123 protein-coding genes and 2 pseudogenes (2 of these 125 only partly in view) are annotated in these 108,834 nt (G+C 68.1%); 49 read left to right on the plus strand and 76 right to left on the minus strand.

The window, feature by feature from the left end; translation table 11 throughout:
• A protein-coding gene (locus HUG12_RS15105; protein ID WP_179269572.1) for an acyl-CoA dehydrogenase family protein crosses the window boundary here: on the minus strand, window positions 1-174 show its start. 984 nt of this gene lie to the left of the window's left edge; the window shows 174 of its 1,158 coding nt (coding positions 1-174); the start codon lies at window positions 172-174; the stop codon falls past the left edge of the window.
• 233 nt (window positions 175-407) lie between these two features.
• Between HUG12_RS15105 and HUG12_RS15110 the strand changes: the two genes are divergently transcribed.
• Entirely contained in the window at window positions 408-578 is a 171-nt protein-coding gene (locus HUG12_RS15110) for an HVO_0758 family zinc finger protein (protein ID WP_179269573.1), read from the plus strand.
• Window positions 579-593: 15 nt separating this feature from the next.
• Here the strand turns inward: HUG12_RS15110 and HUG12_RS15115 are convergent, their stop codons facing one another.
• The 12 genes from HUG12_RS15115 to HUG12_RS15170 form a co-directional block, all read right to left on the minus strand.
• Window positions 594-1,682, minus strand: a complete 1,089-nt coding sequence (locus HUG12_RS15115) for an aldo/keto reductase (protein ID WP_179269574.1) — start codon at window positions 1,680-1,682, stop codon at window positions 594-596.
• A 35-nt stretch (window positions 1,683-1,717) separates the two neighbouring features.
• On the minus strand, window positions 1,718-2,887 hold the full coding sequence (locus HUG12_RS15120) for a DHH family phosphoesterase (RefSeq protein WP_179269575.1): 1,170 nt from the start codon (window positions 2,885-2,887) through the stop codon (window positions 1,718-1,720).
• A 66-nt stretch (window positions 2,888-2,953) separates the two neighbouring features.
• The gene (locus tag HUG12_RS15125) at window positions 2,954-3,850 is read right to left on the minus strand and encodes an SDR family oxidoreductase (RefSeq protein WP_179269576.1); all 897 of its coding nucleotides are present in this window, start codon (window positions 3,848-3,850) and stop codon (window positions 2,954-2,956) included.
• Window positions 3,850-4,275 carry a DUF5791 family protein gene (locus tag HUG12_RS15130; protein ID WP_179269577.1) on the minus strand — a complete coding sequence of 142 codons (426 nt, stop codon included), beginning with the start codon at window positions 4,273-4,275 and terminating at the stop codon, window positions 3,850-3,852. Before HUG12_RS15130 ends, HUG12_RS15125 begins: the two co-directional genes overlap by 1 nt.
• A gap of 117 nt (window positions 4,276-4,392) precedes the next feature.
• Window positions 4,393-7,437, minus strand: a complete 3,045-nt coding sequence (locus HUG12_RS15135) for a DUF7286 family protein (RefSeq protein ID WP_179269578.1) — start codon at window positions 7,435-7,437, stop codon at window positions 4,393-4,395.
• On the minus strand, window positions 7,434-8,276 hold the full coding sequence (locus HUG12_RS15140; RefSeq protein ID WP_179269579.1) for a DUF7284 family protein: 843 nt from the start codon (window positions 8,274-8,276) through the stop codon (window positions 7,434-7,436). Before HUG12_RS15140 ends, HUG12_RS15135 begins: the two co-directional genes overlap by 4 nt.
• A complete protein-coding gene (locus HUG12_RS15145; protein ID WP_179269580.1) occupies window positions 8,273-8,620 on the minus strand; it encodes a DUF7285 family protein in 348 nt (115 codons plus the stop codon). The genes HUG12_RS15140 and HUG12_RS15145 overlap by 4 nt, the downstream gene beginning before the upstream one ends.
• A gap of 19 nt (window positions 8,621-8,639) precedes the next feature.
• Window positions 8,640-9,110 carry a DUF7283 family protein gene (locus HUG12_RS15150; protein ID WP_179269581.1) on the minus strand — a complete coding sequence of 157 codons (471 nt, stop codon included), beginning with the start codon at window positions 9,108-9,110 and terminating at the stop codon, window positions 8,640-8,642.
• A gap of 31 nt (window positions 9,111-9,141) precedes the next feature.
• Window positions 9,142-10,839, minus strand: coding sequence for a type II secretion system protein (locus HUG12_RS15155; protein ID WP_179269582.1), 1,698 nt, complete (start codon window positions 10,837-10,839; stop codon window positions 9,142-9,144).
• Complete coding sequence (locus HUG12_RS15160; RefSeq protein WP_179269583.1) at window positions 10,833-12,692, minus strand: ATPase, T2SS/T4P/T4SS family; 1,860 nt, start codon at window positions 12,690-12,692, stop codon at window positions 10,833-10,835. Before HUG12_RS15160 ends, HUG12_RS15155 begins: the two co-directional genes overlap by 7 nt.
• A complete protein-coding gene (locus HUG12_RS15165; protein ID WP_179269584.1) occupies window positions 12,596-13,183 on the minus strand; it encodes a DUF7311 family protein in 588 nt (195 codons plus the stop codon). Before HUG12_RS15165 ends, HUG12_RS15160 begins: the two co-directional genes overlap by 97 nt.
• Window positions 13,180-13,755 (minus strand): DUF7310 family coiled-coil domain-containing protein, encoded by a 576-nt coding sequence (locus HUG12_RS15170; protein ID WP_179269585.1) that lies wholly within the window; start codon window positions 13,753-13,755, stop codon window positions 13,180-13,182. Before HUG12_RS15170 ends, HUG12_RS15165 begins: the two co-directional genes overlap by 4 nt.
• Window positions 13,756-13,828: 73 nt before the next feature.
• On the opposite strand from HUG12_RS15170, the gene HUG12_RS15175 reads away from it, so the two are divergent.
• The 5 genes from HUG12_RS15175 to HUG12_RS15195 all read left to right on the plus strand — a co-directional run bounded on the left by HUG12_RS15175 (window position 13,829) and on the right by HUG12_RS15195 (window position 18,446).
• Complete coding sequence (locus HUG12_RS15175; RefSeq protein ID WP_179269586.1) at window positions 13,829-14,917, plus strand: tubulin/FtsZ family protein; 1,089 nt, start codon at window positions 13,829-13,831, stop codon at window positions 14,915-14,917.
• A gap of 119 nt (window positions 14,918-15,036) precedes the next feature.
• The gene (locus HUG12_RS15180) at window positions 15,037-15,897 is read left to right on the plus strand and encodes a COX15/CtaA family protein (protein ID WP_179269587.1); all 861 of its coding nucleotides are present in this window, start codon (window positions 15,037-15,039) and stop codon (window positions 15,895-15,897) included.
• An 87-nt stretch (window positions 15,898-15,984) separates the two neighbouring features.
• Entirely contained in the window at window positions 15,985-16,878 is an 894-nt protein-coding gene (locus tag HUG12_RS15185) for a basic amino acid ABC transporter substrate-binding protein (RefSeq protein ID WP_179269588.1), read from the plus strand.
• 6 nt (window positions 16,879-16,884) lie between these two features.
• Window positions 16,885-17,718, plus strand: a complete 834-nt coding sequence (locus tag HUG12_RS15190; RefSeq protein ID WP_179269589.1) for an amino acid ABC transporter permease — start codon at window positions 16,885-16,887, stop codon at window positions 17,716-17,718.
• Entirely contained in the window at window positions 17,718-18,446 is a 729-nt protein-coding gene (locus HUG12_RS15195) for an amino acid ABC transporter ATP-binding protein (protein WP_179269590.1), read from the plus strand. The genes HUG12_RS15190 and HUG12_RS15195 overlap by 1 nt, the downstream gene beginning before the upstream one ends.
• 51 nt (window positions 18,447-18,497) lie before the next feature.
• On the opposite strand, the gene HUG12_RS15200 is transcribed toward HUG12_RS15195, so the two are convergent.
• Both HUG12_RS15200 and HUG12_RS15205 read right to left on the minus strand, forming a co-directional pair.
• Entirely contained in the window at window positions 18,498-19,553 is a 1,056-nt protein-coding gene (locus HUG12_RS15200; RefSeq protein WP_179269591.1) for a zinc-dependent alcohol dehydrogenase family protein, read from the minus strand.
• Between the two features lie 64 nt (window positions 19,554-19,617).
• Complete coding sequence (locus HUG12_RS15205) at window positions 19,618-21,138, minus strand: replication factor C large subunit (RefSeq protein WP_179269592.1); 1,521 nt, start codon at window positions 21,136-21,138, stop codon at window positions 19,618-19,620.
• A gap of 169 nt (window positions 21,139-21,307) precedes the next feature.
• Between HUG12_RS15205 and HUG12_RS15210 the strand changes: the two genes are divergently transcribed.
• The 6 genes from HUG12_RS15210 to HUG12_RS15235 all read left to right on the plus strand — a co-directional run bounded on the left by HUG12_RS15210 (window position 21,308) and on the right by HUG12_RS15235 (window position 27,684).
• Window positions 21,308-22,822 carry a hypothetical protein gene (locus tag HUG12_RS15210; RefSeq protein ID WP_179269593.1) on the plus strand — a complete coding sequence of 505 codons (1,515 nt, stop codon included), beginning with the start codon at window positions 21,308-21,310 and terminating at the stop codon, window positions 22,820-22,822.
• A gap of 125 nt (window positions 22,823-22,947) precedes the next feature.
• Window positions 22,948-23,727: a hypothetical protein gene (locus HUG12_RS15215; protein WP_179269594.1), complete on the plus strand. Its 780-nt coding sequence runs from the start codon at window positions 22,948-22,950 to the stop codon at window positions 23,725-23,727.
• A 134-nt stretch (window positions 23,728-23,861) separates the two neighbouring features.
• Window positions 23,862-24,812 carry a DMT family transporter gene (locus HUG12_RS15220; protein WP_179269595.1) on the plus strand — a complete coding sequence of 317 codons (951 nt, stop codon included), beginning with the start codon at window positions 23,862-23,864 and terminating at the stop codon, window positions 24,810-24,812.
• Window positions 24,813-24,955: 143 nt separating this feature from the next.
• Window positions 24,956-26,095 carry a YhjD/YihY/BrkB family envelope integrity protein gene (locus tag HUG12_RS15225; RefSeq protein ID WP_179269596.1) on the plus strand — a complete coding sequence of 380 codons (1,140 nt, stop codon included), beginning with the start codon at window positions 24,956-24,958 and terminating at the stop codon, window positions 26,093-26,095.
• A gap of 49 nt (window positions 26,096-26,144) precedes the next feature.
• Window positions 26,145-27,002 (plus strand): TatD family hydrolase, encoded by an 858-nt coding sequence (locus HUG12_RS15230; RefSeq protein WP_179269597.1) that lies wholly within the window; start codon window positions 26,145-26,147, stop codon window positions 27,000-27,002.
• Between the two features lie 103 nt (window positions 27,003-27,105).
• A complete protein-coding gene (locus tag HUG12_RS15235) occupies window positions 27,106-27,684 on the plus strand; it encodes a DUF2150 family protein (RefSeq protein ID WP_179269598.1) in 579 nt (192 codons plus the stop codon).
• A gap of 31 nt (window positions 27,685-27,715) precedes the next feature.
• Here the strand turns inward: HUG12_RS15235 and HUG12_RS15240 are convergent, their stop codons facing one another.
• Complete coding sequence (locus HUG12_RS15240; RefSeq protein WP_179269599.1) at window positions 27,716-29,416, minus strand: hypothetical protein; 1,701 nt, start codon at window positions 29,414-29,416, stop codon at window positions 27,716-27,718.
• A 120-nt stretch (window positions 29,417-29,536) separates the two neighbouring features.
• Between HUG12_RS15240 and hmgB the strand changes: the two genes are divergently transcribed.
• Both hmgB and HUG12_RS15250 read left to right on the plus strand, forming a co-directional pair.
• Entirely contained in the window at window positions 29,537-30,874 is a 1,338-nt protein-coding gene (gene hmgB / locus HUG12_RS15245) for a hydroxymethylglutaryl-CoA synthase (RefSeq protein ID WP_179269600.1), read from the plus strand.
• 156 nt (window positions 30,875-31,030) lie between these two features.
• Window positions 31,031-32,027: pseudogene (locus HUG12_RS15250) on the plus strand (arsenic resistance protein).
• Between the two features lie 48 nt (window positions 32,028-32,075).
• Here HUG12_RS15250 and HUG12_RS15255 read toward each other — a convergent pair.
• Window positions 32,076-32,441, minus strand: a complete 366-nt coding sequence (locus HUG12_RS15255; RefSeq protein WP_179269601.1) for a winged helix-turn-helix transcriptional regulator — start codon at window positions 32,439-32,441, stop codon at window positions 32,076-32,078.
• A gap of 153 nt (window positions 32,442-32,594) precedes the next feature.
• Between HUG12_RS15255 and HUG12_RS15260 the strand changes: the two genes are divergently transcribed.
• From HUG12_RS15260 to HUG12_RS15270, 3 genes are all read left to right on the plus strand, one after another.
• Window positions 32,595-33,002: a DoxX family protein gene (locus HUG12_RS15260; protein ID WP_179269602.1), complete on the plus strand. Its 408-nt coding sequence runs from the start codon at window positions 32,595-32,597 to the stop codon at window positions 33,000-33,002.
• A 66-nt stretch (window positions 33,003-33,068) separates the two neighbouring features.
• Window positions 33,069-33,536, plus strand: a complete 468-nt coding sequence (locus tag HUG12_RS15265; protein WP_218836330.1) for a DUF6789 family protein — start codon at window positions 33,069-33,071, stop codon at window positions 33,534-33,536.
• A gap of 208 nt (window positions 33,537-33,744) precedes the next feature.
• Entirely contained in the window at window positions 33,745-34,080 is a 336-nt protein-coding gene (locus HUG12_RS15270; RefSeq protein WP_179269603.1) for a thioredoxin family protein, read from the plus strand.
• A 44-nt stretch (window positions 34,081-34,124) separates the two neighbouring features.
• Here the strand turns inward: HUG12_RS15270 and HUG12_RS15275 are convergent, their stop codons facing one another.
• The gene (locus HUG12_RS15275; RefSeq protein WP_179269604.1) at window positions 34,125-34,847 is read right to left on the minus strand and encodes a helix-turn-helix domain-containing protein; all 723 of its coding nucleotides are present in this window, start codon (window positions 34,845-34,847) and stop codon (window positions 34,125-34,127) included.
• A gap of 89 nt (window positions 34,848-34,936) precedes the next feature.
• On the opposite strand from HUG12_RS15275, the gene HUG12_RS15280 reads away from it, so the two are divergent.
• Together HUG12_RS15280 and HUG12_RS15285 are read left to right on the plus strand one after the other, a co-directional pair.
• Window positions 34,937-35,572: a metal-dependent hydrolase gene (locus HUG12_RS15280; RefSeq protein WP_179269605.1), complete on the plus strand. Its 636-nt coding sequence runs from the start codon at window positions 34,937-34,939 to the stop codon at window positions 35,570-35,572.
• Window positions 35,573-35,638: 66 nt separating this feature from the next.
• Window positions 35,639-36,169 carry a GNAT family N-acetyltransferase gene (locus HUG12_RS15285; protein ID WP_179269606.1) on the plus strand — a complete coding sequence of 177 codons (531 nt, stop codon included), beginning with the start codon at window positions 35,639-35,641 and terminating at the stop codon, window positions 36,167-36,169.
• Here the strand turns inward: HUG12_RS15285 and HUG12_RS15290 are convergent.
• Window positions 36,166-36,741, minus strand: coding sequence for a transporter (locus HUG12_RS15290; RefSeq protein ID WP_179269607.1), 576 nt, complete (start codon window positions 36,739-36,741; stop codon window positions 36,166-36,168). The genes HUG12_RS15285 and HUG12_RS15290 overlap by 4 nt on opposite strands.
• Window positions 36,742-36,840: 99 nt before the next feature.
• On the opposite strand from HUG12_RS15290, the gene HUG12_RS15295 reads away from it, so the two are divergent.
• Complete coding sequence (locus tag HUG12_RS15295) at window positions 36,841-38,073, plus strand: metal-dependent hydrolase family protein (RefSeq protein WP_179269608.1); 1,233 nt, start codon at window positions 36,841-36,843, stop codon at window positions 38,071-38,073.
• Window positions 38,074-38,086: 13 nt separating this feature from the next.
• Here HUG12_RS15295 and HUG12_RS15300 read toward each other — a convergent pair whose 3' ends face one another.
• Both HUG12_RS15300 and HUG12_RS15305 read right to left on the minus strand, forming a co-directional pair.
• Window positions 38,087-38,710, minus strand: coding sequence for a GNAT family N-acetyltransferase (locus HUG12_RS15300; RefSeq protein ID WP_179269609.1), 624 nt, complete (start codon window positions 38,708-38,710; stop codon window positions 38,087-38,089).
• A complete protein-coding gene (locus HUG12_RS15305) occupies window positions 38,703-39,338 on the minus strand; it encodes a GNAT family N-acetyltransferase (RefSeq protein WP_179269610.1) in 636 nt (211 codons plus the stop codon). Before HUG12_RS15305 ends, HUG12_RS15300 begins: the two co-directional genes overlap by 8 nt.
• A gap of 169 nt (window positions 39,339-39,507) precedes the next feature.
• Here HUG12_RS15305 and HUG12_RS15310 point away from each other — a divergent pair, with 169 nt between their 5' ends.
• The gene (locus HUG12_RS15310) at window positions 39,508-39,768 is read left to right on the plus strand and encodes a glutathione S-transferase N-terminal domain-containing protein (protein WP_179269611.1); all 261 of its coding nucleotides are present in this window, start codon (window positions 39,508-39,510) and stop codon (window positions 39,766-39,768) included.
• A 119-nt stretch (window positions 39,769-39,887) separates the two neighbouring features.
• On the opposite strand, the gene HUG12_RS15315 is transcribed toward HUG12_RS15310, so the two are convergent.
• Window positions 39,888-40,874, minus strand: a complete 987-nt coding sequence (locus HUG12_RS15315; protein ID WP_179269612.1) for a transcriptional regulator — start codon at window positions 40,872-40,874, stop codon at window positions 39,888-39,890.
• Window positions 40,875-41,032: 158 nt separating this feature from the next.
• Here HUG12_RS15315 and HUG12_RS15320 point away from each other — a divergent pair, with 158 nt between their 5' ends.
• Window positions 41,033-42,466 (plus strand): tRNA(Ile)(2)-agmatinylcytidine synthase, encoded by a 1,434-nt coding sequence (locus HUG12_RS15320; protein ID WP_179270662.1) that lies wholly within the window; start codon window positions 41,033-41,035, stop codon window positions 42,464-42,466.
• Here the strand turns inward: HUG12_RS15320 and HUG12_RS15325 are convergent.
• From HUG12_RS15325 to HUG12_RS15340, 4 genes are all read right to left on the minus strand, one after another.
• Window positions 42,463-42,984, minus strand: coding sequence for an NUDIX hydrolase (locus HUG12_RS15325; protein ID WP_179269613.1), 522 nt, complete (start codon window positions 42,982-42,984; stop codon window positions 42,463-42,465). The genes HUG12_RS15320 and HUG12_RS15325 overlap by 4 nt on opposite strands.
• A 98-nt stretch (window positions 42,985-43,082) precedes the next feature.
• Complete coding sequence (locus HUG12_RS15330) at window positions 43,083-44,168, minus strand: pyridoxal-phosphate dependent enzyme (protein WP_179269614.1); 1,086 nt, start codon at window positions 44,166-44,168, stop codon at window positions 43,083-43,085.
• 297 nt (window positions 44,169-44,465) lie between these two features.
• Complete coding sequence (locus tag HUG12_RS15335; RefSeq protein WP_179270663.1) at window positions 44,466-45,527, minus strand: zinc-dependent alcohol dehydrogenase family protein; 1,062 nt, start codon at window positions 45,525-45,527, stop codon at window positions 44,466-44,468.
• Window positions 45,528-45,754: 227 nt separating this feature from the next.
• On the minus strand, window positions 45,755-46,714 hold the full coding sequence (locus HUG12_RS15340; RefSeq protein ID WP_179269615.1) for a succinylglutamate desuccinylase/aspartoacylase family protein: 960 nt from the start codon (window positions 46,712-46,714) through the stop codon (window positions 45,755-45,757).
• Between the two features lie 180 nt (window positions 46,715-46,894).
• On the opposite strand from HUG12_RS15340, the gene HUG12_RS15345 reads away from it, so the two are divergent.
• From HUG12_RS15345 to HUG12_RS15390, 10 genes are all read left to right on the plus strand, one after another.
• On the plus strand, window positions 46,895-47,989 hold the full coding sequence (locus HUG12_RS15345; RefSeq protein ID WP_179269616.1) for a M24 family metallopeptidase: 1,095 nt from the start codon (window positions 46,895-46,897) through the stop codon (window positions 47,987-47,989).
• An 82-nt stretch (window positions 47,990-48,071) separates the two neighbouring features.
• The gene (locus HUG12_RS15350; protein ID WP_179269617.1) at window positions 48,072-49,355 is read left to right on the plus strand and encodes a DUF7544 domain-containing protein; all 1,284 of its coding nucleotides are present in this window, start codon (window positions 48,072-48,074) and stop codon (window positions 49,353-49,355) included.
• Between the two features lie 45 nt (window positions 49,356-49,400).
• Window positions 49,401-51,653: an NADP-dependent malic enzyme gene (locus tag HUG12_RS15355; RefSeq protein WP_179269618.1), complete on the plus strand. Its 2,253-nt coding sequence runs from the start codon at window positions 49,401-49,403 to the stop codon at window positions 51,651-51,653.
• Window positions 51,654-52,018: 365 nt separating this feature from the next.
• Complete coding sequence (locus tag HUG12_RS15360; RefSeq protein WP_179269619.1) at window positions 52,019-53,665, plus strand: ABC transporter substrate-binding protein; 1,647 nt, start codon at window positions 52,019-52,021, stop codon at window positions 53,663-53,665.
• A gap of 7 nt (window positions 53,666-53,672) precedes the next feature.
• A complete protein-coding gene (locus HUG12_RS15365; protein WP_179269620.1) occupies window positions 53,673-54,665 on the plus strand; it encodes an ABC transporter permease in 993 nt (330 codons plus the stop codon).
• Window positions 54,662-55,735: an ABC transporter permease gene (locus tag HUG12_RS15370; protein ID WP_179269621.1), complete on the plus strand. Its 1,074-nt coding sequence runs from the start codon at window positions 54,662-54,664 to the stop codon at window positions 55,733-55,735. Before HUG12_RS15365 ends, HUG12_RS15370 begins: the two co-directional genes overlap by 4 nt.
• The gene (locus HUG12_RS15375; protein WP_179269622.1) at window positions 55,736-57,025 is read left to right on the plus strand and encodes an ABC transporter ATP-binding protein; all 1,290 of its coding nucleotides are present in this window, start codon (window positions 55,736-55,738) and stop codon (window positions 57,023-57,025) included. It abuts the gene before it with no gap.
• Complete coding sequence (locus tag HUG12_RS15380) at window positions 57,018-58,481, plus strand: ABC transporter ATP-binding protein (RefSeq protein WP_179269623.1); 1,464 nt, start codon at window positions 57,018-57,020, stop codon at window positions 58,479-58,481. The genes HUG12_RS15375 and HUG12_RS15380 overlap by 8 nt, the downstream gene beginning before the upstream one ends.
• 31 nt (window positions 58,482-58,512) lie before the next feature.
• Window positions 58,513-59,463, plus strand: a complete 951-nt coding sequence (locus HUG12_RS15385; protein ID WP_179269624.1) for a DMT family transporter — start codon at window positions 58,513-58,515, stop codon at window positions 59,461-59,463.
• Window positions 59,464-59,721: 258 nt separating this feature from the next.
• A complete protein-coding gene (locus HUG12_RS15390) occupies window positions 59,722-59,955 on the plus strand; it encodes a hypothetical protein (RefSeq protein ID WP_179269625.1) in 234 nt (77 codons plus the stop codon).
• Between the two features lie 430 nt (window positions 59,956-60,385).
• Here the strand turns inward: HUG12_RS15390 and HUG12_RS15395 are convergent, their stop codons facing one another.
• From HUG12_RS15395 to HUG12_RS15445, 11 genes and pseudogenes are all read right to left on the minus strand, one after another.
• Window positions 60,386-60,877, minus strand: a complete 492-nt coding sequence (locus tag HUG12_RS15395) for a hypothetical protein (protein ID WP_179269626.1) — start codon at window positions 60,875-60,877, stop codon at window positions 60,386-60,388.
• A 148-nt stretch (window positions 60,878-61,025) separates the two neighbouring features.
• Window positions 61,026-61,729, minus strand: a pseudogene (locus HUG12_RS15400) (DUF2270 domain-containing protein).
• Between the two features lie 453 nt (window positions 61,730-62,182).
• Window positions 62,183-62,542, minus strand: a complete 360-nt coding sequence (locus HUG12_RS15405; RefSeq protein ID WP_179269628.1) for a hypothetical protein — start codon at window positions 62,540-62,542, stop codon at window positions 62,183-62,185.
• Window positions 62,543-63,080: 538 nt separating this feature from the next.
• Entirely contained in the window at window positions 63,081-64,172 is a 1,092-nt protein-coding gene (locus tag HUG12_RS15410; protein WP_179269629.1) for a tyrosine-type recombinase/integrase, read from the minus strand.
• 75 nt (window positions 64,173-64,247) lie between these two features.
• Complete coding sequence (locus HUG12_RS15415; RefSeq protein WP_179269630.1) at window positions 64,248-65,525, minus strand: hypothetical protein; 1,278 nt, start codon at window positions 65,523-65,525, stop codon at window positions 64,248-64,250.
• Window positions 65,522-65,713 carry a hypothetical protein gene (locus tag HUG12_RS15420; RefSeq protein WP_179269631.1) on the minus strand — a complete coding sequence of 64 codons (192 nt, stop codon included), beginning with the start codon at window positions 65,711-65,713 and terminating at the stop codon, window positions 65,522-65,524. Before HUG12_RS15420 ends, HUG12_RS15415 begins: the two co-directional genes overlap by 4 nt.
• A 122-nt stretch (window positions 65,714-65,835) precedes the next feature.
• A complete protein-coding gene (locus tag HUG12_RS21510) occupies window positions 65,836-66,666 on the minus strand; it encodes a nucleoside triphosphate pyrophosphohydrolase family protein (RefSeq protein WP_218836331.1) in 831 nt (276 codons plus the stop codon).
• The gene (locus tag HUG12_RS15430; RefSeq protein ID WP_179269632.1) at window positions 66,663-66,890 is read right to left on the minus strand and encodes a hypothetical protein; all 228 of its coding nucleotides are present in this window, start codon (window positions 66,888-66,890) and stop codon (window positions 66,663-66,665) included. The genes HUG12_RS21510 and HUG12_RS15430 overlap by 4 nt, the downstream gene beginning before the upstream one ends.
• Complete coding sequence (locus HUG12_RS15435) at window positions 66,890-67,153, minus strand: hypothetical protein (RefSeq protein ID WP_179269633.1); 264 nt, start codon at window positions 67,151-67,153, stop codon at window positions 66,890-66,892. The genes HUG12_RS15430 and HUG12_RS15435 overlap by 1 nt, the downstream gene beginning before the upstream one ends.
• Window positions 67,150-67,389 (minus strand): hypothetical protein, encoded by a 240-nt coding sequence (locus HUG12_RS15440; protein ID WP_179269634.1) that lies wholly within the window; start codon window positions 67,387-67,389, stop codon window positions 67,150-67,152. The genes HUG12_RS15435 and HUG12_RS15440 overlap by 4 nt, the downstream gene beginning before the upstream one ends.
• Window positions 67,386-67,793 (minus strand): PadR family transcriptional regulator, encoded by a 408-nt coding sequence (locus HUG12_RS15445; protein ID WP_179269635.1) that lies wholly within the window; start codon window positions 67,791-67,793, stop codon window positions 67,386-67,388. Before HUG12_RS15445 ends, HUG12_RS15440 begins: the two co-directional genes overlap by 4 nt.
• Window positions 67,794-68,369: 576 nt before the next feature.
• Here HUG12_RS15445 and HUG12_RS15450 point away from each other — a divergent pair.
• Window positions 68,370-68,555 (plus strand): plasmid mobilization protein, encoded by a 186-nt coding sequence (locus HUG12_RS15450; protein ID WP_179269636.1) that lies wholly within the window; start codon window positions 68,370-68,372, stop codon window positions 68,553-68,555.
• Here the strand turns inward: HUG12_RS15450 and HUG12_RS15455 are convergent.
• Entirely contained in the window at window positions 68,552-69,649 is a 1,098-nt protein-coding gene (locus HUG12_RS15455; protein WP_179269637.1) for a Cdc6/Cdc18 family protein, read from the minus strand. The two genes, HUG12_RS15450 and HUG12_RS15455, sit on opposite strands and share 4 nt — an antisense overlap.
• Before the next feature lie 239 nt (window positions 69,650-69,888).
• On the opposite strand from HUG12_RS15455, the gene HUG12_RS15460 reads away from it, so the two are divergent.
• On the plus strand, window positions 69,889-70,650 hold the full coding sequence (locus tag HUG12_RS15460) for a response regulator (RefSeq protein WP_218836332.1): 762 nt from the start codon (window positions 69,889-69,891) through the stop codon (window positions 70,648-70,650).
• Window positions 70,625-71,413 (plus strand): hypothetical protein, encoded by a 789-nt coding sequence (locus tag HUG12_RS15465; RefSeq protein WP_179269639.1) that lies wholly within the window; start codon window positions 70,625-70,627, stop codon window positions 71,411-71,413. The genes HUG12_RS15460 and HUG12_RS15465 overlap by 26 nt, the downstream gene beginning before the upstream one ends.
• A gap of 160 nt (window positions 71,414-71,573) precedes the next feature.
• Here HUG12_RS15465 and HUG12_RS15470 read toward each other — a convergent pair whose 3' ends face one another.
• From HUG12_RS15470 to HUG12_RS15485, 5 genes are read right to left on the minus strand one after another with little or no spacing between them, the layout of a single operon-like run.
• Window positions 71,574-71,990, minus strand: coding sequence for a hypothetical protein (locus HUG12_RS15470; RefSeq protein WP_179269640.1), 417 nt, complete (start codon window positions 71,988-71,990; stop codon window positions 71,574-71,576).
• Window positions 71,983-72,162, minus strand: coding sequence for a hypothetical protein (locus tag HUG12_RS15475; RefSeq protein WP_179269641.1), 180 nt, complete (start codon window positions 72,160-72,162; stop codon window positions 71,983-71,985). Before HUG12_RS15475 ends, HUG12_RS15470 begins: the two co-directional genes overlap by 8 nt.
• A complete protein-coding gene (locus tag HUG12_RS15480; RefSeq protein WP_179269642.1) occupies window positions 72,155-72,319 on the minus strand; it encodes a hypothetical protein in 165 nt (54 codons plus the stop codon). Before HUG12_RS15480 ends, HUG12_RS15475 begins: the two co-directional genes overlap by 8 nt.
• Complete coding sequence (locus HUG12_RS21905; RefSeq protein ID WP_281362305.1) at window positions 72,316-72,447, minus strand: hypothetical protein; 132 nt, start codon at window positions 72,445-72,447, stop codon at window positions 72,316-72,318. The genes HUG12_RS15480 and HUG12_RS21905 overlap by 4 nt, the downstream gene beginning before the upstream one ends.
• Window positions 72,444-72,671 (minus strand): hypothetical protein, encoded by a 228-nt coding sequence (locus HUG12_RS15485; protein WP_179269643.1) that lies wholly within the window; start codon window positions 72,669-72,671, stop codon window positions 72,444-72,446. Before HUG12_RS15485 ends, HUG12_RS21905 begins: the two co-directional genes overlap by 4 nt.
• A 130-nt stretch (window positions 72,672-72,801) precedes the next feature.
• On the opposite strand from HUG12_RS15485, the gene HUG12_RS15490 reads away from it, so the two are divergent.
• From HUG12_RS15490 to HUG12_RS15520, 7 genes are all read left to right on the plus strand, one after another.
• On the plus strand, window positions 72,802-73,047 hold the full coding sequence (locus tag HUG12_RS15490) for a helix-turn-helix domain-containing protein (RefSeq protein WP_179270664.1): 246 nt from the start codon (window positions 72,802-72,804) through the stop codon (window positions 73,045-73,047).
• On the plus strand, window positions 73,040-73,645 hold the full coding sequence (locus HUG12_RS15495) for a DnaJ domain-containing protein (RefSeq protein ID WP_179269644.1): 606 nt from the start codon (window positions 73,040-73,042) through the stop codon (window positions 73,643-73,645). Before HUG12_RS15490 ends, HUG12_RS15495 begins: the two co-directional genes overlap by 8 nt.
• The gene (locus HUG12_RS15500; protein ID WP_179269645.1) at window positions 73,638-74,063 is read left to right on the plus strand and encodes a hypothetical protein; all 426 of its coding nucleotides are present in this window, start codon (window positions 73,638-73,640) and stop codon (window positions 74,061-74,063) included. Before HUG12_RS15495 ends, HUG12_RS15500 begins: the two co-directional genes overlap by 8 nt.
• A 119-nt stretch (window positions 74,064-74,182) precedes the next feature.
• The gene (locus tag HUG12_RS15505; RefSeq protein WP_179269646.1) at window positions 74,183-74,515 is read left to right on the plus strand and encodes a DUF5789 family protein; all 333 of its coding nucleotides are present in this window, start codon (window positions 74,183-74,185) and stop codon (window positions 74,513-74,515) included.
• A gap of 139 nt (window positions 74,516-74,654) precedes the next feature.
• Window positions 74,655-74,813, plus strand: coding sequence for a hypothetical protein (locus tag HUG12_RS15510; RefSeq protein ID WP_179269647.1), 159 nt, complete (start codon window positions 74,655-74,657; stop codon window positions 74,811-74,813).
• A 47-nt stretch (window positions 74,814-74,860) separates the two neighbouring features.
• Entirely contained in the window at window positions 74,861-75,013 is a 153-nt protein-coding gene (locus HUG12_RS15515) for a hypothetical protein (RefSeq protein WP_179269648.1), read from the plus strand.
• Between the two features lie 79 nt (window positions 75,014-75,092).
• Window positions 75,093-75,758, plus strand: coding sequence for a tyrosine-type recombinase/integrase (locus tag HUG12_RS15520; RefSeq protein WP_179269649.1), 666 nt, complete (start codon window positions 75,093-75,095; stop codon window positions 75,756-75,758).
• A 66-nt stretch (window positions 75,759-75,824) separates the two neighbouring features.
• Here the strand turns inward: HUG12_RS15520 and HUG12_RS15525 are convergent, their stop codons facing one another.
• Window positions 75,825-76,010, minus strand: coding sequence for a hypothetical protein (locus tag HUG12_RS15525; RefSeq protein WP_179269650.1), 186 nt, complete (start codon window positions 76,008-76,010; stop codon window positions 75,825-75,827).
• A gap of 429 nt (window positions 76,011-76,439) precedes the next feature.
• Here HUG12_RS15525 and HUG12_RS15530 point away from each other — a divergent pair, with 429 nt between their 5' ends.
• The 4 genes from HUG12_RS15530 to HUG12_RS15545 all read left to right on the plus strand — a co-directional run bounded on the left by HUG12_RS15530 (window position 76,440) and on the right by HUG12_RS15545 (window position 78,108).
• Entirely contained in the window at window positions 76,440-76,646 is a 207-nt protein-coding gene (locus tag HUG12_RS15530) for a hypothetical protein (protein WP_179269651.1), read from the plus strand.
• 284 nt (window positions 76,647-76,930) lie between these two features.
• Window positions 76,931-77,206: a hypothetical protein gene (locus HUG12_RS15535; protein WP_179269652.1), complete on the plus strand. Its 276-nt coding sequence runs from the start codon at window positions 76,931-76,933 to the stop codon at window positions 77,204-77,206.
• The gene (locus HUG12_RS15540; protein WP_179269653.1) at window positions 77,199-77,432 is read left to right on the plus strand and encodes a hypothetical protein; all 234 of its coding nucleotides are present in this window, start codon (window positions 77,199-77,201) and stop codon (window positions 77,430-77,432) included. Before HUG12_RS15535 ends, HUG12_RS15540 begins: the two co-directional genes overlap by 8 nt.
• Window positions 77,422-78,108: a P-loop NTPase family protein gene (locus HUG12_RS15545; protein WP_179269654.1), complete on the plus strand. Its 687-nt coding sequence runs from the start codon at window positions 77,422-77,424 to the stop codon at window positions 78,106-78,108. The genes HUG12_RS15540 and HUG12_RS15545 overlap by 11 nt, the downstream gene beginning before the upstream one ends.
• An 84-nt stretch (window positions 78,109-78,192) precedes the next feature.
• Here the strand turns inward: HUG12_RS15545 and HUG12_RS15550 are convergent, their stop codons facing one another.
• The gene (locus HUG12_RS15550; RefSeq protein WP_179269655.1) at window positions 78,193-78,858 is read right to left on the minus strand and encodes a cysteine hydrolase family protein; all 666 of its coding nucleotides are present in this window, start codon (window positions 78,856-78,858) and stop codon (window positions 78,193-78,195) included.
• Between the two features lie 145 nt (window positions 78,859-79,003).
• Between HUG12_RS15550 and HUG12_RS21910 the strand changes: the two genes are divergently transcribed.
• Window positions 79,004-79,138 (plus strand): hypothetical protein, encoded by a 135-nt coding sequence (locus HUG12_RS21910; protein ID WP_281362306.1) that lies wholly within the window; start codon window positions 79,004-79,006, stop codon window positions 79,136-79,138.
• Window positions 79,139-79,644: 506 nt separating this feature from the next.
• Complete coding sequence (locus tag HUG12_RS15555; protein ID WP_179269656.1) at window positions 79,645-79,833, plus strand: hypothetical protein; 189 nt, start codon at window positions 79,645-79,647, stop codon at window positions 79,831-79,833.
• A 670-nt stretch (window positions 79,834-80,503) separates the two neighbouring features.
• On the opposite strand, the gene HUG12_RS15560 is transcribed toward HUG12_RS15555, so the two are convergent.
• The 28 genes from HUG12_RS15560 to HUG12_RS15695 form a co-directional block, all read right to left on the minus strand.
• Entirely contained in the window at window positions 80,504-80,800 is a 297-nt protein-coding gene (locus HUG12_RS15560; RefSeq protein WP_179269657.1) for a hypothetical protein, read from the minus strand.
• 321 nt (window positions 80,801-81,121) lie between these two features.
• The gene (locus HUG12_RS15565; protein WP_179270665.1) at window positions 81,122-83,674 is read right to left on the minus strand and encodes a DUF7827 domain-containing protein; all 2,553 of its coding nucleotides are present in this window, start codon (window positions 83,672-83,674) and stop codon (window positions 81,122-81,124) included.
• A 269-nt stretch (window positions 83,675-83,943) separates the two neighbouring features.
• Window positions 83,944-84,585: a hypothetical protein gene (locus HUG12_RS15570; RefSeq protein WP_179269658.1), complete on the minus strand. Its 642-nt coding sequence runs from the start codon at window positions 84,583-84,585 to the stop codon at window positions 83,944-83,946.
• 101 nt (window positions 84,586-84,686) lie between these two features.
• Entirely contained in the window at window positions 84,687-87,893 is a 3,207-nt protein-coding gene (locus HUG12_RS15575; RefSeq protein WP_179269659.1) for a fibronectin type III domain-containing protein, read from the minus strand.
• 28 nt (window positions 87,894-87,921) lie between these two features.
• Complete coding sequence (locus HUG12_RS15580) at window positions 87,922-88,821, minus strand: hypothetical protein (protein ID WP_179269660.1); 900 nt, start codon at window positions 88,819-88,821, stop codon at window positions 87,922-87,924.
• Between the two features lie 2 nt (window positions 88,822-88,823).
• Window positions 88,824-89,000 carry a hypothetical protein gene (locus tag HUG12_RS15585; protein WP_179269661.1) on the minus strand — a complete coding sequence of 59 codons (177 nt, stop codon included), beginning with the start codon at window positions 88,998-89,000 and terminating at the stop codon, window positions 88,824-88,826.
• A 1-nt stretch (window position 89,001) separates the two neighbouring features.
• The gene (locus HUG12_RS15590; protein WP_179269662.1) at window positions 89,002-89,484 is read right to left on the minus strand and encodes a hypothetical protein; all 483 of its coding nucleotides are present in this window, start codon (window positions 89,482-89,484) and stop codon (window positions 89,002-89,004) included.
• Entirely contained in the window at window positions 89,481-91,712 is a 2,232-nt protein-coding gene (locus tag HUG12_RS15595; protein ID WP_246308061.1) for a phage tail tape measure protein, read from the minus strand. Before HUG12_RS15595 ends, HUG12_RS15590 begins: the two co-directional genes overlap by 4 nt.
• Window positions 91,713-91,970: 258 nt before the next feature.
• On the minus strand, window positions 91,971-92,786 hold the full coding sequence (locus HUG12_RS15600; RefSeq protein ID WP_179269664.1) for an HNH endonuclease: 816 nt from the start codon (window positions 92,784-92,786) through the stop codon (window positions 91,971-91,973).
• A gap of 172 nt (window positions 92,787-92,958) precedes the next feature.
• Window positions 92,959-93,549: a hypothetical protein gene (locus HUG12_RS15605; protein ID WP_179269665.1), complete on the minus strand. Its 591-nt coding sequence runs from the start codon at window positions 93,547-93,549 to the stop codon at window positions 92,959-92,961.
• A gap of 3 nt (window positions 93,550-93,552) precedes the next feature.
• Window positions 93,553-94,053 carry a hypothetical protein gene (locus HUG12_RS15610; protein WP_179269666.1) on the minus strand — a complete coding sequence of 167 codons (501 nt, stop codon included), beginning with the start codon at window positions 94,051-94,053 and terminating at the stop codon, window positions 93,553-93,555.
• Between the two features lie 33 nt (window positions 94,054-94,086).
• Window positions 94,087-94,593, minus strand: coding sequence for a hypothetical protein (locus HUG12_RS15615; protein WP_179269667.1), 507 nt, complete (start codon window positions 94,591-94,593; stop codon window positions 94,087-94,089).
• The gene (locus HUG12_RS15620; RefSeq protein ID WP_179269668.1) at window positions 94,590-94,964 is read right to left on the minus strand and encodes an HK97 gp10 family phage protein; all 375 of its coding nucleotides are present in this window, start codon (window positions 94,962-94,964) and stop codon (window positions 94,590-94,592) included. The genes HUG12_RS15615 and HUG12_RS15620 overlap by 4 nt, the downstream gene beginning before the upstream one ends.
• Window position 94,965: 1 nt before the next feature.
• Window positions 94,966-95,394 carry a hypothetical protein gene (locus HUG12_RS15625; protein ID WP_179269669.1) on the minus strand — a complete coding sequence of 143 codons (429 nt, stop codon included), beginning with the start codon at window positions 95,392-95,394 and terminating at the stop codon, window positions 94,966-94,968.
• Window positions 95,395-95,397: 3 nt separating this feature from the next.
• The gene (locus HUG12_RS15630; protein WP_179269670.1) at window positions 95,398-95,703 is read right to left on the minus strand and encodes a hypothetical protein; all 306 of its coding nucleotides are present in this window, start codon (window positions 95,701-95,703) and stop codon (window positions 95,398-95,400) included.
• On the minus strand, window positions 95,700-96,104 hold the full coding sequence (locus tag HUG12_RS15635) for a hypothetical protein (protein WP_179269671.1): 405 nt from the start codon (window positions 96,102-96,104) through the stop codon (window positions 95,700-95,702). The genes HUG12_RS15630 and HUG12_RS15635 overlap by 4 nt, the downstream gene beginning before the upstream one ends.
• 4 nt (window positions 96,105-96,108) lie before the next feature.
• Window positions 96,109-96,420 (minus strand): hypothetical protein, encoded by a 312-nt coding sequence (locus HUG12_RS15640; protein ID WP_179269672.1) that lies wholly within the window; start codon window positions 96,418-96,420, stop codon window positions 96,109-96,111.
• 149 nt (window positions 96,421-96,569) lie between these two features.
• Entirely contained in the window at window positions 96,570-96,947 is a 378-nt protein-coding gene (locus HUG12_RS15645) for a hypothetical protein (RefSeq protein ID WP_179269673.1), read from the minus strand.
• 4 nt (window positions 96,948-96,951) lie between these two features.
• Window positions 96,952-98,124, minus strand: coding sequence for a bacteriocin (locus tag HUG12_RS15650; protein ID WP_179269674.1), 1,173 nt, complete (start codon window positions 98,122-98,124; stop codon window positions 96,952-96,954).
• 1 nt (window position 98,125) lies between these two features.
• Window positions 98,126-98,605, minus strand: coding sequence for a hypothetical protein (locus tag HUG12_RS15655; protein ID WP_179269675.1), 480 nt, complete (start codon window positions 98,603-98,605; stop codon window positions 98,126-98,128).
• A 3-nt stretch (window positions 98,606-98,608) separates the two neighbouring features.
• On the minus strand, window positions 98,609-99,940 hold the full coding sequence (locus tag HUG12_RS21755) for a hypothetical protein (protein WP_246308062.1): 1,332 nt from the start codon (window positions 99,938-99,940) through the stop codon (window positions 98,609-98,611).
• Between the two features lie 6 nt (window positions 99,941-99,946).
• A complete protein-coding gene (locus HUG12_RS15665; RefSeq protein ID WP_179269676.1) occupies window positions 99,947-100,804 on the minus strand; it encodes a hypothetical protein in 858 nt (285 codons plus the stop codon).
• Complete coding sequence (locus HUG12_RS15670) at window positions 100,797-102,380, minus strand: anti-CBASS protein Acb1 family protein (RefSeq protein WP_179269677.1); 1,584 nt, start codon at window positions 102,378-102,380, stop codon at window positions 100,797-100,799. The genes HUG12_RS15665 and HUG12_RS15670 overlap by 8 nt, the downstream gene beginning before the upstream one ends.
• A gap of 12 nt (window positions 102,381-102,392) precedes the next feature.
• Window positions 102,393-103,763 carry a hypothetical protein gene (locus HUG12_RS15675; RefSeq protein ID WP_179269678.1) on the minus strand — a complete coding sequence of 457 codons (1,371 nt, stop codon included), beginning with the start codon at window positions 103,761-103,763 and terminating at the stop codon, window positions 102,393-102,395.
• A complete protein-coding gene (locus HUG12_RS15680) occupies window positions 103,750-104,238 on the minus strand; it encodes a hypothetical protein (protein WP_179269679.1) in 489 nt (162 codons plus the stop codon). The genes HUG12_RS15675 and HUG12_RS15680 overlap by 14 nt, the downstream gene beginning before the upstream one ends.
• An 11-nt stretch (window positions 104,239-104,249) precedes the next feature.
• Entirely contained in the window at window positions 104,250-104,462 is a 213-nt protein-coding gene (locus HUG12_RS15685; protein WP_179269680.1) for an HNH endonuclease signature motif containing protein, read from the minus strand.
• Window positions 104,459-104,638 carry a hypothetical protein gene (locus tag HUG12_RS15690; RefSeq protein WP_179269681.1) on the minus strand — a complete coding sequence of 60 codons (180 nt, stop codon included), beginning with the start codon at window positions 104,636-104,638 and terminating at the stop codon, window positions 104,459-104,461. Before HUG12_RS15690 ends, HUG12_RS15685 begins: the two co-directional genes overlap by 4 nt.
• 3 nt (window positions 104,639-104,641) lie before the next feature.
• Window positions 104,642-104,887, minus strand: a complete 246-nt coding sequence (locus HUG12_RS15695; protein ID WP_218836334.1) for a hypothetical protein — start codon at window positions 104,885-104,887, stop codon at window positions 104,642-104,644.
• Between the two features lie 860 nt (window positions 104,888-105,747).
• Here HUG12_RS15695 and HUG12_RS15700 point away from each other — a divergent pair.
• The gene (locus tag HUG12_RS15700) at window positions 105,748-106,749 is read left to right on the plus strand and encodes a glycosyltransferase (RefSeq protein WP_246308063.1); all 1,002 of its coding nucleotides are present in this window, start codon (window positions 105,748-105,750) and stop codon (window positions 106,747-106,749) included.
• Between the two features lie 55 nt (window positions 106,750-106,804).
• Here HUG12_RS15700 and HUG12_RS15705 read toward each other — a convergent pair whose 3' ends face one another.
• From HUG12_RS15705 to HUG12_RS15715, 3 genes are all read right to left on the minus strand, one after another.
• On the minus strand, window positions 106,805-107,341 hold the full coding sequence (locus HUG12_RS15705) for a hypothetical protein (protein ID WP_179269682.1): 537 nt from the start codon (window positions 107,339-107,341) through the stop codon (window positions 106,805-106,807).
• Window positions 107,342-107,471: 130 nt separating this feature from the next.
• Window positions 107,472-107,705 carry a helix-turn-helix domain-containing protein gene (locus tag HUG12_RS15710; protein WP_179269683.1) on the minus strand — a complete coding sequence of 78 codons (234 nt, stop codon included), beginning with the start codon at window positions 107,703-107,705 and terminating at the stop codon, window positions 107,472-107,474.
• A 61-nt stretch (window positions 107,706-107,766) separates the two neighbouring features.
• Window positions 107,767-108,834: the 3' portion of a hypothetical protein gene (locus HUG12_RS15715; protein WP_179269684.1), read on the minus strand. The gene runs 1,812 nt beyond the window's last position; the window shows 1,068 of its 2,880 coding nt (coding positions 1,813-2,880); its start codon lies off the right edge, out of view; it ends in the stop codon at window positions 107,767-107,769.

Here is a 108,834-nt window from a genome sequence, read left to right on the forward strand (position 1 = left end):
CTCCTCGGGGAGGAGCAGGCCAGCGAGCCCGCGGTCGCCCAACTCCGCGAGGAACTCCCCGGGGTACGCGCCCTCCCCGTCCAGGCGTGCGGCCTCGGGTTCCAGTTCCTCGCGTACGAGGCCCCTCGCCTCCTCCCGGACGGCCCGCTGCTCGTCCGTGGGTTCGAATCGCATGGGAACGAGTCGCACCGGGTCGGCAAGAAACCGCAGGGCGATCGGGCCGTGCGGAACCCGATCGGACGCGATCCGACCCGCGTCGGCGGGACGGGGTGCCTGCGCGCGTCGTTCCGAACGTCCGGCCCCGATGAGTCGGGCGGTTTACCGCCCGATAGGCTGTGCTTTCCCGCCTGCCGATCGCCCGCGGGACGGGCGCCGTCTTTTTATCACCTCCCTCGAAAGGGCAGCCCATGAAATCGACGCGCAAGGGGCTCCGGGAGGGCGACCTCGAGAAGGACAACTACGAGCGACTCCTCTGTGGGAACTGTGAGAAGACGCTGAAGACCGAGAACCCGCCGGAGGAAGTGTACACGATCAGGACGTGTCCGGAGTGCGGGCTCGAGTGGAAGGAGCTCCGGTAACGGCGGCGTACGCCCTCACCGGAAGACGGCGTCGAACGCCGACGCCCCGAGCGGGTCGAAGGTCCCCGCGGCGACGTTCTCCCTCACGTTCTCCGGGCTGCTCGTCCCCACGAGCGCCGCGGTCACCGCCGGCGCGGAGCGGGCGAAGTTGAGCGCCCGCTGCGCGTCCGTCTCCCCCGCCAGCTCCGCCGCGACCGCGTCGGGGAGGTCCCGCGCGAGTTCGCCCTGCCCGAGGCTCGCGCTCGCGAAGACGTCCAGCCCCTCGCGGGCGGCGAACTCCAGCGCGCTCACCGTGTCGTCGCCGTGGGCGTGTGCCGGAACGGTGAACGCGTCCGCCATCGACACGTTGAACGGGAGCTGGATCGCCGCCAGCCCGTGGTCCTCGGCCCCGACCGCCTCCGCCGCGTCCTCGGCGCGCGCGAGCACCTCCGCCAGACCGAGGTGGGCGTCGTGGTCGGGCGGGACCCTGAACGCCTCCCAGGTGGCGACGCCGTACGCCCCGACGTCGCCCGCCGCCCGTCGCCGTTCGAGCGTCCGGAAGGCGTCCCCCAACCGGTCGTACACGTCGGCGCGGCTCCGCACGGCGAGTTGCGTCTCGGGGTTGTGGACGTAGTAGAGATCGACCGAGTCGAACCCGAGGGAGTCGAGCGAGCGGTCGACCATGGCGTCCAGGAATGCCGGGGCGATGCTGTGGCTGCCGCGGGCGAGGTCGGACGCGTCGACGAGCCCCGTGTCGACGAACGTCTCCCTGACGTACCGGGCGGGGTCGTCGGGTCGGCTCCCGTCGAACGGCACGAAGCCGCCCTTCGTCGCGACGACGACCTCCTCGCGATCGACCGACGCCCCGCGGACCGCCTCGCCGACGACCCGCTCGCTCCGGCCGCAGCGGTAGTTGACGGCGGTGTCGACGAGGTTCACCCCCGAATCGAGCGCGAGCCGGATCGCACCCCGGTAGCGGTCGTCGACCGCGTCCGTGGGCTCCCCGAGGTACGTCCCGATCCCCACGCTGGAGACGACGCCCGGCCCGAACCGCCGGAAGTACGTCCGCCCGAAGGCGTCGCCGAACCGGTCGCGGTACCCCCAGGTCCCCCGCGCAGTGGCCATACGCCCCACAGTGGCCGCTCGGACAAAAGCGCTGGCTACACGTCGCCGCTCATCGCGTCGAACAGCCGATCGAGCAGCGCGTCGCCGCGGGGCGCCGACACCTCGCGGGTGCCGTCGGCCTGGACCGCCGGCGGGATCTGTCCCCCACCCATGCGGGCGTGGCCCCCGGCGCTCGCGTTCGCGAGGTCGCCGACCGCGGCCGCGAGCGTCCGGCCCATGTGGACCCGGTCGTCGCGCGAGCGTCCCGACAGGTGTACGGTCCCGTCGCGCTCGCCGAGGACGACGACCGCAGTCACCCCCTCGAGGCCGACGAGTTCGTCGGCCGCCTGCGGGATGGCGTCCACGTTCGAGACCGCGCCGACGTCGCTGACGGCGAACGAGCCCCGGACGTCGCGTCCCGCGATGGCCCTGGCTTTCACCTCGAGGGTCTCGGTGCTGACCTCCGGATCCGCGATGCGCGTGAGGAGGTCCTGGTCCACGCCGGGGTGGAGGTAGCTCGCGGCCTCGAAGTCGGCCGGACAGACTCCCCGGGTCAGGCGGTTCGTGTCAGAGAGGATGCCGTACAACAGTCCCGTCGCGGTGAGCGTGGGGAGCGCCGGAGGCTCGACCTCGCTGTCGTGTCTGTCCGGCGGGACCGGGGTCGCCCCGAGTTCGTTCAGGTACTCGGTGACGATGCTCGAGGTGGCGCCGTACTCGGTCCGGACGTCCGTGAACTCCTCGCCGCCGCCGCCGCCCGGGTGGTGGTCGACGACGCATGCGGGGAGGACGCCGTCCGCCCCGGTGAACCCCCGCGGCTCGTTGTGGTCGACGAGGACGACCGCCTCGGCGTCGATCTGGGAGACGTGGTCGAGCGACTCCATCTCCACGTCGAGGACGGTCCGGAACGCGCGGTTCTCCTGTCTCCTGATCTGGCCCGAGAACTGGAGGGTGGCGTCCGTGTCGACGTGGCGGGCGATCCGCGCCACTCCGAGCGCCGCGGCCATCGCGTCGGCGTCCGGGTTCGGGTGGAGGAGGACCGCGACCTCCTCGTGCTCGGCGAGCACGGCGGCGAACCGCTCGCCCGCCGGCCGTCTCAGCCAGCGATACGCGAGGAACCCGACCGCGACGACGAGGAGCGCCCCCACGAGGGCGGCCGCCGCCTGCTGATCGGTCAGCGACAGCGCCTCGACGCGCCTCGTCAGTTCCCCGCTCACGTCCGGTTGCATGTGCGTGGACTCTACCCGGGGTACCAAGAAAGTACCAGACGGTTTAATCCTGCGGCTCCGGTTTAGTCACACCCCACCATTGTGAAACGTCTCGACCGCCGACCGGTACCCCTCCCGATAGGTAGGGAACGCGAACTCGTATCCGATCTCACGTAGTCGTGCGTTGTCGCAGCGCTTGCTCGTACGGACGCGACGCTCGGCCGCCGCCGAGAGCTCCCCCTCCTCGATCCGCTCGGCTTTCGTCCGCTTCTCCGGTCGGGAGAGCCCGCACTCGTCGGCGAGCCAGTCGGCGAACTCCCACCGGTCCACCGGTTCGTCGTCGACGGCGAGGACGACCTCGCCGCGAGCGCTATCCCCCTCCAGGAGACGTGCGATCGCACCGGCCGCGTCGTCGCGGTGGATCATGTTGAGGTAACCGGCGGTTACCGGCCCCCTAACGTAGCGGTCGAGGCGGTAGCGGTCCGGCCCGTACAGGCCCCCGAAGCGAACGACCGTCCCGTCGACGTCGTACTCGACCGCACGCTCCAGCGCGACCCGTTCCGCCTCCACCAGGACCCCGGTCTTCTCGGTCGTCGGCTCCAGCGGGGTGTCCTCGGTCACCCAGTCGCCGCCGTGGTCGCCGTACACGCCGGTGCTCGAGGTGTAGACCAGTCGGTCGGGGGTCGCCGATCGCGACCCGTACTCCGCGAGCACGTTCGCCAGCCCCTCCACGTACACCCGCCTCGCGGCTTCCGCCCCTCGACCGCCGCTGCTCGCGACGAAGACGACGGCGTCGGCGTCCGGGAGCGACCGGAGGGTGTCGGGGTCGGTCACGTCGCATCGAACGGCTCCCAGTCCGGCGGAACGAACCCGTTCCAGGCCGCCATCCGACCGACGGGCGCCGACGACGTCGTGGCCGGCGTCCGTCAGGTGTCGTCCCAGCTCGAGTCCGACGTAGCCACAGCCGACGACGACGACCCGCATCAGCCCTTGCGCTCGGCGACGAGCGCCTGGATCGCCGCCAGTTCACCCAGCGTCAGCCTCGTTCGGCCCTCGATCGCCTGCTGTACCTCCTGTCCGGTGAGGTCGGGTTCGATGTTCGCCGCGATCGTGTCGACGTCGAGGATGGCGGTCACCATCTCCATCATCAGGTGGTCGCGGACCTCGAACGCCAGGTCCTCCGGCGAGGCGTCCTCGACGAGCGCGAGCACGGTTGCCGCGTCGGCGAGTCGGACGTCCGCCACCTCCCCCGCGGCGATCGCCTCCACCGTCCCGCGGTCGAGTCCGGTCGCCTCGACGGTTCCGTCGACTCCGAACTCGGCCACGACTCCGGCGAGCTCCTCGGCGTACGCCGCGAGGAGGTCCCCCCGCGTCGCCCCCTCCGGATCGTCGTGGGCGTCGTAGAGCATACCGCCTCTCCCCGCCGAGCGGGCAAAACGGTTGCCACTTCAGGCCTCGATGCGGCTCGCGTCGCTCCAGGCCCGAGGAACCAGGGCCCCCCGTTTCGGGGGTGTCCGGCGCCGTGGTTACGGTTCCCGTTCGCAGCCGGGAACGCTGGCGTCCGGACAGGGCCACCCGTCCGACCGCTCGTCCGCGTCACCGTCCACGTCGCCGACGCCCCCTTTCCCTGCGGGTACGGCGACGAGGACGACCGTGCTCGTACGGAACGAGACGCGTTCGTTCCGACCGACGCGTTCCGGGGCGCCGTCCCCGTCGACGTCGAACCGAACGGGGCGACCATCCCTGACGTACCGGACGACCGTTCCGGCTCCGTCCGGCGATCCGGTTCGTGCCTCCACCGCGAACTCCGGGTAGTGGCCACGCACCTCGACCGACCACGCGTTGACGGTGGCGTACCAGTAGCCCGGCGCGGGAGCGACCGGGAGTCCGGCCACTGCCGGGCCGAACGTCCCCTCCGCGTACCGGTCGCGGACCTCCTCGGCGGCACGGTCCGTCCCCGACTCGACCGCGTCGTGGACGAGTTCGCGACCCACCCGTCGTTCGGTCGTGACCGTCGCGTTCGTCACGTCCGCCGGGACGGCGATCCGTTCGCTGCCCGCCTCCTCCGTGACCGACAGTCGCAGACGAACTGCGAGCCGGTCCCGTTCGGTCGCCGAGAACGACCCACGTTCGGCCGTCTCGCGTGCGACCGCGTCCGCGTACGACCCGTTCGTCATGGCGACCGCTCGCTCGCCGAGACCGGGGTACTCCCGGTCCGCCGCGTCGAGGGCCGCGCTGCGATCCCGAGCGGAGAGGCGATCGCCGGCGCGTCGGTCCAGCGTTCCGTCGGCGCGGGTTCGGACGCGCCGGACGGACGGCCGTACCTCGGACGCGAGGTCGTCCCGCCGTCGTTCGAGCGTCCGGTTCCCGCTCGCCCCGAGCGTCCCGTTAGCGCGCCGAAGTGCCAGGCCGGCCGAACGGAGCGACGTCGTTCGGCGCTTCGGGAGCACCGCGTCGGTGACCGTGTCGGCGACGTCGCCGGACGGGACGGTGAACACGTTCGTGTTTCGAGCGGCGAGCGGGCGGACCTCCCCCACCCGGTGGCTCGCGCCCGTTCGCTCCGGGGACACCGACGTGAGCGTCAGATAGCCGGGGGTGGCGTCGGGCGTCAGGACGACCGGCCCGGCGGGCCCGTGACCGATCGGGCGAGGTTCGGGGGCAACCCGCTCGGCCGTCGCCTCGCTCACCTCGTCGAGGCGCTCCGAAAGCGGTACCTCCGCCTCCTCCAGCGCGTCCCTGAACGCGTCGTTCCGGCGATCCGACGTGCCGGCTCGGTCCTCGAGGAGGGCGATGAGTCCGTCGAGGAACGCCGCGCGCGCCGCGACGCGTGCGCGGTCGCTCGCGCCGTCGTACCGGGATGGGGCGTCCACGAGTGCCGCGCGTCGTTCGCGCAGCGCCGCCGCCAGTGCCGCCGGTGCGTTCGCCTCGCCGGCCGCGACGGCGTCGCGGTCGACGCGAACGGTCACGTCGCGCGTTCGCTCCCGGAGGCCTGCGACGTCGGCGTACACCCAGTCGTCGAGTTCCTCCGGCCGGTCCCCGGAGACGACGATGGTCTCGGTGTCGTCCCCCGTTTCCGGCGCGTCTCGGGCGACCCTTCGCAGTCGCTCGGGACCCGCGAGGCGTTCGAGCGCGTCGTCCCGAACGTCCGCGAGGTTCGACCCGCCGAGGGCACCGCCGGGCTCGAACGCCGGCGAGACGGGGCGGTTCGGCCCGTGTGTCGGATGACGGTACTCGGCCGACACCCTGACCCGAACCTCGTGGACGTCCGTCCACGTCGTTCGGGTCTCGCGCGTCCTCGTTCCGTTCAGCCAGGTTCGGACGGCGGCGTGTCTCACCCGCACCGTCAGCGTCGCGTCGAGGAACTCGCGCGGGTCGTCCCTCCGGCGGGTGGTTCTGTCGACGACCTCGACGGTGTTCGATCGACGGTCGGCGACGAGCGTCCAGTTCCGGCCCGGCGGCTCGGGCTCAGGGGCCTCGCCCACGTCCGAGGCCGCGAGCCGGACCGTACGCGTCACCTCGGCCCGATAGGCCGCGTCGGCGACCCGACGGGCGTCGCCGGCGAGGAACTCCGCGAACGCCCTGTCGGCGCTCCGGTTCACGCCGACGACGAGGTCCCCGTCGCTCCCCGGGGAAGGAGTCGACCGGGCTCCCGCCGCGCCGGACTGGTCCCCGCTCGCCGACAGAACGGTGTCGGTCCACGCCGGACCTTGTCGTATCGCCGGCCCGAACAGGTCGGTCGTCCCCACCTCGGCCGTCGCGCGCACGACTCCGGCGCGTCCTTCCGCGTCGGCACGGCCATACACCGCCCGTTGCTCACGCAGCGCCGCGGCGTTGCTCGACAGTTCTACGTGCCGGTTCGTGAGGACGTTCCGAACCGGAGCGCCGCCGTACTGGGCCAGCCCCCGCGCCTCCGCGACGCCCGTGAGCCGCCAGGTGAGCTGCCGGCCCAGTCCCGGCCCTTCGAGCGGACCGGCGTTGAGCCGTCGTTCGTACCGGAGCGTCCGCTCGTGCATCGCGAGCACCGGCACCGCCACCGTCACGACGTAGTCGGTTCGTGCGGTGGCGACGACACGTCCGTCCCGCCTGGCTTCGATCGTCACGTTCCGTATCGTGACCGTCGTGGCCGTCCCGTCCTCGGCGGGACGGACGTCGATCCGACGGATGGCATCGCGGAGCTCCGAAGTCGAGTTCACGGCCGGGAGACCGGCGGTTCCGACGGTCCTCCCGTCGTCGACCTCCGTCGTTCGTAGCGCCGACGCGACCGACCCGTAGATTCGAAGTCTGAGCGCGTCCCTGAACGGGGAACTCCCGTTCAGGGCGTCACCGGCCGGGGTGTCCGCCGGGCCCGTGACCGGTTCTGCCGCCGCGGCCCGTGCCGCCTCCTCCGTCGCGGTCCTGATAGCCGGACGCGCCGTCGCTTCCGTCCGGTCCAGGGTCGACTCCGCGGCGACCGTACCTCCGGTGGACGCCGAGAGCGCCACGGTGTTCGCGTAGCCGACGCTCCCGAGGAGCAGCACGACGCCCACGAGCGCGAACGGGACGCGGGCGCGGTCCGTGGACTCCCGGGTCACGGCGACCACGCCCTGACGACGACGACGACGCGGTCGGTCCTGTCGACCTCCTCGACCGACCGCCGTTCGGTCGAGTTTCCGCGCAGGTCGGCTCGAACCCGTTCCGCGACGATCGGACGGAGTAGCTCGTTGGCGGCACGCGGACCGCCACTCTCGAGGGGGCCGATCGTGTCGACGCCGTATCGCTCGCCGACCGCCCGGTACCGCCGTTCCACGAGTTCGGGGAGCGGCGCGTCGTCGTGGAGCGCGAACCGGAGCCGCTCGGGCGGGAAGAGCGCACGGACGATCGTTGCCGCCAGGCGGTCGTAGCCATCGGCCTCCACATCGCTCCCGGTCGCGTTTCCGGTCGCCGGGGGGACGTGAACCGGGACGGTGAATCGGGCCGCCTCGACCGCACGTCCGGCGGGGGGTTCGGGGCCGACCGTCACGTCGCCGCGGACGTGTGAACCCGGATACGGCTCCCACCGCGCGTGTACTCGCGTCCGCGGCGGGAGCGCCTCGGCGACGGCGCGCCGCACGCCGCGACGGTAGTCGGCGGAGGCGTTCGACAGCGGACTCCCGGCGATCGATGCGTTCCTGAACGCCGCCCGTGCGAGCAGTTCCGCGAGCGTCCCGTGCGCGACCCGGTCGCGTTCACCGCTCCCGGAACTCCGCGTCCCGACTTCGCGGTCGTCCGCCGCGAGCGAGTAGCTCACGTTCCCGGTCGTGACCGCCAGCGTCTCCGCAGTCGCATCCGCCCGACCGGGGGGCAGGTCGGGCTCCTGGGTACCGACGACGGTCAGCGCCGCGGCGCTGACGAGCAGGAGACAGAGGCCGGCGTCGAGGGCGGTCGCCGTCACGACCAGACCTCCACCGAGAGGGTCGCCCGTCGAACGACGCCCGGCCGCATCTCGACGCCGACCGACCTGGATGCGTGGCTCGCTCCCTGGGCGGGCGTCGGACCGGCCGTCCTCCGCAGGCCATCCATCACGAGCGAGACGTTCACCTCGTACCCCGACGGACCGACGGCCCGTGCGTCGTCCAGCCGATCCGGATCGGTTACGCCGCCCGTCGTGAGCCGGTCGTGCACGCGGTCGAGCGTCGGACTCGCGAGGTCGCGCCGGGGGTCCGGCGTCACGTCGGCGAGCACGACCACGTACGCCGTGAGACCGAAGACGATCGCGAGCACGGCAGCGAGCGTCACCGTCGGCTCCGCCTGCGCCCTACGCGGCGAGGACGAGCGTCGCATCCTCACCCCCCAGGGAGACGCTGCGGACGACCAGCGCTTCGGCCTCGCGCCACTCCGCCGGCCGATTCTCGACCTCCGCGGTCGCGCTGCGGAAGGACCTCCCGCTCCGGAACGTCGCTCCCGATCGGTCCCCCCTCGCCACGGCGGCGAGATCAGTGCCGGGGTCCACCGGAACGACGGGACCGAACGCGAATCGGGCGTGTGCCACCCCGGCGTCGGACCTGAGCGTGAGCCCGTCCGGACCGATCCGAACGGCGTCCGCGGCGATCCGGTAGCTCCCGCGGGCGGGCGGCTCACTGGCCGCCACGGAGTCCACGGCGTCCGCGGCGGACGCGGCGTCCGGAGGCGGTGCCGTCGGGACGCCGTACGCTGTTCCGAGCAACACGGTGGCGACCGCGGCCGTGCCGAGCCAGGCGTACCACGCGTCCACGGGGACGTCGAACATGGGGAGTGTGGTCCCGTCACCACTGATAAACTTACAGCAGCAACCCCGCCCCCAGGACGCCGACGAGGAAGCTCCCGACGGCCGTGACCAGCGCGATCCCGACTCGATAGGCGATCAGCGCCGCGTCGATCCCGCGTTCGAGTCCGGTCGCGAGGCCGGTCAGGAGGGTCGCGAGCAGGAGGACGTAACATCCGACCGCGCTTCCGACGAGTTCCGGCGGGAGCGGTGGCGCAGTCGCGTCCGGACCGAGCCCCCCGCCCGCGGTCGCGAGCCGTCGCGCGAGCGCCACCGTCGCACCGCCGACGAGCGGTCCGAACAGCGCGCCGGTCTGGACGAGCGTCCGGGTGACGGCTGCGAGGGAGCGCCGCCCGTCCCGTTCGCGTTCGAGGAGTTCGTCGAGCCGGTCGGCGTGCGAGCACAGCGCCTCGCCGGCGGGCTTCCCCTCCCGTGCGGCGACCGCGAGCAACGAAACCGCCGCCCGCGTGCGGGTTCCCCCCTCGTCCGCGAACGGACCGGACCGACCGAGGAACGAGTCGCGAACTCCCACGCCCAGCAGTCGCTGGCGGCGGGCGGCCTCCCGGAACGCTCCGCCCGCCCGGCCCGGCGTCCGCGCTCCGGCCCTGGCGATCGCCGTCTCGACCGCTTCGCCGTCCGCGACCGCCCTGCCGACCGCCGAGAGCGCGTCCGGGAGCCCCCGTTCCAGTTCCCGGACCCGTCGGCGCTCGCGGACGACCGGCCGTGTGAGCACGACCAGCGAGGTTCCGACCCCGACCCCGACGGCGGCGACTGAGGACGCCCACGCGTCGAGGACGATGCCGGAGGCGAACCAGGCGACCCCCGCCGCACCGCCCCCGGCCACCGCCGCGAGGACGCGTCCGTCGACGATCGACCCCCGATCGACTTCGACCGCCGGAGGTTGAAACGCCACGGGACGGGCGGCGAGCAGCCGCACGCTCCCGACGGCGAGCGAGAACGGAAGCAGGAGGTCGTAGACGAGGACGAACGCGGCCGGGGTGACGGGAACGCCGGCAGCGGTGGCCGCCGGGAGGGCTCCGACGAGCGCCAGGGGGAGGAGGACGCCGAACGCGTACAGTCCCGTCACCGGACCGCGGAGTTCGCCCGCGAAGGAGGCGACCCGTTCGCTGAGCGCGGTGTCGACCGCCCGTACCGTCCGGTCCAGGATCCGGTCACGACGCTCCGGGTTCGCCTCTGCCGCCGCGAGCAGTCCCGCAGTCGCCCGGTCGAGCGCCGGAAACCACGGGCTCCATTCGTCGGTGAACCCGTTCAGGCCCGTCCGGGGCGTGCCGACGCTCCGCTCGACGTGGTCCCGGAGACTCCGCGCCAGAATCCCCTCGCCCGAGCGGGCGGCGAACCGCGCGGCGCGTTCGGGCACCGGCATCAGCCGCATCCGGAGCGCCAGCATCCCGACGAGCTCCAGCGCGTCGCTCAACGCCCGAGTCCGTCGGAAGGCGGCCAGCGTTCCCGGCGCCGCCTCGACGGCGCGCACCGATCCGATTCCGAACGCGACCGCGAGTGCGCTCCCCGTCGACGCGCCAAGCGCGGACACGAGCGCGATCCAGACCGCGAGCGAGAGGACCGTCGCCGTCACGTACCCGGCACCCAGGACGAACTCGGGCGGGTGGGACACGTTCAGAACGCCGAGCGATCGTCGGAGGTCGGCGTCGACCCGGATCGGGAACGGCCAGACGGTCGCGAGCCGTCTCAGCATCGGTCACGATCCGTCCCTTCGGGCCCCGTCCTGCCGTCGACGGCGAGCGATTCCAGCCGGTCGGCCCGGTCGTGGATCGCCGTCCGAACGTCGTGATAGGACTCGGCCGGCCCGGCGAGCGCCGGGAGCAGGACGCTCTCGCCCCGCTCGATCACGCCGGTGGGCGCCGGTTCCCCTCCGGAACGGTCGAACAGCGGGACGATTCGGGTCGCGTCGTCGCCGACGCGTACCTCCTCGACGGCGCCGAGCCGTCGATCGGGGGCGAGCGAGACGACGAGATCGGTCGCCGCGAACGAGGATTCGGGAACGCCGAGGTCCGAGACGACGCGTTCGCGGACCGTCTCCCCGTCGGAACCGTGGATCGTGCCGAGCACGGCGTCGGCCGCCGCCCCGATCCGCATCGCCTCGTACAGCGCCGTCGCCTCCTCGCCCCGAACCTCCCCCACGACGAGCGCACCGTCGCCGAGTCTCAGGGCCGTCCTGACCGCGTCGGTCGAGGTGAGCGCCGCGTCCGGGCCGTTTCCGACGCGGATCGACTGGACGTCCCGGTCGGCGCCGCGAAGCGGGTCGGTGGGGAGCTCCGGCGTGTCCTCGATGACGACCGTCCTGACGGCCTGAGGAAGCTCCCAGAGGAGCGCGCCGAGCGTCGTCGTCTTCCCGGCGCCCCGCGGACCGGCGACGAGTGCGGTCACGCCGCGTTCGACCGCGAGCGAGAGCACCCCCGCGGCGGAGGGAGGGATCGACCCGACGGAGATCAGCCGTGCGAGCGTCCACGGCTCGTCGTCCGTGCGGCGGAACGCGAACGCCGGACCGTCGCTCGCGGGGTCGGTGACGCCCGCCACCCGAACGCCGTCCAGCGAGGCGTCGACGGTGGGGGAGGCACGCGAGAACGACCGCCCTCCCGCCGTCCGCACCCGGGACGCGAGCGCGGACAGGTCCCTTCGGGAGAACCGGACGTTCGTCGTCACGGGGTCGCCGTCGACGACCGCCCGGACCGGGCTCCCGGCCGCCGGCGCGGTGAGGAAGGCGTCGGTGAGCCCCGAGTCCGCGAACAGGTCGTCGAGCAGGCCGTTCCCGCGCGTGTGCTTCCGGAGCACCGTCGACAGCGTCTCGACGGGGTCGTCCCGTCCCGCGACCGCACGGACCGCTCGCCCGGCGGCGCGGTCCCCGCCCCGAACGGTCCCGTCCGCGAGCGCGGCGGCTGCCTCCTCGAGGGCCACGAGCGCGTCCGCGTCGAGCGAGGCGCTCGCGGGCGTGAGGTGGTACAGTGACCTGTCGGCGTTCGTGTCGTACAGCCTGGCGGTCGCTCCGGTGTCGAGGTCTCGGACCTCGCGGAGCGTCGCGCCCGCCGGAACCCGGTCGTCAGCCCGACCGCGCGCGACCGACGGGGCGGCCGTGGGCCGGAGGACGTCCTCGTAGTCGGTCACCCCCTCCGCGCAGGCCGACAGTCCCGTCTCGGCGGCGACGCGAGCGACCGATCCGGCCCGGCCGCTCGCCGCTCGCACGGCCGCGAGGGGATCCGTCCGGGCCCGGGCGGAGAGTTTCGGGTCGTGGTGGGCGACCCGCTCGACGAACCGTCCGGCCGCGAGCAGGAACGCGGCGGCGCGGCCGTCGTACGTTCGCTCGAGGCCGTCGGCCCGAGTCAGGACCGTCGCGGCGTCGCGCTCCGCCAGGCGGTCGACGACCGTCGACCGACAGGCCGGAGCGGCCTCCAGCTCTCCCCGCCCCGGGCAGTCGTCGGCGTCGACGCGGAGCGTCACCCGGCCGTCGGCGGCACCGGTCGGGGTCCGGACGGCCGCGTCACACATGCACCGTCGTCCGTCGTCCGGCCGGAGGCGGTCGGGGAGGCGCATGGACCGCCTGGTCCCGTTTCCGCACTTGAACCTTCGGCGACCGCCACGAACACCTCCCCGTCCCCCGCCAGCCCTACGGCCCGCGTTCGATACGCCAGTTCCAGCACGTGGCGACCGGACTCCTCGAACCGGACGCCGCCGTCCGGGAGCGTCAGGTCCGCGTCGACCGGTCGGCTCGTCGACGGGCGCGTTCCCACCGCGTACTCGAGCGTGACGCCGACGCCCGGCGCCGGACAGAGTTCGACGAACCTCCCTCGTGCGGCGGTCAACGACCCCCGAGGGAGCCACACGGACACGCGGCGGCTGGCACCCGCGACGCCCGGTTCGACCGGGTCGGAGCCGGTCCGGAGGTCGGCTGCCTCGTCCTCCAGCGCCGTGCCGAACCGCGAGAGGTCGCTATCGGTCCGGTACGCGCCCGCGCCCTCGATGGCGGGAAGCGACGTCGACACGAGCGCGACCGCCAGTACGGCCGCGAGGACGTATCTGATCACAGTGCGTCGCGAAGCCTGCTCGCGACCCCGTCGGGGGCGGACTGATCGGCCGAATCGGAGTCCCGCTCGGGGGCAGCTCCCGATCGCAGTTCCGATCCGTGGTGCGCTTCGGACTCCGATTCGGATTCGAGGCCGGGAGCCGCATCGGAGTTCCCCTCCGACCCAGTTGGAACGCCGGGCGCGGCGTCGGCTTCGAGTCGGTCGACCGCGGCGAGCGCCGCGTCGGCCCGGCGCTCCACGTCGCGGTCGACCGCACGGACGCCCCCGACGTATCCGCGGAGCGCCTCCGTCGCACCCTCCAGGTCCGCGAGGCGGTCCTCCAGATCCGCGAGCGAGTCCTCCACGGCGGAGAGTCGTCGGTCGAGGTCGGCCGCGTCGGACCCGCCGACGCTCGCGTGAGCGCCACCGGCGGTCGGCGTGCAGCCGTCGTCGGCGAGCGCGCGCTCGACGGCCGAGAGCCGCGCGGCGAGCGCGGCGGGATCGACGTTCCCCCCGGTACCGCCGCGGGCCCGTCGGCCCGGATCGGTCGCGTTTCGGCTCCGATTCGTCTCCCCCTCGGTCGGTTCCGACATGGGGCAACTGGTCCCGGTTCCCCTCAAGAAGTTGTGGGAAGATTCAAGCGGTCGGGTGAACTTGGCCCCTTCCATGAAGACGGTCCTCGTCGGGGTCGGACAGGCCGGCGGCAAGGTGACGTCGGCGCTCGTCGACTTCGACCACGAGATGGGGTTCGGCTCGATCATCGGCGCGCTGGGCGTCAACAGCGCGAAGGCCGACCTCCAGCCCCTCCAGTTCGACACGGTACTCGTCGGCCAGGATCGCGTGAAGGGTCACGGCGTCGGCGGCGACAACGAACTCGGCGCCGAGGTGATGCAGGGCGACGCCCGCGAGGTGATGGGCGAGCTCTCCGGCCGCATCACGGCCGAGGCGGAGGCGATCGTGGTCGTCGCCGGGCTCGGCGGCGGCACCGGCTCCGGCGGCGCGCCGGTGCTCGCGAAGGAGCTCAAGCGCGTGTACGACGTGCCGGTGTACGCGCTCGGCATCCTCCCCGGGCGGGGCGAGGGGACGATGTACCAGGTGAACGCCGGCCGGTCGCTCAAGACGCTCGCGCGGGAGGCCGACTCCGTCCTGCTCGTCGACAACGACGCGTGGCACAGTTCCGGCGAGAGCGTGGAGGAGGGGTTCGGCAGCATCAACGCGAACATCGCGCGCCGCGTCGGCCTCCTGCTCGCCGCGGGCGAGGCCGTCGAGGGCGTCGGCGAGAGCGTCGTCGACACGAGCGAGGTGATCAACACCCTCAGGTCGGGGGGCATCTCGGCGCTCGGCTACGCGAGCGCGGAGGCGAGCGAGGACCCTGACGAGAACATCAACGTCGTCACCAGCGTGACGCGCAACGCGCTGTTGACGGGCACGAGCCTCCCGAACGCCGTCGAGGCCGACTCGGCGCTGCTCGTCGTCGCCGGGGAGCCGGAGACGATCTCCCGGAAGGGCGTCGAGCGGGCGCGGAAGTGGGTCGAGGAGGAGACCGGAAGCATGCAGGTCCGCGGCGGCGACTTCCCGCTCGAGTCCGGCCGACTGGCGTCGCTCGTCCTGCTCGGCGGCGTCGAGCGCAGCGGTCGGGTCGAGGAGTTCATGGAGCGGGCGGCCGCCGCCGTCGAGGAGGCCGACGAGCAGGAGGCGACCCGTGACTCAGAGGAGAAACTGTTCCAGAACGACGACCTCGACGGTCTGATCTGACGGTCGGCGCGTGGTTCGGGGTCGCAGGGTCGCCGGCCGGTCGCCGCGAGAACCGCCGGCGGGCACCCCGCCCGGCGGCCTTGAACAGCCATAAGTAGACCGGGTCCCGACATCCACCGATGACTCGCGTCCCCGACTGGCTCACGTTCCGGCGGTACGCGGCGTTCGTCACGAGCGCGACGCTGGCGCTCGTGATGCTCGGCATCTACACGGCCGCGTCCGGGGCCGGCCTCGCGTGTGCACAGCAGTGGCCGCTCTGTGACGGCGGCGTCCTCCCGCAGTCGATCCCCTCCTTCATCGAGTGGTTCCACCGCCTGTGGGCGATGATCACCGGGTTCCTCATCCTAGGGGTGGCCGCCTGGGCCTGGCGCGGGACGTTCCCGCGGCGGACGAGGTGGGCCGCGACGGTCGCGGTCGTGCTCACGCCGCTCCAGGCCGTACTCGGCGCGGTGACGGTGACGTTCAACGGGCGGCTCCCGGGCGGCTACTCGATGCCGGTCCACGCCGCCCACTTCGTCACCGGCTTCGTCATCTTCGTCGGACTGGCGTACGCGACGCTGACGGCCTACGAGGGTTCCCACCGGGGCGGGATCGACCGGGCGCGAACCGCACTGAGCGTCTCGCTGGGCGGGATGCTCGCCGGCGTCGTCTTCTCGCGGCTCCCGCCGCTGCTCGCGTACGACCCGTGGGCGCAGGCCGCCTTCTACGGCGTCTCGCTCGCGGCGTTCGGTGCGCTCCTCGCGGCGACGCGCTGGCTCGGCGCGTTCGGACGGGGACGGCTCCGCGTCGCCACGGCGCTCGCCGGCGGCCTGCTGTTCCTCGCGATGCTCCTCGGACGGGACATCGTCTACTACACCGCCACAGTCGGGCTGGTGAACGCCGCCGCGGTCGCCGGCGCGCTTGGGCTCGTCGCGGCCGTGCGGTGGCGGGTCCGCGACCGCGCGGAGCGCGGCGGGTCGACCGCCGGCACCTCGAACTGAGGCGTTCGAGCGCCGGGTCGCGCAGGACTCCCGTACGCAGACGTGACCGAAGGGACCTTGTATACACCCTCGTTACGAACTGGTGTCATGCAACGACGTACGTATCTGAAGTCGACCGGGGCCGCCGCGACCGGCCTCGCGATGACCGGCTGTCTCGGCGGCGACGGCAACGGTGGCGGCAACGGCGACGGCAACGGCGGCGGCAACGGCGACGGCAACGGTGGCGGCAACGGCGACGGCAACGGTGGCGGGTCGGAGGTCATCCGGATCGGCTCCGACATCCCGTACCGGCCGTTCGAGTACGAGACCGTCGAGGGCGAACTCGTCGGCTTCGACGTGGACATCGCCGAGGCCGTGTTCTCCGGCCAGCTCGGCTACGAGTTCGAGTTCGTGCCCAACGCCTTCGACACGATCATCCCGTCGCTGAACAACGGGAACTTCCGGGTCATCATGTCGGCGATGACCATCAACGACGAGCGGGCAGAGCAGGTGGACTTCTCGGACCCCTACTTCACGGCCTACCAGACCATCGTGGTCCCGCAGGACTCCGACGTCACCACGAAGGAGGACCTCAGGGGCGGCCGCGTCGGCGTCCAGAAGGGGACGACCGGCGCCGGGGCCGCCGCGGAGCTCCAGGAGGAGTTCGGCGGCGAGTTGAACATCAACGAGTACGACCAGATCCCGGACGCGTTCAACGCGCTCCTGAACGGCCAGCTCGACGCGGTCATCAACGACAACACCGTCAGCGCGGAGTTCGTCAACGGCGAGGGTGAAGGCAAGGTTCGATTCGTCGAGGGCGAGGGCGAGGCCGCGGCCCAGGGCGAGGACGCCCCGCCGTACCTGACGCTCACGGTGGAGAACTACGGCATCGCGTTCCGCCAGGACGACGACGAGTTCCGGGAGGAGGTCAACGAGGCCCTGGCGGCCATCCGCGAGAGCGGCGAGTACGACGAGATCTACGACGAGTACTTCGCCGGGTAACGACCGATGGCAACCGACACCGGCCGCGAGACCGGGACCGAGGCGGGCGTCATCGAGCGGATGAACGACGCGACGTTCCGGCGCATCGGCGTGTTCGGGACCTCCCTGGTCGCGGTCGGTGTCGCCGCGTTCCTGCTGTACGTCCTGCTGGTCAGGGTCGACTACGAGCTGTTCGTGGAGATCATCTACCCGCAGTTCACCCTCGCGTTCCTGCGGGTGCTGGGGATCGTCCTCGTGAGCAGCGTGCTCTCGGTGATCGCCGGGATCGTCGTCGGGCTGGCCCGCGTCTCCCTGACGGGCGTCACGAGGAACATCGCGAAGGGGTACATCGAGTTCTTCCGCGGGACGCCGCTGCTGTTCCAGCTGTTCGCCATCTACATCGGCATCCCGCAGCTCTGGAACGGCGCCTTCCCCATCGACCAGTGGAACTACTACGCCGCGGTGATCGGCCTGACGCTCAACCACGCCGCCTACGTCGGCGAGGCCACCCGCGGCGGCATCGAGTCCATCCCGTCCGGGCAGATGGAGGCGGCCCGGTCGCTCGGGATGTCGTACATCCAGTCCATGCAGAACGTCGTCCTGCCGCAGGCGTGGCGCAACTCGCTCGCGGCGATCGGCAACGATCAGGTCATCCTCGTGAAGGACACCTCGCTGCTGACGGTGCTCGCCGTGCCGGAGCTGATGACCGCGTTCCGGAACATCAACTCCGCGACGTTCGACGCGTGGACGCCGCTCATCCTCGTCGCCATCGCCTACCTCATGTTGACCATCCCGCTCGGAAGAGTCGTCAGCTACCTCGAACGCCGCGCCGACCCCGCGTCCGCGGGGGGTGACGGCTGATGGCGCTGCTCGAGTTCGAGAAGGTGAACAAGTACTTCGGCGAGTCACACGTCCTGAAGGACATCGACCTCGAGGTCGACGAGCGGGAGGTGTGCGTCGTCGTCGGCCCCTCCGGCTCCGGGAAGTCGACGCTGCTCCGCTGTACGAACCGCCTCGAGGAGATCCAGTCGGGCGAGATCCGGCTCGACGGGACGCCGCTGACCGACCCGAACGCGGACATCAACGTCCTCCGCCAGCGCATCGGGATGGTGTTCCAGTCGTTCAACCTCTTCCCGCACAAGACGGCGCTCGAGAACGTCGCGCTCGCGCCGATCAAGGTGAAACGGCTCCCCGAGGAGGAGGCGACCGAGCGGGCACACCGCCTGCTCGAGCGCGTCGGCCTCGGGAACCAGACCGGGTCGTACCCGTCGCAGCTCTCGGGCGGTCAGCAGCAGCGGGTCGCCATCGCCCGCGCGCTGGCGATGGACCCGCAGGTGATGCTGTTCGACGAGGTGACGAGCGCGCTCGACCCGGAGCTCGTCGGCGAGGTGCTCGAGGTGATGCGCGACCTGGCCGAGGAGGGGATGACGATGATGGTCGTCACCCACGAGATGGGGTTCGCCCGCGAGGTCGGCGATAGCATCACGCTGATGGCCGACGGCGAGATCGTCGAGCGGACGCCGCCGGCGCAGTTCTTCGAGCGGCCGGCCACCGAACGCGGCCGGAAGTTCCTCTCGAAGCTGCTCTGAGCCATCGGGCGCCCGGAGCGTCCGTTCGTTTCCGCGTTCACCCGGTCCCGGTCAGAACGTCAACACCTCCACGCCCTCCGTCTCGTACTCGGTCATCGCCGCGAGCCGCTGGGGTACCTCCGCCAGCGGCACCTCCCTGCCGACGAGGCTGCCCGGGTCGAGGTCGCCCGACTCCAGCAGCCCCAGCAGTTCGCCGTATCTCGTCGGCGGCATCCCGCGCGAGCCGAGGAAGTCGATCTCCCACCGCGTCATCGCGTCGGTCGGGAGCGACACCTCACCCCGCTCGGCGTCGGTCGTCAGCCCGACCTGGACGTGCCGGCCCCGCCCCCGGAGACAGCGCACCGAGTTCCGACACGTCTCGGCGCGGCCCAGCGCGTCGAGCGAGACGTCCGCGCCGCCGCCCGTGGCGGCCTCGATCCCGGCGACGGGGTCCACATCGCGCGAGTTCACCGTCACGTCGGCGCCCGCGGCGCGGGCGCGGCCGAGTTTCCCGTCGTCGACGTCGACGGCGACGACGCGGGCGCCCATCGCGTCCGCGACGTGGACCGCCGAGAGCCCGACCCCCCCGCAGCCGTGGACCGCGACCCACTCCCCGGCCGCCACGTCGGCCCGGTGGGCGAGCGCGTGGAACGCCGTCATGAACCGGCAGCCGAGGGCGGCGACGTCCCGCGGGGCGACCCCCTCGGGGAGCGGCATCGCGTTGTAGTCCGCGTGCGGGACGTGGACCCGCTCCGCGAACGCGCCCGGGGCCGACCGCTCGAACCCGAGCGCGCGCCCGTCGAGGCAGGTGTTCCCGTGGCCGTTCAGGCACTCGCCGCAGGCGCCACAGCCGAGGTTGAACGGGACGGCGATACGGTCGCCCTCCGCGACCGACTCGACCCGGTCGCCGACCGAGACGACCGTCCCCGCGGGTTCGTGGCCGAGGACGAAGTCGGTCGGAACCCGATCGTCGGCCCACTCGCCGTGGCCCTGCCAGGCGTGCCAGTCCGACCGACAGACGCCGCAGGCCTCCACCTCGACGACGACGCCGTGCGGTTCGAGGTCCGGTTCCGGAACGGCCGTCACCTCGAGCGGCTCCCCGTACTCGCGCAGGACTGCTGCCTTCATACCCACCCGTTCGACGGGGGGAACAAAAGTCGGTGGCTCCCGGCGACGCGGGCGCGGGGTCGCCTCAGACGAAGTCCGAGAGGCCCGACTGGTCCTCGTCGTCCGCGTCCCCCGGGTCGGTCGACCCGTCGGCGTCGCCGGCGTCGGACCCGTCGGCGTCGCTGCCCAGCGTCGCCTGTCCGTCGTCCGCACCGTCGGACCGGTCCGAGTCCGCGGGGGAGTCCGACTCCGACCCGTCCCCCTCGACGTCGGACCCGTCGGCGTCGCCGCCCGCTACCCCGACGAACGCGCCGCCGGAGTGCTCCTCCATCAGCGCCTCGCGGAGTTCCTCGGCGTCCTCGACGATCGACTGCACCTTGTTCGTCGTCTCGCCCGAGCCGGTGACGAAGGAGACGTGCTCCGCCTCCAGGTCGTAGGCCGCGGCCATCAGGACCGTCAGGTCGCGCGGCTTGCAGTGGTGGGTCATCGCCGCGAGGTACGGCAGCACCTCGCGCCGCGCGGTCGCCATCGAGAGGCCGCCCGCCGTGGCGACGTTCCTGACGACGTGGTCGGCCGCGTTCGAGGATGAGCGGTAGAACTGCGGGCGGCCCCAGCGCGTCCACCCGCCCTTCGTCCCGTCCCGGGCGGCCGCGACGCCCGCGGCGAGGTCGTCGCCGGCGTAGCGCCAGTAGGAGTAGTCCTGGCTCGCGCGCACGCGCCCGAGCCACACGTCCGCGTCCGCGAGGTGGTCGTATGCGCGGTCGGCCTCCGCCGGTTCGTACACCTTCAGCACGTTGTCCTCGATCCACTTGGTGAGGTCGTCGGGCGTCTCGTCCACGTCGTAGGAGGAGCGGAGCGCCTCCCGCGCAGAGTCGGTCTCCTTGAGCACGAGGTCGAGGAAGGGGAAGATGCCCATCGAGCGGTCGCGGTCGCCGGTCACGACGTCCTCGAGCGCGAGCCGCTCCTTGCCGTCCGCGACCGCCTGGAGGTCGTTGACGGCGCCCCGGAGGTCCCCCGAGTTGCGCTCGGCGATGCGGTCGAGCGCGTCCGGGTCGAACTCGATCCCCTCCTTCCGGCAGACGTCGCGCAGCACCGGCACGATGGAGCGCTTGGAGACGTCGCGGAACTCGATATCGCGGGTCGCGCCGCGGAGCCCGCGGGACATGTCGTAGTACTCGTTCGCGATGAGGACGACCGGCTGTCCGGACGACTTCACGAGCTTCGTGATGGCGCCGGCGCCGCCGCGGTCGTAGTTCCCGTGGATGTTGTCCGCCTCGTCGAGGACGACCAGCTGTCTGCCGCCGGTGTCGTCGGCGCCGCTCGCACCTTCGAGCGTCGCGTTGTTGGCGGCGCGGCCGGCGTACCGCTCGATGACGTCCGCGGTGCGCTTGTCCGAGGCGTTGAGTTCCATCGTCTCCCACCCCATGTCCGCGGCGAGCGCGTGGGCCGCGGAGGTCTTCCCGACGCCCGGCGAGCCGTGGAGGACGACGGCCTCGCGGTGGTCGTCCCACGTCTCGGCCCACTCCCGGAAGGCGTCGACGGCCTTGTCGTTGCCCCGGAGCTCCGAGAGCGAGCGCGGGCGGTACGTCTCCGTCCAGTCGGTCATCGTCGGGATACAGGCGGGAGCCGCGTTTAGTGGTTCCGGACCTCCGGGACGGCGCCGTTGCTCCGCCCGCGTCGGCGCCGACGTCGCCCGGGCTCACGCCGGCCTGACGCGACCCGACAGCCCCGACCGCACCGTAGTTCTAAGCCCCGGGAACCGCTCTGTCTCGGTGATGGACGATCTCGTCGGCCTCGTCAAGCGGTCGCTCGCCGACGCCACGCGGAGCGAGTTCGACCGACGCGTCGACGAGCAGGCCGCCCTGCTCGCCGACGCCGCCCGGTCGGGACGGCTCGACAGCCCCGGTTTCGGGCTCGGGATCGAACTCGAAGCCTACGCCGTCGACGAGGAGCGCCGTCTCGCCCGGGTGCCCGAGACCGTGTTCGAGACGGACTGCGACAGGGAACTCGGGGCGCAGAACGTCGAGTTCCACACCGATCCGACCCCCTTCGACGGCGGGGGGGTCGACGCGCAGGCGGCCCAACTCCGCCGGACCCTCCGGCGCGTCCGGCGCGCCGCCGAGACGGAGGGGGTCGAGATCGTCCTCGACGGGATGTGGACCGTCCCGCCCCCGGAGGGGAGCCCCGCGTACCTCGCGGCCGTCCGGGAGCGTGAGGGCGTGCGGATCGCGGAGAACATGACCCCCTCGCCCCGATACTGTGCGATCGACAACGACGTCACGGGGCGGTGCGGGGGGGAGATCAGCCTCTCGGTCCCCGGAGTCGAGCGTCGCTTCCCGTCGATCCTGTTCGAGTCGCTCACGAGTTCGATCCAGCCGCACGTGCAGGTTCCCGACGTCGAGGCGTTCCCGCGCTACCACGACCTCGCCGCCCGGACGCTCGGCCCGGTGCTCGCGCTGGCGACGAACTCGCCGCTGCTGCCGCCGGACCTGTACGACGTCGACGACCCGCACCGCCTGCTCGGGGAGACGTACCACGAACTCCGGATCCTGACGTTCGAGCAGTCCATCAACGGCGCGTGGCGGAAGGTTCGGTTCCCGGACGACGTCGGGAGCGCGACCGACGCGGTGGACGAACTCGTCGCCGACCCCACGTGCGCCCCGTTCCTCCGCGAGTGGCTCGCGGACGGCGACCGGGAGACGTTCGCGGACCGGTTCTGGGAGCTCGACCACAAACGGGGAACGTACTGGCGGTGGCTCCGGCCCGTCATCGGGGGCCAGCCGGTGGACGGGGGCGACCGGTGGTCGATCCGCCTCGAGTACCGGCCGCTCCCCACCCAACCGTCGATCACGGACAACGTCGGGTTCCAGTGTCTGGTCGCGGGGCTCGTCCGCGGGCTCGGTGCCGCCGACCATCCGCTCGCGACGCTCGACCGGGAGGCGGCCGAGCGGAGCTTCTACGACGCGGTCGAGAACGGGCTCGAGGCGGACCTCGCGTGGGTCACCGTCGACGGCGACCGGACGAGCGATCGGTCCGTCGTCTACGAGGAGGTCTTCGAGTTCGCCCGCCGCGGCCTCCGCGAGGCGGGGGTACCGCCGGGGACGATCGAGGAGTACCTCGCGCCGATCGAGGCGCGGTGGACCGACCGGACGACGCCGAGCCGGTGGAAACTGGACCGGGTCGCGGAACGCCTCGACGCAGGCGACGGGTTCGACGACGCCGTCCGCGGCATGCAGGCCGAGTACGTCCGCCGGGCGGGGACCGGGGAGCCGTTCGCGGAGTGGTCCTGACCGCCGCGACCCGCCCCCGTCGGTCGGTCGGCGCGTGGAACCCCGCGGCAGGACGTCGGGGGACCGACGAACGGCCACCGAGCGTCCCGCCGAGCAGTTAGGTTCGTGCCCGACGTACGTCGCCCATGGAGGAGCACTCCGGCGGCGGTCACGGCGACCACGAGTCCCGCACGGCCCACGGCTACGGTCCCGGCGGGCACGCCGAACCGGGCGGGTTCTCGCTGGCCGCGAACGGCCTCAGGCTCGACCCGCCACGCACCCGGTTCGAACCGGGGGTCGAAACCGGCTGGACGTTCCGCGTCCTCGACGACGGCGGAGAGGTCGTGACCGACTTCGAGGAGTCGCACGGCGAGCGGTCACACCTGATCGTCGTGCGTCGGGACCTGACCCGGTTCCAGCACCTCCACCCCGACCTCGATCCGGACGGGACGTGGCGCGTGGCCGGGCTGACGCTGTCCGAGCCCGGGGCGTACCGCGCCTTCGTCGACGTCGTGGTCGACGGCCGGCCGACGACGCTGGGGTTCGACCTCCTCGCGTCCGGCGAGTGGACCGTCGAGACGCGTCCCGGGTCGACGCGTCGGGCGACCGCCGGGGAGTACGAGGCCGAACTGCTCGCGGAGGAGGTCGCCGCCCGCGAGGACGTCCGGCTCCCGTTCGAGGTCCGCAGGGACGGTCGGCCCGTCCCGGAGCTGTCCCCGTATCTCGGCGCCCTCGGCCACCTCGTGGCGCTCCGGGAGGGGGACCTGGCGTACCTGCACGTCCACCCGCGGGAAACCGCCCCCGGGAGCGGCCGCGTCGAGTTCGGCGCCCGGTTCCCCACGCCGGGCCGGTACCGCCTCTTCCTCCAGGCGAGGCCGGAGGGGACGCTCGTCACCGCGTCGTTCGACGTCCGCGTCGACGGGTAGCGGCGGTCCCGACCGGCGGGTGCCGGCGGTCCCGATCGACGGGTGCCGGCGGTCCCGATCGACGGAGGAGCGGCGGACGAAGATCGGCCGCCACCCCGCCCTTACTTCACCCCCGTCCGCGACCACGGGAACGAATGGGAGGAGCGGAGTCGCGGACGATCACGCCCGGACCGCCGGTCGCGGCGGCGCTGTGGGGCGGGATGTACGTCGTGAGCAAGTGGGGGTTCGAGTCGATCCCGCCCGTGACGCTCGCGTTCCTCCGGGTGCTGCTCGGCGCCGTGACGCTCCTGCTCGTCGTCCGAGTCGCGTACCCCCGACGCTCGTTCTCCCGGACGGAGTGGCGCGGGTTCGCGTTCCTCGGCCTCTGGGTCGCGATCACGATGGCGACCCAGTTCGTCGGGACCGACCTCACGACCGCGAGCGAGGGGGCGCTGGTCACCGTGCTGACGCCGGTGTTCACGCTGCTGCTCGGCGTCGCCGTCCTGGACGAGTCCGTGAACCGTCGGACGGCGGTCGGGATGGCGCTCGCGTTCGCCGGCACGCTCTGGGTCGTCGCGGGCCAGTACGACCTGGCGACGCCGGGCGGCGGGAACCCGGCGACGCCCGGGGGCGCGAACGCGTCGACGCTCGGCGCGGCGGGCGTGGGCGGAGTCGCCCTGCTCGTGCTCGCCAGCGTCGGATGGGCGGCCTACACCGTGTGGGGGAAGCCGCTCGTCCGCCGGTACTCCGCCCTGGAGACGGCGACCTACTCGACGGTCGCGGCGGTGCCGATGCTCGCCGCGCTCGTCCCGGTCGAACTGGCCGTCCGTGACGTTCCGCTCGCCGGGATCGCGGTCACTCCGGCGCTCGTCGCCGCGGTCGCGTACCTCGGCGTCGCGAGCACGGCCCTCGCGTGGTACTGCTGGTACAGGGGGCTCGAGACCGCGGACGCGGGGACGGTCGCGGTGTACTTCTTCGCCCAGCCGGCCGTCGGCGCCGCGCTGGGCGCAGTCCTGCTCGACGAGACGCTCTCGTCGGGGTTCTTCCTCGGCGGCGCGACGATGGCCGTCGGCATCTACCTCGTGAGCGTCGCCGACGCCGGGTGATCGCCCGCCGGGACGTGTCGGGGGCGTGCGGGTCGGCCGACGATGACCGGTGAGCGTCCCGTGTCCGGCCGGGCGCCTCGTGACCGGCCGGCCCCGCCGACGGCCGCCGTTCGAGTTTTGCGACTGACGCCCGAACGGGCCGTATGGTCAGCCTCTCCGGGGCGTGGCGGTTCCTGCGGCACGTGGGCTCGGACGTCTCCGAGAAGAACGTGACGTTCATGGCCGCCGGCATCGCCTACAACGCGTTCATCTCGCTGGCGCCGACGCTGGTGCTCCTGTTCCTGGTGCTCTCGGCCGTCGGCGGCGGCCTCGAGGAGCGCATCGTCGAGGCGTCGGGGGAGTGGCTCCCCGGGCCCATCGCCGACGTCGTCGGGCAGCTGTTCCAGGGCGACCCCGCGGTCGGCGGCGCATCGGTCGTCGGGCTCGTCGTCCTCGTCTGGGGGACGCTGAAGATCTTCCGGGGGCTCGACACCGCGTTCTCGGAGATCTACGAGACCGAGGGCGGCAACACCTTCGTGGACAAACTCAAGGACGGGATAGTCGTGTTCGTCGCGCTCGTCGCCGCGGTCGTGGCGACGGTCGGGCTCACCGCGGCCTTCGCCGCGTTCTCCGACAGGATCCCCTTCGTCGGAGCGTTGACGCCACTGCTGCTCGTCGTGGGGCTCGTGGTCGCGTTCCTCCCGATGTTCTACGTCTTCCCCGACACGGAGCTCGGACTGCGGGACGTGCTGCCGGGGGTCCTGTTCGCGGCCGTCGGCTGGGCGGCCTTCCAGGGGCTGTTCCAGGTGTACCTCGAGTTCAGCGACCCGGGGGCCGGGAGCTTCTTCGGCGGCGTGATCGTCGTCGTGACGTACCTCTACTTCTCGGGGCTCGTCCTGCTGATCGGCGCGGTCATCAACTCGGTGGTCGGCGGCCACTCGACGGGGAAGCCCGGCGGCGTCGGCCGGGGCGCGACCAGCTACGAGGCGGAGCGGGAGGGCTCGCTGAACCGCGACGAACTCGCCGCGTACCTCCGGGATCTCCGCGAGGGGCTCACCGGCCACTACGAGGGGACGCGTCCGACCGCAGAGGGGGAGGAACGACCGCGTCCGCGTGGCCCCGTCGAACTCTCCGAGCACTCCTCCCTCGAGGACGGCACCCGCCGGTGGACGGTCACGCTCAGCTGGGAGGCGGACGAGTCGGAGCCCGGTTCCACTTCCCCCGCCGGCCGCGATGCCGAGGCCACCCCCGACGAACCCCACGATTCGGCCGGCCGGAGTTCCGGGGACCGCCTCGGCGGCTGAACGGAAGCCACACCGTTATGTCCGGACGGGCCCACGACCCCGACGACCCATGAGCGAGGACCTCGGCACGCCGGTGCTCGACGACCACCTGCATCTCGACCCCGAGCACGGCCGCGGGCTCGACGCCGTCCGGGACTTCGTGCGGCTCGGGGGGACCCACATGATCGTCGTTAACAAGCCGTCCTGGCACCTCGGCGTCGAGGCCGAGACCCCCGACGACTTCCGCCCCGTGTTCGAGACGACCGTCGACGTGGTCGAGCGGGCGTCGGCGCTGCTCGACGGGCGCGCGTGGGCCGTCCTGGGCGTCCACCCCGGCCTGGTCTCGCGGCTCGTGGACGAGCGCGACCTCGCGCCGCCGGCGGCGCGCGACCTCATGCGGGGCGGACTGGAGGTCGCCGCCGAGTACGTCGACGGCGGCCGCGCGCTGGGGCTGAAGTCGGGGCGCCCGCACTACGAGGTGACCGACGAGGTGTGGGACGCCTCGAACGAGGTCACGCGGCACGCGTTCGCGCTCGGCGCCGAGCACGACTGTCCGGTGCAACTGCACACCGAGTCGGCCGAGGACCTCACGGAACTGGCGGAGTGGGCGGAAGAGGAGGGGCTGGCCCGCGAACGGGTAGTCAAGCACTACGCCGGCGGGCGACTCGCGGGCCCGACGCCGAGCGTGATGAGCGAGAAGGACAGCCTGCGCGTCGCGGCCGAGGCGGGCGAGCCGTTCCTGATGGAGACGGACTTCGTCGACGACCCCGAGAAGCCGGGTGCGGTCATGGGCCCCAAGACCGTCCCGCGACGGGTTCGCTGGCTCCGGGAGGAGGGGTACGGCGACGCCGTGCGGACGGCCCACGTCGAGACGCCGGAACTGGCCTACGGGATCGACACCGTCGGGACGCTGACGCGGGAGACGTAGCCGGGAGCGCCGCCGGCCCGGCTCCGTCGACCCTCCCCCATCGAGGACGCCGGCGACCGGAGGATAAGAAAGGCATATCAACGCGGCCCCGGACCGTGTGAGTATGAGCGAACCCGACGAGACGTTCTACACCGAGGAGCGGTGGCAGAACTGGCTCGACCGAGTCGAGGAGGAGAGCCTCGATCCGGAGGACGAGGACTCCGCGCGCCTACTCCTGAACCTCCAGGACGACGCCGCCATCGCGGTGGCGAAGGTCGTCTCCGCGCACGACGACGGTCGGCTGGACGAGGAGGCGGCAGTCGAGGAGATCGCCGGCATCCGCGACGTCGTGCTCGCGGACGTCCACTTCGAGAACGAGGAGAAGGCGATGCTCATCGACGGCGTCCAGACGAGCCTGGTCTGCGTGTTCTACGCCGCCGAGGAGTACGTCGTCGGGGGGCCGGTCGAGGAGGCCACCGTCGCGGAGTACGTCGACGCGGCCGTCGACGCCGAGGCGAACGAGGACGTCGACGCCGCGCTGGGCTACCTCGTGCAGGCCGGCACGCGCATCATCGACGGCGACGAACTCCCGATGGAGGCCGTCGAGGACCTCGAGTACGGCCTCGTCTCCGAGTGGGTGAACGGGCTGGACTCGCTGCAGTCGGCGATGTCCGACCCCGAAGTGGTCGAGGAAGAGGACTAGCCCGACGAGTCTCGTCGGCCGCGTTCCGTCGTCAGACGATGATCTGGAACGCGAACGTCACCGTGATGTCCCCCTCCAGGTAGATCGCGAAACTGATGAAGATCCCCTGGATGTTCTGCGTTCCGCCGTCGGAGTCCGAGTTCAACTGTTCGTCGAACTGGATCGTCACGTCCGTCCCGCCGGGTTCGATCCGGTAAGGGTCGGAGCCGAAGAAGTGTGGCGATCCGGCCTCAGCCGCGGTCCCGTCGACCCTGCGAACGTCCCCCTCGTTGCTGAACGTGACGTTCGTGATGGCCTCGGTGCTCTCGACGAGCTCCCCGTTCGATCGGATCGCGCTTACGTAATCGAGCCGGTACCCGGTCGCATTGACCGAGTTCGTGCCTGTGTTGGTCACGTTGATCGTGATCGAGTCGGCGTCCTCGACGACCGACTCGGTGTGGTTGAGGACGACCAGAGATCGACCGGCCTGCTCACCGGAACCACCGCCTCCGTCGCCGCCGAGCACGTTGTTGAACACGCGGAACCGCGTCGATCGTTCGCCCGGCGCCGCGTCGTCGGTCCCGAGGTACGCGTCGACCGGAATCGTCCCGAGGTTCCCGGTCGCGTTGAAGTAGACCGTCGCCTTCCCGTCCTCGTCCGTCCTGACCTGGGTCCCGTCGGCCGTCGCGTTCCGGTCGGCGAGCGCGCCGTCGGCCCGTTCGAACGTTCCCTCGCCCGCGTCGTACGTCACGACCGAGTTCGAGACGGGGTTGTTGAACCTGTCGCGGGCCTCGACCACGAGCCTCACTCGCCCCTCGCGGTTCGTCTGAGTCCGGTTGTCGCCCTCCGCGACGAGGTAGCGCGCGCCGGGGTCGGCCTCCCGGTTCGGGTCAGACTCCTCGCGGAGTTCGAGCCTCGCGATCCGGAGTTCGTACGCCTGGTCCCCCTCCATCGTGACGTTGACGTAGTCGGCCCCCTCCGGCCTCGTGACGTCGCGCACGTACCGGTCGGGGTGGGACCCGTCCGGATCGAGTTGGTCCGCGAGGAGGTCCTCCCACGTCGACTCCGACAGGTCGGTCGGAACGGTGACGTTGAACGACGCGGACGACCGGTTGGTTACGGTCACCGTCCGGGTGTGGGCGCTCACCGGCGAGACGGTCACGCCCGTCGAGAGCCCCTCGGCGTGCAGGTCGCCCGAGACGGTCACGAGCCTGATCCGGTTGCCGTCGACGAGCGTCTGCGGGGTGGAGACCACGGGGGTCTCGTAGCCACGGTAGACGACGCCGTTCTCGACGATCACCGGCGCGGCGCCGTCGAACTCGTTGTAGGCAGGGTCGAACGCGACGGTCCGCGTCGTGTACTCCAGCCGGTTCGACTCCGACGCGAGGTACCGGTCGACGTTCCGGCGGTCGCCGGCGGCGGCGACGCCGCTCACCGACGCGTTCGCCGTCTCCGCCGTCCGCACCGTCCCGGCAGCGGGGGGCGGGTTCACGAAGAAGGCGCGTACCGGATACCCCGTCCCGGCGTCCACGGTCAGGCCGCGGACGTTGCCGTCGGCCGCCGAGGAGAGCATCACGTTCCGCAGCGACTCGACGTCCGCCGTCGACTCCCCGTAGTGGGTGAACTCGATCTCGGCGTTCTCCTGGGGGACGACGAACGCCTGGTACGAGGACGCGGCGAGGACGAGGAATCCGAACAGGACGACGACCCCGACCTGGACGGACTGTGCGCGCTCGTCTCCCCCTGGTCGCATCGTGGGGGCAGACGGAAGGGGGGATTAAAGACCTGTTCGTCGGAGCGAACGACTCGATTCGACGAACGACGTAATCCCTATCGACACACCAATAAGTCCGTTCCCCGAATCGGGGTCCACATGACTGCCGTCGGCATCGACGCCATCGAGATCTGGACGGGAAAGCTCCAGTTGGACCTGCCGAACACGTTCGCGCCGGCCAAGGACCAGGACCCCGGCTACTACACCGAAGGGCTCGGCCTGGAGACCTCGTCGTTCCCCGACACCTACGAGGACATCGTGACGATGGGCGCCAACGCCGCCAAGCGTCTGATGGACCGCAAGGGGCTGGTCCCCGACGACGTCGGACGGATCGACGTCGCCACCGAGTCGGCGTTCGACAACTCGAAGCCGGTGTCGACGTACATCGCGGGCTGCCTCGAGAAGGTGTACGAGGGCGACTTCCACCACGCGAACAAGGGCGAGCGGAAGTTCGCGTGCGTCGCCGGCACCCAGTCGATCGACGACGCCTACAACTGGATCCGGGCGGGACGGAACCGCGGGCGGTCGGCGCTCGTGGTCGCGACCGACACGGCGCTGTACGCCCGCGGCGACCCCGGCGAGGCGACCCAGGGCGCCGGCGCGGTGGCGATGCTCGTCTCCGAGGAGCCGAGCCTGGTCGAACTCTCGACCGAGCAGGGGTACGGCTCGGCCGACGAGACCGACTTCCTCAAGCCGAACCAGCAGTTCCCGAGCGTCGACGGCAAGCGCTCGATGCAGGTGTACCTCGCACGCATGCGCGAGGCCGTGGAGGACTTCGAGTCGGTCGCGTGGGACATGCACCCCGAGGACTTCGCGTACATCCCGTTCCACACGCCGTTCCCGGGCATGGTCCGGAAGGCCGGCCTGCTCGGCTACCGGCACACCATCCGCGACACCGAGATCGAGGACGAGCTGGCCGACGAGATCGGCCGCCAGCCCCGCGAGGCGGAGTACGACGACCGGGAGGCCTACGAGGAGGCGATCCGCGGATACATGGACGAACTGAAGGACACGGACGCGTACCGCGACTGGTACCGCCGCGTCATCGAGCCGACGCTGAACCTCTCCCGCAGGGTCGGCAACTGGTACACCGGGTCGGTCCACGTCGCCCGCGCGTCCGCGCTGGCACACGCGGCCGAGAACGACCGCGACGTGACCGGCGAGAAGCTGCTCGTCGGCTCGTATGGCTCCGGCGCGCAGGCCGAGATCCACGCCGAGACCGTGCAGGAGGGCTGGCGCGAGGAGATCGAGGCGCTCTCGATCGACGACCAGCTCGAGCGCCGCTACGACGTGAGCTACGACGAGTACGAGACGGTCCACGACGCCCACAACCACGAGATGGATCGCGAACTCGAGGAGTTCACCACGCCGGAGGGCGAGTTCGTCCACGTCGGCTGGGGACGGATGAGCGAGCGGAAGTACGAGTACGTGGAGTAGTCGGAGCCCGTTCCCGGATTCGGGGAGCAGCATCAGTTGTGGGCAGACCGGGTTCCGCATCCGGAGGCGGGTCCAGAGATGCGTCGGCTGATTCCGTAAGTAGTCTTTGCGTACTTCGCGACGATGGTTTAGGAGCCCACGTCGTTGAGCCACCAAATGGTTTCGAAGGGCTGGCTCCAGCAGCATCAGATCGTCGTTCATACGGTCGCCGCTTTGCTTGCCATCGCGTTCTGGGTCCGTCGTCCGGGACTCGACGCCACTTTTGAACGGGTCATCGATCCCGCCGTTGCCGTCCTGTCATACGTGACCTTTCTGGAAATTCCGTTCATTCGGCTCCGTCGGGCGTTTACGAACGGCCGATTCGATGGAACCCCACTGGGGATTGAACTTCCTCGTCGTCCCGCTCGTCGCGTGGGGACTCACCCGGGTGCTCCCCCAAGAGTCGGTCATCCTCGTCGGCGTGTTCATGGGTCTCCTGACACCGTGCATCGACTACGTAATCGCCTTCGCTGAACTTGCAGGTGGGAACCCCGAACAGATCACCGCGATAACACCGGCCCTGATGCTCATGCAACTCCTGCTGCTACCAGTGTATCTCCGGGCGTTCATGGGTTCACGGGTCGCTGACGTCATCGAAGCCGGTCCGTTCGTCGAGGCGTTCCTGCTGCTCATCGTGCTTCCCTCGACGCTCGCGTGGCTCACCGAAGTATGGTCAGACCGTACTGAGGCTGAGGCGGGCGATCGGTGGCAGGAGACGATGGGGTGGCTTCCCGTCCCGACGATGGGTGCGACGTTGTTCGTCGTCGTCGCCTCACGACTCCCTCACGTGCAGGATTCGATCGGGCAGGTCGCAGCCACCGTCCCGGTGTACGTGGGATTTCTGGCCGTAATGCCGCTGCTCGGACGATCGGCGGCCGGACTCGTCGGGATGGAAGTCGGCGAGAGCCGTGGGCTCGTCTTCACTTCGGCGACCCGAAACGCGTTGGTCGCTCTTCCGCTCGCACTCGCCCTGCCCGAAGGCTACCGATTGGTCCCCGCAGTCGTCGTCACGCGGACGCTCGTCGAACTGGTTGGGATGGTCGTTCTGACGCGGGTGGTACCGCTGTGGCTCCTGCCGGAGGCTCCGACGCCGCTCTCGGTTCCATACGCGTAGCGACACGCGTTCGATGCCGAACTAACCCATCGATGAGGAGACGCCGGTTCAGGAACGATCCTCGGACTCGGTGAGATACTCGTCGCCCCAGGCGTCCATCGCCTCGATCACGGGTCTAAGCGATTCCCCGCCCTCGGTCAGCGAGTACTCGACGCGAAACGGCTTTTCGCTCACGATCGATCGATTCACGAGCCCGTTCTCTTCGAGATCCTCCAGGCTGTTCGAGAGAACCGTACTGGAGATGCTGTCGATCTCCGATTTGAGGGCGTTGAACCCGAGCGGGCCGCACACGAGCAAGCGATGCACGATAACCGGATGCCACTTCTTGCCGATGAGATGAGCCGTACACGTTACCGTACACCACTCGTCCTCGGCACACCACGACGCGACGCAGGAGGTTTCCGGGCGACTCATTCGTGCATGGCAGTACCGAGTGCACACCCAGTATTATATCGATGCTAAGGCACGAACCCGTACCGGGTACCGTCTCCAAAGCCGATCAGGAAACCGCATCACCTGAGCGCTCCCTTCGCTTAGGCTTATTCGAGCGGTCGCGGTCTCACTCCCATGGTCCAAACGATCAGCCGGTCGCTGGTGTCGGTGACTCAGGTGGTTCCGCACTGGGTCCGGCTTCTGATCCGACTCTCGATCGCTGCAGTGGTCGCCAAGCCCGCGCTGAGCAAATTCCTGACACACGAGAGTTCAGTCGCGTTCTTCTCACGGATCGGCATTCCGTTCCCGAACGCGATGGTCGTTATCGCCGGCACCATTCAGATCACGGCAGTGGTGATGCTCGTCCTCGGAATCAGTGAGGACCTCGCGGCACTTTCGTTGGTTCCGGTGATGCTCGTGGCGATCGCCTACGTCGGCCCGGACTGGAAGAACCTCGCCGTCATCGGCGGATCGCTGGCTATCATCGTTCTCCGAACGGGAGCGGATTCACCGTCGTCACCGCTCGGTCTTCGACGCGGTTAGGCGACGCTAACCCGGTCAGTACGACCTCGTCTCAGCCTTATCCGATCGGTGTGCGATCGGGTGCGTATGGAACGGACTCGATCGACCCACGGTTTCGGATACGGGGTCGTTGCGACGGTCGCAATGTCAACCGTGATGACGTTCGGCGTTCTGTCCGGGCTGTCGCCGATTCCCGAGCCGATCCCGAAGGCCATCGTCACCTCGGTGCTCGGAATCACGGCCCCCAAACCGCTCGTCGTCGGCCTCGCAGTCGGATTGCATCTCATTTACGGCGGTGCGTTTGGCGCCCTCCTTGCGCGTTTCACACCTGCCGTGACGATCCTGAAGGGCATCTATCTCGGCGTAACGCTCTGGTTGCTCGTGCAACTCGGTGTCCTGCCGGTGCTCGGGTGGGGTGTCTTTGGAACGACGGTCACGCCGAGGATCGCGGCGACGACGCTCGCTCTCCACCTCGTCTATGGCGTCGTACTCGGATGGACGCTCGATCGTAACTCGACACGGGTTAGAACGCCGGGATCCACGGGCGTGAACTGATACGCCGGTGTAAGGATGTAGCGGCGTGAGTCGTTCCCCCTTCTCCGTGGTACGATCCGGAACCGACAGCGAGGTAGACGGGTTCCCAAACCGTCCGGGAGGTGCGACCGGCCGATCCGCTCGAACGCATTGGCCGCGCGCCAACCGGCCGATTTCCATCGCACTCCCCCGGTGAAGCCCACAAGCACGTCGGGCGCCGAACTCGTACGTGACCGAAACCACCTCCGCACCGAAACCCGAACGCGTCGACGCCAGGGAGTTCCCCGACGCGCTCGCCGAGCACGGGTTCGTCCTCGTCGACTTCTACACGAAGGGCTGCACGCTCTGCCGGAGCGTCGAACCCGTGCTCGGATCGGTCGACCGCGCGACCGGCGTGCCGATGCTGCTCGTGAACCCGAAGGACGACCCGTCGCTCGTCGCGGAACACGACGTCCGGTCGGTGCCGACGCTCGCGCTGTTCCGCGACGGCGAGGAGGTCGGTCGGGTCGCCGACGGCTTCGTCAGCGCCGAACGGCTGGTCGAGTTCGTCGAGTCGAACCGGTAGCCGACGACGCGATCCCGGTGCGCGACGCTCCGGTGCGGGCGGTTCTACAGCCCCCGCAGTTCGTCCAGCGACTCCTCCAGCGGCGACGTCGAGACGGCCAGCGAGAAGCCGTCGACCCGCGCGAGGTCGGCGGCGTGGTCCCACAGCGCGTTCCCGTCGAGGCCGTGGAGCACGACCGCGTTCGGCGTCGGCGTCACCACCCGCAGGGCCACCAGCGGCGACTCGCCGCGGGTGACGCCGGTGAACACGAGCGCGCGGTCGGTCGACTGTCCGTACAGCCGGTAGAACTCCTCGCTGGACAGCGAGGTGATCGCCTCGATGCTGTTGATCACCGTGTGGCCGTTCACCGTGTCGCGGTCGCCGGCGACGACCTCGGTCGCGTCGAGCGCGTCGTACACCCGACTCGTCGGCAGCGCGGTCGGGTACTCGCGGATGTCGCGGACGATGTCGGACTCGAAGCCCGCCGAGACGACGCGGGCGTACTGCCGGATGCGGCTCCCGCCGCGGTCCTCGTCGATGTCGAGCAGCGCGTTCACGATCCGGGAGACGAGGCCGATGCCGGGCGACTCGCGGCGGCCGCTCTCGTAGTCGGAGACGACCGACGAGGAGACGCCCATCGACTCGGCGAGATCCGTCTGGGAGACGCCGAAGTCGGTGCGCCACTTCCGGAGCGTCGCGCCCGGCGACTCCGAGAGGGCGATCTCCCCGGCGATGCGCCGCGCGAGCTCGGCCCGCGGGGCGTCGGAGTCGCCCCCTGCCGCGTTCATGCTCGCCGGTCCGCGGACCTTCCGGTTAAGGGTGTCGGAGGGCCCAGTCCGGGGAAAGCTCCTTCCCCTCTCGGCTCCCCCTGGCGCGTGTGCCGTCAACGCTCGTCCACGTCGCGCTCGGCGGCCTGCTCGCCGCCGCGCTGCTCCCCGACCGGTACGCGACCCGGGGAGCGATGCTCGTCGTCCTCGTCGCCGCCGCGCTCCCGGACCTCGACTCGCTCGTCTCGCCGTTCCTCGGCGGCGCACACCGGTCGCTCGGGCACAACGTCCTCCTGCCGACCCTCATCGGCCTCGCGCTCGCGTACGACCTCCGCGTCCGGGACCGCTCGCACCTCCACGAGCGGTTCGGCGCGGCGGGCGGCCCCGTCGCGTGCGCGGGCTTGGCCGCCTTCGTCGTCGCCGGCGTCGGACTCGACCTCGCGACGAACGGCGTGAACCTGTTCTGGCCGGTCCACGACCGGTTCTACGCGATGGACGGCGACCTGTTGCTGTCGAGCCACGACGGCGTGGTCCAGTCGTTCGTCGACCGGTCCTCGGAGGAAGCCGTACGGACCACGGAGAACCTGCACTACAGCACCGGGGTCGACCCGTCACCCGGCGCGGAATCGCGCGACGTCGAGCGCGTGTTCCCCGTGGTGAGCGGCGGCTGGCAACTGCTCCTCGTCGCGGCCGGGGCGTTCGCGGTCGCGGCGAAGCTTCGGCGCGGCCCACGGGTCGAGCGGTAAAGCGGGTAGCGGGACGAGCCCGGCCAGCATCGGCGGATTGAACCCGGCCGCCGCGTTCGTGTCGACATGGACGTTCGACCCTTCGAGGACGGCGACGCGGAGGCGCTCTGGGAACTGAAACGCGGGTTCGAGACCGGTCTGGGGGAGGGTACGGGCGACGCTGACAAGGCCGAGACCTACGAGGCGAAACTGACCGACGAGTACCGGACGCGCTGGCTCTCGTGGGTGAAACGCAGCGTCGCGGAGGACGCGCGGTGCGTGACGGTCGCCGTGCAGGGCGGCGACGAGGGCGAGAGCGCGGACGGGGGGAGCGAGGGGAGCGACCGAGCCCTCACGGGCTACGCCTTCGTCCTCCCGGAGTCGCTCGCGTTCGTCTGGGACGCCGCGGTGCTGAACGAACTCTACGTCCGGCCGGAACGCAGGGGAACCGGCGTCGCCGACGACCTGATGGCGGCCGCGCTGGAGGCCGCGCGGGGCCAGGACCTCCCGCTGGACCGGATGGTGCTCGACGTGGACCGCGGGAACGAACGTGCGCGGGCGTTCTACGAGCGACACGGCTTCGCCCACTGGGGCGAGATGGTCGCCCGGGACCTCTAGTCCGGCAGGGAGCCGAGCACCCCGCCGGTCGTCGCGAAGACGAGCGGGTAGACGACCCCCGCGAGCAGGACGCCGGTGACGTAGTCCGGGCGGACGCTCCCCCCGTCGCCCGACCCGTACGCGAAGACGAACGTGCCGACGAGCGCGAGCAGGGCGTAGACGGGGACGAGAGTGAGACCCATCACCGCGCCGCCCGCCGGATCGTCGGCGTTCGAGTACGCCGCGACCGCGACCCCCGCGAGCAGGAGCACCAGCGGCGGAACGGCGTACAGCAGCGACAGGCTCCCGTCGCCGCCGCTCGCGATGAGGTTCTCGGTGCGCGTCCCGCCGAAGTTCGGGATGAGCACGTTCACGAAGTGCGCGTTGTAGAAGTACCACCCCACCGCCTTCCAGGCGGGGATCGGGTCGTTCCCGAACAGTTCCACGAGCACGTTTATCCCCCGAAGCCGGTCCTCCACCGTACCGAACTGCCGAACGTACGTCACCAGGTAGCTGACCACGTACGCGCCGACCCCGGCGATCACGCCGGTCACGGTCGGAACGCGTCCGCTAACCCCCCCTTTCGCGGCCATGTCCATCCGTGGCCGGTTGGGGACCAAATGCTTTCTGCATCGCCGCCACGAGCGTGCCGAGTCGCAACCGTCTTGGCGCCCCCGGCCCGAGCCCGGTCGATGCTGCTTCGGGAACTCTCGCTGCTGGACCGCGACGGGGGCAGACGGGGTGACCTCCGGATCGTCGACGGCGAACTCGCCGCGGTCGGCGACCTCGAACCGTGGCGCGACGAGGCCGTTCTCGACCTACGGGGGACGGTCGCGCTCCCGGGGCTCGTCGACGCCCACGTCCACTTCTCGCTGTCGGGCGAACGGACCGTCGACGAGGTCGTCTCGATGACCGACGCCGAACTTGCGCTGGTCGAGGCGAGGAACGCCCGAAAGACGCTGGAGGCGGGGGTCACCGGCGTCCGTGCGATGGGCGCGCGTGGCGTCGACGTCCGCGTTCGGGACCGCATCGACGCCGGTGACGTCCCCGGCCCGCGGACGGTCGCGAACTGCCGATCGATCACGGCCACGGGCGGACACGGCCACCACCTCGGCCGGGAGATCGACGGGCCGGACGACGCGCGGCGGGCGGTCCGCGAGGGGGCCAAACGCGGCGCGGAGTTCGTGAAGTTCATGGCCACTGGCGGGGTCACGACCCCCGGTACCGACCCCGACGCGGTGGCGCTGACCGACGACGAACTCGACGCGCTCGTCGACGAGGCCCACCGGCGGGGGATGCACGCCGCGACCCACGCCCACGGCGCGGCGGGCGTGAAGGCGGCGGTTCACGCCGGCGTCGACACCGTCGAGCACGGCACGTTCCTCGACGACGAGGCGATCGACCTGCTGCTCCGCGAGGACGTCACGCTCGTGCCGACGCTGTCGGCGCCGTACCACATCGTCCGCAACGTCGACGCCGCGACCGCCGACGTCCGGCGGAAGACGGAGCGCGTGTACGAGCGCCACATCGAGTCGTTCCGCGACGCGGTCGAGGCGGGCGTCCGGATCGCCGGCGGCACCGACGCGGGGACGCCGTTCAACGTGCACGGCGCGAACGCCGCCGAGGTCGAGTTCATGACCGAGTACGGGATGGAGCCGCTGGCGGCCATCGATGCCATGACCGCGACCGCCGCCGACACGATCGGCCTCGCGGGCGCCGGGACGCTCGAACCGGGGACCCACGCGGACCTGCTCCTCTGTGACGGGGACCCCACCGAGGACCCCACTGCGCTCAACGACCCGGCAGTCGTGCTCAAGGGCGGGGAGGTCGTCGCGGGCGGCGACCGGGAGACCCGTCGGGCCCTCGAGGACGCGTCGGCCGCGGAACCGTCGCCGGGCGACGGGTCGGTGGCGGCGCGGAACTGACGGGCGTCGCCGCCTAGTCGAGCACCGCGGTGCCGCCGCCGGTCGCGTCGTGCCACTCGCCCCTCGAAATCGAGTAGCGGACGAGGTCCGTGACCGCCCCGTCGGGCGTCGCGTGCCGGTTCCGGAACCGTCCGTCCCGCCGGCCGCCGAACCGATCGACGTACTTCGTGATGGCCCGCTCGCTCCTCGCGTTCCCCGGTTCGTGGCCGACGGTGACGACCTCGAGGTCGAGGCGGTCGAACGCGAGTTCGACCAGCGCGGTCGCGCGTTCGCCGGAGTAGCCCCGGCCCCAGAACCGTCTCCTGAGCCAGAGGCCGAGGTCGCCGCGCCGTCTCCCCCAGTCCACCTGGATTCCGGTGAAGCCCGCCATCTCCCCGGCGCCGTCCTCCCCGTCCCGCGGTCGGAGCACGTAGCCTGCTGCCGACGCCTCCTCGCGGTGCTCGTCGCCGCGTTCGAGGAACGCCTCCGTCTCGCGGGGGTGCTCGTGGGGGTCCCAGGGAACGTGCCGCGTCACGTCCTCGATGCCGGGATCGGCCGAACAGATCCGGTAGAGTTCCCGGGCGTCGATGCCGTCCGTCGACCGCGGTTCGAACCGGAGCCGTTCCGTCTCGATGGTCCGAGGGAAGAGGTCAGCCATCGAGTTCCTCGACGAACTCCGCGTGCGACTCGTCGCCGACGGCCTCGCGCCACTCCGCCTGCGACACGGAGAACCGAAGCACGTCGCGCGGGCCCTTCCCGTCCGGGACGACCTCGTTTCGGATCCGACCCTCGCGCCGGCCGCCCATCCGCTCGACGTACTTCTCGATGGCGCGGACGGACTTTCCGTTCTCGGGGAACACCGCGACCGCGAGCAGGTCGAGGTCCAGCCGACGGAACGCGAGGTCCGCGAGCGCGAGCGCCCGCTCGCCGGAGTAGCCCCGGCCCCAGAACGGCTTCCGGAGCCAGACGCCGAGCGTCCCGACCCGGGTGTCCCAGTCGAGGTGGAGGCCGGCGTTACCCGCGAACTCGCCGGCGCCCGGTTCCCCCTCGCGCGGGAACACGGCGTACGTGGCGCTCCCGCGCTCGTCCCACGCCTCCGCGAAGTCGGCGAGCACGTCGCGGCTCTCCTTCGGGTGATCGTGGGGGCGCCACGAGAGGAACTCGCACTCCTCCGCGACGGTGTCGCTCCCGCTCGCGCCGGCGTGCCCGTAGAACTCCAGGGCGTCGACGGCGGCGTCGTGGCGGTCGAGTCGGAGGCGATCGGTGAGGATCCGCTCGGGGAACATGTCCGACGCCTCACCTGACGTGGCAAAAACCCTTCCTCGGGTGTGTCACGAACTCGCAGGCTCGAGCCGCGACGCGAGAGTCCGCCGCCCCGACGACCCCGGGTCGACGCGGAGGACACACGACCGCTCCGACATTTAAGGCAGGCAGGCCCCTACGGCCGGGCGAACCATGTCCGATCTCGTCCTCTACGAACTGGAGGGTTGTCCGTACTGTACGAAGGTGAAGAACAAACTCGCCGAACTCGGCCTCGACTACGACTCCGAGATGGTGCCGCGGCCCCGCCACGAGCGGACGGAGGTGCAGGAGGTGAGCGGCCAGACCGGCGTGCCGGTGCTCGTCGACGAGGAACACGGCGTCGAGGGGATGGCCGAGAGCGACGACATCGTCGCCTACCTGGAGGAGACGTACGGCTCGGGGAGCGCGGCGTAGGACCGACGTCCTCGGCCTTCCGACGTGACTTTCGCGAACGAACCGAGCGAGCGAACGGTCCGAGCGGGACGGACGGCCCTGGCGGGCGTTCCGCGAACGGAACCCTGCCCCGTCGACGGTCAGGCCTCCTGGGGCTCCTCGGACCGGTCGCGGATGAGTTCGCGGACCCTGTCTGGGTCGTCCGTCTCTGCCAGTTCGTCGACCGAGACGATGGCCGTGCCGTCGAGGGACTCGCGCTTCGAGCGCTCCTCGGTGAAGTAGACGGCCCGCGTCCGGGTCACGCGGCCGAGCGAGGCCATCAACTTCGCGCGCTTGGCCGCCGTCTTGGTGAACGAAGAGTGGCCGGTGAGGAGCGTGAAGGTGACGTCCGGCGCCTCGGCGTCGTCCGCGTTCTCGCTCACCGCCTTGAACGGCGCGCGCTGGGTGGGGTGGACGACGAAGCCGGCCCGCGAGAGCACCGCGTGGACGTGTTCGTCGTCCGGGTCGGCCTCGGGCGGTTCCGGCGTTGGGTCGGCCTCGCGCACCTCCTCGGCGCCCTCCATCACGTTCACGGGGTCCGAGAAGGGCCGATCGAACAGGTCCTCCAGCTGGACGGCGACCTCGACGGAGGCGTTCATGCCGTTCTCGTACTTGGCGACCGTGCGCCGGGAGACGCCGAGTTCGTCGGCCAGCCGCCCGAGGCTCCAGCCGCGTTCCTTCCGCTCGTCGGAGACCAGCGTGCCGTCGATGTTGACGTACAGTCCGCCGGGCGCCGCGTAGATGAGCGGCGGGACCTCCTCGACCAGCAGGTCGTACAGCGTGTCGGGGTGGATGGCCGGGACGCCGTGCCGGAAGTACACCACGCCGGGCTTGATGTCCTCGTCGCGGGTCCGCATCCCGACGACCATCGGCGTCGCCGAGAGGTAGCTACCCAGCCGCCGCATCTCGGCACCCGTCGGTCCGTCGAAGGCGTCGACGTTCCCGAGGACCTTGAGCAGCAGGAGGTCCTCGCCCCGCCGCGCGGCGAGGTCGAAGCTCTTCGGGCGGACCGCACAGCGCTCGCTGACGAGGAAGCCCGCGTCGGCGAGCATCGCGGTCACGTTCCCGACCAGCGCCGTCCGGGACATGTCGTAAGATAAGCGAACGCACCCTTATATGGGTTGTGCCGGCCGTGCGCGGCGGTCACCCGGCTCCGTCCGGAGGTTACCGCGAACCGCGGTCGGAGTACCTAAATAGCAGCAGCCGACGCGAAACCCACATACCCCGGGGAGGTCTTCCCGTGACCGTGACGGTCATCGGCCTCGACGACACGGACTCGCGGACCGAGGGCATGTGCAGTACCTACCTCGCCGCGCTCGTCGCCGAGGCCGTGGCGGCCGCCGGCGGAACCGTCGACAGGCTCGTGCTCGTCCGGCTCAACCCCGCCGTCGAGCACAAGACGCGCGGGAACGCCGCGCTCGCCGTCCACGCCGACGTCGACGCCGACCGGGCGTTCGACGTCGCCGCAGGACTGGTCGAGGAGTACGCCGTCGACGAGGACCCCCACACCAGCCCCGGGCTGGTCGTCGCCGACGGCGGCCCGGAGTCGGTGCCGACCCGGGTCGCCGAGTTCGCCGGCGACGCCGTTCGGGAGTTCCACTCGGTCCGAGACGCGATCGCGATCGCGGATGACGCGAGTTATCGGCACGCTGGATGGGGCGCCGAGACCGGGGACGGCACCCCCGGACGCGGTCGGATCGGCGCGCTCGCGGCCGTCGGCGCGTGGGCGGCGTGGCACGACCCCGGGGGTACGGACGGGGCGGCCGAATCCGGCGACGCGACGGCTGCGACGGACGGGACGCCCGACGGCTGGACCTACGAGCACGTCAGCTACCGGCAGTTCGATCGCTGCGGAACCCCTCGAGAGGTCGACGAGGAGTCGGCGTTCGCCGCCGCCGACGCGGGGTATCCGGCCGTCTGGGACACGGTCGACCGCGGGACCGGCGAGGCGGTCTGCGTCCCCAACGCGCCGGGGCCGATCCTCCACGGGATCCGCGGCGACGACCCCGACGCCGTCCGGCGCGTCGCCGGGCGGATCGACTCGGAACCCGTCGAACGGACGGCCCTCTTTCACACGAACCAGGGGACCGACGCGCACCTCCGGGATGCCACGGTCTGCGCGGTCGAGGACGGCCGCGCCTACCGCGTGACGGGCGAGGTCGTCTCGGCCCCCGAGACCAGGCGGGGCGGGCACGTCTTCCTCGCCGTGTCGGGCGTCGATCGGGGAGACGGCGCCGAATCCGGCGACGTCGAACCGGGCGGCGCCGACCCGAAAGACGCCGAACCCGACGCAGTCGCCGATCTGGACTGCGTCGCGTTCGCGCCCACGGACCGGTTCCGGGACAGGGTCCGCGGACTCACGGAGGGCGACCGAATCACGGTCTGCGGCGAGGTGGCCGACGGCACGCTCAAACTGGAGAAGTTCGCCGTCCGCGAGCTCGTCACGACGGGGTGGGTCGTCCCGGAGTGTCCCGACTGTGGCCGGTCGATGGAGTCGGCCGGCGCGGACCAGGGGTACCGCTGCCGGGACTGTGGGACGAGCGAACCCGGGAAGGCGTCCCGGAAACTGGACCGCGACCTCGAACTCGGCTGGTACGAGGTCCCGCCGACCGCGCGGCGCCACGTCGCCAAGCCGCTCGTCAGGGGCGGGTTCGACGCGCCGACCCACCCCGAGCGCTAGTCGAAGCGGCCGCTCGCCTCGCGGAGGGCGTCGTCGTCGAGGGGCGCGACGCCGGCCTCCGACTCGAGGAACCGGTCGGGGGCGTCGAACCGCGCGTCGCTCACCTCCGCGCCCGGGATCGGTTCGCCCGCCGTCTCCGCCCGGTCGACGACGTAACGGATGGCGACGACCGCCCGTCTCCCGCGTTCGACGTGGTCGGCGCGAAACAGTTCCAGGTCCGCCGGGTCGACGCGGACGCCCGCCTCCTCCGCGAGTTCGCGGGCAGCGCCGACGGCCGGCGGTTCGTCGTGCTCGATGTTGCCGCCGGGCACGCCCCACGTGCCGAAGTTCGGTTCGGTGGCCCGCTCGACCATGAGCACGCGGTCGCCGTCGACGACCAGCACCCCCGCGACCGGCCTGCTGTTCTCCCAGACGACCCTGTCGCAGTTCGGGCAGTAGCGTCGGCTGCGGTTCTCGACCTCGACGCGGCCGAGTTCGGTCCCGCAGATCGGGCAGTGCTCGCCCGGGACCGTGATCATCGGCGGACCGCCGTGGGTGATGGGGTGGTGGTCGTCCGACCGAAACCGGGTGCGGGGGCTACGGACACGTCCGACCTCGGCGGTCCGGACTCAAGAAGTTAGTTCTTCAGCCCGCTCCCGGTGAGCGGGACGACCACCTCGTCGTCGGGCGCCAGGACGCCCCGCGCCCGGTACTCGGCGAGCGCCGCCGGCGCGACCGCCGACGTCGGTTCGACGTAGAAGCCGGCCGCGTGCAAACGGTCGAGTTCGCGCTCCACGGGGTCGGCCCCGAGCGCGATTGCGTCGCCGTCCGTCCCCTGGATGGCGTCGAGGATCTCCCCCTTTCGAACGGGATCCGCGATCTGAATCCCGTCCGCGGCGTCGTTGTCGCCCGAAACGGCGTCGAGTCCGTGGAGCTCCGCCGCGATGGGCGCGTGGCCGGCCGCCTGGACTCCGAGCAGCCTCGGCACCGAGTCGGTCCATCCCGCGTCCTCCAGCGCCCGGAACCCGCGATGGGCGCCGAGGAAGAGCGTCCCGTGGCCGAGGGGAAGTACGACCGCGTCGGGGACGGTCCAGTCACGCTGGAGCGCGGTCTCGTAGGCGAACGTCGCCGTCCCGGCGAAGAACGCCGGGTTCCAGGCGTGGCTCGCGTACCACCCATCCCCGGCCTCCACCGCCTTGATGCAGGCGTCCGTCGTCGCCCGCCGCGGCCCCTCGACCTTCACCGGGTTCGCGCCGGCCCGTCGGATGGCCCGAAGCTTCGAGTCCTTCACGGACGCCGGGACGTAGACGTCAGCGTCGATGCCGGCCCGGGCGGCGTACGTCGCGACGGCCGCGCCGGCGTTGCCCGAGGAGTCCTCCACCACCGTCCCGACGCCGAGCGCGGCCGCCCGCGAGAGGGTGACCGTCGCGCCGCGGTCCTTGAACGACCCCGTGGGGAACACGTACTCCAGTTTGAACTCGGCGTCCCAGTCCGGCGCGTCGACCAGCGGGGTCGTACCCTCGCCGAGCGTCGCCGCCGGCGACTCGGGGACGAACTCCGAGAACGACCAGAGTCCGTCCCTGACGTCGAAGGCAGCGGGGTCGGGGGCCGGCCCGTCCGGGAGCGACCGTTCGACGTACTCCAGCGGGCGGCCGCACTCGCAGCGCCAGCGGTCGGCGTACTCGGTCCCGCAGTCGGGACAGCGGAGCGACGGCGCGGTCATGGTCGGGACGTGGGCGCGCCGGAACCAGTAGGTGACGGTTCGTGTTCGGATGGCGAAGGAAATGTTCGGCGAACGGGGCGAACCGATTCGCGGCGAGGGAGGCGGGACTTTGCCCCGCCGACCGAGCGAGCGGCCTCCTGCCGTGAACGGGCCCGTCGAAACCCTCGAGCCGTGATCGGTTTCGGAAGCCATGCTGGATTGAGGGCGCGTATGCAGCAAACACCTCCGGAGTCCGGTTGTATGACTACCGCCGAAGTATACCGCCTTCGAACGTCGATTTGAGGTGCTGGTTTACGGTCAAAACTCGGTGATCACAGGGATACCGGCGGTTTCGAACTCCGTCATCGCGTCAAGTTTCCCCGAGGTCTGGTCGAGAGACACCGTCTCGGAAACCATCATCGCCGGATCGAGCTTCCCGTGTTCGATCATCCGGAAAATCTCGTCGTAGCGAGGCCGGGGCATGCCGATCGTGCCGATGAACTGGAGTTCCTTGGCGACAATCAGGTCCGTCGGGAGCGAGACCTCACCACCCTCTTCACTGGATGTCAGGCCGATCTGGAGGTGCTGGCCGCGTTTTCGAAGGCTGTGGACCGAGTTGCGACACGTCTCAGCAATGCCGAGTGCGTCCACGGAGACGTCAGCGCCACCGTCTGTGATCGCGGCCACCTCCGCGGGTACGTCGGCAACCTCGGTCGCATTGATGGTTTCGACGGCGCCTACTTCGGCTGCGAATTCCAGTTTCTCGTCGAACAGGTCGACGGCGATGACGTTCGCGCCAAGCGCGTCGGCGATGTGAACGGCCGAGAGCCCGACACCGCCGCAGCCGTGGACCGCGAGCCAGTCGCCGGCAGTGACATCCGCCTCGTGGACGAGCGCGTGGAACGACGTCATGAACCGGCAGCCCAGTCCAGCCATCTCGACCGGCGAGACACCGTCCGGGAGGGGGACGACGTTGAAGTCGGCCCACGGGACGTGAAATCGTTCGCCGAAGGCGCCCGGCGATGCTGGGGCGAGTCCCAGCGGAATGCGGTTGTCGCAGAGATTGGAACGACCGTCTCGACAGGACGGGCAGGTCCCGTCGCCGAGGTTGAACGGGACGGCGACGCGGTCGCCTTCACGGACGTGTTCGACCTCGTCGCCGACCGTGACGACGACGCCGACGGGTTCGTGCCCGAAGACGTGGCCGTCCTCGAACTCCCTGGACTCCCAGAGCGGATCTCCCTGCCACGCGTGCCAGTCACTCCGGCAAATGCCACACGCCCCTGTCTCGACTACGACCCCCGTTGGGTCCGGTTCCGGTTCGTCGATCTCCCGGACCTCCAGCGGTTCCCCATGGCCGGTAAACACTGCTGCACGCATCATACCGTGGTGATAGATGACATACATCATAATTGTGCGGGTCCACGGATGCGGTATCCGTACCACTTGGGCCCGTGATGGTCAACGACTTGCTGAATCCACCCTCTGCATTCAGCACGCTCCTCTTGTCAGCCGGTGGGAATCTCGACGGGACCGCATGAACGGGTTTTGCCGGGGATCGACGAGCGGGCGCGCCCTCGGCAAAAGAGGTTCCAACGAGAGGTTCGTCAGAACCGATCGATCTCGGCCCCGACCGAACAGACGTACTCGCCGGTGGCGACCTGCGGGAGTCGACGGGTGCGCCAGAAGATTCCGGCGCTGTCGGCGGTCACTCGCCCCTTCATCGTCCCGAAGGGGTCGGTCACCTCGAAGAGGACGTCGCCCGCGCTCACGCGGTCGCCGAGCTCCTTCCGGAAGTTCACCAGCCCCCCCGAGGGGGAGCCGTACTGGTCGAAGTCGGACGCGCGGGTCTGCTTCGAGAGCTCCACGTCGCCGTCGAGGAATCCGTAGAAGCGGAGCACGCGGAACAGCCCCTCGACGCCGAGTTCGACGCTCTCCTCGTCCCAGCCGACCGCGCCGCCGAGCTCGGGGTCGATCGTCGGGATTCCCTCGTCCGGCGCGACGCGCGCGAGCTGCCCGTCAGGCCCCTTCTGGTCGAGCACGTGGCCGACGCCGAACGCCTTCGCGAGTTCGAGGCAGTCGCGGTGGAGCCGGTGGCGGGGACCACAGCGGACCCTGACCTCGTTGATCATCCGGCTCGTCGACCCCTGGTGGAGGTCGACGACGAGGTCCGCCCGCATCGCGGCCTCGTAGGTCGCGGCCGCGATGCGCTCGGAGGAGGTGCCGTTCGCGTCGCCTGGGTACGCCCGGTTCATCTTCGTGTCGTCGATCGGGTTGCGGTGCTCGGCGACCTGGAACCCGTGGTAGTTGACGATGCCGACGACGATGATCTCGCCGGCCAGTTCCGCGGGGTCGACCTGCGGGACGAACCGGTTCACGACGCCGAGCCCGTTCAGTTCGTCGCCGTCGCTGACCGCCTGCACGTACAGCGTCTTCCCGTCCGCGGCGCCGTTGAGCACCGCGACGGGGAGCCCGACCGTCGTGCCGTCCCGGGTCTCGCCGACCTCGAGGCGACCGGTGTCGAACTCCCCGGGTGCCGCGCTCGCGGTCCCGAGCGTGGTAGCCATTACCTCCGTCGTATCGCCGCCCCGCCTTGAGGTGTTCGGTCCACGAGCGGCTTGCCGCCCCGTGGGGGCGGTCGGCGGTAGGGGTCGGCCGTGGAGGGGGCTGCCACGGCGCGTGCCGGCAACGCGGTCCGACGGAGCGGACCGCCGGGATTCAAGCGCGTCGCCCCACCACCCCGACGCATGGTCGACATCGAGGAGCGGGAGGAACGGCTGGAGGGGCTTCTGGCGGCCGAGGGGTACGAGGCGGTCTGGTTCGCCCGCCCGAACTCGTTCGCGTGGGCGACCGGGGGCCGAAACTGGGTCGACGCGGCCGCCGACGTGGGCGACGCCGCGGTCGGCTACCTCGGCGACGGGGAGTGGACCGTCGTGACGAACAACGTCGAGGCCGAGCGGCTGGCCGCCGAGGAACTCCCCCCGGAGCTGTCGATGTCGGTCGCCGCGGACGGGTGGCACGAGGCGACGCTGGCCGAGTCGGTCGCCGCGCGCTCGCCGACGCCCGCGGCGGCGGACTTCGAGGTCCCGGGGCTGGACGCCGTCGATCCCACGCGCGTCAGACTCAGGCTCTCGCACGACGACGTGCGACGGTACCGCGAGTTCGGACGGGAGGCGGCGCTGGCGGTCGAAACCGTCTGCCGGGAACTCGAACCCGGCGACACCGAACACGAGGTCGCCGCGGGGATTCGGATCTCGCTTTCGTCCCGCGACGTCGACGCGCCGGTCGTCCTCGTCGGCGGCGGCGAGCGCGCGCCCGCGTACCGACATCCGACGCCGACCGACGCGGCGCTCGGCGACTACGCGCTGGTCGTGGTGACCGCCCGGCGCGGCGGACTGCACGCCTCGCTGACCCGGACCGTCGCGTTCGACCCGCCCGAGTGGCTGGCCGACCGCCACGCCGCCGCCCGGCGCGTCGAGACGCGGGCGCTCGCTGCCACGCGACGGATCGCTGGCGAGGGCGGCACCTCCAACGAGATGTTCGCGGAGATCCGGGAGGCGTACGCCGCGGAGGGGTACGAGGACGAGTGGCGCGAGCACCACCAGGGCGGGGCGACCGGCTACGCGGGCCGGGAGTGGTTCGCGACGCCGGACGGGACCGACCCCGTGGCCCCGGACGCTGCGTACGCGTGGAACCCGACCGTCCGGGGTGCCAAGAGCGAGGACACGGCGCTCGTGACCGACGACGACGTCGAGATACTGACCGACACCGGACGGTGGCCGACCGACGCGGTCGAGGCGGACGGCCTCACGCTCGAGCGGCCGGCCATTCTGGAGCGGTAGCGTCGCCGATCCGGCTGAAATCGCCGTCGTTCGCCGTCGCCGATGGGGAAGTTTCATTGCGGATTGGTGACCGGATAGGGACATGTCGTGGTACGCAGTCGACGCCATCGACGACGCGTTGAACGCCACCAGGGCGTTCCTGTTCCCGTTCTCGCTCGGGCGCTGGGCCCGGCTCGCCCTCGTCACGCTGTTCCTCGGCGGCGGCGGAGCGGGGGTGCAGAACGTCTTCCAGTACGCGGATTCGCTCGGCCAGTTCGCCGGCCCGGGCGCGCCTGGGCCGGTCGGCGGGCCGTCCGCGCTCGCGCCCCTCGCCGGGGGAGCGACGACCCCCGACCCGGTTCTGCTCGCCCAGGCCGGCGGCGGGGTGCCGAACGCGCTCCCCTTCGCGCTCGGACTCGTCGGGCTGGTCGTCATCGCGGTCTTCGTCCTGCTCGCGCTGCTGTTCACGGTGCTCGGACCGGTGTTTGAGTTCGTCTTCGTCGACGTCATCGCGACCGACGACGTTCGGGTCCGCTCCGCCTTCCGCCGGAACTTCTGGAAGGGGATGCGGCTGCTCGCGTTCTCCATCGGCCTTGGCATCCTGTTCGCGGTCCCCATCGTCCTCGCCGGCGCCGTGCTGTTCGGGGTGGGAGCGACCGGCTTCACCGGGATGGAGTTCGCCGACTTCGGGGTCGGCGGCGCGGTCGCCCTCCTCGTGCTCCTGCTCGGCTGGATGCTGCTGTTCTCGCTCGTCTACGGGTTCACCCGGCAGTTCGTCGTCCCCGTGATGTTCGTCGACGACGTCGGCGTCCTCTCCGGCTGGTCGACGGTCTGGGGGCTCCTCAGGGCCGAGGTGGGACAGTCGGTGCTCTACGTCGCGTTGCACTTCCTCGTCGGGATCGGCGTCGCGCTGGTCCGCGCGCTGCTCGCGCTCGTCGCGCTCGTTCCGGTGGGCATCGTCGCGGTCGCCGTGGGGTTCGGGTTCGGCGCCGTCGCCGGGGGCGCGGTCTCGCCGGACATCGGCGTCGGGGTCGGCGTGATCGCGGGGGGAGCGGTCGGACTGCTGCTGTACTTCCTGCTGGTGTTCCTCCCGCTGAACGTGCTGACCCGGACGTACCTCCGGACGTACGAACTCGCCGCCCTGGCGGGCTTCGACGGGAGCTACGACGTGCTCGCCCGCTACCGGGACGGCGGGGCCGGAACCGGTCCGGGCGGTGACGACCGTGGCGACGGCGACGACGACCGCGGCGACGGCTTCGACGGCAGCGAGGGAACGGACCGGGACGCCGACGACGGCTTCGGCGAGTTCGTCCCGGCCGAGGACCTCGTCGACGAGGACGACCGCCGACGGGGCGCCGTCGGCGCGGCGGTCGTCGCCCCGGCCTGATGTCCGCTCGGTAGCTTTTTCAGGGGTCACCCGGACCTCCAGAGCATGGGACTGGACGACGACGCGCGGGAGTATCACCGGTCGGAGCCGCCGGGGAAGATCGAGATCTCGACGACCAAGCCGACGAACACCCAGCGGGACCTCTCGCTCGCGTACTCGCCGGGAGTCGCGGCCCCATGTCTCGACATCGCCGACGACCCCGAGGCCGCCTACGAGTACACGGCGAAGGGGAACCTCGTCGGCGTCGTCTCGAACGGCTCCGCGGTGCTCGGACTCGGCGACATCGGCGCCCAGGCCTCCAAACCCGTGATGGAGGGGAAGGGCGTCCTGTTCAAGCGCTTCGCCGACATCGACGTGTTCGACGTCGAACTCGACCAGCAGGACCCGGAGGAGATCATCGACACGGTGTCGGCGATGGAACCGACGTTCGGCGGCATCAACCTGGAGGACATCACCGCGCCGGCGTGCTTCGAGATCGAGTCGCGCCTGCGCGAGGAGATGGACGTCCCCGTCTTCCACGACGACCAGCACGGCACCGCCATCATCTCGGGCGCAGCGCTCCTCAACGCCGCCGACATCGCCGGCAAGGAGCTCTCGGAACTGAGCGTCGTCTTCTCCGGCGCCGGCGCGTCGGCGATCGCCACGGCGCGCTTCTACGTCTCGCTCGGCGCGGACCCGGACAACATCGTGATGTGTGACTCCTCGGGCATCATCACCGAGTCGCGCTCGGGGGAGATCAACGAGTTCAAGCGGGAGTTCGCGCGAGACGTGCCGGACGGCGACCTCGCGGACGCGATGGAGGGGGCCGACGTGTTCGTCGGCCTCTCGGCGGGCGGCATCGTGAGTCAGGAGATGGTCCGGTCGATGGCCGACGACCCGATCATCTTCGCGATGGCGAACCCCGACCCGGAGATCGCCTACGAGGACGCCAAGGAGGCGCGCGATGACACGGTCATCATGGCGACGGGCCGGTCGGACTACCCGAACCAGGTGAACAACGTGCTCGGGTTCCCGTTCATCTTCCGGGGCGCGCTCGACGCGCGGGCGACCGACATCAACGAGGAGATGAAGCGTGCGGCCGCCGAGGCGCTCGCCGACCTGGCGCGCCAGGACGTCCCCGACGCGGTCGTCAAGGCGTACGGCGACCAGCCGCTCCAGTACGGACCCGAGTACGTCATCCCGAAGCCGCTCGACCCGCGCGTCCTCTTCGAACTCGCGCCGGCCGTCGCCGAGGCGGCGATGGAGTCGGGCGTCGCGCGGACCGAACTCGACCTCGAGGAGTACACCGAGCGGCTCGAGGCTCGCCTCGGCAAGGGCCGCGAGATGATGCGCGTCGTGCTCAACAAGGCACGGTCGGAGCCCAAGCGCGTCGCGCTCGCGGAGGGGGCCGACGAGAAGATGATCCGCGCGGCCTACCAGCTCGCGGAACAGGAGATCGCGGAGCCCGTGCTGTTGGGCGACCGCGAGACCATCGAGACCACGACGCGGCGGCTCGGGCTCGACTTCGACCCGCAGGTCGTCGACCCGGACGCCGACGGCAAGGCCGACGAGTACGCCGAGCGGCTCTACGACCTCCGGAAGCGGAAGGGGATCACCCTATCGGAGGCGGGCGAACTGGTCCGCCGTGACACGAACTACTTCGGGAGCGTCATGGTCGAGGAGGGCGACGCCGACGCGCTGCTCACGGGGCTCACCCACCACTACCCGAGCGCGCTCCGCCCGCCGCTCCAGGTCATCGGCACCGCCGAGGACGCCGAGTACGCCGCCGGCGTCTACATGCTGACGTTCAAGAACCGGGTCGTGTTCTGCGCGGACACGACGGTGAACCAGGAGCCGGACGAGGAGGTGCTCGCCGAGGTGACAAAGCACACGGCCGAGCTCGCCCGGAGCTTCAACGTCGAACCCCGGGCCGCGATGCTGTCGTACTCGAACTTCGGCTCCGTCGAGAACGAGGAGACGGCCAAGCCGCGACGGGCGGTCGATCTCCTCCACGAGGACCCCGACGTCGACTTCCCGGTGGACGGGGAGATGCAGGCGGACACGGCCGTCGTCGAGGACATCCTCACGGACACCTACGAGTTCTCCCAGCTCGACGAGCCCGCGAACGTCCTCGTGTTCCCGAACCTCGAGGCCGGCAACATCGCGTACAAGCTGCTCCAGCGGCTCGGCGGCGCGGAGGCGATCGGCCCGATGCTCGTCGGCATGGGCGAACCGGTACACGTCCTCCAGCGGGGCGACGAGGTGAAGGACATCGTGAACCTCGCGGGCGTCGCGGTCGTTGACGCGCAGGGGGAGTAGCTTCGAAAGAGGGGCTCCCGAGAGGTCCTTTTGGTCCAGATTTTTCGAGGAGCGGTTCCGAGCGAGTGAAACGAGCGCGGAACCCGACGACGAAAAAGGTGGAAGCGACACCGTGAACCTCGCGGGCGTCGCGGTCGTTGACGCGCAGGGGGAGTAGGCACCGGCCGCGGGACGCGGGGCAGGCTCCGGACCTCGCCGCGAACCCGCCGGGGGACGGGCGGCCGGGAACGTCGGGCCTTTCGGTAGCATCCCCTTTCTTCCGGTTTATCGGCTTCCTAAACCACGACCAGTACTGTCGATCCCCGGTCACGTCGCGGCGTCCCGAGACCCCAGTTTATAAGTTAACGTCCTCCTTGGTGGGAGCCATGTCCGAGAGAGGGACGACGAGACGACGATTCCTGACCGCCGCCGGGTCGGCCGCCGCGACGGCCGCACTGGCGGGCTGTTCGAGCGGCGGCGACGAGACGCCCGACGGGGGCGACGAGACGCCCGACGGGGGCGACGGGACGCCCGGCGGCGACGGGACCGCGACCGACCGACCCGAGCCGGAGACGCGCGAGGGGTACCTCCAGCGGGCGAACCTCCACGTCCACGAGCAGGCGCCGTGGGGGTTCCTCAACCGGCAGTACTCGGTGTACGGCCAGTCCGACGACATCGAGTGGGAGCCCCGGGTCGACGAGCGCATCGCCGCCTACGCCATCGAACCGGCGACCGACGCCGGCGAGGACGTGACGATCACCCAGTCCCAGATGGACTCCGGGCTCGACCCGCAGGACCACCGCGAGACGCCGACCGACAACATCGTCCTGCAGGCGTACGAGGGGCTTCTCGAACGCGACGCCGAGGGGACCATCGTCCAGAAGCTCGCGACCGACTACGAGCGACTCGACGAGACGACCGTCCAGTTCACCGTCCGTGACGGCGTCACGTTCCATGAGGGCGAGTCGCTCGTCCCCGACGACGTCGCCTACTCGATCAACCGGATCGTCGACAGCGAGGTCGGCATCGAGAGCCCCCAGACCGACCAGCTGGTCGGCGTCGACGGGGCGTCCGTGGCGAGCGAGGACGACCGCACGGTGGAGGTGTCGCTCACCGGACTCAACCCCATCGTGTTCCAGTCGTTCGCGACCTACTGTGACGTCATGAACCGGGAGTGGGTCGAGGGTAACGACGACTCGTACGTCAACTCCAACATGAACGGGACCGGCCCGTTCGCGCTCACGAGCTACGAACAGGGCGTGGCAGTGGAGTTCGAGCGGAACGAGGACTACTGGGACGACCCGGCGGCCATCTCGACGCTCACCATCAACGCCGCGAGCGAGTCCTCGACGCGGGTCAACCGCCTGCTGAACGACGAGACGGACGTCGCGGTGAACGTGCCGCCACAGGAGGTCAGCCGCATCGACGGGAACGAGGGCACCTCCGTGTCGGCGGTCCCGTCCACGCGCGTCCTCTTCACGGCGATGCGCTACGACGCCGAGCCGTTCGACTCGCCGGAGTTCCGCCGCGCCATCAACTACGCAATCGACCTGGAGTCGATCATCGAGAACGTGCTCCAGACGTTCGGCGACGCGACCGGACAGCCGACCCTCGAGGGGTTCTTCGGCTACAACTCGGACGTGGACCCGTACCCGCAGGATCTCGAACGCGCGGAGGAACTCGTGGAGGAGTCGGGGTACGCCGACGCGGAGATCACGCTCGTGACGCCCATCGGGCGCTACCTCCGCGACGTCGAGATCGCACAGGCGGTCGCGGGCCAGGTCGACGAACTGTCGAACGTCTCGGCCGAGGCCGAACAGCAGGAGTTCCAGACGCTCGTCGGCCAGGTCACGACGGGGAACATCGAGGACAAGCCGCCGTGGTATCTCCTCGGCTGGGGCAACGCGACGTTCGACGCCATCCAGACCATCCAGCCGCTGCTGGCCACCGACGGCGCGTTGACCTCCTACGAGGACGAGGAACTGGACCGCCTGCTCGAGGAAGCACAGAACCTGCCGAGCGAAGAGAACTGAGTCGGTCATGGGCTACGGGCGATTTTTACTGAAACGCTCGCTCCAGGGTGTGGGCGTCGTCTGGGGGGTCGTGACGGTGGTGTTCATGCTGCGATTCATCACGCCGGGGAGCCCCGTCGACACCGTCGCACCGCTCGACGCCAGCCAGGAGACGCGCCGGCGCATCGCCGAGGAACTCGGCGTCGACCAGCCGATCTACGTACAGTACTTCGACTACCTGGCCGGCCTCCTCCAGGGCGACATGGGCTACTCGTACATCTCGAGCATCTCCGCGAGCGCCCAGGTGTTCAGCAAGCTGCCGGCGACGCTCGAGCTCGCGATCGCCGCGAGCATCGTCGCCGTCGTCATCTCCATCCCCCTCGGGGTGGTGAGCGCGACCCGTCGGCACGAACCCGCGGACTACGCGGCGACGACGTTCTCGCTCGTCGGCATCTCGACGCCGAACTTCTGGCTGGGCATCATGCTCGTGCTCGTCCTCTCGGTCGAATTCGGGCTGTTCCCGACCAGCGGGCGGGCGTTCGGCTTCGCCGACTCCGTCGGGGCGATCACGGGTCCGGCGCCGTTCTTCGAGGTTACGGGCGCTTGGCTGAAATCGCTCGCGCTGCCCGCCATCACGCTCGGGACGTACTTCACGGCGCTCATCACCCGGCTCACCCGGTCGGGGATGCTCGACGAACTCGGGAAGGGGTACGTGCGGGCCACCCGCGCGAAGGGCCTCCCCGAGACGCTGGTCAGGTACAAGCACGTCCTGCGGAACACGCTCGTCCCCGTCATCACCGTGCTCGGCCTGCAGCTGGGCACGCTCATCGGCGGGGCGGTCATCACCGAGGCCGTGTTCGCCTGGCCGGGGCTCGGCACCGAGGTCATCAACGCCATCAACGCGCGCGACTGGCCCATCCTGCAGGGGAGCCTCATCGTCATCGGCGTCGGCTTCGTCGTCGTGAACATCGTCGTCGACGCGCTGTACGCCTACCTCGATCCGAGGGTGATGGGCGAATGAAGCTCGGACCGCTCTCGGTCTCCCCCCGGACGATCCGTAACCTGAAGGGGGAGCTCCGGTCGAGCTCGCTCGCGAAGGTCGGCATCGTGCTCGTCGTCGCCATCGTGCTCGTCGCCGTGCTCGCGCCGTTCGCGGCGCCGCACAACCCGCGGACGCAGGACCTCGACAACTCCAGCGCCCCGCCGCTCGGCTTCACGACGACCGAGCAGCGGACCACCTCCGAGGTGGTGAACGGGAGCGTCGAGATCGTCAACGAGTCCGTGACCGTGAACGCGACCGCCCAGCACCCGCTCGGGACGAACTCGCTGGGGCAGGACATCCTCTCGCGGACCATCTACGGCGCGCGAACGTCGCTGCTGGTCGGCCTCTTCGGCACCGTGCTCGCCGGCGTGCTCGGCGTGAGCGTCGGTCTCGTCGCGGGCTACTACCGCGGCCGGGTCGACGACGTGCTGATGCGGACCGCCGACGTGTCGCTGGCGTTCCCGTCGCTGGTGCTCGCCATCGCGCTCATCGGCCTGTTCAGCCGGTTCCAGGCGGCGGTCGCGGTCAGCGTCCCGGACCCGTTCGTCACGAGCGGGGTCGCCGGGGCGTTTCGCGAGGCCGTCGGGCTGCCGACGCCGATGCCGCCGTCGGTGACGCTCCCCACGGTCGTCATCCTCGTCGTGGGCTTCGTCAACTGGGTGTGGTTCGCCCGCATCGCCCGCGGGGAGGCGCTCTCGATCCGCGAGGAGGAGTACGTGAAGGCCGCGCGTGCGCTCGGCGCGAGCGACGCCCGGGTCGTGCTCCGGCACGTGCTCCCGAACGCGATCACGCCGATCCTCGTGCTCGCGACCATCCAGGTGGCCGCGATCATCCTGCTTGAGTCCGCGCTGTCGTTCCTCGGCTTCTCGGGGACGACGCTCTCGTGGGGCTTCGACATCGCGCAGGGCCGGGACTACCTCTCCTCGTCGTGGTGGTACGCGACGATCCCGGGGCTCGCCATCGTGTTCGCGGTGATCGGCATCAACCTCGTGGGCGATTGGCTCAGGGACGCGCTCGACCCCGGCATCGAAGGGGAGGGGGGGATGTAGATGGCCCGCGAGTCAGCCGTCGGGGGCCACCCCGACGACGTGCTACGCGTCCGGAACCTGACCACGCGGTTCCACACGAGCGAGGGGCAGATCAACGCGGTCGAGTCGGTCGACTTCGACGTCCGCGACGGCGAGGTGTTCGGCGTCGTCGGCGAGTCCGGGTCGGGCAAGTCCGTCACCGCGCTGTCGGTCATCGATCTCGTCGACTCGCCCGGCCGCGTCGTCGAGGGGGAGGTGTGGTACCGCGACGCCGACCTCGCGGAGGAGTTCCGAGGGAGCGACCCGGACGCGGTCGACGGCGACTTCGTCGACGTCCGGCGGCTCCCGACCGGCGTCCGGCGCGCGCTCCGCGGGCCGGCGTTCTCGACGGTGTTCCAGGACCCGATGTCCTCGCTGAACCCGTCGCTCACCGTCGGCGAACAGATCGCCGAGGCCGTCGAGGTCCAGCGGCGCGCCCGCGCGAACCCGCGACGCACCCGCTCGCGCACCCAGGGCTACGGGCTCGGCCGGTTCCTCGTGGACTCGCTGCTCCCGAACCGGAGCTACGCGAGCGAGTCGAGCCACTCGCGCGCGGTCGAACTGCTCGAGCAGGTCGGCATCCCCGACCCGGCCGAGCGCGCCGAGGAGTACCCCCACCAGTTCTCCGGCGGGATGCTCCAGCGCGCGATGATCGCCCAGGCGCTCGCGGGCGAGCCGGACGTGCTCGTCGCCGACGAGCCGACGACCGCGCTCGACGTGACCATCCAGGCCCAGATCCTCGACCTGCTGCGGGACTTACAGGAGGAGGAGGGCATGTCCGTCGTGCTGATCACCCACGACCTGGGCGTCATCGCCCGGATGTGCAGTCGCGTCGGCGTGATGTACGCCGGCGAGATCGTCGAGCGGGGCACGCTCGCGGACGTGTTCGAGTCGCCGGTCCACCCGTACACGGAGGGGCTGCTCGGGTCCATCCCGGACCTCGAGGACCCCGCGCCGCGGCTCCGGCCCATCGAGGGGAACGTCCCGTCGCTGCTGGATTCGGAGATGGGCGACCGGTGTTACTTCGCCGACCGCTGTCCGAGGGCCATGCACGACTGTCTCACCCGGATCCCCGAGTACGACGTGGCGGAGGGCACGGACGAACACGCCGCGCGCTGCGTGCTCGCCGAGCGCGAGTACGACCAGGCCGACGCGCTCCCGGCCGACTACTTCGAGGCGGACGACCCGACCGCCGGACCCGCTGACGGGGTGACCGACGACGACGCGACCGGCGGTTCGGTCGTCGGCGAGGAGGTGTCGACCGATGACTGACCCGCTCGTCAGGGTCCGCGACCTCCGGAAGTACTACTTCGAGGACGACACGCTGCTGGATCGCCTCCTCGGGCGCGAGCCGACGAGCGTGAAGGCCGTCGACGGCGTCGACCTGGCGGTAGAGCGGGGCGAGACGCTCGGGCTCGTCGGCGAGTCCGGGTGCGGGAAGTCCACCACCGGCGAGACGCTGCTCCGCCTCCGCGAGGCGACCGAGGGGAGCGTCGAGTTCGACGGCGAGGACGTGCTGGGGATGTCCGGGGAGGAACTGCGGACGTTCCGCAGGCGGGCCCAGATCGTCTTCCAGGACCCGTTCTCCAGCCTCGATCCGCGGATGACCGTCGGCGACGTCGTCGCCGAGGGGCTCTCGATCCACGGGCTCCCCGAGGAGTCGCCGGCGGACGGTCGGTCGGACCACGAGTGGCGCCGCGACAGGGCGAAGGAACTGCTCGAACGGGTCGGGCTCTCGGCCGACCAGGTCGACCGCTACCCCCACGAGTTCTCGGGCGGCCAGCGCCAGCGCGTCGGCATCGCCCGCGCGCTCGCGCTCGACCCCGAGTTCGTCGTGCTCGACGAGCCGGTGTCGGCGCTCGACGTGAGCGTCCAGGCCCAGATCCTCAACCTGCTCGACGATCTGCAGGAGGAGTACGGGCTGACGTACCTGTTCATCGCCCACGACCTCTCGGTCGTCCGGCACATCTGCGACCGCGTCGCGGTGATGTACCTCGGCGAGGTCGTCGAGACCGGCCCGACGGACGCGATCTTCGACGAGCCGAAACACCCGTACACGAACGCGCTGCTGGAGTCGGTTCCGCGCGCGGACGTGAGCGAGCAGGGCCGACGGGTGGACCCGCTCTCGGGGGACGTCCCCTCGCCGCGGAACCCGCCTTCCGGCTGCCGATTCCGGACGCGGTGTCCCGAAATCATCCCCCCGCCGGGCGTGGAGATCGCCCAGCGGGACTACCGGCGCGTGATGGACCTCCGGGACCGGCTCGAACGCGGCGGGTTCGACGCCGACTCCGTGCGGGAACGCCTGGACGACCCCGACGCCGGTGCGGTCGCGTTCAAGCGGGCCGTCAGGGACGAGTTCGAGCTCGACGGGATCGCCGGCGCGAACATGGACACCGTCGAGGACGCGCTCGAGATCCTCGCGAACGGGCGCGAGGAGGAGGCCGCGGCGCGCCTCCGCGACCGGTTCGAGTCCGTGTGCGAGACGGACGCGCCGCCGCTCCCCGACCGACCCCACCCCGCGGCCTGTCACCTGTTCCACGAGGACGCGGGTCCGGACGACGGCCGTCCCGGCGGGGGTGACGGGCCGATCGCCGAACCCGACCTGGACGGGGGGCCGGCGACGATGATCGGCCACCCCGCGGCCGGGGAGGCCCCCGACGACGGCGACGACTCCACCGATGTAACCGACGGGAACGGGGCCGACGGACGCGGTTCGCCGGAACCGTAACCCTCACCGCCTGCGGGCGGAAACCGTCGGTGTGAGCCGGTACCGAAACCTCTCGCTGTTCCTCGTTCTCGCGGCCGTCTGGGGCTCGGCGTTCATGGCCATCAAGGCCGGACTCGGCACGCCCGACGCGCCCGGCGGCTTCTTCGAGGCGCCGGTGCTGTTCGCGGCGGTCCGCTACGACGTCGCCGGCGTCCTGATGCTCGCGTACGCCTGGTACGTCGTCGACGATCCGGTCCCGCGGGGCCGCGACGAGTGGGCGACCGTCGCCGTCGGCGCCGTCCTGCTCATCGCCGCGTACCACGCCTTCCTGTTCGTCGGCGAGACCGACCCCGCGGTGACCAGCGCGGCCGCCGCGGTCATCGTCTCGCTCTCTCCGGCGCTCACGACCGGGTTCGCCCGGGCGTTCCTGCCGAGCGAGTCGCTCACGGCGGTCGGTGTGCTCGGCCTCCTGCTCGGACTCGCGGGCGTCGTCGTGCTGGCCGACCCCGACCCGGGGAACGTCCTCGCGGGCGGCGCCGTCGCGAAGCTCCTCGTGTTCCTGGCGGCCGCATCGTTCGCGCTCGGGTCGGTGTTGACCCGCCGCATCGACGCCGGGATGCCGATCGAATCGATGGAGGCGTGGTCGATGGTCGGCGGCGCGCTCGTCATGCACGTCGCGGCGTACGGTCGGGGCGAGCGCGTCGGGGACGTGGCCTGGACCGCGGACGCCGTCCTGGCGCTCGCGTACCTGTCGATCGCCGCCTCCGCGCTCGGCTTCCTCGTGTACTTCGACCTGCTCGACCGACTCGGCGCCGTCGAGATCAACCTCGTCTCCTACGTCGCGCCGGTGTTCGCCGCGCTCTCCGGGTGGGCGTTCCTCGCGGAGACGCCGACGCCGGCGACGGGCGCAGGCTTCCTGCTCATCTTCGGCGGGTTCCTCCTGCTGAAGCGGCGGGCGGTGCGCGCGGAGTGGTCACGGGTTCGCGGCGAGCCGACGCGGTAAGCCGCGTTAGTCGGTTCGTAGACCGAACCCGGCCGGACGGTAGGCGTACGCTAAGACACGTCGTCGGCAGCGGCCATCACGTCGGAATCACGGTACGGAGAAAAAGGATCTGCTCCCGTGATGAACGGTATAGGGCGATCTGAGGCGGTCGTGAAACGAGGTAGGGTGACCGTACGCGCCGTGAAACGTCCGAAGCGTCGCGAACGCTCTGCCGACTATATGGGGTCGGCGTCCGTGGACTACGACGAACACCAGGCCATGACTCCCTCCACTCCCCTCCGCGAGTTCGCTCGGCTTACCAGGACCGTCCAGAACCGGACGGAGCTCTCCCCGATCCGCGCGATGGCGTTCTACACCGCCATCGGCCTCCCGCTCCTGTATCTACCGCTGCTCGTGAACGGCCTCGACTCGTCGGACGGGCCGCTGTTCGCCGCGCTCGTCTGTGCCAACTTCGCCGCGCTGCTCGCGGGGCACGGCTACCGGGCCGAGTAAGCGCTTCGAAACCCCGTTTCACGCGAGTTCGCGCGCCCCCGTAGCGCGGCACCCGTCGCGTCCACGCACGGTTCTTCGCGCGAGCGGTCGCTGGTGGACGGTCCATAGCGCCGCCGCTCCGTTCCCGTTCAGGTCGGTTCGACCGCCGTCCGGACGGCGGACCCGACATCGGACGCCGGGGCGCCCTCGGAGAAGCGCGTCGGGGGCAGGTTCTCTCCGTCGGCCTTCCGTCACTTCCCCGACCGGCCACGCCACCATCGGGAGGACGCCCACGGCCGACGCGGTACGCCGGCGCCGAAACGAACGGGAACGCGGGATCCGGCGGATCGATCCGTACGCCGCCCGGATGGGGCCCGAAACGCGGACGGCGATCCTCGTGACTGGACCGTCGTTCACGACGGAGACGGCTGCCGGGAGGGAAGCACGGACGTCACCCGTGCCGACTACGCGATCCGCTCGTTCCCCGTGACGGTCGGTCGCCCAGACGACACCGGGCGTACATCAGCGGGAGCCCCGCGAGCAGGCCCGCCGTGGCGGCCGCGCCGAGCACGAACGCGACCAAGACGGGGACCATCCCGGCCGTCAGCATCTCGACCCCCCAGACGCTCGCGAATCCGACGACCCACAGACACCCCGTCAGCAGGGCCGTGACCGACCCGAAGACACCCCCGTACGGGTACGTGTACGAGTCCCGCCGTTCGACGAGCGTCCACCAGACGGCCGTTCCGACGACGAGCGCCGGACTCGCAAGCGTGACCATCGGAAACCGCGTCGGGAGCCCGATCACGGCTCCGAATGGAACTAACACATCGGAGAGCAGGAACGCGATCGCGGTGCCACAGACGAACGTGTAGAGGCCCGCGTACGCCGACCACCTCGTCGAAGGGGAACCGCCGGAAGCGGCACGGACGGCGGTATCCATGGTCGAGCTACGAGCACACTCGGCATAGTTTTTAGCATCCCGCTGTCACCCGAACTCCCGAAGCGCTTGGCTCGCGAGCGTCGCTGCTGACGGTTCGAGCACGGGACGCCGTGAGAGACGGACCACGGTTTCGTACGAGTTCCGTCCCTCATCGATGCTTCCCGACGTTTCGCGAGTGAAGTTCGTCCTCGGCCTGCCACACGCGGGGGCGGACTGCGATGACGCCTGCACCGAGATACAGCACGACGAGGGTCGCCGTGACGAGGACGCCCGGAATCGACCCGATGGCGGCGCTGGCAGGCCAGGGGGCGGGCGTAAACGCGGTGGCGTGGATCACCCACGCGCCGAACATGATCGTGAAGAGCAACATGTAGATCCGGCGAAGGCGGTGCGCGATCGCTTCCTCCCTGGTGATCTTGATGACGGGCGTTCGGTAGTCCTGACTCAACTTCCGCCGCCAGGCCGGATCGTCCAGGCCGGCGGATGGGTCCAACCCGTACGCGAAGACGTTCTTCTGGAGGGTGCGAACGCGGCCCCGCCAGAGGTCGTAGCCGCGATACCGCTGGGCCTCCATCAGGAGGAACGCGCCGAGGGCCGCCATCCCCAACAGGAGGATGTAGTGGGGGCGCTCGGGGCCCGAAAAGCCCCACGTGAGAACGCCGCTCATGACGAGAACGGCCCAGTTCGACGTCCGATCGAGTCGTTCCCGCCAGTACTTCATCCGGTGCATCTCGCCCCGGTACAGGTGCGCCATCGAGGAGCCCGGCGCCATCTCCTCCTCGAAGAGGCCCTCCCCAGTTCGCGCCGGCTGGCGTCGGTCGGATCGACTTCCTTCGCCGAGTTCTGTGCCATCGCCCCTCATCGTTCGTCGGCCGGACTTATAGAAGTAGGAACCCCGCCCGGACCGGGTCCGTCTTCGATCCTCCCCGTCGGGACCCGACGCGACCGGCGACACACGGCCTCGACGGAGCGATTGATCCCGCCGTTTCGCTCGATCGCTTCGCCGGTCGACGCCGCCGAACGAACCGCTACGGACGGGAGTGCGTGCGAACGGCGGCCTCGTCCGGAGCGCCGTGCCCCGTTTCCGTCTCCGTCGAACGTCGCTGGTCGGCTGCTGGTCGCGCCCGCGTTGCCCCCGGTCGGGCCGTTCTCGGCGTCGCACCTTGTTGATCGTCACGCGCGCGGGACGGCCAGTGATCGGACCGGTCGACGACTCCGAAGTGGACGAAGCGGCGGGAGACGGTGACCCGCAATCGACGACGCGTCGGGTAGCCTTTCGACGGATTCCGAGGTCGAGGTCGTCGATCAACCCCGAATCCGGCGTGTACACTCGCCGATGAACGTGTTGAGGTCGCGGGCCGTTTCCGGGGCCAAGGAGACGACGGTGCCGCGGTCGACCCCTCTCGGAAAGTGCAGGATGATCGCGTCGTCGAAGATACGAACCGTCGCGTGCAGGTCGCCGAACGGGAACGAACGTTCCTCCTTCGACGATGCCTCCGGGCGGAGGCGTTTCAACATCCGGTCGATCTCGCTCAACAGGCGCTCCTCCCGGAGATCGTCCCGGAGATAGAGGACGTCGGTTTCGGCCCCGTCGTACCGGATCGTTCCCCTGTGGTACTCTCCCGCCTTCGCCTGCAGATATCGGACCAGGTCGACTGAAGCCATGTGCTGCCCATGTTACTACGTCCTAATAGTCTCACAGGCCAGTGTTGATTTTACCAAAAACCGGGCTCCTCGCCCGGTATCGTGACTTTACGTTCGGCCCCGCGCCGACGGAGTCATGGAACCCCGGCGTGAGCCGCGGTTTCCCGTTCGAGTAGGTGAGCAGCACACCGTAGACTGATGGGAGGGTGGCGTCCGAGGGGCGGCGTTCCTTCGGACCGGGTCGGTCGCCGTTCGCCCGGACGACGCTTCCGTGTGGTCCCGGCGGTCGTCGCTCGTGGTCGCAGGCGGCGCTGGCGTGCATCCGGCGACGCTGCGACCGGATGGTACCGCCCCACGGGCGAGACACCCCCTCGTGGAGCGCGGGACGCCGCTGATGCGGTTCGGTGGTCCACTCGCCGCAGTAATCACGGAGGGGTGTCCTCGTTCGATTCGACGCTCACGCTGATCGCCCCTGAAATCGCCCGAAGCGAGGGCTACTCTTCGGGTAAACCCCGAAAAATCGCGTGAGAACAGTGGGTTGGGGCAGGAAGGACACACGTCATTCCTGCTCACCCCCTGAACCGCCGAAATCCAGCCGATCCACGAACTGACGCCGCCGTTCCTCCAGCTCTTCGCGCTTCGTCGGCTGGTCGTAGTGCTTCTCCAACGTCCGCACCGACGTGTTCACCCGCTTCGCAACCACCTCGATCGGGACGCCCCGGTTCAGCTGCCAGGTGATCGAGCCCGTCCGCACCTGGTGCGGGCTGCGCGACGAGGGGCACTTACTCGCCTGCGTGTGGTCGATGAACTCGCAGGTGTCCGACTCCTTCCCGTGCGGACAGGGTGAGTGGTGACACGGGAACGTCGCCATGTACATCCAGACGCGAACCGAGTTCTCCGATCCGCGACCGACGCTGCTGGTGAACAGCGGCTTGCGGCCGTACTCGTCGAAGGTATCGTGCCGGTGGTTCGCGATGTAGGCGTCGACGACGTCACAGACGTGCCGGGGGAGCCCGACCGCCCGCTCCCCGTCGAGCCCATTCTTCAGCGGGGTGTCCTCGTCCGGCCGGTGAACGAACTGGAGGTACTCGTCGTCCGAGTCGTAGTGCTTGAGATCGAGCGATCGAAGGCCGCCCAGTCGGGCGCCGACGAACCACGCCAGTGAGAGGAGCGCGTGTGCTCGCGAGCCGAAGTCGTCGGTCTCGTAGTGGGCGAGCAGCGCTCTCGCGTCGTCCGTGTGGAGCCGGGTGTTGTCGACCTGCTCTTCCTTTGGGACGTCCGGCGGGTCGACCTTCTCGGGGAGGTTCTCGTCGACGAGCTCGATCCGCGCACAGTACTCGAGAAACTGCTTGAGCGTGCCCAGTTCCTTGTTGAGCGAGATGAGTTCGATCCCCGTCTCCCGGCGGTGGGTCTCGTACGTCTCGATGTCCCATCCCGTGAGATCGTTGATGGGCGTGATGCTCTCATCCTCGCACCACTCGATGAACAGCTTCAATTGGTAGTGGTAGGCTGAGACGGTCGAGTCGGCCTTCGAACCGCGGAGGCGACCGAGCCACCGCTCGAACGCCTCACGCGGGGTCAGGTCGGGGACACGGCTGCCCCCGTCGGTCGTCGCTCCGATGCGGATCTCGTAACTCTGTGTTTCGCTCATGTCAGTAGTTCGCTCGGTTTGTGTCGTGGCGCTCTGCGCCGCCGATCGGTCGTTCTGGTCAGACGGTGACATCGATCAGGCCACCCCCTGTGCGGCATCCTGCGCCTCCCGCAGCGCGATCGGTGACCGGCCCGCGGACAGCTGCTCGAGCAGCCCGATCTCGTCGAGGATCTCGCTGGTCGTCTTCCGGTCGAGTCCGAGATCCCGCTGGACGTGGTGGAGGGTCTGGGCGCCCGTGAGTGCGTCAACGAGGTCCTCCCGGTCGATGCTATATCTCGACAGGTCGACCCTGTCGGTGCTCACCGCCTCGGTCGTCTGGTCCGGGACCTGACCGTCCTCGTCGGTATCCTCGCTCGCTCCGGACTCCTCGCTCTCCTCACTCGGATCCTCGCCATCCTCGACGTCACCGAGGACGTCCCCGAGGCCGTACACCCCAATGACGCGGAGCGTCCTCTCGCGACTCCAACCGACGTCGTCGACGACGTCCTGGATGTGCTCGGCGTCGCGGACGATCGCCTCGAACTCCCCGGGCTCGAGGTGATCGAGCGTCGCCTGCGGGACGCCATGTTCCTCGGTGCGGTGGATCGCGAGTTCGAGCGAATCGTTCAGCGTGGCGCCGCAGTGGCACTCCCGCGGGAAGCCTTCCGCCGACGGCTCGTCATCTTCGTCATCCCTTCCGTCTTCCTCCTCATCCGGGTCACCGTTGTCCTCGCCATCCTCGTGCCCGTCGTCGGCATCGTCCGGTTCCGACTCCTCGTGGCCGACGTCTTCGTCGCCGCCTTCGTCGGGCTCCTGGTCTGCAAGACGGTACAGGTTCCGGCGCCGGTCCTCCGGGTCCTGCCGCGTGTTCACGCGCCCGTCGCGCGTCATCGACGACAGTGCGTTCCGGTAGTGAGAGCTCGACGTCTCGAGGAGCAGCTCGATCTCACTGCTGGGGAGCTCGCCGTGTTTGTCGAGGACGGTTGTGATTCGCTCTTCGGCCGACGGTGACTCGTCATCGCCCTCTTCGTCGACGGTGTCCTCGACGCCACCGTGAACGCGCCCCTGGTGGATCGAGAGCCCGAGCTCGGTGTCAGTCGCGTACTCACAGTCGTCGACGTCGCACGCATGCTCGTCGCCGTCCGTCTCGGCGACGTCGACGTCAGGCTCGGGGTCGCCGTCTCCCTCTGGCTCCGAGACCGAGACAGACTCGGTCTCCCCCTCGATCGGGACAAAGACGGTGAGGTCTGCCCGGATCGAGGCGCCGTCGACGGCGACGCCAGCGAGGCGGGCGTCCTGAACCTCGACGTCGGTCTGGTCCTCGACCCGTTCGACGATGTCCGCGAGGTCGCGGAGCTGGGCGGAGACGTTCATCCGTTGCCCCCCTCCTCGCGGACGTGCTCCTGAACGCGCTCGAGGACGTCCTCGTAGCGGTGGTCGACGTCGTGCTCGCGAACGGCCCAGTCGCTCGCGACCAGCGGGCGGTCGCCCTCCTCGAGTGCGTCAAGCGCAGCCTCGACGGCCGCGTCGACGCGGTCCGAATCGGACTGAATGGAAGCCATCACGTCGTCACCTCCACGAGGACGAACCCCCAGCCGAGGCAGGCCCAGCGGACTCGTGCCCGGAGATCGTCATCCCCAGAGGCCCCTCGGCTTTCACCATCGGGACGTCGAGCTCTGATTCGTCAGTCGGCATGGGCCTCACCTCCAGAGAGGAAGCAGGGCCCGCAGGGGAGCACGCCCCCCGACGGGTTTGGCCCTGGACAACCGGGCGTCCCGTTGACGCACGTAGCGTCCTGGTCGCCGACGCCTGCGTGGGTCCGGGCGGCGTTGGCGCTCGCGCGGTGCCAGTGCCTGGCGGCTCCACCGTCGGTCGCGACCGCCCCCTCGGCCTCGTCGAGGCGTTCGGCGAGCCGGTCGAGCTTCGCCTCGCGCGCCGCATCGATCCGGCTCGGGTCGATGACGAGGCGCAGCTGCTCGAGCATGATCTCGGCGTCGGCAATCTCCTTGACGAGGTCGGCCTCGTCACCGAGACCGTTTTGGGTGCGAGCGAGCTCCGCACCCAGCTCGCAGCACTCCTCGGTCGCCTTGTCGACCTGGGCGGCGGCCCCCCAGGTGCCGAGCGCGCGCTCGTAGAGAGCCTGGACGTCGCGACCGCCGTCGGTGACGACGTCGACGTCGTCGTTCTCCCAGCGGATCGTCGCCCGGGAGGTTCGCTGCATCATATCGAGGACGCCCTTCGTCGCGACGATGTGGCTTGGGGTCCGGTCGCGAGCGTCCGCGGCCGCCTCGTCCTTCTCCTCGAACGGGCCGGCGACGACGGCGCCGCGGTCCTCGTCGACGACGTAGAACTCCTCGTCGTCCTGGTCGCGACGGACGGCGGTCGCGACCGCCCGCTCAAGGTCGACGTGGTGCTGCTCCTTCCGCGCGTGGCGCTCCATCTTTTCGCTGACGTCGACGAGGTCCTCATCCTGGAACGACCAGGTGCAGTCGGTGCAGTCGGCGCGGTGGGTCACCGTCGTCCACCTCCGAAGCGCTGCACGGTCGGGCGCCAGTCCGGAAGGAGCCCGTTCCCCTCCTGCGGCGGCGCCTTCGTCCCCGTCCAGGAGCGCTCGGTTCGCGTGAACTCCGGGTCGGGCTTGCCCTGTTGGGCGGCGACCGCATCCTCGAGGTTCGACGCCGTCCGGCACTCGACGCACTCGGTCGTCGTCCCGGGCGTCGAGCAGGTCGGACACGGCATCAGCCGCTCACCTCGTCGGCGTCGGCGGCCTCGAGTTCGGCGGCGAGCGAGTCACCGGGCGAGTGCCCAGGGACGAGTCGCTCTCGCGTGTCCGGGATGTCGAACCGAAGCCCGCACCCATTGCACCGGTAGTCGTGCTCGGAGTCCGGGACGTCGCCGGTGTACCCCCGGCGTCTGGGGTAGAGCTGCGACGAGCCGCACTCGGGGCAGACCTTCAGCTTCTCCTCTTCGTCACCGCCGCTCGCAGTGGACGCGCCCGTCACGGCCCATCACCGCCTTCGACCGCGTCGTCGTCCATCGCTGCGGCCTCGGCGAGCAGTGCAATCCGCCGGGTGATGCGTGCCATCTCGCGGCACATCTCGGCGACGTCATCGCGACCGGACAGGTCGGCGTACTCGTCGTCGAGCTGGAGGTGGTCGCCGGCGAACTCGATTCGATCTGCGGCCTTGCGCAGCTGGACCGGGGGTGAGTTCGGGTTCTCGACCTCGGACTCGCTCACGACTCGTCACCCCCGACGTAGGCGGTGATCCGCTCGTGGAGCTGGTCGGCGCCTGCCGGCTGCCCGGGAACGTACTTCGAGAAAATCCAGTCAAGGTGGTCGAAGAGCGCCTGCTCGCCGGCGGCAGTGAGTGCGTACTCGTTGGTCCGCTTGTCGAGTTCGCTCTTCTCGACGAGGCCGTCTTCGACGAGCGAGTCGAGGTTCGGGTAGAGCCGCCCGTGGTTCACCTCGGCGTCGTAGTACGCCTCGAGCTCGCGCTTGATCGCGAGCCCGTACATCGCCTCCTCGGAGAGGATGACGAGGATGTTCTGCTGGAACGCGGTCAGGACAGTCGCGTCGGTCTCGGTGTCGATACTGCTTTCCGTAGTCGGGGCGTCCCCCCGGCTGTCTCGGTGTGAATTCATCGTTGGTTGGTGGTCTGCATCGGGACTCGCGGCAGACCGGACGCGCCTAGCATTGGACTGTCGGACGCGTCCGGTGGGTGCCGTGAAGCTCGGTTGGTTCTTCGGACGGTACGGATAAAGCTGGGGGCTATGTTACCGGGGGGTGTATTTGCCGGCCAGTAGTTTGCACGTACTGGCCGCTGCCATTGCTTAACAGCTCTATAACTAACGCCTCCGGCACTGGATTGGGGCATGCGGTTTGGTATTCAGTTTCGGCCGGCGCGGTGGGGCGCGCCGGTCACTCGGTTAATTCACGAGCGACGGTTGTTCGTATTTTCAGCACTATGGTCAACGATCTCGTCAATCGCCTCTCGGACGATGTCGGAGACGCTCACGTTGTTACCGGGTTCGCTCCTCTCGTGAGCGATTTCTTCGAGTTCTTTGCGCCGACTAGAGTCGACGCGAACTCGGATGGCGTCATCGTATGTTTGACTACGACCCATCGTGCCACTGTATCACTGGACCAGTAATAACTGTACCGGTGGTACAGTGGAACATGAGAGTACATTTTTGGGTGGTACAGTGCAACAGCGCAACATGGAACGGACTGAACGGTTATCGACGAGCGTGACGGAAGAGACGAAACAACGGTTCCGTATTCGGGCCGCTCAAAAAGGGATGAACATGAGCGAATACCTCCGAGAATTGGTTCTTCAGGATATAGATGACGGGGATGAGGAGGGAAACGCGAACCAGGCGAAAATGGCGCAGACGGCTGACTAACCAGTATTCTGGGGGAGTACGTCCATGAGTGGATCGAGGTGTGAGCGGAGGTCGGGATCCACGGGCTCGTACTGGACGTCCCCCTCAGTCTTCTCGTCGTCTTCTACGTCGTCGAACTTCTCGATCAGGTCGTACTCGCGGAGTTTTCGGAGGAAGGCCCGCCGCCGCCCACGCGTGACCGGCATCTTGGGTCGGTCAGTATACACCGAGTCGCCCATCACGTCGTAGAAGGCGTGGAGTTCAGTACCGGTAATCGGCCCTTCGACGCGCACGATTTCATACAGCACGTGGTGGTGAAAGGGAAGCGAGCGGAGGTTGGCCTCCCGAATGTTCTTCTGAGCTCGCACGTACCCATCGGCGATGTCGTCAGCGTCGATCAGACGGTGGTCGCGCTCTCCGCCGTACATGGCCGCCTCGTAGAGCGTCTGGATACCGTCGCGAGCGACGCCGGCGACGCGGTCAGCGATCTGTTCGAGTCGATCACGGTCCACCACGCCGGGGTGAAGCCCTCGATCGGCACGTGCCTCGAGGATATCCGCCAGCTCGTTCACGGCGTAACGGTCCAGTGGGATGTGGTGGTCGCCCTTAAACGTAGAACGGTGGACCTCGTCGACCTGCGAGAGCCAGCGTTCGGCCTTGTGGCAGATGGCGACGACTGAGATGGTCGGGGCCCGCGAGAGCAGCGAGAGGAGGTTGCTATCGGGGACGTCGTCCGCCTCGTCGAGGACAAGCACCCCGGGCTCGTTGAGGCCATCATGGAGCATCCGGGGGAGTTCGTCGATCGGCGTTCCCTGATGAACGCTCGCTCCAATCGAGAGCTTCCTAATTGCGTTTCGGAGGATGTTGCCGGGCGTCGAGCCGACGCAGCGAACGTGAGCGCTCGCGACGGCCGCCTGGTCGTCAAGTCGGGCGAGGACGTGCCGGGAGAGCACGGTCTTACCGACGCCGGAGGGCCCGGAGAGGAGGACGTCCTCGGCGCGGTCGCCGTCAACGACGGGTTGGAGGGCACGAGAGAGCTGCTCGATCTCGGCCTCCCGGTGCTCGAGCCGATGGGGCATGTGCGTTTCTTGGAAGACCTGTGCGTCGGATATCATCACGGCCCGACGTGACGATGGGCTATAACATAAAGGGGGTTTGACTACCGGGGGTAGGCTGGGTAGTGTTCAGGGCTGGAATGAACCACCATATATTCAGAGATATTATTAATAAATACATTATGTTTATCGCCACCATTGGGAGACGGAAGCTTATATGTGGTAATTATTGACACTGATAATATTAATCGTTTATCGTAAGTATGACTGCTGTATCATCAGTAATTACTCAAATTCAGATGACTGGTTCGCCGCAACTCACCGTACTCGCCGTTGACGACGATCCTGATTTCGTTGCGCTGACGGCGCAGGCGCTTGAACGTGAAGATCCCAACTTCAAAGTTCAGACGGTAACGAACGCTATCGACGCCTTTGAGCAGTTTGCAGATAACGACATCGACTGTATCGTAAGTGACTACGAGATGCCAGAGATGTCCGGGCTCGCACTCTTGGAAGATATTCGTATGCTTGACGAACACGTCCCATTTATCCTCTTTACTGGCAGAGGGAGTGAAGAAGTCGCTAGCGACGCAATTTCAGCGGGGGTGACAGACTATCTCCAAAAGCAATCGGGGACTGACCAGTATACACTGTTAGCAAACAGGATTCGTAATAGCGCCGCTCAGCATCGAGCCAAGCACGAGCGCCAACTCACAATCGACCGTATGACTGACGCACTCCTAGAAGTAGACGACAGCTGGCAAGTTACGACGGTTGACAGTCGCGCCGAAGCAATCTACGACGTGGATGCCGACGAGATGCTTAATCGGAACCTCTGGGAGATATTTCCGGAGGCTATCGATACGAGCTTCTACGACACGTATCACAAGGTGATGGAGACGCGCGAACCGCTTGTGCTGAAAGACTATTGCGACGTCCTCGAACTCTGGTTTGAGGTCAACGTCTATCCGGCACCTGACGGTGGAATCTCTGCCTACATCCAAGATGCGACCAAGCGTATGCCAAGCCCATCACATGACTACCACCGAATTCGTGGATGAATTCAGCGTCCTCCTTCTGGAGGACAGTTCGACACACATGGAGCTCTTTGAGAAGTGGCTCACTGGCGTGTCGACGAAGCGAGCAGCGACACCACAGGACATTTTTCGAGTATTCGATTCAAGTATTGCCGTTGCGTGCCTTTCTCAGTCCCTCCTCGAAGACGACGAAGAGGAGATTCGTCGATTCATCCTGAACCGAAATCCGTACTGCCAACTCATCCTGATAGCAGCATGCTCATCGCCTGATGTCCTGTACGAGGAACATTATGATGCGACGATAGCACGGCCCGTTTCCAGGGAGGAATTACAAGCAACCGTCGAAAAACGCCTCATGTACGGGATGTATAGTGCACTCCTCGACGAGTTCTATACATTGAACGCGGAGCTTCTCTCACTCCAGCGAGCGGGAGATTCTGAGGTCGATGTAGATCAGGAAGAGTTGGAGGAGCGACTCCATCAGGTGAGGGTCCCACTGGACCGACTCACAAAAGCAATCGACCACGACGACACGAGAGCATTGCTCAGGAGTCTCAACCTCCACAGGAAGTACTTGACCGAACCTGCTCAAACGATTGAGACTACGACGACGTCCAAGTACCATCCCAACGCGTGTCCGAACTGCGCTCTCCCCTGGGGAATTGATCACCGAAACGAGTTGGGCGAGGGATTCACTTCGATTGGCGCATACGTGTGGAAATGTATGCGGTGTAACGATATCACACATGGAACGAGTCCGAGTGACCGCCGCATTGCACGACGGTAATCCTTCGAGTAACCGATTGTGAGAGTTGCCGATCAGACAACTCATCCATTATCGGTCCCCCCACTGTCTCCCGACGGCCTCCAGGGGATCACGCCCGTTGCTGGCCGCGTTGATCCAGCAAAACCGAAACTCCTCCTCCGACTTGTTGTAGTCCCAATTCTTACCCATCGCTGGCTTCCGCGAGGTCGCCCGGTCGGGGATGGACGAGTAACGTCGGCGGGTCGTCCTCTTCGATACCGCCGAGATACAGCTCCGTGTTGTACCCTTCCTTCATGAGCCGGTGCTCGTTGTGCTCGAGTGCCGACTTGCTTGCGTGAATCTTCGCGACGCTCTGCCCCTCAACCGCGGTCGCGTCGAGTGCGAGTATGCCGGAGAGTTCCGCGGCGAACTCCTCGAGCGGCGTGTACTCAACACCACGTTGACGAACGACGACGCTCTCGTCGAAGACCGGCGCGACGCCCGTGACGTCGACGCCCCGCTCGGCGAGTTCGTGGTACGCCGCGTGGGCGGCCGCGCGCAGCGCCTCGTCGGGGATCTCCTCAAAGTCCTCTCCGAGAATTCGGAGGTGTTCAGGCATCGTCCTCCTCAATCCGGTCGAGTAGGGCGTCGAGTTCGTCGCGGAGCTCGCGCGTCCGTTCGGCGTTCAGCGCGATCCCGCCCGGCGTCGACGTCACTCGGACACGTCCGATCTCCTCGCTGTACCACGCCTTCAGCGCCGTCCCGCTTCCCGGCGGGTCGTACTCAAACATCGTTACCCCTCCGGCAGCGTGGGCACGTCTCGGGCCCGTCGGGGTCGCCGAGGAACGTCACGACGCAGTCCGTGCAGTCGATCTCGGCGGCCGGCACCGACGGCGTGATCACGGCGAACTCGTCGATCGACAGCTCGGTCGGATCGCTCGCACTCATGCAACCCTCCGCGTCGACGCCGTCACGCGAGCGCCGTCCTTCGAGGACGTCTCCGCATCCTCGGGGGAGGTAGTCTGGAAGGCGTCGCCCTCGTCCGGCTCGACCCGGTAGGTCGTCTCGACGGTCATACGTCCCCCGTGTAGCCGCGCGACGCGAACGGCGCCAGTTCGGCGATCTCCTCATCGAACGGGCCCGGTGCCGTCGCGGTTCCTCGGTCGGATTCCGATTCGTCGTCCGTCGTGTCGCGGGCTTTAACCCCCGCGGGAGTCGTAGTCGACATTGCTGGTTGATCCAGCACGGTCGAGGGCGTTCCTGCGCCCGCGGCCATTCTGCGGCCGACTCCCGTGCTCATCTTCTAGTAGAACTTCCCCCACCTTATAGATTGTGCATTATGCCCACTCGATAAGCCTATGCACTCCATAAGGGCTAAGTGCGCATGAATGGTACTTTTGCCCATGCCGCCTGCACAAGCACCGGAAGAGATGGACGCCGACGACCTGACTCGGACCGATCGCGCCATCTTGGACGTCCTCCAGGAGGGGCGCGGCGGTGACGAGCCGTGGGGGATCGCGACCAAGGGGAGGCTCGTCGACGAGACGGGGTTTTCCCGGAACTCCGTGTACAACCGACTCGAAATCCTGGAAGTTGCCGGCTTCGTCGAAGTCATCCACGAGGGGACTCGGGAATTCAAATTCGTCGAGGATCCGCGGGAGGCCGACAATGTCTGAGACTGCCTCGGCTGTTGACTGGCCGCCGAACTTTGAGCACCGATCGCCTCAGGAGCGCTCCCGGAACCGCAACTTCGACGTTACCCTCGCCCGCGCGTTCGACGACCTCGAGGCGGAGCTGGAGCGCGTTGGCGTTGACGACTTCCGCTACTCGTTCGATGCCGAAGCGCGGAAAACGGACAGCCGTCCCTACGCCCGAGCGAACCCGGACGACCCAAGTTTCGTCCTCCGATGGACGATGGATGGCAAGCAGTACGCGGTCGGCTGTGATGCCTACTCGCGGCTCCGAGACAACGTCCGGACCGTTGGACTGTACGTCCGCGAGAAGCGGAAGATGGAGTCCCGCCCGGTGGCGACTGGGGAGTCGGAGTTCGCGAACGCTCGCCTCCCGCCAGGTGACGATGAGGCTGAGTCGGTCGTGGTGGCCGAGCCGGCGCCCGACCCCCACGAAGTCCTGGGCGTCACCGAGGACGCGGAGGAGGCGGTCGTGAAGGCGGCTGCGCGGCGGCTGAAGGCCGACCGTCACCCGGACAGCGGCGGGAGTACCGAGGAGTTCCAGCGCGTCGTGAAGGCCGAGGAGGCGCTTCTCGATGGCTGACCGTGCAGACTACGAGGGGGACATTCCTCAACGACGGTTCCAAAACGGCTGGAAGAAGTTCCACGCCGAACGCGATTGCGGAGCGCAAACCGTCTGGTACATCGAGAACGCGTGGATGCACGCGGACCCGTGGACCCTCTACTGTTGCCGGTGCACCTCGGCGGTCCACGAGGACGAAGTGCTGTTCGTCAATGACTCGTGGTTCAACGAGTTCAACGAAGAGCACGGATACCGTGGCTCATTCGAGGACTTCACGCTTAGTGAGGACCGGGTATTGGAACTCGGACCGGACCCTGACGGTGAAGGCCTCATCGAAGGAATTGCGGACCAGCAAGAGGAGTGCAACGATAGGCGAGACGAGCACAGGGAACGACTGAAAGAGGCCGGGGTGCCGCATCTCCAGGAGGAAGGCGATTGAATCGTTTTCCTGGTCTTGGGGAGTGGCTTCGAGATCTGGGTCAGTCGGGAGGGGAAGTTCGACCCACATCTCCGATAGGCAGCCCTACTGTTATCCGCCTGAATCCCCTACCATGATATATGGCAGATGATAAACAGGGCCGAGATGAGCAAGCGGATGATCAAAAACGTCGCCAGCGAGAGCGGATGCAAGAGGAGGCACGTACCCGCGCCGATGAAGAAGAGCCGATGCGCGTCGACTCTGGTGAGGGGCTTGGTGATCTTGATGAAGCGCTCAAATCGCACGACTATCCAGCCACGACAAATGAGTTGGTTGAGGCCTATGGCGATTATGAACTTGAAACTCAGGGCGGCAAGAAATCCCTGGAGGACGTGCTCGCTTCAACTGATGATGAAATGTATGACTCAGCCGAGGACGTTCACAGACGGCTACTGGAACTCATAGGCCGATAGCACAACGGTCCAACACACTCATCTCGCAAATTGGACCGCCCGTGCTGAGATAAACGCCGTCTGTGGTTACCTCTCTGCTGAATCCACACGACGAGTTCGGCGCCGAAACAATCACAATCCTGGCGGTGGTGTGACAGCCATGGATGAAGACAGCCTCGAAGCTGACACGGATCGATACTGCCCCGACTGCATGTACGAAGTATACTCCGGCGACGGGAACTACTTCTGTAATAACTGCAACGCCGTCGTCCCATACTCCGACGCCGTCAAAGGCGACGACATTCACGCCTCGACGTAGGTGGCTCTGCCCCCAGCACTAATTAGAGGGTGGCCGAACAGGCGACCATGCCCACCGGAAGCGACCACGCCTGGAACGCACAGGTCGAGCTCAACCAGATCGACGAAGACGAGTATTCACAGGCCACGCGCGACCTCCTCGACAACTGTCGCGAGGCGGTCGAAGACCTCGCCGTCGAGTTAGAACTCGAAGAGGCGTAATCCAGTCCATCACGCCTTAACACACCCGGGGAAAGCCTATCCGGCTCCATCCCGTGGTATGGTTCGTGGCTGAAATAGGATGACACGCAACAGCCATCAGGACGCCATTTCGGAAGCCCAGTTCGACCGCCTCATGAAGGCGGCACGTGACATGCCCTCCCCCTACAGCGAGGAGTGTGAGTTCATCCTCATCACCGCCGGCAGGCTGGGGATGCGCGCCGGCGAGTTGTGCCATCTCACGCCCGAGTGGCTCAACACCGAGCGGTCGCTGATCGAGGTGCCCAGACACGACCCCTGCACCAAGGGGAAGCACGGCGAGATCTGCGGCTACTGCGCGAAGCAAGCGGCCTCGGCCGCCGAGCACGATGAGGACAAGACCATCCTCGACGCGATGGAGCAGCGGTGGGAGCCCAAGACCGACCACGCGGTCCGCGCCATCCCGTACGACTTCGACGAGGCACTGGCCGAGCGTCTCGAGGAGCTGGTCGACGACGGTGGCTACCGCCGGAGTCGGGTGTCGGTGAACCGGCGGGTGGACCGCGTCGTTGAAGCGGCCGGGATGGACTCCGCGGGCATCTACCCGCATGCTCTGAGGGCCACGGCGAGCACGTTTCACGCCTGCCGTGGGCTCCCGCCGTCGGCACTCCAGAGCTTCATGGGCTGGGCGGACCTGAGTGTGGCGAACAAGTACGTCAGGCTGTCAGGGGAGCAGACGGCCCGGGCGCTTCGGGAGACGCACTCGTAGCGCCGCCGCTGTTCACTTCTCAACGGTGTAGCCCAGCCCCGGACAGACCAATTCCCGGTGCCGTACTTAGAAACCGGGGGAGAGCGCTGCCCGCCTCGACCGTTCGCCCCACAGAACGAGCACGAGACCAAGCACGATCATGATCCCGCCCAGGGCCGCATTACCAGCCATGGCGAACAGCCCGCCGAATATCAGTATGAATCCGAGCCCGTACCCCACGATCGTACCGACGGCACCTCCGATGAATCCCATAAACGAATCAGTACGTGGTAACTAATAAGCAATCAGGATAGTTGACACTGTTTCGTGTACGATTACATGATATCTATATCTATTTACTAAACAACTGCTCCGCCTGCTCCTCGACCGCCTTGTACGGTTCTACTTTCACCGAATCATACACTTTCACCACGCGGGTGAGGCGCACCTTTTCCTGTCGCTGACGGGAGAGCTGCCCCATGGACGAAATTGGCGTAGTAAACTCGGATGGCTCCACCGAGGACCTCACCGACGTCTTTCGCACGTCAGACGCGTGTACGACACGTTTCGGGTGGAACCTGCTCACATAGCCCATATCCGCTCCTCTGGAAATCAAGGTGACATGAGCGGCCAACATGACGTCTTGGGCGCCCAGCCACTTCCGTGGGGTGTGCTCTTCACGACAGAGACCAATAAGACCGTATGAACATTACCGACGCGTCTCAACAAATCGTCCGCATTGTCGAGATGAACACTACCGAGAAGCAGCCGGATACCGCGGCCAGCCACACCATTCTCCAGATCGCGACGGGGGCCGGACTGTCGCTCCCCGAAGCGAACACCGCACTGAACCACGCCGTAGAACAGGGCACGCTCGTCGAGGAGAACGGGCGCTATCGGGTAGCATGACCAGAGGCAAGCTTCGGCTCCCCGCGGGGACGGTCGACGTCGTCACGGACGCAGTGGCGGTCTTCCGATCGCGATAGCTGTCGCTGGTCACTATCGACTGGTAGCCACCGACGAACAATGGTGTCGCCACTGCCATCCCTACTGGGGCGCTCTACCACCCCGTGCGCCCCATTTGCCATCAAGTACCTCATTAGATCGACCAGTATCTACTTTCACCGAATCCAATACTTTCACCGCGGGCCTCCGGCTCACCACTTAGTCGCCACGTGGTAACTACCCCGTCTATGGGCAAGACCAATCCAACGTACCGCGACCGCCTGAACGCCTGGGAAGACGACTGGCAGTCCTTCCGGCAAGCACTCCGCGCCCCACGTCGCGAGTACTTCGACGAACTGCTCGTCATGGCGAACGAACTGTCGATGGCCGCCGGCTACCAAAACACGGCCGACTTCGCGACGCCACTCCTGGTGAGTGTGTGCGTCCGCCAGCAGGAGGAGATCGCCGCGCTCCAGGCACGCCTCGACGATGTAGACACGACTCCGGAGGTGGCCGATGCTTGAGGCGGCCGAGATCGGGAAACTCGAGGATGTCGAGATTCACCACCACGCAGAGGACGTGAAGGCCGTCCGTCTCATCGGTGCCGAGGGCACAGCCGAGGTGGAGATCACCGACGAGTCGATGTCGATGTTCGTCGAGGTCGCCGAGGACGTCTTTGGCGCGATCCACGCCGACATGGCGAACCTCCGGGATACATTCGACCGCTGGGAGCCCGCCGATGACTGGTAACCGGCTCCCCGAGACGATCCCCGACCTCGAACCGGGCGTGACGCTCCTCGAGACGCCTCGTCGGCGCTCGGCTGCGCTCCAGCAGCTCGTCGTCTCGCATCTCGTCGACGGACAGACGCGCCAGGGCTGGTGGGTGGACAGCGGCAACGCGTTCGCGACGCAGTCGCTCTACGAACTCACGCCCGGCGACCATGTTCTCGAACACCTCCAGGTCGGGCGGGCGTTCACCGCCTACCAGCACGGGTCGCTGGTTCGCGAGACCATTCGGCGGACGTCCCAGCGGACCGAGTTGGTCGTCGTCTCGAACGCGCCCTACTACTACCGCGACGACGAGGTGCAGCGGACGACCGCCGAGCGGTTGTTCGCCTCCGTGATGGAACTCCTTGAGAGGCTGGCGGAGGCGTGCTCGGTGCCCGTGTTGGTGACCATCTCGGAGGAGGACGCGTTCACGGACGTCGTTCGCGAGCACGCCGATCGGGAGCTCCGGAGTCGCGAGACGACCGAGGGTATTGTCTATGTGGGCGAGGACTTCGAGACGGAGGTATTCTGGCGCGAGGGGTACTTCCAGACGACGATCCCCTACTGGGTCCGTTTGCTCGGTGTATTGGGCGACGGCGAGGACGTCTATGAGGCGCCGGGGCTGTACGAGGAGCCCGGATTAGGGGCGTGGGGATGAACGGCAACGGGAAGAATGATGTCCGACGCAAAAGACGATTGAGAACGATCGCCGTTTCCCTGACTATTACTCTATCAGATCGACTTAGTCGTCTGCCGAGACGGTGCGGCTCTCCAGTGCGTCAACCACGTCCTCGGAGGTAGCGAGTGTCCCGACGCTCGTTCCCATGATCGTACAGACGGTCTCGTGGATTTCCTGGGCATCGCGCGATCCGAATCCCTGGTCCGGGTAGTCGAACGTGCCGGTGAGATCCGCGAGGAAGACGACGTCGTAATCGCGGAACTGCGCCTCCCGCGCGGTCATCGCACAGCAGTTCTCCGTCGTGACACCCGTGATGATGACCGTCTCGATGCCGGCGTTCCGGAGGATCGTATCGAGGTCCGTTCCGTAGAAACCACTGTATCGGTGTTTCTTGATGACGAGTTCGTCCTCCTTCGGTCGGACCTCATCGTAGATTTCGATGCCTCGCGTCCCGTCGACGAGTCCATCTTGATTTGCGATGGGTGGCCAGATGTCGGCCATGGTGCCCATGTCGCACCCAGATTCTCGGTGTGCATGGGTGGTATAGACGACCTCCATGCCGGTGTCTCGACACTCGTCGAGGAACGTCGCCATCTTGTCCACGAACTGTCTACCCTCCGTTTCGAGCGGGGCGCCCTCCTCGACGAAGTCGTTCTCCATGTCGACGACGATGACCGCCGTCGAGTCCGAATCGAGACTCAGGTCCGCACTCACATCTTCCAGACCCATACAGTATGAGTCGTCGTAACTGCGGGAAGACCTCTTGGGATGCGGCAGAGTAGGGGATCTCTTTAGTAACAGCTCCCGAACGTGCGTGTCTTTGTAACTGCTTAATGGTCGAACAGTGATCACGGCCGAGGCCATCGGTCGGGGGGTGCTTCGGAACGGCGCAGGCTGTGTCGCGGAACGCTGGTTCTGGCCCGCCGAGGCTTCTCAACTCGGCGAGGAGGAGAACGTCTGGGAGGCGCCATCGCTGTACGACGAACCCGAATTAGGGGCGTGGGGGTGAGACTCGGAAAAACAGTACTCAGACGACGGTGTGTAAGGGCGGCCTGACTATGGCGCGGATACACACCAGGTGCGTGCTGGCCGCCCTGAGCAGCCCGGTAACCAATCGGGTGCTCAGTAGGGGTGTGACGCGGCCACAGGATGAATTCATAATATCAAACAACGTTACTTGTCATACCGTTTTTCTTAATTACGAGAAGTATCACCCGATTGAGTGGGCAGGTCGTTAGTGACTCCCCGGTCATTCCGGCCTGCCCTCGCCTCTGGCTGGCCTGTTCTCTTCAACATCCTGTATCATTTGTGTCGCGTCAGACTCTCGGGAAAAGTGGTGTCCTGCACCCCTCGATTTCGTGTTGACGAGCGTGGATTAGTTCCAGCCGATGGGCTTTACGGGATCGGGCACTGGCCGAACTCGGTAGGCCTGCGGACAACTGGTAACGCCGGGTGTCAGGCTGACGCCAGCCGCTGAAGGAACACACTTACCGCCCCGCGGTATCTGTTCCCACCATGTCACGAAGCCCTCTGACCATCGCTGCCATCGGTAGTGCTCTGGTCGTCGGTGTGGCCGCAGCTGTGACGGTGGTCGGTCCCCACGTCCGCGACGCCCTCGGCGAGTTCCAGTCCGTTCTCCTCGTCTCCGCGGCGATCGTCGGGCTGATAGTTGTCTTCGCGTGGGCCGACGGCGCCAGTCGGTGAGCGTCGCCACTCCACGCCCGTTCCGACGACGTACTCGCCCGAGGGACGACCAGCAGTGGCAGGGAGTGTGAATCACCCCCAGCGTTTCTCTTAAGGCCGAATCAGCACTTCTAACAGATGGGCAGGAGATCCGACGGATGGCCTGCTCGTGCCGGCTAATCGACAGCAGTGGCAGCCAGACCGGCATCCAGTGGCCGCAGCAGTGAGATGGTCACACAGAAAAGCGGGTGCGGCATTTCACCCGGAGGTTCGTGCAGATCGAGAGGTAATCTCAGTTGGGCGTGGGATGGCCCGCGCCCTGACGCCCGACCGGGGCTTGAGTCACCCCGGCTGGTCGTTGGGTCGCTCCCTGAGCGAGGATCCTCGATAGTGTATCACGAGGTTTTATCCTCGCGCCTTGACGGCGATACCTATGTTCAGATACCCCGCGCTCCCGATCGCCATCCCGTGGCTGGTCGCACTCGGTGCGGTTTCGCTGTTCTTCGTCGTCGGTGTCGGGCTCGTCTTCGTAACTGCGTAGTGCTTGTACAGCTACCAGCTCCCGGACCGTCAGAGTTGACCATCGACGCCAAGATGCACTACCGGAGCATCCTCGCCGACCACATCGACGAAATCGAGCACTTCGACTAATGAACAGCAGGCGTGTAGACCTGAAGTCGAGAAGGAGTCACTACCGTGAGGGGCGCTCACCGTCGCGGTAGACGGCACCGGTGTAGTCCTCGAGATCGCGCAGCCACTCCCCGCGCGGGTCGCCCTCCTCGTCGGACGTCGCCACCCGGTAGAGCGGGCTGTTCCCCGCGTGGCCGTCCTCGACGATCAGGCCCGAGTCCAGGAGCTCCTCGCGGTACTCGTACCAGCTCTGCCTTGAGCCCAGCCCTGCGCGGTCGACGATCGCCGTCGGGTCGAGTAGGTTCGACGAGGTTGCTGGAAGAGTATCCGAACTCCAGAGGAGATTACGCAGCGGCATTGAAATAGGCCTCGAGAGAGAAGGCCCGATTCGGGCAGTCCAACAGTCAATCGGGTGCCCGCAAGGAAGAGGTCACTGCTTGGGCGTATTAGTGGATATTTCGGCACTTCTTACCACTGATCGACGATGTCCAGTAGACGGGGACGCCGACCCCTGCCATCTTGTATCCTGCACCGTCCCGTCGTGACGTACGAGAGACGAGACGCTGCCAGCGGGACAGGACGACTGTCGCTCGCCGGTGAAGCGCGTCGAAAGAATGGGTCCGCAGTTCCGCCGTGAAGCGGAGCGGTGACCGGTTCCGCCGGTCAGTCGTGGTTGGGCTTAGTCGCGACGGACCGCGACGAGCGCGGCGCCGATCAGCGCGATGAGAGCCAGCACGGCCGTGAAGCCGGGCGTGGTCGTCTCGGTCGGCGTGTCGTCGCCACCGTTGCCGTCGCCTTCGTCAGGCGTGGCGGTGTCGGTCGGCGTGCCGTCGTCCGTCGGCGTGCCGTCGTCCGTCGGCGTGCCGTCGTCCGTCGTGCCGTCGTCCGTGCCCGGCGTGGACGTGCCGACCGACTCGACGATGTTGCCGTCGGCCTCTTCGAAGGCAGCGAACGTGCCGGTGCCGGTCACCGTGAAGGTGTCGCCGGCAGCGTTGTCGCTGAGATCGAAGCCAGTGGCCTCGAGCGTGCCGTCAGCCTGCACAGTCGCGGTGATCGTCTCGATGAACCGCGGCTCGGTGTTGTCACCCGAGCGGATGCGCACGTTGACCTCGCTGCCGGGGGCGATGTTCGTCTCGCCCTCGATGGACACGTTCTCGGACGCCGTCACGTTGGTCGGGTCGTCGAACGAGCCCTCAGCAGCCTCGTAGTCGAACGTCGCGTTCACCGATTCGTTCTGAGACGAGTCCGTCGAGAGACCGTTCTCGACGTCGTCATCGTCCTCGTCAAGTTCGAGCAGGCGAGCGTCCCCGATGGATAGCACAGCCTCGAACGCGTCACCGTCCTCGAACTGGTCGGTTGAGGACGAGTCGAAGACGATGTAGTAGACGTTCTCGTCACTGTCGGAGACGACCGACAGCGAGTCGGAGGTCACGTCGATCTCCTTGGGATCCTGGTTGTTTCCAGTGCTCGCTTCGGTCTGCTCGATGCTCAGCGTGACGTTGCCGTTATCGGTTGCGGTTGTGAGCTGCTCGCTTGCAGAGTCTGCACCCGTGGCGTCAAGGAGGCCCTCGAGCCCGGAGGCGGAGACCTGGAAGACGAGCTGGTCGGCTCCGTCGTCGGAGCCAGCGACCATGTCAGTCTCGGTGAGGCCGTCGTTGGAGACGGCGTCATCGACGGCGCTGACCTGATCCTCGGCGTCCTCGTCCTGGATCTCCTCGATGGTGTCGCTGGACGCGCGCCAGAGGTTCATCTCGTCGGTCGAGCGCTCCTCGAGGATGAGCGTACTGAGGTCGTCCTCGTTGCTGAGCGCGGTGCTCGCGTCACCCTCGGTAATCGGCGAGGTGCTGACCGAGATGTCATACTCGCCCGAGTCGAGCAGGTCGTCCAGATTCTGCTGTTCGCTGTCGAAGTTCTCGAGCGTGGCAGTGTCGTCGTCACCTTCCGCGGAGACGACGTCGGATGCCGAGTAGTCGCTACCGGTGGACATACCGGCGAGGTAGGTGTTGAACAGGACGGTCACTTCGCCGTCGTCGTCACCATCCTCGACGGAGATGTTCGCCTGGTAGCTGTCGTCCTCGTAGTTACCGATGACGACGGTACCCTGGTCGGTTTCCGTCAGTTCCACGGTGATCGCAGCGATGTCACCCTGCTGGTCGGTGACCGAGTCGTTCGCGACTGCGATGTCTTCGTCACCCGCTTCCTCGACCTGGACCTCGTCGGTCTCGACCGAGACGCCGGTGTCGTCGTGCGTCACTTCGACCGTGTAGTTGCCCGTGGTTTCGGGCGCGGGAATCGAGATGTCCGCGTCACCGCTCCCGGTGAAGGTGCCGGTGACTTCAGTGCCGTCGACTTCGTCACCGTCGGAGTCGAGGAGCACTGCCGTGTAGGCGCCCTGCGGGTCGTTCGACTCGGCGGAGACTTCGATTGGCTCGTCAGTCTGGACTGTGGAGTCGACGAGCTCGGCCGAGAGACCGAGGTCCCGCGTCTGGAGCGTGATGTCAGCACCGGATGCCGACTCGCCAGCAAAGGCGACCTTGTAGTCCTCACCAGCTTCGAGGTCGCTGGTGTCGTAGGTGATCCGGTCGCCCGGAGCCGTGTGCAGCGTGTCTACAGGGGTGAAATCGTCCGTGTCGTCGACACGGAAAATCTCGATACGCTCCTCTTCACCTGACGTCACGAGGGTGACGGATTCACCAACTTGGATGGTCTCGGTCGTCGCGGTTCCATCCGTGATCGGGTTGTCGGTTTCCTCGAAGAGCTTGTACTCGACTTCGACTTCCTCGCCAGACTCCGAGTCGGAGATGACGTGGGTGACGCGGCTGTCGGTGCTCGCGTCAGTCGTGTCGAGAGAGAGCGTGACGGTGACCGTACCTGTGTCACCTGCACTGCCAGTAACGTCGGCAGTGATCTCACCGTTGTCAACCTCGTGGGAGCCACCCTCGACAGGGCCACCAGAGAAGCTTGCATCGGTGATCTCGACATCATTGTTGAGCGTCTCACTCACATCGATTGTAACCGTTTCATCGCCTGATTCTACAGTATAGTCGAATGAGAACGTTTGAGAGTCGTCCCCATCCTCACCGATATCGATCGATCGCTGATCCATATCGATTTGGCCATTACCGGCCGCCGCAGCAGCCGATCCTGCGAACGCCACGGACCCAGCGAAGACGCTGAAGACCATGAGCGCTGTCAGGAACAGCGCGCGGATCTTGTTGGTTGTGTTTGTCATGATTGTCTGGTTTCGGTTGGCGACGTTTACGTTCGCCCGTGCCTCCGATCGCCCGCGAGGCGGACTCGGTCTGGGATACTTGCGTGAGTCACCGTCGGGTAGGGGTAGCAGAGACAAGACAGACCTCCGGTATATGCTTTCTGGTGAAGTAGGGGGGTGTGAACGCTAGACACGCGGCGTCAGACGCCGTATTCCGGCCGAATCGGTCACTTCAGGTCTGGCCCGATAAGATGGCCATACGCTCGCAGTTCCATCGAGTAATGGGAGCATTAGCCGGCGGCTGACTCCGATTTCCTGACAGCTAGCATCCCGTCCACGGAGACGGGCTGACAGGGGAAGTCGGGATTCTGGCGGAAGAAGTCGAGCACCTGCCGCACGTCTCCCTCGAGGTCGGTTTCCTTGAGGTCGGCCTCGGTAATGACCGGTCCTCCCTCCGCAAACACGTCCTTGAGGGACACGTCCGCTGGGACGAATGCGGTACCGAGATTGTTCTTCGCATATCGGCGGTCAGCGTGATTCTCGAATCTCTGTTGGTCGATAATCCATACTGACCCGTCCGAGCGAGTTTCGTGGACGACCGTTTCGTACTTCTCAAGCACGCGCTCACCGAGTTCGTGGAGGATCCAGTCATAGACAGGCCGATCCAGGCTGGTCTGGAGGATGTTCCGTTTCGAAAAGTCGACCGCGTCGAGCAGGGTACTGTTCTCCTCGACGAACACCGCTGCAGCCGCTTGTTCGTCCCCTTCGAGGTAATAGACGTCGTTGAACGGCCCTGTAAGATTGCTTTGTGTGAGGCCCTGGGTCCCCCGAACGTCGATTTTCCGAAGCAGCTGCCGTTCCTTGTTGTTCAACCGCCCAATGTTGATATCCATCCGCGGGCGTTCTTTGAGTTGTTCGAACTGGCGCGTCATTGTCAATTGTCGTGAGTGGAGGACACGTACGAATAAGAACTCCTATGATACTGCTCAAGCCGGTCGAGCCACAGCTCGACCGCGCGATCGCTCAGCTGACATCACAGCGCCCGCTTTGTGGTTCTGACCTCGGTTTCGATGCTCCTGATCGCCCGCGCGAGCGACTGCCGTCCCTCGAAGTCGAGCGACATCGTCCCCCATTCGAATGTTGCGCTTTTCAAGACGTATGCAGGGTTGTCTCTTGGGTCTAATTTTCTAAATTCGTCCACCTCGTACGCGTATCCTGGTTGGACGAACTGTGAGGAGATGGTGAGCGAGCCCGTGACGGTGTCCTTTGAGACGCCCTCGGCCAGCTGCGTCCGCGCGATCGACTCCAGTTCGGCCTCTGTCTCGGCGTCTGGACGGAACTCGGCCGGACCTTCAACGACGCCCACGCGATCTTGCTCGGTCTCCGACGAGGCAGTTGCCTGGAGGCGCTCGCCGTTGTCGTCCTCGGGCCCGAACACGGTGATCTCGTTGTAGTAGCCCTCACTGGTGTCCACGGGGTCGGCATTCTCGACAGTCCAGTCAACGTCGAGCACCTCGTCGCCGGGGGCGAATGCCTTCAGCGCGAGCCCGTCCTCGCGGTAGTCGGGGACGAAGACGAGCCCTGAGTCGTCGGCGATCGAGTCAGCGATCTCGTACGGGCTCCCCGTGAACGTTTGGTCGTCGATGACGCGCAGCGCGTTCGTCGTAATCTGGAGTTCCCACGCTGACAGCGTCTGCGGCTCGTACCCCAGCCGCGGTGTGGCGTCGCGAGGGCCATTCGGCTCGTAGCCATCGAGTGTGACGCGCCCCCGGATCTCCGAGCCGAAGGTCTCTGCCGCCGCGAAGTCAGCGGTCACGGCAGCGGTGTTCTCCTCGGTGCCGTCGTTCGGGAGCCAGGTATCGCCACCGTCGTTGGACGCCTGGAGGCGCTGGCCGTTATCCGTGTTCGTCAGGTCGGCGTCGATGTCGGCCTCCACGATGTTGAACGACTGGGAGAACGGCTCCGCCTCCAGCGTCACTGGCCGGTAGTGCTCTGGACCGTCGAGGTAGCCGTCCACGAGGTCGTCGGGCAGGCTGTACGAGAACCGGCCGTCCAGGGGCGCCACCACGTCGAACGTGAACGCGTCGGCGTCCGAGCTGGGCGCGTCAACCACCTCCAGACGAAGGGTGTGCACGCCAGGCTCGAGGTCGTCCTGGATCTCCCACCCGGAGAAGTCCGAGTCCCGGTCCTGCCATACGAATGGGCCCGCCGTGACGCCGACCGGACCGACGACGTCGCTGTCGATCGATGCTTCGATTTCGGGGGTGCTGCTGCCGGCGTCGAGATTGCGTGTGCGGACGTAAAGTACGAGCTCGTCGACCGGGATGCGGTGATAGTTCTCGAAGTCCCACTCAGCGTAGTTGCCCACTTCCGAGATGAGCGTCAGGGACTCGCCGCCCGAGGCGTCCGAGAACGACTGGATCGAGGCGCCACTGTCCCGATCGGCGTCCTCGCCCTCCCTCGTCCAGGCGACCTGGAGCGGGGCCACGCCGCTGTCGACAGTGGCGGCGATATCGTCGCCGTCGAGTGCGCTGGCGAAGAGTCCCTCGAGCCCGGTGTCGTCCTCGGCGTCCTGGACGGGGAAGTCCTCGTCGACGATGTTCTCGCTCGGAGGTGTGACGTCGACGTTCCACTCGTTGAGGTGCTCGTCGGCGAAGCGCTGGAACGCTTCATACCCCGGCTCGCTCTGCACGCTGAAGGCCTGTCCGCCGCCCTTCAGGTGTTGGATGATGCCGAAACCTTCCATCTTCGCGGCGACGTCGCCGCTCCCGCCATCGGGATGATAGCGTGTGAACGGGCCCCGCATCCAGAGATCGCCGTTATAGTAGATGTACGCCTCCGCCCGGAGCCACTCACGGAGGACGTCGTTCGGGCTAATATCGATCGTCCACCGACCGACGGCGGACGTCTCGGGTTCGAGGCGGGGGCGTGACTCGTCGATGACGCTATACGGGATCGTCGCTCGCTCTCCTGTGCCGGCCTTGAGGACGACGTACCAGCCCTCATTGGGGACGGCGAGTTCCGTGGTAGTGGAGACGGTGCCCGACTCCGCGCTCGTATGCTCGGTGAACGGTTCGACGTAGTATTCGTAGTCACGGTTGGGTCGGACCGTGTCGTCCGTGAACTGGACCGGGCCAGTCCCATCGGTCGGGTCGATGGTGTCGATGACCTCCCACTCGCCGAAGCCGGTGTCCCGCAGCGGGTCGAGTTCCTCTCTGCGCCACACCCACGTCCCATCTTCGTTGTCGGCGTTGTCGTTGTGCTCGAGGGCGACGCTGGTCGCCGTCGTCGCCGTGATCGACAGGTTCGTTGCACCGGGGAATTTCGTGATGATCGCGACGGGAGCGGTCCAGTTGCCGGTGACATGTTCGGTTTCGGTTCGGGCGCGGTACTCTAACTCCTCGCCGTCTTCCAACCCCTCGAACGTGAGCGTGAGCGTGTCGTTCGCGACGACTTGCTCTGCCCAGCCCGTGGCGGTGTCGTCCCACGCATCCTCCCCGGTCTCACGCTGCTGGACGCGGACGTCGCCGTAGTTCGAGACGGTGCTCTCGCGGTCGAGTGTGACCTCGTCCTCGACGCCGTTCAGGAGGGTAGGCGCGTCTTCGTCTGGAAGGAACGCTGTCTGCGCGGCCTGCTCGCCATCTGTCTGCGTGTGGTCAGTGATACGGCGAGCCGTGTAGTGATACTCCTCGCCGTCAAGGATGGCCTCGCTGTCCGTGTACTCTCCCGTGTCTGAATCGAGGTCTGTAGCGACCGCACTCCCGAGCGAACCATCAGTGGAGCGGTAGATGTCGATACCGCCGTCGGTAGAGTCGTCCAGAGCGTCCAGCGAGAGTGTCAGTTCCCCCCGAACCCCGTTGCCGATGTCTGTTATCTCGGTGGCCGGGAGGACCGTCGTCGCGTCGACTTCTGCCGAGAGCGGGCCGTCACTACGGTCGTTCCGGCCGCGGACCCGGAAGTAGTACCGCTCTCCGTCCTCAAGCCCGCTGACGGTCGTGGACGTGGTGGGTGTCGTTGCGACCTCTGAGTAGTCGGTAGCGTCGGCCCCGCTCGCCTCGGCTTGAAGGATGACGTACTCGTCGGTACTCCCAGCAGCGTCCCACGAGAGGTCTACCTCGTCCCCGGTAGCTGACTCGACGCCGACACCTTCGACCCTCCGAGGGAGCGGTAGCCCGTAGGCGGACCCGTTCTCCCCGCCGTAAGACGCACCGTCACCGGAGCCGCCGTAGGCGAAACTCATGCTCCCCCATAGTGTATCTCCAGCATGGTCAGATGTTGTGGGCGTGGGCGGACAGGTAGCCGTCGACTGCCTCTACTTCTACCTCATTCAGGTCCTGCGTGGTCCCTGACGAGTTTTCGACGGTCACGGAAACGTCCGCGTTGTGGACCGGTGGGACGGTGACGACCAGCTCTTCCCCTCGGGCTGGGGTGTCATACGAGGAATATAGGTTCCCTCCGACCTCGATTTCGGTGGGGTAGATGTATCCTTCCGTGTTGCTTTGGTCGGTGACGGTTACTCGGAACGTCGGTGTCGCTGTGTTGACTGTTACGTCGAACGTGTAGGTGTCATCGGATTGTATCGACTCACTACCGCTCCACGTCCCCTGGACTGACCACGTCCCGCTCCCCGATTCGGACCCAGTTCCCGTCGGCCGGTTGTGGTGCTGGCCTGATTCGATGCCTGAAAGGTCATCGTGGGACACATCCGGGGGGTTGTCGGCTGGGTAGTTCCCCACCCGCCGATCGCGGATGTCGGCATCTACCACCTCAATCGCACCCGCCCCGAGCCACACCTCTGCGACGGCCACGCCATCCACTGTGGCCGGTGGCGCCGGGTCCCACGTTCGGAAGCGCGTCTCACCGCTTGGGTCTGCGGGCGTGGGGTCCCCGAGTACTGCCTGCACGCTCCCGGCCGGGCCCACGTAGATAACCGCCTTCCGTGGGTCGTCGGGGTCAACGTCCCCCGTGAAGTCGACCGTCTGTGTACTTCCCGTACTCGTGTCGCTATTGTCCACTGCACCGCCCCCGCTGGAGATGTCGACCTCCATGTCTCCCGAACCGGGGGATGCGTCCCAGCCCGTGGACCAGTACGTCCCATCGAGTGCGCCCCGCAGTTGGTTGATGGTCAGTGCATCCGCACCGTCTCCGATGTCGATGTTGAGTGTCATGGTTACAGCCTACTCTGTTCTCTGCTGGACAGCCGCACGCCCGCCCCGACATCGACCACCTGCTCGGACGCGATCGGCGCCAGCAGGTCGTGCGCCGGGTCGAAGATGCGCCCCCACTGGACGACGCCGCCGCTGTCGGTCTTCGCGTCGGCGCCCTCGAAGTCGTCGATGATGGGCATTTCAGAGCACCTCGTCGCCGTACTCGGCTTCGATCTCTGCGCGGTCCTCGCCCTCGTACCGCTTGAGCACCGTCAACTCCAACTCCCACACGAAGACGTCCCCCTCGGTGCCAGGTGTCGCGTCCGACCCGCTGCGGAGGATCGCCCAGACGGCGCCCCGCCGATCGCCCTCGGGCAGGAGCGCGACCAGCAACGAGTCCACCTCGTCGAAGCCAGTGAGCTCCTCGCGGTAGTACGGGAGGCCAGTATCCGTGGCCCCGCCGCGAACACCGGTCCGGATGGTCACGCCATCCCGTGCAGCGTCCACGAGCGGCTGCAGTGCGCCGTGCCGATCTCGAGGGGACACTGGTTCGCCCCACGAGACGAACGCGAACGTGGCGGTCACCTCGTCCCCAGGGGCCGTGTTGAACAGCGTCCCCTCGAGCCAGTCGGCGGTGACGTCGCCGACGCTCGTCTCGATCGTCCAGGGGACGATTGCCGTCATCCGCCCACCCCGCGGTCGAGGCGGTCGCGTTCACGGCCGAACTCGGCGCGAACGGTGCCGTTGATCGCTTCCTCGAACTCGCTGTCGTCGACGTCGAGGTCGCCCTCAAGGACGAGATCCTGCAGGACGCTCCGCAGCGCCGAGGCAATGTCCGCGGCAGAGGGCCCCCCGCCTCCACCGCCACTATTGGACCCCGTCGCGCCCGAGGCCATGACGTCCGCCGGGGCACTCCCGCCGCCACTACCACCCCCGCCCGACCAGTCGGTGCCGCCGAACCGGTTCGAGAGCGCGACGAACTCCTGCTCGGAGACGCCGAGCCGCTCGGCGGTCGCCCCACCCTGGGACTCGGCCATCGCGTTGAACAGCGCCTCGTTGATCTCTGTGGGCGCATCCTCGATCTCGTCGGGATCGCTGACGTACCCCTCGACGCCGGACTCGAGGACCGAGCGCATCGCATCGGTCATCTCGCCCTTGATCGGGCCGTCGCCGAGCTCGCCCTCGATGCCGGCGGTCGCGCCTGCGGCCATGTCGGCGCCGACGTCTTCGCCGGCGGCGTACGGGTCACCCCCGCCCGAGAGCAGCTGCTGCTCCTTGCTGCTCGCCGACGCAGCCTCCTCGGACGCGCCCTCCTCGGCCGCCTCTGCAGCCGACTCGCCGGTCTCTCGCGCCCGTTCCTCGGCAGGTGTGGGTGGGAACAGCTTGTCGGCGACCTCCTCGCCGTCGACGCCCGGGATGCGGTCGATGAGGTTCTGCAGTTCGCTCGGGATCTGCGTGATCTTCGAGATGAGCCAGTTGATCCCGTCGACGACGCGGCCGATCACCTCGTCGGTCGCGTCACCGACGCCCATGAAGTTCTTCCGATAGGCGATCACGAACCACCCGATCGGGCCCAGTGCCGCGAGAATCCCGGTCGCGAGCAGGTCGAGGTTGTCCAGGACGGCGTCCTTCGCGTCGGCCGTCGCGTTCTGGATGCCGAGGAAGTTCGACTCCCAGGCCATGTAGAGCCAGCCGATCGGACCGATCGCTGTCAGGACCCATCCCTTCAGCAGGTCGAGGTTATCCATCACGCCCCCGACGACGTCGTTGGTCAGGTCCTTCACGCCGAGGAAGTTCGTCGCGTAGGCGGCACCGAACGCCGCGATAGCGGCGAGCACCAGCCCGATCGGGCCGAGCAGCGCCGTCCACATGGTCCCGAACGCGCCGGCGGCCATCGTCGCCCCTGTCGCTGCGGCAGGGAGCAGCGTCCCCAGCGTCCCCAGTGCAAGGAGGACGGGCCCGATAGCCGCGAGCACTCCGCCGAAGGCGATGATGACCTTCTGCTGGTTGTCGGAGAGGCCCGCGAACCACTGCCCGGCGCGCTGGACGTGCCCCGAGAGCGTCGACAGCATCGGAAGGAGGTTCGCCCCGATCGCCACGCCCGCCTCCTCGAGGTTCGACCGCATCACCTGCAGCTCCGCGTTCAGCGTCTCCCGCTGCGTGTCGGCGACGTCCTGGGTCGCGCCCTCGGCCTCCCGGAGTCGGTCTGTACTCTCCGCTATGGCGTCGCCACCCTGCTGGAGGAGTGAGGACATCGCGGGCCCGGCCTCGCTCCCGAAGATCGCGGCCATGTCGGCCGAGCTCGCCCCCGCCGCCTCGAAGTCGCTCATGATCTCCGTGATCGACCGGAGATCTCCGTTCGCGTCGCGAACGTTCACGCCGAGCTCGTTGATCCGCTCGGCGGCCCGCCCCGTGGGGTTCGCGAGGACGGTAAGCGCGCGGTTGAGCGACGTCCCGGCCCGGCGGCCCTGGATCCCGACGTCGCCGAGGAGCCCGATGGCGGCGGCCGCCTCCTCGATCTCGACGCCCATCCCCGCGGCCGTGGGAGCGACGCGGCTCATCGCCTGCGCCATCCCGTCCATCGTCTGGTTGTGGGAGGTGACGGTCGCGGTCAGCGTGTCGGTCACCTCGTTCATCTCCTCGGCCTCGTAGCCGAACGCCGACATCACGTTCGTCGCGACGTCGGTCGCCTCGGCCATGTCCATCTGGCCGGCCTCGGCGAACGCCGCCACTTGCGGCATCGCCTCCATCGCCTCGGCTGCTGTGAGGCCAGCAGAGGCGAGGAAGTAGAACGACTGGGCAGCCTCCTCGTGGGACTGGGTCGTCGACGTCGCGACCTCGCGAGCGGTCTGCTCGAGGTCCTCGCGCATCGCCTCGTCGACGTCGCCAAGGACTGCGATGCTCTGTTGCATCGCCTGATCAAACGAAGCAGCCTGTTTTGCGGCCGTTCCTCCCATAGCCACTAACGGAGCAGTGACTCCAGCCGTCATTGCCGCTCCAGCCCGTTGCATAGACTTCCCTGCCGACTGCATTCGACCAGTGAGAGAATCGACCGACTGCTCGGCCTCGTTTACTCCTTCTTCGACACCGGACGCGTCGACACGAATAGCGCCGGTGAGCGTGCTGAACGCCATTATTCTGCGACCCCCAGCGGTCTCTGAGAGAAGCGCCTATTCTGCTGCCCGGGTGTCGGGACGGAGTGGGATGCCTTCCCACTTCCCGAGGTGACACGACCGACACAGCGTGACGAGATTGTTGAGTCGATTCGCCTTCTGGTAGGAATCAAATGCCCCGAAGCGTGTGATATGGTGGACATGGAGGTCCTCGCCCCACTCGTCTCGGTGCTCGTCGTTCGACATCCCACATGACTGACACCCGTAGTCGTCACGCTCGCGCGCCTCCCGTCGCTGTTCGTTCCAGTTCGGGCCGTAGTACCGATCGTGGCCGCCCTGCCAGTTCGTCCCGTTTTCGCCGCTTTTGTTCTTGGATATCCACTCCCCATGGCAGTGAATATCGCAGAAATGGCGACGTCCATCGACGCGGGAAGCCGGTTTGAGAATCTCCGTTCCGCACTGTTCACAGTCGACGGCGACAGTGTTGTAAAGCGGCGACTCCGTTCCCGAACGGTTCTCAGATCTCCACGCCCCAAGACAGTCGGGGTCGCAGAACGCCCGTTCCGAGCGTTCCGTCCGCCAAGGGGCGCGGGCGAGTTCCTCTCCACAGGACGCGCACGCCGTCCGGATATGCTCTGACCAATTTGGGTGATCCTCACCCGTTCTGGATTCGAGCCACTCGATACGGCACTCCTGCGAGCAGAACCGATGGTCGGAATCTCGGTCTCGATTCCGCCGGTCCACGAACGTCTCACCGCAGGTGTGACATGTCTCCTCGGTCGCGACGAGACTTTTTCCGTGGCCCTTCGCGTGGTGGACCTTGACGGCCCGCTCCGACCCGAAGTCCTCCCCACACGTGGGGCAGGTTTCCATAAGTCACCCATTACAACGAAGGTCATTGAGTGCTGCGTTTTTGTACTAAAAGCCATTCGTGGTCAGTAGCTGCGGTAGTGTTCGGCGCGCTCGGCGAGCCGGGTGAGCCAGAAGCTCTTCTCCCAGTCGGCCATCTCGAAGAACTCTCGCGGGCCGATGTCCCAGATCTCCTTCAGTTGGGCGAGTTGTCGTCCGACATCATGTTCTGCAACGCGGCGAGCTTCTGCTGCTGCTTCTCCGCCTCCCCTTCGGCCGTAAAATCGTCGAACACCTCGCTGATGGTGTCGTCATCACGGAAGATCACCGACCAGACGTCCGGATCGTGGAACGACTCGTCGACGGCGTGTGCCGAGAGCGTCTTCCGCATGAGCTCGGTCCCGTCGAGCGCCTCGTCGTAGAGCTCCGTCAGATCGACGTCGTCCGACTGGAGGTTCTGGATCGTCTCGATGCGCCGCTGCTCGACCTCCTCGAGGTACTCGGCACCGCGGCGGAGCCACTGGGCCTGCTCGCGGTCCTCGAAGTCGTCGAGCTTCGCGCTGTTCGCTCCCACGGGCCGATAGAACTCGATCGCTGTCCCGTGGCGTTCCACCTCGAAGGTGTCGAGGTAGCGGTTCAGGAACAGCTGGCGGGCGGTGCCGTAGAGCTCGAGCGCCTCGGCCTGCTGCTCCTGCTGGCGCTGCTCGCGCTCCTCGACGTACGCATGGGCGCCCTCAGTGTTCTCGAAGCGGTCGAAGTGATCGGTCGTGGGCTGGGCCTGCGACATGGGTCAGGCCGTGCTGAACTCGTGCTTGATCCCGCCCATCACGCGGAGCGTGATCGTCGCGGCAGCCGGGTCGCCGCTGGCGAACTCCTCCTCGGTCGACTCGACACGGGTTCGCGTGAGCTCGCGCTGGATGAGCTCCTCGCCGTCGGCATCCTCGCGGTCCTTGAAGACGTAGAGGCGGACGGCGTCGTGGATCTCGTTGAAGATCCGCTCCTTGGTGTCGGCGTCGACGACGCCGAGTTCCTCGAGGTCCGTCTCGGCGACGTGGTCGAGGGGAACGTCGACGTTGTAGTCGACGTGCTCGGTGCCGGACTGCATGTTCCGGTCGGCGTTCGGCTCCGACTGCCACTGGTTGTTGTTCTCGGTGATGGTGATGTCACCCGCCGTTCGGGCGAGGAACGTTTCTGTTTCTTCGGCAGTGCCTGGGTCCGTGACGAGCGAGACGTCCGTCCAGGCGCCCGAGAGCGTTTCCGTTTCGTCGTAGTTGCTTGGTGCTGCGCTCATGATGATGGTGTGTTGTGTCTGCTGGTTCGCGCGCTATGCTCGTGGGCCGTCATCGCCGACGACCGTCCGGGTGATCGTCCACCGGCGGACGTTCGCCAGCTGGTCTCCGCCACCGGGCTGCAGGTTCGCCGCGCCTCCCGCCCTGCTGGCGGTGATGTACGGCACGCCGAAGTTCACGCTCGCCCGTTCCTCGACGAGGTCGAGCAGCCAGTCCATCTCGACCGCCGTCAGGACGCCGCGGTCCTGCTGGACGGCCTTCCGCCAGGCAGTCCGGGTGTTCAGGCCGATGTCGCAGATGATGTCCGTGCTCGTCGAGGCGCCGCGGTGCTCGCCGGCGCCGGCCGTGAGCTTCACCCAGACGCTGACCGGGTAGTCGTGGTCGCCCTCCGGCTGGGCCGGGTGGATCTGGTCGACGACGTTGTCGGGCCCGCCGACACCCGGAAGGTCGGCCGTGTCGAGGCGGTCGAGCAGGCGCTGGTGCGTGCGGAGATCGGCGAGGATGTCGGCCAGGAGGGGGCCCTGCCCCGGGTTTCGGGTCACGAGACCCTCCGGACGGCTGTGTTCCAGGCCGACTCGGCCTCGTCCTCGAACGTCTTCTTGTGCTTCTCGAGGGCGGGCCCGACGTGCGGCGTTCCGATGTCCATGAACTCCTGGTAGGGCGCGTGCTCGACGTCGGAGTACACGCGGGCCTCGATGATCGCGCCGAGGATCTGCTCGACCTCGTGCTCGTAGGAGTCGCGGAGCTCACCCGTATCGACCGGCGCGAGGTCCTCGACGTCCTCGTGGATCTCCTCGATGAGGCGCTCGGCAGCGCTCCCGAGTTCGTCCTCGAGGACGTTCTCGAACTGCTGGAGCGCTCGCTTCATGTCGGGCGGGGCCTGGCCCTGCTCCCACTCGAACTCGATATCCATCTCAGGCGTCCTCCGGGTCGATGCGCTCGACCTCGATGATGACGTGCGACGGCCGGTTCGGGCCCTCGTAGTGGACGTCCGGATCCGAGAGCGCGAACACACCGTCGACGGCATCGAGCGTCAGGCGGTAGTCGTCGCCGGCCGCGACGTCGAGCTGGTACTCGTAGGTGGCCTCCTCCTCGGCGCCGGAGACGTCGACCATCTCCCCGACCGATCGGGCAGGGAAGTAGACGCGAGGCGACTCGTAGACGCGGCCGCCCTGGTCCTGGCGTACGTAGCCCTGCCCTTCGGGTTCGTACCGGCAGGGGACGCCGTCGACGACCGTGACCCAGTCCTTCTGGGGGATCGTGCCGCCGGCGCCATCGTCGACGGTCTCGCCAGTCGCCTGGTAGTGCTCGATCGTCCCGAGATGGGTGAGCGTGCCGCGCATGAGTCAGCCCTCCGGCTCCTCGTCTTCGTCGAGCGCGTAGGAGTCGATGATCTCCTCCGCGGACGAGTTCCCGTCGACGTCGTCGACGTCACCTTCGGCCGCCAGCTGCTGGAGCCGTTGGTACTGCATGTGCCGGAGGACGTCCCGCGGGAGCCGGCCATCCTCGTCGAGGCGTTCGAGGGCGCGGTCGAGGCGGGTCGGGACCCACGCGGGCGGGTTGACCAGCAGGTCGCCCGCATCGTGGCGCTCACCCCCACCGTAGCGGAGCGAGCGCAGGGCGCGGTAGACGCCGGTCGTGTCGTCGGTCATCGGCCCCCCTTCGTGCTCGGGACGTCGATCGTCGCGACGGGCTTGTCCATGTCGGCCAGCTTCCCAGACCGATCGGCGCGAATCGCCTTCTGCCCGAGCGTGGTCGAGCGGAGCCCCTCGCCGAACTCGCCGGCGTACGACTTCTGCTCGCGGTCGGTGCGCTCCGACGTCGTCTGCCGGAGGTCGTCGATCCCCGACGAGAGGATGTTGTGGCCGGCGAGGTACCGCTCGACCAGCTTCAGCCGATCGTCCGACTGGCCCGTGTTCGCGAGCAGTTCGTCGACGTCCAGCGTGGCGGGGTCGATCCCGACCGTCTGGATCTGCTCGGTGGAGAGATCGGCGGTCGGGAAGTCCGTCCGCTCGAGCTCGGCGCGGACGGCATCGGGTGTCGTGCGAGCCATGGGGTTACTCGAGCAGGATCGTCTGCTTGACGATCTTCGTCTCGGTGCTGAAGTCCGCGGTGACCTCGATGCGATACTCGCCGGCGTCCAGGCCGCTGGTGTCCCAGACGTACTCGAAGTCGCCCGTCCCGTTCTGGTTCATCAGCTGGTCGGAGACGACGTCGGTCTCGCTCTCGGCGTCGTGCTCGGGGACGTCGACGACCGTGACCGTCGGCTCGGTCGCCGTGTCGTCCGGATCGACTGCGGCGCCAGCGTCGTCCTCGTAGGTGATCGTGATCGGGACGTCCTCGCCGACGAAGGCGTTCTGCAGCCTCATCTACCGGCCCCCGCGCCGTACACGGCGAGGTCGGCGCTCGTGTGGGCACTCGTACGCCGGGAGATCTCTCCCCCGACCGGATGCGCGGTCGACAGGCTGGCGGCCGTGTGGGCGGTGGGGGCACGACCGAGGCGTCCGTCAGGCATGGACTAGTCCTCCAGCTCGTCGAGGCGGTTCTCGAGCGCGTCGACGGCGGTGCTCCGCGGGTCGTTGCTCTCGGTCTCCGCTGCGAGGATGCGCTCCAGCAGGTCGACGTCGGTGACGTCCTGGACGCGCCGCTCGAGCTCGTCGACGGTGAGCTCCTGCGGGTGCGGGTCGAGTTCTCCGTCCATACTGACATCCTCGCTCTCCTGGACGGTTGTCTCCTCTGCCTCTGGCTCTGTCTCCGTCTCCTCGACGCGTTTGAGCGTCCGCGGGTGTGCTTCGAGCGTTCGTTCGGGCACCTCGAGTTCGTCGCCCCGAGTGTAGTGTTCGCGGTCGAACCGGAACTCCGCGCCGGCGACGCGAACGGGAATCTCGTCACTCATGGGCCTACTGGTTGATGCCGGTCATCCGGACGATGCCGTTGATCCCGTCGGGCTGCTGGCGCACGAACGGCGTCCGGCTGGAGACGAGGCGGGCGTTGAGCGCCGCGCCACCGTCGGACTCCCAGGTCGTGTTCGTGACGCCCTGGGCGTTGACGATCTGGAAGTACCGCGGGTCGTCCAGCAGCATGATGACGCTGTCGGCGTCCAGCCGCGGCGCTGGCATGAGGTTGAGGTACGGGTACTTCCGGCTGATCCGATCGATCAGCGGCTCGTCGGTCGCCCCGTTGGCGTCCTGGTAGTTCTGCCGCTGGACCTCGCCCCACATGGCGCGGGGGACGAGGACGCGCGCACCGACCTCGGAGACGAGCGGGACGTCGTCCTCGTCGACGACGTCCGTCTGGCTCTCGATCGTATCGTGGAGTTCGTCGATGTCCTCCATGACGCCGACGGCGTCGCCGATCCAGCCGGTCGACCCGGACGCCTGGAGGATCTGGGTGATGTCCTGATCGAGGCCGGCGACGCTGACGAGTCCGCGCTCGGTCTCGACCTCGCCACCCCAGCCGCTCCAGAGCATCTCGGACTCGGAGCGGTTGAGCGCACGGCGCGCTTCCGTCCCGACCGAGTCGTCGAAGTCCTCGCCGTACGCGACGGCGTTCTGGTACTCGCGTGCGTCGATCTGGTACTCCACGGTGTGGAGCGGCAGCGGGACGCCATCCAGGCCGAACGCGGGCATGTCCTGCTCGCCCTGCGTCCGCAGGTTCATGCCGACTTCCGCCTCGAGGCGGACGTTCGAGAGCGGGTTGAAGTACGCGTACCGGTTCAGCGACGAGGAGACGTCGAAGCCGGCAGCCATGAGCTGATCGACGACGGTGGACCCGACGAACTGGTCGTCGAGCACCATGTCGGAGATCTGCTCCCACGAGTCGACGACGAGCGTTGAGTCGGCGACGAGTTCCTGGAGCCGCTCGTTCTGGTCGGTCTTCTTGACGCCGGTCGCCTCGTCGAGGCGCTCCCAGGCGCCAGGGTCGAAGACCGAGTCAGCGCGCAGCTGGGCGAGCGCCTGTTCGCGGACGTCGGGAACGGGGTTGTACAGTGCCGCCTGCGCGGTGAGGGGAAGGCTGTTCTCGAACTCCTTGGGCCCGAAGGTCTCCGGGATCTGAACGTTTGCAGTGCTCATGTTAGAAGAACTCCACGACGAGGAGGTTGTCCGCGTCGGTGCGTTCGATCAGCTCGACGCCACGGCCGACGATGTTGGCCGGATCCGCGGCGCCAGCGTCCTGATCGGTGATGCCGCCGTCGGTGTCCCAGCCGACTTCCGCGTCGGTCGGGTCCGCCGAGGCGTTCACGCCGACACGGAGTCGAGCCCGGTCGTAGCGGTGGAAGCCCACCGTCTCGACGTTGTCGCCCGCGGCGTACGGGTCGTCAATCGGCGCCGTTCCGTCGCCGACGCTCCCGGACGTCCGGGGCGGGTTCCGCTGCTCGCGGACGACCCGTTTCGTGTCCTCGCCCTCGGTGGCCTGGCGGACGTGCCAGTCGCCGTTGGCGTCCTTGTACGCGACCGCGCCGGTCGCGGGGTCGAGGGCGGCGTCCGCCTCGCCCTCCTGGTAGCTGTTCTCGTTGTGGAGCTGGGCGACGGTGCTGGTGGGAGAGTCGATCATCGGTTACTCCCCCACACCCGTGCCGTACTCGTCGACGACGCTGTCGTCGGTCGCGCCAGCGGTGAGCGATGCCGCCTGCCCGGCGTTCGCCGGGATCTGGGCAGCGAGCTCGCCGCGGACGCGCTTGTGTTCTCGCTCGACCAGGCTATCCGCCGAGGCCATGAGGTCCTCGCGGTCGTCCTCGTCGAAGTCGTCGCTCTTCGCGACGATCTCCTCGACCTTCTCGGCCTTCGTGGCCTGGGCCTGCGCGTTCTGGACGAGGTCACTCGCGTTGTCTTCCGTGACGAAGCCCTGCTCCTGCAGCGCCGAGCCGAGCTCGTCGACGGTCATCTCGCCGAGCGTCTTGTCGTCCGTCTCTGTGCTGGTCTGCTGGCCGCCGTCTCCATCGCCGGAGCCGCCGTCCGGGTCGGTGCCACCGTCGCCGTCGATCGCTTCCTCGAGGCGCTCGAGGTCCTCGTCGGACATGTTCTCGAGCGATTCCTCGTCGAAGCCATGGTTGGCGACGAGCGTCTCGATCGTGTTGTCACTCATGTTAGGTGTCTGTGGGTCCGCAGAGGATTCCGCCCCTTCGTTTCCGGCGCCGATGCTGGTCTCGTCGACGGCGCTCGCCGAGAGGCCGAGGGCCTCGAGCGTGCCGCGAACGGTGCTGCTCACGAGGCCCTGCCGATCGGCGACGTCGGCGTCGTCTCCGGCCGCTGCTGTGAGTTCGGAACTGATGTCAGTCGACGCCGTATAGGACGCGAGCGCCTGGTTCGGGCCCCACTGCGCGGTGTTCGACGGGCTGTCTCCCTTCGAGACGACCGAGAGGTCGCGGAAGTCGATGTCCTTGGCGACGTACGCGCCCGTCGCGTCGTCCTTCTCGCCAAGGCGGAACGTCGGGTGGACCGAGACCTCGTAGCTCCCGGCCTGGACGCCCTTCGCGACGGCCTCTTCGTGAGTGGTGGCCTCGTAGCCGACACCCTCGACGTCGTCGAGCCAGCCCGCCTTCGAGACCTTCCCGATCGTCTCGTCCGTCGACGGGGGATACTGCGGCTGGCCGTCCTCATCTCGAGGATGGTCAACCGTGAGCGGTTCGCCAGTCTGGGTCTCGGCAGCGGCGCGTAGCTCCTCCTCGGTGATGAGGACGGGCGTCCCGTCCTCCATGTGGAGAATATCACCCGCCGCGACGGCGACGCCGGAGAACCGCCACGGTGGGCCGTCCTCCGCGTCGCCGTCGCTGGCGAGCAGCTGCGCTGTCCGCGCCGAGACGCGGAGATCGTGTTCGTCCTTCATGGTCAGAAGCAGGCCCAGGTCCTCGCCTCGACGGGTCATCGGTCCCGGGTAATCGCCGGTCATACGCGGTCAGAACAGCTCCTGGACGTCGGTCACGATCCACTGACACCGGCACAGGTTGTGGGTGTCGTCCGGGATCGTGAGTTGCTGGGCCTCCTCGAGGGTGTAGGTCCCCGAGAGGCTCTGGCAGAGCGAGCAGACCCGGTCGTCGCCCGCCGTCCGGAACTCCGCCTCGACGTCCAGTTCGACGTCGGCGTCGACGCGATCGTACGCGGTGAGCTTCGTCGTGTTGTACTGGTTGACGACTCGCCCCGACGCCGTCGCCGTCGTGTGGCTCTTGTACACCTGCGCCCGCTCCGAGATGTCGGTGGCGAGCGCGGACTTCGCGACCTCGCCGGCGACGCCCGCGGTCACCAGGGAGCGCGCGTCCGTCCGGTAGTCGTCCATCCACGAGGCGACGCGCTGGCGGGCGTCCTCCTGCTGGAGGTCGATCGACTGTTGGACGACGTCCTGCGCGATGACGTCCTCCGCGGGGTCGACGTCGACGCCGAACCGTCGGAGCTCGCCGTTCGCCGTCCGGAGCGCCTGTTTTGAGGCGCGCTCGAACCAGTCGCGCACCTTCCGGCTGTCGTGCGGGTCGAGCACCTCGGCCTGGATGGCGCGCTCCATCCACTCGTCGAACCGGCGGGCGGTCTCCGCCGGGGAGAGGCCCCCCCACCGCCCCCCGACGCTCGAGGCGAGCCCGAGCGCGTCCTCGTCGACGAGGAGTTGCCGGACGTCAGCGTTCAGGCTCCCCACCCGCCCCCGAAGGAACCGGGCGTACGCCCGCTGGACGGTCGTCGTCGAGGTCGGGTCCGCCCGGCCCGCCTCGTCGAGCGCGTAGTCCTGGGCCGTCAGGTGGTGACGGTGCCCGCAGGCGCTACTCATCGTCCACCTCGCCGCCGTCAGTCGCGGCGGTCGACTCGGCGCCGTAGCCGGCGGTCATCTCCTCAACCGACCGAGCGTCTGCGGCGGCTGCGGCCTCCTCCTCGAGCTCCTGGACGTCGTCCGGGACCTCGTCGAACTCGGATGGGAGCGTCCCGTTCTCGATGTACTCGGCCTGCTGCTGGCGCGTGAGGACGGCCTCGGGCATCCCACCCGTCCACTCGCTGAGCGCCTGGGCCCGAGTGTGCTGGACGTCCGCCTCGTCCTTCTCCGACATCTCGTGGAGCGGATCCCACTCGACGGAGTAGGCCGACTCTCCCTGGCTGGGCGGGGTGAGGATGTCGTACTCGATGAGGCGGTCGACGATCGCGCGGACGATCGTCGGCGTGACGAACTGCTCCCGGCGCTCCTGGACCTTCCCGTACCACTCTTTCAGGTCCTGTGTCGTCGACCGCTCGCCCGTTTCGTTCCCCTTCAGCACCGACTGGGGGAGGCCAGTCTGGGCGCTGATTGCCTCGACGTTCGGGTCGATCACCGGGCCCGGGTCGATGTCCTCGCCGCCGAGGCTCTGGACGTCGTCGGCGCCGTGGGTCCGAAGGACGTTCTCGAGGCCGGCCTGCCAGCGGGCGAGGTGCTCGCGCAGCTTCTCGTCAGCACCGTCCTGGAACTGGTAGTCTTTCGAGATGTTGATGTTGATGCCCCACGCCGTCGCCCGATAAGCGAGTTCGCCGGCGCTGCCGAGCGTCTTCTCGATATCGACGAGGTTGTTGTAGACCGGCTGCTGGCGGGGGATGCCCCGCATGTTGTCGTCGAGCAGTTGATCGGAGTGGACGTGGATCACCCGTGAGTGGTGGACCCACATCGAATCCGGGCCATCCCGTTCGATGCCGAACTCCTCGTCGTTCTCGTCGCCGAGGTCGATCTGGTAGCGAACGGGTTTTCCCCAGCGGCTGGACCCGGGCCCCCCGAGCTTGACGTCGTCGACGGACTCCCGGCTGAAGGGCTTGAGCCCCTGGAGGGAGCTGGCGCCGGAGACGGGTGAGGCGAACCCGTCGGACGTCTCGCCGTCGCCGATGTCCTTCTGCTCGACGTCGTCGAACTCGAGGACGAGCACGCCGAACGTGCCGATGCCGGCGAGCATGTCTGCCCGAGCCGCGTAGTGCCAGAGGCGCTGCTCCCGCTCGAGGTCCTCGAGGTCGCGCTCGAACTGGGTCTGGCCGTCCTGCTCACCCGACTCGGCGTCGTCGACGATGCGGGGAGCGTCCCGCCAGGCGGTCATCGACGGGAGGAACGTGACGGCGAAGGCGTACGGGTTCCGCAGCGCCATCGCGTAGTAATCGGTCGCCGTCGGGTTGACGTCCCAGTCGAAGACGTCGTAGTAGTCGGGGACGCCCTCGGCGTCGACGTTCTCTCCGAGCTGGTCGGCGAGGATCTGCCGCATGGCCATGTCGACCTTCTCGGCGGCGACGAGCTCCATCACCTCGTCGTCGATCGGGGGTTCGCCGGTGGCGGCGCCGGTGGCCTCCTGGACGTCGCTACTCGTGCTCTGGTTGTGGTCGTCGGATGGGTTATCTGTCATGAGTGGAGTAGATCACCAGGTTCCGGAGCCGCTCTTGCCGTCCTCCTCGACGTACCGGTCGCCCATGATGGCGTACCGGAGCGAGTCGAGCGCGTGATCCGTCGCGCGGGACGTCCCGACGTCCTCCTCCTTGTAGGACTGGAACTCCTGAATCAGGTTGACGCAGTCGTCGACGACGAGCAACCCGGGGATGCCGTTCGCCTCGTCGACCTCGAGGACGCTCCGGACCTCCTCGATCCCCTCATCGAGGTTCTTCGTCGCCGAGTCTGCCTCGAACCCAGCCTTGCGGAACTTCTCGATGTGCTCCGGTTCGTGGTCGCAGTAGACTTCTCCCGCCCGTTTGTTCTGCTGCTGGAGCCATCCGTCACGGACGAGCCGGCCACCATCCCACTTCCCGGTGAGCTTTTCGACCGGTTGCTGGGGTTCGTAGTACTCGTCGAGGATGACGTACTGATCGGCGGGCGTCTTCCCGATCTCGAGGAGGACGCGCGGGTCGGCGTGGCCGTAGTCGTAGCCGTAGAGGCGCCAGCCGTCGACGAGGCGGTCGACGACGTCGGGGCGCTCGCGGACGTGCGTCTTCCGGCTGAACGACGAGTAGACGAGCCCCTCCGCCGCGGAGAAGCCCCCCTCGAGCGCCTGTCTCTCGCGGGCGGTCCCCTCGAACTGCGCCTTCATTTTCTCGATCTCGTGATGGAACGGGTTGTCGCGGGAGTCGCCGACGATCACCGCCATCCGGTCTGCCCAGGGTAGCTTCTCCTCGCCGCCCTCGCCGTCAGGCTGCATCTCCCGCTCGCTGATGTCGTAGAACTGGTTGAACCCGTTTCCCGTGGACGTCCACAGGGTGACGTTCGGGCCCTGCTCGGTCCGCTGGCGGGTGATTAGCATCTCGTGCAGGTCGTACAGGTCGGTGTGGTCGTAGTGGCCGACCTCGTCGCACCAGATGGCGTTGAACTCCGTGCCCGCGAACCGGCTCCAGATGTCGGCCCCACCCAGCTGGATGATGTGCCCGTTGACGAGCGTCGTTCGGTTTTTCGTGCCGTGATGACCGGCGACGATCGGTGAGTTCTCGGGGTCGCCGTCGGCGTCGTTCGGGACCGTGTTCTCGCCGGGGAGGCGCTCGTAGAAGCCCTTGTACGTGGCGGGGCCCCCCTTCGCCTTGTCCGGAGCGAGGACGAGCGAGTGCCCGTTCGGAACCTGGAGGCCGACGCCGAGGACCCAGTCGCTCCCGAGGACTGTCTTCCCGCCGCCGTAGCCCGTCCGGAAGATGACGAGGTCGTTCTCGCCGGACTCGAGCGCGTCGAAGACGTCGAGTTGCGCACCCCAGTAGGAGCCGCCGATCTCGACGGGGTCGCCCGCCGCGAGGGCGGGGCTACTCGTCGCCATCGTACTCCTCTCGGTTGATCACGACCTCAAGTGCGCCGCCGCCCCCGCCCGAGTGCTCGTGCTTCTGGACGTCCGCCGGGGCGATGCCGAACTTGTCGCAGATGGCCTCGTACCGCCGGAGGAACCGGTCGTCGCCCGTCCGCCGGAACTGCTCGATCGCGATCGCGGCGATGAGGCGGCCGTGGTCCTGGGCCCCTTCGACCGTCCCGAGGAGCTCCTGGGCCTGCTCGACCCGCTCGATCTCGTCGTCGGTGAGGAAGTCCTCGACGAACGACTCGGCGTAGGCCCCGTGGGTCGCCGCATTCGTGTTCCCCTCGTGGGACGAGCCGTCTCTGGACGTCCCCCGATGATTTCGGCACTTGCCGTCATCGAACTCCGTCCCCCACCCCGCCGGACGGCCGCACGGCTCGCCGTGACGGTTCGTCCCGCCGTGGTCGCCGCACTCGTCGGCGAAGTTTCGCTCTCGTTCTTCCATGGGGTGTTTCGTCAGGACAGCGTCGGCGGCCCTGTCGAGGGCGAGCGCGGCCCGAACCCCTCCGCACTGCGGTGGTCGGTCGCGCGGTCGTTTCCGTGGTGGTGCATGTGGCAGCGGCGGTGGACGTCGCGAAGGTTGTCGGGGGAGTTGTCGCCCCGGTGCTCGTTGTCGTGGTGGGTCTCGGGGCGCTCGGCGGGGAGACCGCACATCGAGCAGCCCGTCATGACAGGAAGACCTCCATCGAACAATCGGCGCAGAGGGTGACTGTCTGGCCGGGGGAGAATTCCTCGGCGAAGCCGTGGGCGGACGTCTTCAGGAAGGTCTCGTTGAACTCACCCATGAACGGCGGGGCGTGGTCCTTCCGGGCACCGCACCCGTCGCAGTTGAAGACGTAGCCCATCGTTCACTCGTCGTCGTCCTTCGACCCGCCCGTCGAGATGGTAACGCCGTCGAGCGCGCTCAGGACCTTGTTGACCTCGAGCCCCCAGAGGTGGCCGACGAGCAGGAAGACGAGCGCGGTGAGCGGGACGTGCACCTGTTGGCTGATGGGCTCGGAGACGCCGAACGCCGGGCCGAGCGTCGCCAGCATCCACGTGGCCATGAGGCCGAGCGTGATGAGCGCCCGGACGGTGGTGTCTCCGGTCGGCATCAGGGCTCTCCCCAGGCAGATAGCTTCGGCGTGCAGGCGAGCACGCGGGTCGGTCCAACCGCGCAGTGCGTTCGGGTCTGGATCATGGATAGACATGGTCGGGACAGTCGGCGGGAGTACCGCCGGGGCGCCTCCGAGGGCGCCTGATGTGTATAAAGGACGTCGCCCCGGAGTTGCACCGGGTCGCGTCACTCCATCCCGCGTTGTCCGCAGGGCAGGAGCTCGACGAGACTATCGCGACGTCAAGGCGGCCGACAGAAGGTGCAACCGCATGGCCGAGTCGAACGTACTGACCGTCGCTGAAGCGGAACTCGTTCAGGCTATGGCTATCGTTTGGGTCCTGCTGCGTGGGCAGGGCCGGCCGCTCGTGAGCCTGTATCAGCGCGACGTACCGCGCTCCCTCGCCGGCCGTCCTCCACGGACCACGTCGAGTCGTGGGTCATCGGGAGCTCAATTAGCAGTGGATAGTACTACGGTTTCTTTCTCCAGAAGTGTAAGTGAAAACCACGATAAGTACAGGTGAAGTACGTATCGATCAGCCCAAGCGGTCTGTTGAACGTGAAATGAGTGGGAGTGCCGGTCTCGTATGTCAGGACTAAAACCGGCACTGCATATCCCGACAGTCGTGTCGGCCCACTCGTTCAATCATACCTCGACATCCCTATTAAGTCATTGTATCTGTCATATTCGTTATCTCGATACTGAAGATGAATACTATGGCAGAGGTACGTCCTTGAGGAATACCCACATGATTCACACGTTGTACAAAACGGCCATTACGTGTCCTGACTGACCGGAAGTGCAGTAGCTGGTTACTATGTTGAAATTGATTGATGACAAAAGATTATTATCCGGTCGATATGTTAGAAAGTCTGGTTTACCAATTCGAAGTCACGATGCGGGTGCTCAATCTCGTTACGAGCCCGGACGCGGAGTTCTTCCGACTCCAAGTCGACGCGATCCGCCGCCACGGTATCGAGCAGACGACGCTCGGCGTCGCCGACACCCTTCAGCACACCAAGGACGAGATGGATTCACGATCGGTACTTGACTATCTTCGATTCTACTCCGAGGCCCTCCCGCATGCCGTGAAGGGGTACGACCTCGTGCACGCCAATTACGGGTTGACAGCGCCGCCAGCGCTCACTCAGCCGTACGTGCCCGTCGTCCTGACGCTGTGGGGCTCGGACCTGTTCGGGCCGTTCGGAAAACTCAGTCGCTGGTGCGCTCGGTTCGCCGACGCCGTCATCGTAATGAGCCGCGAGATGGCCGACGCGCTCGAAGTCGACTGTCACGTCATCCCGCACGGGGTCGACCTGCAGGTGTTTCGTCCGTTTCCCCAACGGCAGGCGCGCAAGGTCATTGGATGGGAACCATCCATGAAGCACGTCTTGTTCCCCTATCCGAAACTGAGCAGGGTGAAAGACTACCCCCGGGCTCTGCAGATTACTGAGGCCGCCCGAGAGTGCGTCGACGGTCCAGTCAAACTGCAGTCAGTCTATGGCGTACCGCACGAACGGATGCCTCTCTATATGAACGCCGCCGATGCACTGCTCTTGACCTCCAGGCGGGAAGGGTCGCCCAACTCGGTGAAGGAGGCGATGGCCTGTAACCTGCCGGTGGTGGCGACCGACGTCGGCGACGTACACGAGCGGCTTCGTGACGTCGACCCGTCTCACGTTCGGCGGACGGACGCCGGCCTAGTGGACGCCCTGGTCGACGTGCTCGAACGCGGACCCGTGTCCGACGGGCGTGCTGCAATCCGGCCGCTCAGCGTGGAGGCGATGGGGACCCGGATTCGGGACGTCTACCGATCGGTCCTCGGAACGCGGCTCGCCCGCGCGCCGATACGGGCGCCGTAACGGAAGACGGTCGAACGCTCAATAAGCAGACGTACTTACCGAATCGGTGTTTCAGTCAGAACAGGCCAACCCGAGAAATCCCCTCGTCGAACGTCGCGTTGTAGAGGTCGAGCACGCGCTCGACGATCGCGATTGTGACGTCGTTGTACCGCCGGCAGTGCGACGCACACCTGACGTTCGGGTAGCCCGTGGCACTCGGCTCGAGCTTCGTCGACGAGGAGCAGTGGGGGCACCGCGGGTCGACGTGTGCGCACATCCACTCGACGTCGTGACCGCGGCGATCGAGGCGCTCGGCGAGCGCGTACCAGAGCCAGCAGTCCCAGGGATCCGACTCCTCTTCATCGTCGCCTGCGCGGAGCGCCGTGATCCCCTCCCAGGCCGCGAGGTAGAGGTCCTGGTCGGCGTCGTAGTGTTTCCGGTGACACCGTTTGAAGTACTCCAGGATCGCGGTCGGGTCGCGACTGACGAGCTCGCCGTTTGTGAGCTCGCCATCGCCCTCCAGACTCTCCCGCAGCGGGATCGTCCCCGGGTAGTGTCGGTCACGACCTAACTCCGCACCTGTGGTTGGACTGTAGCGGTGGATTCCTTTCATGAAGCCGATAGAACACGCTGTCGACACCCCCGTTCATCCACCCTCGTGGGCGTCCGGGCGGTGGGCTGACTTGTGGGCGGTGCTCGTGCCGCTGTCCCTTCTAAAGGGCCCGGGCTTGATATGAGCGAGCCTATCTCTGAATATTGTAGAGAACCACCCTGAGGTCCTCGTTATCTTGCGCGCTGAAGATGTACCCGCGATTATTGAGGGTGCCCAGAGCCCAGTCGAGTGTCCGTTCGGGGAGGCCCGTTCGGTCCAGAAGTTTCTGGCGCGAGAGCTCCCCCTCCCGCTCGAGGACGTCGAGCACGTACTTGCAGCTGGGCGGGAGATCGTCGACGTCGTCGCGACTGATGTCGGCGGTCATGAGACGGAGTCACCTCTATCGGACCGCGGCGATCGAGGCCGTCCCGAGGGCACGGAACCCATCAGCCAGGTGGGTCGAGGACGTCTGTCCAGTCCGGGACGTCGTTCACCCCCTTGTCGACCGGGCTCGTATCGGGTGTTGGTCTCGTCTCGTCGGTGTCAGGGTCGCGAATCGCGAACGCCCACGTATAGGAGTCCCATACGGGGTCGTTCGCGGTTACGCCAGCGAGGTCGGCGACTCCACTCGTCGGAACGGCATCGGCCGAGTACAGCGTCGCGCCGTTCGGCCCGGCGTCGTGAACCGCCTGGACAGGGCCGTCCTCGTCTGAGTCCTCGTCGGGGATGAGCTTCGCGAGCGTCTTCGCGACGTGCCGCTTCGAGCAGCCGGCCCGGTCGGCGAGCTCGCGAGCGGTCAGCGAGCGGTCCGACTGGCGGAGCTCCTCGACGATCTCCCGCTGGATCGAGGAGAAGGTCCACACGACACCCGGCACCTGGACGTCGGCGAAGCCCGGGGGCATCGCGTCGGTTCGGACGTAGACAGTCGCATGGCTCTCAGGCTCATCGGGATCTCGAGCGTACCGCCCGGCCGCCTGGGCAGTGTGGTTCTCCCGGACCGAGGCGAGGATCTCGTCGGCGACGTCGGCGTCCTCGCCGACGAAGCCCCGGCCGTGCGCGCGCTGGAGCTCGCCATCCTCGGTCTCGGTCGTCTCGGGCTCGGCCTCGAGGTCGAGCTCGGCGAGTAGGTCAACGACGAAGTCGTCGCCGGGGTCGATGCAGCCGTTGACCAGGCCGACGCGCTCGTGGCCGAAGTCGTTTCGGCTCTTCTCCTCGCCGTAGTGCATCGTGCTGGGATCGACGCAATCGGCTGCCTTCATGATCGTCCGGAGGCGGTCCTCGACGGAACTCGCGGTGATCGCGGTCCGGAACCGTTCGCCGTACGCCTCCTGGAGGTGCTCGACGAGCGTCCGCACCTGGTCGGGCTGGAAGTACTCACCGCTCGCGAGCGGGCGGGTCGCCTCGCCGACCTGGACGACGCGGAGGCCGCGCTCGTACCGGCGCCAGAGTCGGCGTTCCTCGGGCTCGAGCACGGCCTTCACCTGGATACTCGGGTGGACCGAGACCATCCAGCG

It is taken from the genome of Halorarum salinum (genome assembly GCF_013402875.1).
GTDB lineage: Archaea > Halobacteriota > Halobacteria > Halobacteriales > Haloferacaceae > Halorarum > Halorarum salinum.

Coding starts and splice junctions, on each gene's coding strand:
- HUG12_RS15110 (WP_179269573.1), top strand. CDS start 408: ATGAAATCGACGCGCAAGGGGCTCCGGGAGGGCGACCTCGAGAAGGAC.
- HUG12_RS15115 (WP_179269574.1), bottom strand. CDS start 1,682: ATGGCCACTGCGCGGGGGACCTGGGGGTACCGCGACCGGTTCGGCGAC.
- HUG12_RS15120 (WP_179269575.1), bottom strand. CDS start 2,887: ATGCAACCGGACGTGAGCGGGGAACTGACGAGGCGCGTCGAGGCGCTG.
- HUG12_RS15125 (WP_179269576.1), bottom strand. CDS start 3,850: ATGCGGGTCGTCGTCGTCGGCTGTGGCTACGTCGGACTCGAGCTGGGA.
- HUG12_RS15130 (WP_179269577.1), bottom strand. CDS start 4,275: ATGCTCTACGACGCCCACGACGATCCGGAGGGGGCGACGCGGGGGGAC.
- HUG12_RS15150 (WP_179269581.1), bottom strand. CDS start 9,110: ATGTTCGACGTCCCCGTGGACGCGTGGTACGCCTGGCTCGGCACGGCC.
- HUG12_RS15155 (WP_179269582.1), bottom strand. CDS start 10,839: ATGCTGAGACGGCTCGCGACCGTCTGGCCGTTCCCGATCCGGGTCGAC.
- HUG12_RS15160 (WP_179269583.1), bottom strand. CDS start 12,692: ATGCGCCTCCCCGACCGCCTCCGGCCGGACGACGGACGACGGTGCATG.
- HUG12_RS15170 (WP_179269585.1), bottom strand. CDS start 13,755: ATGTCGGAACCGACCGAGGGGGAGACGAATCGGAGCCGAAACGCGACC.
- HUG12_RS15175 (WP_179269586.1), top strand. CDS start 13,829: ATGAAGACGGTCCTCGTCGGGGTCGGACAGGCCGGCGGCAAGGTGACG.
- HUG12_RS15180 (WP_179269587.1), top strand. CDS start 15,037: ATGACTCGCGTCCCCGACTGGCTCACGTTCCGGCGGTACGCGGCGTTC.
- HUG12_RS15185 (WP_179269588.1), top strand. CDS start 15,985: ATGCAACGACGTACGTATCTGAAGTCGACCGGGGCCGCCGCGACCGGC.
- HUG12_RS15190 (WP_179269589.1), top strand. CDS start 16,885: ATGGCAACCGACACCGGCCGCGAGACCGGGACCGAGGCGGGCGTCATC.
- HUG12_RS15195 (WP_179269590.1), top strand. CDS start 17,718: ATGGCGCTGCTCGAGTTCGAGAAGGTGAACAAGTACTTCGGCGAGTCA.
- HUG12_RS15200 (WP_179269591.1), bottom strand. CDS start 19,553: ATGAAGGCAGCAGTCCTGCGCGAGTACGGGGAGCCGCTCGAGGTGACG.
- HUG12_RS15205 (WP_179269592.1), bottom strand. CDS start 21,138: ATGACCGACTGGACGGAGACGTACCGCCCGCGCTCGCTCTCGGAGCTC.
- HUG12_RS15210 (WP_179269593.1), top strand. CDS start 21,308: ATGGACGATCTCGTCGGCCTCGTCAAGCGGTCGCTCGCCGACGCCACG.
- HUG12_RS15215 (WP_179269594.1), top strand. CDS start 22,948: ATGGAGGAGCACTCCGGCGGCGGTCACGGCGACCACGAGTCCCGCACG.
- HUG12_RS15220 (WP_179269595.1), top strand. CDS start 23,862: ATGGGAGGAGCGGAGTCGCGGACGATCACGCCCGGACCGCCGGTCGCG.
- HUG12_RS15225 (WP_179269596.1), top strand. CDS start 24,956: ATGGTCAGCCTCTCCGGGGCGTGGCGGTTCCTGCGGCACGTGGGCTCG.
- HUG12_RS15230 (WP_179269597.1), top strand. CDS start 26,145: ATGAGCGAGGACCTCGGCACGCCGGTGCTCGACGACCACCTGCATCTC.
- HUG12_RS15235 (WP_179269598.1), top strand. CDS start 27,106: ATGAGCGAACCCGACGAGACGTTCTACACCGAGGAGCGGTGGCAGAAC.
- HUG12_RS15240 (WP_179269599.1), bottom strand. CDS start 29,416: ATGCGACCAGGGGGAGACGAGCGCGCACAGTCCGTCCAGGTCGGGGTC.
- hmgB (WP_179269600.1), top strand. CDS start 29,537: ATGACTGCCGTCGGCATCGACGCCATCGAGATCTGGACGGGAAAGCTC.
- HUG12_RS15255 (WP_179269601.1), bottom strand. CDS start 32,441: ATGAGTCGCCCGGAAACCTCCTGCGTCGCGTCGTGGTGTGCCGAGGAC.
- HUG12_RS15260 (WP_179269602.1), top strand. CDS start 32,595: ATGGTCCAAACGATCAGCCGGTCGCTGGTGTCGGTGACTCAGGTGGTT.
- HUG12_RS15265 (WP_218836330.1), top strand. CDS start 33,069: ATGGAACGGACTCGATCGACCCACGGTTTCGGATACGGGGTCGTTGCG.
- HUG12_RS15275 (WP_179269604.1), bottom strand. CDS start 34,847: ATGAACGCGGCAGGGGGCGACTCCGACGCCCCGCGGGCCGAGCTCGCG.
- HUG12_RS15285 (WP_179269606.1), top strand. CDS start 35,639: ATGGACGTTCGACCCTTCGAGGACGGCGACGCGGAGGCGCTCTGGGAA.
- HUG12_RS15290 (WP_179269607.1), bottom strand. CDS start 36,741: ATGGCCGCGAAAGGGGGGGTTAGCGGACGCGTTCCGACCGTGACCGGC.
- HUG12_RS15295 (WP_179269608.1), top strand. CDS start 36,841: ATGCTGCTTCGGGAACTCTCGCTGCTGGACCGCGACGGGGGCAGACGG.
- HUG12_RS15300 (WP_179269609.1), bottom strand. CDS start 38,710: ATGGCTGACCTCTTCCCTCGGACCATCGAGACGGAACGGCTCCGGTTC.
- HUG12_RS15305 (WP_179269610.1), bottom strand. CDS start 39,338: ATGTTCCCCGAGCGGATCCTCACCGATCGCCTCCGACTCGACCGCCAC.
- HUG12_RS15310 (WP_179269611.1), top strand. CDS start 39,508: ATGTCCGATCTCGTCCTCTACGAACTGGAGGGTTGTCCGTACTGTACG.
- HUG12_RS15315 (WP_179269612.1), bottom strand. CDS start 40,874: ATGTCCCGGACGGCGCTGGTCGGGAACGTGACCGCGATGCTCGCCGAC.
- HUG12_RS15325 (WP_179269613.1), bottom strand. CDS start 42,984: ATGATCACGGTCCCGGGCGAGCACTGCCCGATCTGCGGGACCGAACTC.
- HUG12_RS15330 (WP_179269614.1), bottom strand. CDS start 44,168: ATGACCGCGCCGTCGCTCCGCTGTCCCGACTGCGGGACCGAGTACGCC.
- HUG12_RS15335 (WP_179270663.1), bottom strand. CDS start 45,527: ATGCGTGCAGCAGTGTTTACCGGCCATGGGGAACCGCTGGAGGTCCGG.
- HUG12_RS15340 (WP_179269615.1), bottom strand. CDS start 46,714: ATGGCTACCACGCTCGGGACCGCGAGCGCGGCACCCGGGGAGTTCGAC.
- HUG12_RS15345 (WP_179269616.1), top strand. CDS start 46,895: ATGGTCGACATCGAGGAGCGGGAGGAACGGCTGGAGGGGCTTCTGGCG.
- HUG12_RS15350 (WP_179269617.1), top strand. CDS start 48,072: ATGTCGTGGTACGCAGTCGACGCCATCGACGACGCGTTGAACGCCACC.
- HUG12_RS15355 (WP_179269618.1), top strand. CDS start 49,401: ATGGGACTGGACGACGACGCGCGGGAGTATCACCGGTCGGAGCCGCCG.
- HUG12_RS15360 (WP_179269619.1), top strand. CDS start 52,019: ATGTCCGAGAGAGGGACGACGAGACGACGATTCCTGACCGCCGCCGGG.
- HUG12_RS15365 (WP_179269620.1), top strand. CDS start 53,673: ATGGGCTACGGGCGATTTTTACTGAAACGCTCGCTCCAGGGTGTGGGC.
- HUG12_RS15370 (WP_179269621.1), top strand. CDS start 54,662: ATGAAGCTCGGACCGCTCTCGGTCTCCCCCCGGACGATCCGTAACCTG.
- HUG12_RS15375 (WP_179269622.1), top strand. CDS start 55,736: ATGGCCCGCGAGTCAGCCGTCGGGGGCCACCCCGACGACGTGCTACGC.
- HUG12_RS15380 (WP_179269623.1), top strand. CDS start 57,018: ATGACTGACCCGCTCGTCAGGGTCCGCGACCTCCGGAAGTACTACTTC.
- HUG12_RS15390 (WP_179269625.1), top strand. CDS start 59,722: ATGACTCCCTCCACTCCCCTCCGCGAGTTCGCTCGGCTTACCAGGACC.
- HUG12_RS15395 (WP_179269626.1), bottom strand. CDS start 60,877: ATGGATACCGCCGTCCGTGCCGCTTCCGGCGGTTCCCCTTCGACGAGG.
- HUG12_RS15405 (WP_179269628.1), bottom strand. CDS start 62,542: ATGGCTTCAGTCGACCTGGTCCGATATCTGCAGGCGAAGGCGGGAGAG.
- HUG12_RS15410 (WP_179269629.1), bottom strand. CDS start 64,172: ATGAGCGAAACACAGAGTTACGAGATCCGCATCGGAGCGACGACCGAC.
- HUG12_RS15415 (WP_179269630.1), bottom strand. CDS start 65,525: ATGAACGTCTCCGCCCAGCTCCGCGACCTCGCGGACATCGTCGAACGG.
- HUG12_RS15420 (WP_179269631.1), bottom strand. CDS start 65,713: ATGGCTTCCATTCAGTCCGATTCGGACCGCGTCGACGCGGCCGTCGAG.
- HUG12_RS15430 (WP_179269632.1), bottom strand. CDS start 66,890: ATGCCGTGTCCGACCTGCTCGACGCCCGGGACGACGACCGAGTGCGTC.
- HUG12_RS15445 (WP_179269635.1), bottom strand. CDS start 67,793: ATGAATTCACACCGAGACAGCCGGGGGGACGCCCCGACTACGGAAAGC.
- HUG12_RS15450 (WP_179269636.1), top strand. CDS start 68,370: ATGGAACGGACTGAACGGTTATCGACGAGCGTGACGGAAGAGACGAAA.
- HUG12_RS15455 (WP_179269637.1), bottom strand. CDS start 69,649: ATGATATCCGACGCACAGGTCTTCCAAGAAACGCACATGCCCCATCGG.
- HUG12_RS15460 (WP_218836332.1), top strand. CDS start 69,889: ATGACTGGTTCGCCGCAACTCACCGTACTCGCCGTTGACGACGATCCT.
- HUG12_RS15465 (WP_179269639.1), top strand. CDS start 70,625: ATGACTACCACCGAATTCGTGGATGAATTCAGCGTCCTCCTTCTGGAG.
- HUG12_RS15470 (WP_179269640.1), bottom strand. CDS start 71,990: ATGCCTGAACACCTCCGAATTCTCGGAGAGGACTTTGAGGAGATCCCC.
- HUG12_RS15475 (WP_179269641.1), bottom strand. CDS start 72,162: ATGTTTGAGTACGACCCGCCGGGAAGCGGGACGGCGCTGAAGGCGTGG.
- HUG12_RS15480 (WP_179269642.1), bottom strand. CDS start 72,319: ATGAGTGCGAGCGATCCGACCGAGCTGTCGATCGACGAGTTCGCCGTG.
- HUG12_RS21905 (WP_281362305.1), bottom strand. CDS start 72,447: ATGACCGTCGAGACGACCTACCGGGTCGAGCCGGACGAGGGCGACGCC.
- HUG12_RS15485 (WP_179269643.1), bottom strand. CDS start 72,671: ATGAGCACGGGAGTCGGCCGCAGAATGGCCGCGGGCGCAGGAACGCCC.
- HUG12_RS15490 (WP_179270664.1), top strand. CDS start 72,802: ATGGACGCCGACGACCTGACTCGGACCGATCGCGCCATCTTGGACGTC.
- HUG12_RS15495 (WP_179269644.1), top strand. CDS start 73,040: ATGTCTGAGACTGCCTCGGCTGTTGACTGGCCGCCGAACTTTGAGCAC.
- HUG12_RS15500 (WP_179269645.1), top strand. CDS start 73,638: ATGGCTGACCGTGCAGACTACGAGGGGGACATTCCTCAACGACGGTTC.
- HUG12_RS15505 (WP_179269646.1), top strand. CDS start 74,183: ATGGCAGATGATAAACAGGGCCGAGATGAGCAAGCGGATGATCAAAAA.
- HUG12_RS15510 (WP_179269647.1), top strand. CDS start 74,655: ATGGATGAAGACAGCCTCGAAGCTGACACGGATCGATACTGCCCCGAC.
- HUG12_RS15515 (WP_179269648.1), top strand. CDS start 74,861: ATGCCCACCGGAAGCGACCACGCCTGGAACGCACAGGTCGAGCTCAAC.
- HUG12_RS15520 (WP_179269649.1), top strand. CDS start 75,093: ATGACACGCAACAGCCATCAGGACGCCATTTCGGAAGCCCAGTTCGAC.
- HUG12_RS15525 (WP_179269650.1), bottom strand. CDS start 76,010: ATGGGATTCATCGGAGGTGCCGTCGGTACGATCGTGGGGTACGGGCTC.
- HUG12_RS15530 (WP_179269651.1), top strand. CDS start 76,440: ATGAACATTACCGACGCGTCTCAACAAATCGTCCGCATTGTCGAGATG.
- HUG12_RS15535 (WP_179269652.1), top strand. CDS start 76,931: ATGGGCAAGACCAATCCAACGTACCGCGACCGCCTGAACGCCTGGGAA.
- HUG12_RS15540 (WP_179269653.1), top strand. CDS start 77,199: ATGCTTGAGGCGGCCGAGATCGGGAAACTCGAGGATGTCGAGATTCAC.
- HUG12_RS15545 (WP_179269654.1), top strand. CDS start 77,422: ATGACTGGTAACCGGCTCCCCGAGACGATCCCCGACCTCGAACCGGGC.
- HUG12_RS15550 (WP_179269655.1), bottom strand. CDS start 78,858: ATGGGTCTGGAAGATGTGAGTGCGGACCTGAGTCTCGATTCGGACTCG.
- HUG12_RS15555 (WP_179269656.1), top strand. CDS start 79,645: ATGTCACGAAGCCCTCTGACCATCGCTGCCATCGGTAGTGCTCTGGTC.
- HUG12_RS15560 (WP_179269657.1), bottom strand. CDS start 80,800: ATGCCGCTGCGTAATCTCCTCTGGAGTTCGGATACTCTTCCAGCAACC.
- HUG12_RS15565 (WP_179270665.1), bottom strand. CDS start 83,674: ATGACAAACACAACCAACAAGATCCGCGCGCTGTTCCTGACAGCGCTC.
- HUG12_RS15570 (WP_179269658.1), bottom strand. CDS start 84,585: ATGACGCGCCAGTTCGAACAACTCAAAGAACGCCCGCGGATGGATATC.
- HUG12_RS15575 (WP_179269659.1), bottom strand. CDS start 87,893: ATGAGTTTCGCCTACGGCGGCTCCGGTGACGGTGCGTCTTACGGCGGG.
- HUG12_RS15580 (WP_179269660.1), bottom strand. CDS start 88,821: ATGACACTCAACATCGACATCGGAGACGGTGCGGATGCACTGACCATC.
- HUG12_RS15585 (WP_179269661.1), bottom strand. CDS start 89,000: ATGCCCATCATCGACGACTTCGAGGGCGCCGACGCGAAGACCGACAGC.
- HUG12_RS15590 (WP_179269662.1), bottom strand. CDS start 89,484: ATGACGGCAATCGTCCCCTGGACGATCGAGACGAGCGTCGGCGACGTC.
- HUG12_RS15595 (WP_246308061.1), bottom strand. CDS start 91,712: ATGCAACAGAGCATCGCAGTCCTTGGCGACGTCGACGAGGCGATGCGC.
- HUG12_RS15600 (WP_179269664.1), bottom strand. CDS start 92,786: ATGGAAACCTGCCCCACGTGTGGGGAGGACTTCGGGTCGGAGCGGGCC.
- HUG12_RS15605 (WP_179269665.1), bottom strand. CDS start 93,549: ATGTCGCAGGCCCAGCCCACGACCGATCACTTCGACCGCTTCGAGAAC.
- HUG12_RS15610 (WP_179269666.1), bottom strand. CDS start 94,053: ATGAGCGCAGCACCAAGCAACTACGACGAAACGGAAACGCTCTCGGGC.
- HUG12_RS15620 (WP_179269668.1), bottom strand. CDS start 94,964: ATGGATATCGAGTTCGAGTGGGAGCAGGGCCAGGCCCCGCCCGACATG.
- HUG12_RS15625 (WP_179269669.1), bottom strand. CDS start 95,394: ATGCGCGGCACGCTCACCCATCTCGGGACGATCGAGCACTACCAGGCG.
- HUG12_RS15630 (WP_179269670.1), bottom strand. CDS start 95,703: ATGACCGACGACACGACCGGCGTCTACCGCGCCCTGCGCTCGCTCCGC.
- HUG12_RS15635 (WP_179269671.1), bottom strand. CDS start 96,104: ATGGCTCGCACGACACCCGATGCCGTCCGCGCCGAGCTCGAGCGGACG.
- HUG12_RS15640 (WP_179269672.1), bottom strand. CDS start 96,420: ATGAGGCTGCAGAACGCCTTCGTCGGCGAGGACGTCCCGATCACGATC.
- HUG12_RS15645 (WP_179269673.1), bottom strand. CDS start 96,947: ATGAGTGACGAGATTCCCGTTCGCGTCGCCGGCGCGGAGTTCCGGTTC.
- HUG12_RS15650 (WP_179269674.1), bottom strand. CDS start 98,124: ATGAGCACTGCAAACGTTCAGATCCCGGAGACCTTCGGGCCCAAGGAG.
- HUG12_RS15655 (WP_179269675.1), bottom strand. CDS start 98,605: ATGATCGACTCTCCCACCAGCACCGTCGCCCAGCTCCACAACGAGAAC.
- HUG12_RS21755 (WP_246308062.1), bottom strand. CDS start 99,940: ATGACCGGCGATTACCCGGGACCGATGACCCGTCGAGGCGAGGACCTG.
- HUG12_RS15665 (WP_179269676.1), bottom strand. CDS start 100,804: ATGAGTAGCGCCTGCGGGCACCGTCACCACCTGACGGCCCAGGACTAC.
- HUG12_RS15670 (WP_179269677.1), bottom strand. CDS start 102,380: ATGACAGATAACCCATCCGACGACCACAACCAGAGCACGAGTAGCGAC.
- HUG12_RS15675 (WP_179269678.1), bottom strand. CDS start 103,763: ATGGCGACGAGTAGCCCCGCCCTCGCGGCGGGCGACCCCGTCGAGATC.
- HUG12_RS15680 (WP_179269679.1), bottom strand. CDS start 104,238: ATGGAAGAACGAGAGCGAAACTTCGCCGACGAGTGCGGCGACCACGGC.
- HUG12_RS15685 (WP_179269680.1), bottom strand. CDS start 104,462: ATGACGGGCTGCTCGATGTGCGGTCTCCCCGCCGAGCGCCCCGAGACC.
- HUG12_RS15690 (WP_179269681.1), bottom strand. CDS start 104,638: ATGGGCTACGTCTTCAACTGCGACGGGTGCGGTGCCCGGAAGGACCAC.
- HUG12_RS15695 (WP_218836334.1), bottom strand. CDS start 104,887: ATGCCGACCGGAGACACCACCGTCCGGGCGCTCATCACGCTCGGCCTC.
- HUG12_RS15700 (WP_246308063.1), top strand. CDS start 105,748: ATGTTAGAAAGTCTGGTTTACCAATTCGAAGTCACGATGCGGGTGCTC.
- HUG12_RS15705 (WP_179269682.1), bottom strand. CDS start 107,341: ATGAAAGGAATCCACCGCTACAGTCCAACCACAGGTGCGGAGTTAGGT.
- HUG12_RS15710 (WP_179269683.1), bottom strand. CDS start 107,705: ATGACCGCCGACATCAGTCGCGACGACGTCGACGATCTCCCGCCCAGC.